Here is a 115,343-nt window from a genome sequence, read left to right as displayed (position 1 = left end):
GTGGTTGCATCGTAGGAGGCCTTGATCTGCTGGTTCAACGAGGCGTTGTTGTTGATACCGTCGACCAACCCTTGAATCGTAGTCGTGTCATTAAACGTGACAGGAACCACTGATTTGTTGTTGATCGTGATGTTCAACGTCGCGTTGTCCGTACCCGAACCGTTGTCGAAGCGTCCAATAGCGCCGCCATTGGTCGTCATGACCGAGGTCAGTGCCGTCGACGCGCTTGCCAGCGTATCGGTGGTGCCGGTGTAGAACACGCCGGAAACCAGCGAGATGTTCGGCGTGGCCGTGAATTCGACCGCGTTGTTGGTGCTGCCGGTCGGGGTGACCTTGGCGTATTGGCCAAAGCCGAGCGCGGAAGCCAGAGCCTGGTCTTCCGAACCGCCTGCAGTACCACTGTTGGCGTTGAAGGTGACGTTGAAGGTGACGCCTTCGAGGCCGGTCAGTTTCAGATTGCCGCTCGAATCCAGCTCAGCCTTGAGCAGTTGCTTGCCGTTGGTCGACGACGTGGCACCGGTGCTGTCGGTGATGTCGTTGATCTTGGTGATCAGCTGTTCAATGGAGTCGTTGGAAGCGATGGACACGCTGGAGGATGACAGGGTCAGGACCTTGCCGTCCGCGTTTTTCACAACCAGATCGAGCTGGTCGCTAGCGTGGATACCGGTCACCGAAGTGAGGTCGGTCACGCCCGCGAGGTTGGCATCGCCGGTCGCGGCGGCAACTTTGCCACCCGAGTTCACAGCTTCACGAGCAGACGCCACGATGGAATCCGCTTGCTGAACCAGTGTGGTCAGCGAGCTGACGCCTGCGTCGGCTGCTTTAATGGTCTGGATCGACTGACCGATCCCGTCGAGAAGGCGGGTCAGGTCCGACGAACGGTTTTTCAAGGCTTCCGACGCGAAGAAGTTTTGCGGGTTATCAAGCGCCGAAGACACTTTCAAGCCCGTTGACAGAACACCTTGCACTTTATCGATTGAGGCCTGCGTACGCTGCAACGACAAAAGGTTGCTGCGAAGCGCAGACGAGAGAACGACTTCACCAGTCATGTTGATAACTCCTATCCTAGGGGTTGTTTAATTACCGCCACCTTTTCCTTGGTGGCACCTATCCATCATAATAGCATGATTCTTAAAAAAGAATTAAAGGGACAATTTTAGAAAACTTTTAAAAACCCGGCTTGAATGCTGGTGCGATTCAAATACTGCCGGGTATGAACGGCGATGGTTCGAGTACCGAAAAATCGCTTTTCGCGAGTCTTTTCAAATCCTTGGTTATGGCATCCAGAGGGGCGGAAAAATCCCCGGGTGCGAGGGCGCGGTACAATCTCATGCCGGGATACCAGGGGCTGGCCGGTGTGTCGAGGTGCCAGCGCCAATATGGGTCATATGGTAAAATCGTCCATGTCGGGACTCCGCATGCACCGGCGGCATGGACCGTGCTGTTGTCTATGGAAATAACAAGGGTGCAGCCATGGATCTGGTCGACGAAGGATTGTAAATCGCTCCACTGGTCGACGCTTGGGTCTTCGTCGATACGCAAGCCGTCTTTGGCGGCCTCGTCACATTCGGCGGCGATGTCGCCGTATTGAAGGCTGATGAAGCGCAGACCGGGAATGTCCTTCAGGCCTTTGAAGTCGTGCAGGGCGAGCGAGCGTTTATATCCAGCATCCAGACTTTTGGTGCGCCATGCCAGACCGATGGTGACGCCGTCGCCGTAATTGCGCCGGTTCATGGCGCGCAGGGGCGTCTGTGGCGGGATGGTGTCGATACCGGTATCAAAAATCGCGGGCAGGCTGCAGATCGGGATCAACGCGTCGAAGGCGGATTCGTCCCAATGAAAGCCTTGTGCATCGGTTGCCATGAAACCGATACCGGGCATGTTGTTTTCGATCAGGCCGCGCAGCTTGTTTTGTGCGTAAACGGCAACCCGCTTGGGATGAAAACGATCAAGCAAGGGCAGATAGCGCAGCATCTGGATGCTGTCGCCGACGCCTTGGTCGGCATAGACGGCCAGACGCTTTCCGGCCAGATCGTCGCCCCGCCATAGTTTTGCGGGAAAGGGGGGCGGCTGCATCGCCGGGTCGCGGCGTTCAAAGCGGTGTTCAATATGCGGCCATGCGGCGTGATAATCCCGCGCCATCAACAGCAGCGTGCCAAGTGCGTAATGCGCGTGCGGGTTGTGCGGTTCGCGTTTCAGTGCCTCGCGCGCGGCGTTGATGCCGTCGTCCAGCCGGTGCAGGTGTTTATATACGCCGGTTTCATTGATGAACGTGGTCGCGGCAAGCGCGGGGTCGAGCGCGCGGGCGCGGGCGAAGGCCGCCAGCGCCGCGTCGTTTCGTTCCGCGTTTTTAAGCGCGTTGCCCAGATTGTTCCAATGCATCGCCTGATCCGGCGCCAGATCACGGGCGCGGGTCAGGATACGCAGCGCATCGTCAAAGCGGCGCGCAAGGCCGTAGGCTTTGCCCATCGCGGGCAAAAGCTCGATATGGTCGGGCCAGCGTTCAAGGGCGGATTCAAGCCGGGAAATCGCGGCGTCGATATCGCCTTTCGCCATTTCGGATTCGGCTGCGTAGACGGTAGCGAGGCGTCCTTGCGGATGATCAAGCGGCAGGGACGCGACGAATGCCAGCACGTCTTCATGGCGGTTGAGCGCGTAAAGCGTCGCCAGATAATCGGCGGTTATTTCCGTGTCGGTGGGGGCGTATCCACGGTAGGCATCGTAAGGGCGCAGGGCATCGGCGTGCAGGCCCGCGCGGGTCAGCGCGATCGCCAGCGCCTTGAGCGTGGTCACCGGCACCTGTCCGTTCGCCAAAGCGCGCCCGAATTGCGCCGCCGCGTCACGGTAATGATGGCGGGCGAAAAGGAAGTGTCCGAAGGATAAAAGCGTTGAAGGGTCGTTCGGTGCTGCCTGCAGCGCCTGTGTATATAAAGTGTGCGCGGTTTTGTCGTCACTGCGGGATTCGGCGGCGCGGGCCCGATCAAGAAGCGCGTTCATGATAATTTGCGCAGGATCATCTGGTACATGCCGATGAAAGTGTCTGGGTTGGCGATTTCGAATGCATGCCAGTTATCAAGGCTGCGGCGCGAAGGGTCGCCAGGGAACATGCGATCGTAGGCATCAAAAATGCGCGGCGTCGCAAAATCGAACTTTTCAAACTCCAATCCCAATTTTTCCAACGCATCATGTATTTGTGGAATGGTAAAGCGATGCTCCTGCACGTGAAAGAGCAGGTCGCGGCAATTGGACATTGTATAGAAATCTCCTGCACCGATCAGATGGGCTGTGTCGTCATCCGCACCGGCGCCGTTGCGCAGGCTTTCACGGAATGCGCGGATGCCTTCAGGCGAGGCAGGGATATGTTCGCGCCTGATAACGTCCCGCGCCTGTGCGATATGGCGGCGCGCGATGTCAGAATAAAGCGCGATCTGCAGGACGGCACCGGGGCGCGCTACGTCGACCAGCGCCTGCCAGCCCGCCATCGGATCTTGCATGTGATGCAGTACGCCGGTGGACATCACGATGTCAAAGCTGCGGTCCAGCGTGCGCACGTCAAGAATGTCCATCTGCGCGAAAGAGACACGATCGGCGTAACCAAGCTCCCGCGCCTTGCGTAGCGCGTAGGATAGGCTGGAGCGGCTCAGGTCGATCGCAAGCGTATCCGCTTCGAATGTGTATTGCATGACATTGGAAACCTGCCGTCCGGTGCCGCAGCCGGCGATCAGGATATCGAGTTTCTTTCCCGGTTTTTGCAGGGCCGAGAGATCGGCCGGGAAGGGGTATATACGCGCCGTCGAAGCGTTTCTCCAGCGCGGGTATGGGTTTTCCTCGTACTGGGCACGGACCTTTTGTGAAACGTCGTTCGCGATACGGCCAAAAGACGGAATCTCCTCACGCAGGGCTTCCTCGGTCATATAGGTGACGACCTGTTCCGCCAGCAGGCGGCCGAACGCATCGTTCGTTTCGGCCCGCATGCGCGCCCATTCGACGAAAGACGGATTTCCCCGCAGGCGTTCCAATGGCCGGTAGCATGCAAGCAGCAATAGCGCGTCATGATCTGGCGGCATTTGGGTCGCGATTGTCTGCTCAAGACGGGCGAGGCGCTCTTCCTCCTCTGGCATGGCGGCGAATACGTATTCCGTCGCGAAAACCTGACTGGCGAGCGCGCCCAGCAGCGGACGATAAGGGGTAAGGCTTTGCGCGCCGCCGTCGTACATGGTCATGAAATGCGCGCGCAAGGATTTGAAAAAAGTTTCTTGTTCGGGCAGTGCGCAGGCGCAATTGGCGATTCCGTCAACGAGGAATGAATCGTTCAGGTAATCAGGCGGGAGGACGAAGAAAATCGGAGAAAATGTTTCCTCTGGCGCGCACAGCAGTCGCCGCAAAGGTTCGTATTCCGGTGCAACGCCCAGATAGGAATACCATGATTTGTACAGCCACTCGTGCTGCACGTTGTGTGTTTTCAGGCACAAGGCGATAGCCGCTTTTATGGTGGAATTGGCAACCGACACCATATAGAAGCGTAATGCGCCCGCGAGCTGGGCGACATAGTTGCCGTTGCCCGGATTTTCCGACGCAAGTTTGTGAAAGACAAGAATGGCGTGTTCCTGCTTGCGCGCCGCAAGATAGCATTTGCCGATGTTTTCCCAGAAAACGAGTTGGGATGGGTCAATGTCGATCGCGCGGGCATAGGCTGCGATCGCGCCCTCGTAATCGCGGGCGGCGAACTTCGATTCGGCTTCGCGCAGTGTGGTGTAGAGGTTTTTTGCGGGTTTGGACATTTGTCGCCGATTCTAAATAAAACGTTCGGATAGGTAAACAGTGCGCCCCGCCGGGTCCTTCTAACCCGGCGGGGCGCGGTAGCCGAAACAGCTGCCTGTTTGTTAGGCGGCTCCGCGCTTTTAGCGCAGTCTCAGCAATTCTTCCGTCATTTGGTCAGCCGTTTGGATGACCTTGGTGCCCGCGGAATAGGACCGCTGGGTGACGATCATTTTTGTGAACTCGTCGGCGATATCGACGTTCGATGTTTCGACCGCCGATCCCTCGACCAGCCCCGCGCCGCCGTTGCCGGCCTCACGCAGGTTGTAGGAACCTGATTCCGCCGACTGGATGAAGGCGTTGCCCGATTGTTCGGAAAGACCGTTGACGGCGGTGAATGTCGCCAGCGGCAGTTTGAACAGAGCCGAGGTCTGGCCGTTCGAGAAGCGGGCCGTGACGATCCCGTCGCGGTCGACCTCAACCCCCGTGCGCAGGCCAAGTTCGGCGCCGTTCTGGGTGGCGGAGGTGACGTTGTATTCCCCCGAAAACTGGGTCAGGCCGCCGATATCCATCGAAATGGTCTGAAGGGCGGAGCCGTTGCCCCAGTTGATGTCGGTGAGGGATATCTCGCTCAGGCCGTTGACGTCCTTCGCGCCGTTGAGCGTGCCGTCCGAGTTGAAGTTCAGCGAACCTTGTTTGAGGACCGTGCCGGTATCGAGGTCGACAAGGCTCAATTCCCACCAGCCATAGGCGTTGGGGGTGTTGGCCAGGCCCGCCGCCGGGAAGATATCCGGCTGTGTGGGCGTGGTTTCGGCCACCTGTGTGAAGCCCAGCTGTGTCGCCGCGGTGCCGGTGCCGCTGGTAACGGTCACGGCGTTGGCAGAGTCGAGCGATTGGATCTGGATCTCGCCGCTGGAGGTCAGTTGCGCGCGGGCCGAGGTCCCGATCGCGGCGTTCAAGCCGGTGATGAAGTCGCCGATCGTGTTGGTGCCGGTTACCGTGAAGGTATAGCTATCGGTGCCCACCGCCACCGTCAGGTCGTCGCCGGTCGTGATGGTGCCGAGCGAGGCGAAGGTGGTGGCGTTGGTAAGCGGGCCAAGCAGTGTCGAGTGGTTGTAGGCCGACATGGTGCTGAAGCCCAGCGTGGCAGCCGTGCCTGCGGCACCAGTTGTGGATACGTCCGTCACCGCGACCGTGTCCTCGAAGTTGCGGGCGTTGATCTTGATCTGGCCATCGGTCGTCAACTCGGCGGAGGCCACCAGTTGCAGATCCGGGTCGTTGTTGACGAAGTCGATCAGGTCCTGGACCGTGCTGGTGGAGGTCACGGTAAAGGTGTTGTTGGCGGTGCCGACAGCGATATTGACCGATTCGCCCGCGTCGACGCCGGCGAAGCTGGTCAACAGGTCGCTGCGTTCGGCGCCCGCGCCGGAAATCGACGAAACCGAGTAGGCGGTGGGCGAGGTGTGCTTGGTGAATTGCAGTTCCAGGTTCTGGCCTTCGCCCAACGAGTCGAACACGCGCAGGGTGCGTTTGAAATCCGGCGCCGTGCTGGATGCGACCGGGTAGGCGGTCGGCGTTTCCGACGCGTCGAGGTTGAGCGAGAATTCGGCCGAACTGGTCGCCTTGGTCAAGCCGCCGAGCAGCGAGACGTTGACCGATTCAAGCGAGGAAATATCGTCGCGGCCTGCCGGCAGGTTGCCGTTCTCGTCAATACGCCAGCCCATCAGGTAGAAGCCGGCGGTGTTGCGCAGATAACCGTTCGAGTCTTCCGAGAAAGAGCCAGCGCGGGTAAAAAGTTTTTCCTGCAGACCTTCGGGCGAACGTTGAACGACAAAGAAGCCGTTCCCGGAAATCGCGACGTCGGTCGTCGAGTTGGTTTGTTGCAACGCGCCTTGCGAGTCGATTTTCTGGACCGCGCGGGCAAGCACCGAACCCGGCGTATAGCGGGCGTTGCGCGATTCCGACGTGACCAGCGACTGGAAGGCCGCCTCGCGGCGCTTGTAGCCGACGGTGTTCACGTTCGCGATGTTGTTCGCGATCATCGAAATGGACTGGGCCTGGGCCGAAAGGGCCGACACGCCGGTGATGAGAGAGCCGAAAAGTGACATGGTGGTTTACCTCCTGAAAGATCCGTATGTATATGTGTTGGTCGCGTTGCGTTCTATGAATGAATTATCCTGTCGTCGTCCCGGTGCCCGTTCCTGTGTCCGGTGCCACGATCGTGTCGGGTTCGGAAATCGAAAGCACCGTGGTCGCGTCGATACGACGGTCGCCGTTGACGGCCAGATACAGAACGCCGTCCGTCATTTCCACGCCTTGGACGCGGGCAGGCACGCCGGTGTAGGTGCCGATCTGGGTGCCGGTTGAATCAAGCGCGTCGACGACCACCGAATATGTGCCGTCCGCGACCGGCAATCCCTGATCGTCCTTGCCATCCCAGGTCAGGTTGCCGGACGTATTGCCCGCCGTGATGTCCATGGTGCGCACGACATTCTTGTTCGCATCAAGGACGCGCAGCTTGGCTGTTTTGGCGTCGCCGTCGATGGCATAACCGATCTTGAGGCCGCTGCCGTCGTAATAAACCGTGTCGCCCTTGTAATAGATGTCCTTGCCGATATAACCGAGGGATTGCCCCATCTGATTGTTGTTGAGCTGGCCTAAAAGCGTGTCGAGCTTTTGGTTGGTCAAAATGCCCTGTTCGACCTGGCTGAACTGGACCAACTGGTTGGTGAATTCGCTGGAGTTCATGGGGTCGAGCGGATCCTGATTCTGAAGTTGCGTGGTCAGCAGCGTCAGGAACTGGTTATAGGTGTCGCCCGCCTTTTTCGCGGCATCGGCGGTGCCGGTTGCCATGGTGGACAGGGTGGTCGAACTGATCGAGGTCATGGTTCGGGTTCCTAAATCACTACGTTCACATGCGTAAGACCGGTTTCGGGATCGACGAAGATCGGCATTACGGTTTCAATCGTTGCAAGCTCTGTGCCATCTTCGTCCGTGCTAGCGTTTCCGCCGTTCTGATAGCTGTTGCCGTTTTGTGACATCGAGCCCTGAAAGCTGCCCTGACCGCCGAGATCGAAGGTCAGGGAATCGGCGTTCAGGTTGAAGCCCTGATCGTGCAGCGTGCGTTGAAGCGTGTTCGCATCCTTTTGCAGCATCGCGACGGTTTCGGGTCGCTCGGCCACCAGTTTTGCCTTGATCGTGTTGTCTTCCGAAAATTGCAGGGTGATTTTTACGCGCCCCAGATTTGCGGGTTCCAGTTGAATCGTGAACTGGCGGTCAATACCCGCGACCGCGCCTTCCATGCCGCGTTGCAGCGCCGCCGAAACCAGATGGATGGACGGGTGCAGGCCTGAGGCGGCAGTGCGCGCCGCGGTCAGGGTGGCGGTCGATCCGGCGATATTCTGCGCCGCGTCAGCGTGGATTTGCAAGGCGGGGTCGGTAAGACCGGTCATGTTGCCATCGGTGGCATCAAAGGCGGCGAGAGAGGTATCAAGCCCCTTGAGCTCTTTGCCGAAACCGTGCGGCGCGGCAGTGCTTTGCGGCATCAACGTCGTGGCGGAGATGTGGATCGCCGCAGCGGCGTTGGGGGCCGCCGCGGCCTGGATTTGAAGACCCGCCGTGTTGGGTGCGTTCGCCGCGATCGTGCCGGTCTGCGTATCAGCCGTGGCCGACGATTGCGCCTGCGCGGACATACCCGGGGTTTGCATTTGCGGCGCGGTTTTTTGCTGTGCGGGCAGACCCAACAGCGCGGCCATCAACTGTGCATGGTTGAAGGGTGACGCCTGCGGCGTCATGGTCTGCGGCATCATCGCCTGCACGGTGGTTTCCATCGCGGCGGCGGTATTTGTCTGCGCCGGAAATCCGGCGACGGGAACGGGCGATGTGTCGCCGGTCGATCCGGTCAAGGCCTGCACGGTTTGCAAAACCGGGGACAAGGTGGCGGGGTTGCCCAGCCAGGTCGCGGTATCGTCGTTACCGTCGTTGAGAAAGGCAGGGCCTTGGGCGACCTTCATTACGGTGTTGCCGCCGGTGTGCACCAGCCGTGGCATGGTCAGATATGGGGCGATGTCGGCGAAGGCGAGCTTTTTAAGCGCCTGAAAGCCATCCCCGTCTAAATCGGCGATGGTCATGGTGATGTTGGTGGTCGTGGGTTGCCCGGTCTTGGCGTCGATGGCGGGGGCCGTAACGGTTGTCGATACCGATGCTGGCAGCAGCGCGGCAAAAGCTGAAGTGACATCCGCCGCGGCTTGGTCGCCGCCTTGCGCCACTTGTTTAAGCAGGTCGAGCTTGGCGGAAAGGCTCATCAGCGCCTTGGCCAGACCGGGATCGGAAACGAACGTAACCAGATCGGTCGGTGAGTTGGAAACCGTCAGACCCGCGCCCGAGGATAGCGTGTCGAGCAGAGATAAGGTCTGGGCGTCGAGCGTGCCGGACTGGGTCATATGCGGCGCGAAGGCCGTCGCGATTTCCGGCGGCAGAGATTGCAGGTCGGCGCGTTTCAGTTTTTTGAGCGCGGCGGCCAGTTCCGGGGAAATCTGCAAGGATTGAAGCGCAAGCGCTGCATCGGCAGCGGGGTCGACGAGCGTATCGGCGCCTTGTTTTCCGGCAGCGCTCAACAGCGCGGTCGCCTGTGCCGCGCGGCCTTTTCCCAGACCGGCAAGCAGTTTTCCGAAGGCCGTACTTTGATCGGGTTTTCCGACAAGCTGGTCGAGCGTTAATTTGTTCCTGCCGGAGGCCTTCCCCGCATTTTTGAGGGGAACGTCAGGCAGAAGCTGGGATGCGATGGTGGCTTGCGGCATGATCGTGCTTTCCGGTTAGAGGACGGTATCGACCTGAATGGACAAAGGTGCCTGCGTCGTTCCGGCGCGGCCCTTGCGGGTATAGGTCTGGCGGTCGGCATGGACGGTTTCGCGCGCCGAGCGCACGATGCGATCGACGATGCGCTGCATCGAGTTGCGGCCGGCTTCCAGCACGCGGGCATTGCGTTCAGCCGCGGCGGAGAAGCGTTCGCCGGCAAGGCGCAGGCGTTCGCGCAGGGCCTGATCACCGCCTTTCAGGGCTGGGGCTTGACGCTGGAGCGTTTCCATCAGCGACTTATAGCGGGTGAGCATCGCGAACTTGTCTTCCTGTACCGATTTGAAGGTGACGAAATCGGCGCCCTTGACGGCGTTGCTTTCGCGGTCGAGCAGGCCGCACAGTGTATCCATGATCGCTTCGACCTCGCTTGTCAGTGTCATCGTTGCGTTTCGTGCGGCCGGGCTCATTGCGCGTTCCCTTGTTGTTGTTGCGTTTCCTGCATCTGAATCATCGCGGCGCGGATCGAATCCGACAGGCCAAAACCGCCCGCCTCGGCCAGCTTGTGGCCGTATTGTTCGATCATCATGCCTTTCCACGTATCCTCGGCCTCGCCGCCGCCGAAGGCAGGGTCGGCGCTCAGACCTTCGAACATCGGCTGGATCATCTGGGCGATGAACATGGATTCAAATTCCTTCGCCGTGGCGTCGATCTCCTTCATCTTTGCCGGGTCGATCTTCGTGCTTTGCAGGCCCTGTTTCGCACGTACGAGGGCAGTGTCGACGGATGCCAGCGGGGCCAGGGATGCGGCGGTGTTGGTTACGGACGTCATCACAGCACCTCGATTTCCGCCTGGATCGCGCCCGCGGCCTTGATCGCCTGAAGAATGGTGATCACGTCGCGCGGTGTCACGCCCAGTGCGTTGAGGGACGAAACCAGTTCCTGCAACGTCACGCCCGCGGGCAGATAGGCGATGTTGCCCGGGGGGGTGTTGACGTCGATATTGGTGCGCGGAACGGTCGTGGTCGTGCCCTGTTGCGAGAAGGGGGCGGGTTGCGAAACCTGCGGCGTTTCGGTGATGCGCACCGTCAGATTGCCCTGTGCCACGGCAACGGTGGAGATGCGGACATCCGCGCCCATGACGATGACGCCAGAGCGTTCGTCGATCACGATTTTGGCGACCTGATCGGGTTCGATGGTGAACTGCTCGATGTCGGTGATGGTATCGACCACCGATTTTCCGGTGGGTGGCGTGACCTTGACCGAGGCGTTGTTTTCGGCCTGGGCAACTTTTGCCCCGTATTGCTGGTTGATGGTGGCGGCGATGCGGCGCGCGGTGGTGAAGTCCGGGTTGCGCAGCGACAGCCGCACGGTCGCCATGCCCGCCATGTCGAAGCCAATTTCCTTTTCCACGATCGCGCCGTTGGGCACGCGTCCGGCGGTCGGAATATTCTGGGTGACGGTGCCGGCGTCGCCGCCCGCGGCAAAGCCGGAGACGGTGACGGGGCCTTGCGCGACTGCGTAAACCTCGCCGTCGCCGGCCATTAGCGGCGTGACCAGAAGCGTGCCGCCCTGCAGCGATTTGGCATCGCCCAGCGTGGAAACGTTGACGTCGATGCGCGCGCCCTGATTGGTGAACGGGGGCAGGGTGCCGGTGACCATCACCGCCGCCACGTTGCCGGTGTTCAGGTTCTGGTCGCGGACGTTGACGCCAAGGCGTTCGAGCATCGCGGTCAGGGATTGTTTGGTGAAGGGCGCGTTGTTCAGTTTGTCGCCCGTGCCGTTCAGCCCGACGACAAGGCCATAGCCGATCAGCATGTTGTCGCGCACGCCCTCGATATCCACGATGTCCTTGATGCGCGAGGATCCGGACGCGGCGGCCGGCATCGAAATTCCAGCAGCCAAAGCGGCCAGAACCAGAAGCGAGAGGGTGAATTTGCGCAGGCGCATGGGCGGTTGATCCTTTCCGGTACATGAGAATGCGAGAAGCGTGCCAAGTTGTGTTTTGGGTCAACGCGGATGACAGGAACGCCCGATTGCGTCATAATCGGCGTTATGCGCATTGAAGGTCCGAACCGCAGCAGCGATGTCAAAAAAAGCGGAAAAGCCCGTAAAAGCGGGGATGTTTCGTCGTCTTTCGGCGCGTTTCTGGATTCGGATGTCGAAGAGGCTGACGGTCCACGCGGCGGGGCGCCAGTCATGGGGGTGGGCAGTCTGTTGGCCGCGCAGGCAGCCGAGGATCCGACCGAACGCAAGGCACGCAAGCGCATGACAGCCCGCGCCGGCAAGGTTCTTGACGCGCTGGAGGGCGTGCATCGCGGGCTGCTAAGCGGGCAAATCACCGCCGAAACGCTGGAGCGGGTATCGGCCAGCGTTGCGGAAAGGCGCGAGAAAATCGAGGACCCGGCCTTGTCCGACCTGCTCGATCAGGTCGATCTGCGTGCGCAGGTGGAGATGGCCAAAATGGAAATGGCCCGCGACACAGCCAAAAACAAGAACAGTTAATCGCGTTTTTTCAATGACTTGCGCGCAAGGTGGCGCGGGCCTTGTTTTCCTTGTGGAATTCGGCGACCATCCTGTTATATCGTTGCCGATATTTTTGACCTTAACTTCAGGGAATCAATCGCTTATGTCGACCGCATCCAGCACCGTCACCGTCCCGCCGGATTACGATCCGAAGAAAGACAAGGGTAAATTCATGAACCCGGTCATGCTGGCCTATTTCCGCAAGAAACTGGTCGCATGGCGGGAGGAATTGCTGCATGGGTCCGAAGAAACCGTGCACAACACGCTGCAGGGGACGGAATTGCAGAAGCCCGACATCGCCGACCGCGCGGCGGCGGAAACCGACCACGCGCTGGAGCTGCGCACGCGCGACCGCGAGCGCAAACTGATCGGCAAGATCAACGAGGCGCTGTTGCGCGTCGAGGACGGTTCATACGGTTATTGCGAGGAAACGGGCGAACCGATTTCCGTCGCACGGCTTGACGCCCGCCCGATCGCGACCCTGTCGATCGAGGCGCAGGAAAAGCACGAGCGTCTGGAAAAAACCCAGCGCGACGATTGATCGCAGTTTTTTGTGATTTGAAAACCCGCCGGAAACGGCGGGTTTTTTGTTCTTGAGTCAGTGCGCGGGGCTTTTTTCGTTGCACACTGGCGTATGATTTGCCTAGGATTTTTGAATAAGAAAAAAACAATAATACCGAGCAGAGGTTTTCATGTCACAGGATACACGCGAAGGCGCACAGGGCGCTTTTGGGGGCGTTGCTGTTTCGCAGCCACCTATAGCAGATCCCAACGATGACCGAACGGCGTTTTCCATCGTCATGCTGTTGGATGTTTCGCAAGACCATGAGAATCCGAATCTTCAGGGTTTTCTCACGTGGATTCGTGAAAAACGCCCGCTGTTCTATTTTTACAGCGGTATTGAAGGTGCCGCGCAGTGTTTTTCCTTGACGCCTGAGCTTTATCCGATGGTGGTCGATGCCAGTCGGGCAGAAAGAATGGGACGGCTGCGCGTCATGGATGTCGCCGGATATGATGTCGTTCCCATCGGCGATGTTGACCCAGGTTTGTTTCCGTTCAATCTGCGCCGGATTTTGTCAGACCAGCCGCAACGACCCGACACACCGGTAACGATCCTGCATCTGCACGAATTCGGCGGGATGCCGCATGATTGCGCCCTGCATAGGTATCGCCTGCAATAAACCACCGCAGAACCCCTGATAAAAAGCGGCCCGCTGCGAAGCGGGCCGTTAAGTTTGAGGTGGTATGCAGAAGGAGAAATCAGAACGGGCTGATGACGTCGAGCACCTGTTGCCCGTAACGGGGTTGCTGGACATCCGTCAGCTGGCCGCGGCCGCCGTAATCGACGCGGGCCTCGGCGATTTTTTCGTAAGGAATCGTGTTGTCGATCGAGATGTCCTCGGGCCGGATCACGCCACTGATCGCGAGGATCCGGTTTTCGTAGTTGACGCGCATTTCCTGGCGGCCGGATATGACCATGTTGCCGTTGGGCAGGATTTGCGAAACGATCGCTGCGACCTTGAGTTTGATGTCCTCGTTACGCTTGATCTCGCCGGTGCCCTTGTGGGCCGAGGCGGTATCGCCGCTGAGCAGCGCCGTGGGGTCGACTGCGTTCGGAAGCACCTTGCCAAGATAGCTTTCATACCCCAGTGCGTGGCCGAGCGCCGAATTTTCGGACGCGGCGCGGTCGCGCGTGGTTTCGTTTTTCATCTTCGCCTCGTCGGCGATGTTGATGGTGACGGTCAGAATGTCGCCGATATCCTTGGCGCGCTGGTCCTTGAAGAAGGTCTTGCGCGAGCCGCCGGCCCACAGGCTGTTGGCCTGATGTTCGATGTATTCTGGCGCGGGCATCGGCATGCTTACCGGCTGGTAGCCGGGGCGAGCGGTCGGATTCTGGACCGGCGACTGGATCGGTTTTTCGCCGATGCTGGCCAAACGGTCGACCGAAGAGCAGGCGGCAAGCGCCAGCGTCGCCGCCATGGCGAGCCCTAAGGTCCGGATCATCTTCATCGATTGCTGCATTTCAACCACCTTTTGTTTTTATAGTCGTTTTAGTTGACCGTGACTTCGCGCGATGCGGTGACCCGGCCTTCGATCACACGGTTGGAACCGGTGTTGGAAACCTTGATGACCTGACCCATGGCGCCGTCTTCCTGGGCGCGTCCTTTCGCGGTCAGGGTCATGCCGTTGGCGGAAAAAACCATGGTGACCAGATCGCCGCGCGAAATCATGCGCGGCATTTCAATGTCGTCGTCGCGCACCAGATCGCCTGATGCGATCTGGCGGCGCGGCGTGGCGCCGACCAGCATGGTGGCGTCGCGAATGACGTTGGGGCGCAGCGTCGCGGCTTTTTGCGTCGTCCAGACGATATTTTCCTCGCTGATGATTTCGCCGTTGCGCAGGCCTGTCTTCAGAACAGGCACCTGGACCATGCGTTCGGCCTGTCCGCGCAAATTGACAAGTTGCTGCTTGCCGCCCGCATTGACGCGCAAGATCGCCGAAAACGTGCCGCCCGCCGGTTGCATGCTGAAATCGGCGACATCGACGCGTGGCGTCTGGTCGCCGGGGACGACGATCTGGGGCAGCTGGCCGGTCAGGGTGACGTTATAGCTTTGGCTGGCGTCGCTGCCCGCCAGATGGTCGCGGATCACCGCGCGATAGGTTTCGGAATCCAGCAACTGGGCGTTGCGGTGGATTCGCACTTCGTCGCCCGCTTCGGGACGCCAAGGCAGGTTGAAGGCAGTGGCGATGCGCAGCAAGGTGGGTTCGTTCCAGACCAGTTCCTCGCCCGGCGCGGGGGCGGGCGCAAGCACGAAATCGGCGTTCTGCCGAACATTTTCAAACACGTCGCCAAGGCGGATCTGTGCGCCCGTGACGCTGACTTCACGTACCGGGACAGGCTTGGACGGGATGGGGTTGAGCGTGTTGCCAAAGGCATGGCCGATGCCGGTCATCAGCAGGCCCATGGCCACCATCGCGCCCAGAATGATCAGCAGGATCTTACCCGCGAAGCGCGGCGTAAGCGCGTCGGGATTGCTGCGTTTCAATGTGGCCTGATATGCGGTCATGGATCTTCTCCTAATGTCTCGCGTTGGCTGTTACCTCAGTTGCGTCAGGGTTCCCAGCATGTCGTCCGAGGTCTGCACGACCTTGGAGTTCATTTCATAGGAACGCTGCGCCGTGATCATTGAGGTGATTTCGTCGACCACGTTAACGTTCGAGGATTCCTTGGCGCCCTGCTGCAGTTTGCCGAAGCCGACATCGGTCGGGTTGCCGACGGTGGGGCTGCCGGAGGCGGCGGTTTCAAGCAGGATGTTGTTGCCCACGGCCTCAAGCCCCGCATCGTTCTGGAAGGTCGCGAGCTGAAGCTGACCAACCTGGGTCGTCGTGGTTTGCCCCGCGATATTCACGGTGACGACGCCGTCGTCGGAGATGTTGACGCTGTGCGCATCGGCGGGGATCGTGATGTTGGGTTCGACCGTATAGCCCTGCGGGTTCACAAGCTGGCCATCGGCGTTGATCGCGAACGTGCCGTCGCGGGTATAGCCGATCGAGCCGTCGGGCATGTTGATCTGGAACCAGCCACGGCCCGCGATCGCGATGTCATAGGTGTTTCCGGTCATCGAGATCGTGCCCTGTTCGTTGATGCGGTAGACCGAGCCGGGCTTGACGCCGAGGCCGAGCTGGATGCCCGAGGGCAGGACCGAGCCCGTGGAGGACGAGGTGACGCCGGGGGTCGCCTTGTTCTGATAGATCAGGTCCTGAAATTCGGCGCGCTGGCGCTTGAAGCCCGTGGTGGTCATGTTGGCGATGTTGTTCGAGATGACGTCGACGTTCATCTGCTGGGCCAGCATGCCGGTGGCGGCGATATCGAGGGAAAGCATGGTCAGTAGTCTCCTTTTAATTCTTAAAAATGTTACGTTCCGTCATTGTCCTTGCGTCAGCGCGCGGATGGTCGCGCGCAGACGGTCATGTTCGTTTTGCAGCAATCTGGCGACGTGCTGGTAATTGCGGCTGACGTCGATCATATGTGTCATCTCCACCACGCCTTCGGTGTTGGAGCCTTCGACCGCGCCTTGCACGACCTGCGTATGTTCCGCCGGCGTGCCCGCTTCGGCCGTGCTGTAAAGGGAATCGCCGACCGCGGTCATGTTTTGCGGGTTCTTGAATTCCTCGACCATCAGGCTGGCGACCTGACCTTCATTGGTTGAAATCTGGCCCGTTTGGTCGATGTTGATGTCGCGGGCGGTGCCAGGCAGGGTGATGGACGCGCCGCCGGAATCCAGCACCTTGTAGCCTTGCTGCGTCACCAGATTGCCTTCGGTGTCGAGCATGAACTGGCCCGCGCGGGTGTAAAAGGTCTTGCCGCCAGGACCTTGAACGCCGAAATAGCCCTTGCCTTCCAGCGCGACGTCAAGCGCGTTGTCGGTGCGCTTGATCGGGCCGTTTTCAAGGTCGCGGAAGGTGCCCTGATCCTGCACCATCGAAAGGGTTTCGGTCATGCCCTGCGGTTTTTTCAGGTATTCGGAAAACATCACGTGGCTCGCCTTGAAGCCGGGCGTGTTGACGTTCGCGATGTTGTTCGCGATGACGTCCATATCCGCTTCGAGGGCGGAAAGACGGGAAAGGCCTACATAGATCGTATTTTCCACGGCTGTATCCGTTTCGTGTTGTTCGTCGGGAGTATCTTTTGCACAGGCTGTGCCAGTGCAAAAATTGTTAGGTTTTTCAGTTGGTTGTGTTTGCGGATCCCGCGTGACGGGCGAAGCGGCCGAGGGTGCCGGGATGGCCGCAGTACGGAAAATTTTGCCAAAGCTTGACGCCGTGATTTTCAATAATTAGAAATCAAGGTTGAACCTGCACTAAAAGGAGCGGCAGATGACCGATACCCCAAAAGACGATTTCAATGACGGATCCAAATCTGACACCGCCTATGACAAGGCCTGCGCAAGTCTGGGCCAAGCACTTAAAGCAACGGCGTTCAGCAGCACGATCGACAAAATGAAGGGATTGAAAGGCGACCGTTTCGACGTCGCGGTTTCCGACGTGACGTTCGCGCCGACGCAATCCGGGCCGGTTTTGACCCAAAAAGTATCCGTCAACTGTGCGTTTGTCGGCGATGAAGCCACCGCGCCAGAAATCATGGTGGTGACGTTGCGCGAAAATGCGCACGGCGATCAAGAATTCCGGTTTGACAGCGAAGGGCAGGCGGCAGCAGATTCCGTGATCACCGCGATGCCAGCGCGTGCGAACAATGCGTTCCATCAATGGGCGAGCGGCGTCGAGCGCGTTTACGACATTGCCCTGATGAAAGCGGTGGAACAGGCCGGTCTTGCAAGCAAAAGAACCGCCGATAAGCCGAAGCCAGAAAGGCGCTGATTTGACTGTTTTTTCTTATGTGTTACGGCAAGGCGGGGCGACCCGCCTTTTCGCTGTTCCGGCGCAGGCGTTTCAATTCCTTGTCCACCAGATCCAGCGCGCGTGCGCCCGCCGGTCTGGCCCAGCGTACGACGCGGTTCCAGTGACGCTGTAGGTTTTTGTCATCAAATTTTCTTTTGGCAAGCGCGTCGAAGACTTCGACCAGCGCCGGGCGCGCTTCCGCAACCGAGCGGTCCAGATCGTCGAGGGAGATGGTCGGTACGGTCGCCGCCGACCACAGGAAAAAATAAAGTCTTTGGTATATGCTACGACGCAGGGCAGGGCGGATAAGCGCCTCGCGATAGCCGCCCAGGCTTTTATTGGTCAGATGGCAAACCAGCGTGTCGACGGGGGCGTAAAGATGGGATTTAAGCATAAAGATCTTTTCGTCGCCCACGGCCTCCAGCCTTGCCTGCAGGTATGAAATCATCATGTTGTCCGGTGCGGGCTTTGCGCGCTCGCTTTCGATTTCGGCTTCAAGCGCAAGGCGAACTTTCGGCAATACGGCCTTGAACGTGGTGTATCGGGTCTCCAGTTCGGCCTTGCTTACATTGCGTGCTGCACGATATTCCGGATCGTCGCGGGTGATACTGAAATCGAAAAGTTCGTCGATCTGCGTTTCAACCAGGTCGGAGGCCATATCCGTGTCTCTAAGCAGGGCAAGATCGGCGTCCGTTGCTTCTGTTCTTTTAAAATACAGGCGCGCAAGTCCCGTCTGGTACTTTACGACGCGCGTAGCGCGGCGATTTGTGATTGCAGGCAATTCGCGCAGGTAAAATCCGGCGATCCGGTTTTGCGCGGCGGCATCGAAAATGGATTTGAGGGTTGTCGCGTCGTGAAGTTTTGGCAAGGCCCGCATCAAGCGCGCCGGTCCGTATGGCGCGCTTTTGCCCGTGCCTTCCAGCACTTTCCGGCGGGTCGCGACACGCAGGGGCAGGAATATTTGCTGCAATTCGGGGTGGAGATGCGCGGTATCAAAAGTGCCGTCCTCGCGTACCTTTATGCTGCGGAAAAGCGCCTGCCAGGTTTCGGGATAGCCGAGATTTTTCGGTTTGCGGTGGTATTTCGGCACGCTGGTATAAAGGTCGAGATGCCTGTGGCCGACGGTTGTGTCGATAAGATCGGGCAGGTAGTCGTTTATGATAGGGAATGGAACGTCCAGATGCCCGTCCACCAGCCGCGCTTTTCCAAGCACGATGTGCGGGATGGAAACAATGGAGCGGCCTTTGGTATATATGTCTTCGATATGCGGCATTATCCCGGGCTTCAATTCAAGCCCGATGGATTTTTGCCGCGTTTTCAAGTCTTGCGTGTCAAAAACGCCTTGTGCGGTGCCCGCAGCAATCAGGGCTATGTCGCGCGCCTGATGGACGAAGGCGCTGTTATAATTGCGTCGCAATTCCCAGCATTCCGGTTTCTGGCGGATCGTGTTGCCACGGTCGCCACCGACGCTGATTTCGACGTTGTTGTTGGAATTCAAAGGGTCGTGATCCTGAATCAGGTGCGGGGCATCGTGAAACAGCCCGAATAGGCCAGTCAGCGCCTTTTGTGCAAAAGCAAGGCTGTCTTCGTCGTCCAGAACCATCATGTTGCGGGCATCGGCGTCGCGGTGGATGCTGAAATTAAGCTGGGCCCCGGAATTGATGAATGTCGGCATGACGCCAAATGCGGGGCTGCTGGTCAACAGGCGCTGTAGAATGCGGTGGGTGGCGCGGATCAGGTCGCGCGGGTTTTCATGGACGGGCGTAGAAAATTCCGCGACGCCTTTTGCATCCCACCAGCCAGTGCCTGCGATATAACTGCCGAATTTTGGCTCCACAAGGCCGTGCAGGCCACCCAAAGCCCACGGCATAAGCGTAAGATGGGCCAGCCAGGCGTTGAAACGCGCCTGATCGGATGTTTTTGGGTCGCTGTCCGCAAGCGCTGTCTTGAATTCGTGCAATTGTTCGATCATGGCTTTACGGGTAAAGCCTGATTGCTGCGTTAACGCAGCATATTTTTCGTGTTTCAGGCGCTCGACCAGCCGGTCAATATGCGCGGCGGGGTCGGGCTGCACGCCGGATTCAACGGCGCGGACATAGGTTTCGTAAGAAGGGAACAGCGCGGGCGTTTGCAGCCGGATTTCCTCCAGCGGGACATATTCCAAGGATTCCTGAAGATAGGAAAAGGATCTTGGAATAATCTCGATCTCCTGTCCGAAGCGCCATGAATATCCTTCGGCCTTCCATCGCGCGAGCGCGTTGTCCATCGTCCGAAGCATGGCGCGGTTGAGAGGCCATGTCGGCGGCGGCGTGGAAACGGGGTAGGTGTACAGCCTGTCCATAATATGAAAATTTTTAACCGCAGGCGGGTGGAAATTTCAACAAATAAGCGCGTCATGCGCAGGTGACGCTGCGACGGGTGGCGGAAGCGCGGGGTGTATGTTAACCTTTTCCCGGTATTGCGCATTTCCTTGAAGGCAGGACGACGATCATGGCCAAAGCCCAAGCAGACGAAGACGAAGCGAAACCTGTCGGCACCGATGCCGAGGGTGGGGATGTCAAACCGCTGGACGACGAAGGCGGCAAGGGGTTCGGCGCCAAGAAGCTGCTTATGATCGTTGTCCCGATCCTGATTCTTGGCGTTGCGGCGGCGTTGTATTTCACCGGCGTCATCGGGCCACATAAGGCGGCCGAAGGAGATGCCGCGACCGCAAGCGCCGAAGGGGATGCCCCTGCGGTGGGTGAGGATGGCAAGCCTGTGGGGCCTGAATTCCTTGAATTACCTGATCTTTTGGTCAATCTGAGTACTGCGGGCGGTCCGGCACGATTTTTAAAACTCAAGATAAAACTGGAAGTCGCGAGCGCCGACGATCTGGCCAAGCTGGAGGCCGTGACGCCGCGCGTGGTCGACCAGTTTCAGACATTCCTGCGTGAGATGCGGGTGCAGGACATGCGCGGGTCGGCCGGCATTTATCGCTTGCGGCAGGAGCTGCTTTACCGCGTCAATCTGGCGGCACAGCCGGTCAAGGTGCGCGACGTGCTGTTTCAGGAGATCCTGATCCAGTAATTTTCCTTATTGCTGTTTCGTTTTTGTTTTCCACGTTCGTGACGGGGGTATGTCTTCGGAAGGCTTTGGCATGTCTGGCACGAAACGTGCTATATTAACCATGGTTAACACGAAACGGCTTTTGCATGGTCGATACTGACACATCCGGGATACCGCCCACCGACGATCAGCCGATGAGCGACGAGGAACGGGCGATGATGGCCGAATGGGAGGCCATGGCCTCCCAGGCGATGGGACCCGGCGAGGGCGGCGATGCGGCCGACCCGTTCGGCGCACCCACGGTATCCGCCGGTGACGATGATGCCGAGGGCGGGACCCGCATTCTCAACCAGGACGAGATTGATTCGCTGCTCGGCTTTAACGATTCGGCGGGGCAGGAGCAGGCCTCGGGCGTGATGGCGCTGATCAACTCGGCGCTGGTCAATTACGAGCGCTTGCCGATGCTCGACATCGTGTTCGACCGGCTGGTGCGCTTGATGTCCACATCGCTGCGCAACCTGACCTCGGACAACGTCGAGGTATCGCTGGACCAGGTATCTACGGTGCGTTTCGGCGATTATATGAACTCGATCCCGCTGCCCGCCATGCTGTCGATCTTCAAGGCCGAGGAATGGGATAACGGCGGCCTTTTGATGGTCGATTCGGCGTTGATCTATTCGATCGTCGACGTGCTTTTGGGCGGGCGCAAGGGCACCCCCGCGATCCGTATCGAGGGGCGGCCCTATACCACCATCGAAACCAAGCTGATCGAGCGCATGGTCGGGGTCGTCATGTCCGACATGTCTTCGGCCTTCGACCCGCTTTCGCCGGTCAGCTTTTCGCTTGAACGCATGGAAACAAACCCGCGTTTCGCCGCGATCACGCAAGGGTCGAATGCCTGCGTGCTGGCGCGGCTGCGGGTGGATATGGGCGACCGGGGCGGGCGGGTGGAAATCCTTTTGCCCTATGCGACGCTGGAACCGATCCGCGAATTGCTGCTCCAGATGTTCATGGGCGAGAAGTTCGGGCGTGACTCGATTTGGGAAACTCACCTTACTAACGAATTGTATTTAACGGATATTGACCTTCAGGCGGTGCTGGCCGAGAAGACCGTATCGCTGGGCGACATCCTGAACTGGAAGCCCGGATCGACGGTGTTCTTCAACACCCGGCCCAAGGACCGGATCGAGGTGCGTTGCGGCGATTTCCCGATGTTCAAGGCCTCCACCGGCCAGAAACAGGGCATGCTGGCCGTGCGTATCGATAAATACATCCCCCCCGCAAAGAAATCTGAATAACCCCGGTAAAAGGCTTTTCGGGCATGGACTCGGGTTTTCAGGCGCTCTAGCTTGATCTTATGGAAGGTGCGCCTCTTTCCCTGATTCTCGATGTGGTCGTCCTCGTGCTTTTGGGGCTGACCATCGGTTATGCCGCGCGGCTGAGCCTGCAATTGCGGCGGCTGCGCGATTCCAAAAGCGATCTCGATCGCGTGGTGCGCGATTTGATGCGCAATCTGGACCGGGCCGAACGCGCGATTGCCGGGTTTCGGCAGACCGCGATGGAATCGGGCAGCGAGTTGCAAAACCATATCGACCGCGCGATGGCGATTTCGGACGAATTGCAGTTGATCACCGAATCAGGGGACCGACTGGCGGCGCGGCTGGACGGGCTGGTGGACCGGGCGCGGCCGATGGCTGCGGCGGCTGGCGGCGCGGCTGGCGGCGAGCGGGATGGATCTAAAAAACCCGGCGCGTTTCAGGCGCGCGAGCCCGTGCCGGTCGATACCGCGGGGGCCGTGCCGGCATCTTCCGCCACATCTTATGCCACGCATTTACGCAAGCTGGATGCGGGCGAGGTTCCGGCGGGCATGGCGTCATCGGGCGCGGCAGGCAGCGCGGGGGCAAGCGGGGCGGGCATGTTCGCGATTCGTGATCCGGATGCCGAGCGCGGGCTGGACCCCGCCGCGTCTGCGGGCGAGGAGCTGTATTCCGATGCCGAGCGCGATCTGTTCCGCGCCATGAAGCACCGTCCGGCGCGATAAGGACGGGCGCGAAAGCGGTGTGCGCAAGATGGGTTATCGCGCCTTCGCGTCCGCGCATGGCTTGTGATAGAGTGAAGGGATGAAATCGTTTTTCACCCGTTTCCGGATTTTGCCGCTGCTGGTGCTGGTCGCCATTCTGGCGTTCGCGGTGCGCGCGGCGGAAACCTTAAGCGCGGCGCGCAATGTCACCGCGTCGGTATTGGCGGCGCAGGAGCCGGCGGCGGGAGATGCGGAAAAATCGACGCCGGAGTCCGCCGGTTCGGATTCCGGTGCCGGTCTGGGCCCGGCGCCGGGCGCGGGGCAGGACAATGCCGTGCCCAAATCCTCGACCGAGCCGCTTAAAACCGACAAGGTTTCGCCAGACGCAAGCTTGCCTGAAATCTGGGCCGACCCCGCCACGCAGGACATGACGGACAGCCCGGAGCAGATGAAGCTGCTGGAGGATCTGGCCGCGCGGCGGCAGCAGCTGGACGCGCGGGAAAAGGCGCTGGCCACGCGCGAGGCGCTGATGAAGGCGTCGGAAAAGCAGTTGGACGCGAAAATCGGCGAATTGGGCGCGCTTAAAACCCAGATCGAACAATTGCTCGGCCAGCAGGAAAAAGAACAGAACGGCAAGATCGACAGTCTGGTCAAAATATATGAAAACATGAAGCCCAAGGACGCGGCGACCATCTTCAACCAGATGGACATGGATGTGCTGTTGCAGGTGGTGTCCAAGATGTCGGAGCGTAAAAGCGCGCCGGTCATGGCGATCATGGACACGGCCAAGGCGAACGAGCTGACGGTGCGGCTGACCGAGATGAAAAAACTGCCGGAATCGCCGGGCGAATTCATGGGTGCGAAAATGGGCGCGCGCATGGACAATGCCGCGCCCGCAGGTCCCGTGGCGACGCCCGCGCCTGCCGGGTCTGCGCCGTTGCCGGGGCTTGACGCGTTGGGCGCGCCCAAGACGAACTGACGTCATTGCAATGACGGGGAGGGAAGGAAATCGCCATTACCGCGGTATTTTTTCCATACACCGGGCCGGATATTAAAATTCCGTAAATACTGTGTGTTATTCGATGCTTGGCGTGATTCCGGATTGCATGGTAAAATGGTTAATACACACTCATCAGCGTGAGTCGTTCCGGGGGGATAAGCGCATCATGAAGCGTATTTTAATGGCCGGCAGTGCATTGGCGTTATTGACGCTCGTGCCCTTGTCCGCCGCGCGCGCCGATTGCGCCGCCGCCCCGGTTGCCACGTCCACCGACCTCGTCATCAGCTTTCTGACCGCCAACACCACGCAGGCCGCCCCCGCCTCGCTGTACGCGTCGCCGATCAAAAAGGGGATGCTGCTGTATGACGGTACGGCGAACACGTTCAAATATTGCGACGGCACCAACTGGGTCAGCATGCTTTCGACCGGCACCGCCATACCCGCCAGCGGTTCGGGCAGCGAGGTGCAGTTCCGCAACACTGCCACCGGCGCGCTCGATTCCGATTCCACCTTCGTCTACGACAAGACCAATCACCGGTTGGGCGTGGGGACAAACAACCCTCAGTGGACGTTCTCGATGGCGTCCGATACCGATCCCAGCATCGTCATTAACGGTTATTCGAACACGGCGGCCACGGGCATTCGTCTGTTCAGCGGACGCGACGGTTCGTCGGGGACGACCAAACTTGTCAACGGTTCGGAGCTTGGCCGTATCGCGTTCTCCGGCTTCTATGACGGAAAAGCCCAGAATTACTTTGTCAACGGCGATGCGCGCGCGCACATAGCCGTCGCCGCCGCGGAGGATTGGACGGGTGCAAGCAATACGGGCACGCGCATGGGGTTCGGCGTTACGCCCATTGGTGGCAGTGCCGCCGTGACGCGCATGACGTTGGATTCATCGGGAAGTCTTGGCATTGGAATCGGCACGCCCAATGCGTCGGCGCTGCTGGATCTGACATCGACATCCAAAGGTCTTTTGCCGCCGCGGATGGGCGATCCAACCACCGCGATCACCAGCCCGGCGGAAGGGTTGATGGCGTATGACAGCACCAACCACGCGCTGAAAATCTTCAACGGCACAAGCTGGGGTGCGGTGGGCGGCGGCGTGGCGGGGTCGGGCGATGCCGGGTATGTACAGCTTTCCGACGGTTCGGGCGGCCTGACCAGCGATTCCACCAGCGGCGGCGAATTTTTCTGGGATACGAGCAATCACCGTCTTGGCATCGGCACGGCGTCACCGTCACAGGCGTTGAGCGTCGCGGGCGGGGGCATCAAGCTGGACAACGCGCAGGAGCTGTACTGGCGCAATTCCGGCGACACGGGCGACACCGCCATTATGACGTTGAGCGGCGACACCACCATCCTGCGCGGCGGGGCCGGCACGCCGACCCTGCAATTTCAGGCGAATACCGGCACGCCGATCATGTCGATGCTGGAAGACGGCAAGGTCGGCATCGGCACGGCGGCGCCGGCGGCGGATCTGCAGGTACGCAACGATACCGCGACGCCGACGATTTCAATCAAGAACGGCGCGGATTCTTCCGCGCAGCGCGCGACCAATTTCGATTTCAGTTTCGGCGCGGCCAGCGCGCGTATTTCCTCGGCGCGGGCGGCCACGGCCACGGCGGGCACCAATATGCGTTTTTCGACCGAGCCGGACGGCGACACCGGCATGGTCGAACGCATGCGCATCGATGTATCCGGCAACATCGGCATCGGGACGACGACGCCAAAATCGCTGCTTGACGTTGCGGGCGGTGCGCGGGTGGGGGCGGATGCGACGTGTACGGCGGCCAAGGCCGGGATGCTGGCGTGGAACTCGAACACACTGCAAGTGTGTACCGACGCCGGGACGTTTACCAATATCGCGACTTCCGCTGGCGGTTCCAGTCAGTGGGTCAACGGCACATCGGGCGCGATTTATTACAACGGCGGCAATGTCGGGATTGGCACCACCGCGCCAGATACGCAATTGCATATCAAAACAACGGCGATAACAAACGTATCGCAGTTGACGTTGACCAACCCTGTGGGCGGGGGGATATCAACGGGCGACATTTTCCTGCAATCCACGCATGCCAGCGGGCATAGTTTTGGTATCGGGCATATTCGCGATGCATCGGGCTTTTCGCTGCGCGATCTGACGGCGGCTGGCGCGCCCATCCGTATGATTATAGATTCAAGTGGCAACATGGGGGTCGGGACGGAGACGCCGGCGTTTCAGTTGACCGTTTCAAAAGCCCAGAACGACGCAACGACAACGGGGATTTATAATACCGATACAGGCACGGGCGCGCAGGCGCGTTACATACTGAATAACGGTACGGCCAATTCGTATCTGACTCTTAGCGGGTCGGGTTTTACATCTTCGGCCTATTACCGCGCCAACGGAACAGCGTTGTTGAGCGATGGCGCAGGGGTCGATATTGCCGCATCGGATGCCGCAGGTGATTTGCGCTTCTGGACCGGTGGCAGCAACCGCCGCATGACCATTCAAGCTGGTGGCAACGTGGGTATCGGTACGACCACGCCCGCCACGCCGTTGGAAGTTGCGGGGGCTGTGTTGGGTGGTGTTAGTGACGCCACGCAAGGTGTGCTGGGCTTTGGTATTCGTTATATCGGGTCAGATATCATCAACACGTTTGGTTCCGGGTATTCCACCGCTGATACGGTGATTGGTTATGGTGTAAAACCGAAAACGGGTGCCGGCGGTTATGTTTCATCGCTGCCATACGGGCCGCTGCCTCGCGGTGCACTCTCCCTTTCCAATGCGTTTATCTTCAGTAACGCTGCCGCCAGCACGACAGCAACAGGTACGGACATTGCGATGACCGAACGGTTCCGCATCGATGCCAACGGCAATGTCGGCATCGGGACGGCGTCGCCGGGGTCGTTGCTGCATGTCTATGGCGCGGGCGTGGCTGCAACGGTGGATGCCAGTTCGGGCAACGCAAATCTTGTCGTCAATTCTCTGGCGGGCAACCGATCGCTTTTGGCCTTGAGGAAGGGCGGGACCAATCGCTGGATGGTGGAAGCCGACGGCACGGCCGAGGGCGGCAGCAACGCGGGGTCGGACTTTAAAATTCATCGTTACGACGATACCGGGGCTTATGTCGGCACCGTCCTTTCCGCGCTGCGTTCAAGCGGCTATGTCGGCGTTGGGATGACAACGGCACCGCAATCGCGGCTGGACGTCAACGGCGGTGCGCGGGTGGGGGCGGACGCGACGTGTACGGCGGCCAAGGCCGGGATGCTGGCGTGGAACGCGAACACGCTGCAGGTATGTACCGACGCCGGGACGTTCACCAATATCGCCTCGTCCTCCGGCGGTTCCTCGCAATGGGTCAATGGCACCAGTGGTACGATCTATTACAACAGCGGCAGCGTGAATATCGGCACGGCGACGCCGCTGGGCGCGGGCAGTCTTTTCAACGTCTACAGCGCAGGGACGGCGGTGGTCTTTAACGCCGAGCGTTACTGCGAACGGCACATATTATCATATGGGGCCCAGAACGTGCTGGAGCCTGTTATTGCCAGCGGGATTACAAACTCTGGCTATATGATCGGGACACGAATGACGTGTACCGAAACTATGTCGTTTCGCCAACGGTGGACAAATGGGCGGCAAGATATTGTTCATATCGGATGGTTCTGGTTATGGCATGGGCGATTTTGCGTTTGACCTGAAGAATACGTCCGTCGACGGCGACGTCCCGACAGAGATCATGCGTCTGAAAAAAACCGGCAATGTCGGCATTGGCACCAATGCGCCCGCGTACAAGCTGGACGTGAACGGGGCGATCAACGGGACGTCGGTGCTGGTCAACGGCGTGCCTGTGGCGTCGTCGACCGATACGTACTGGAACGCGGGCGGGTCGGGCTCGATCAATTACACCGGCGGCAATGTCGGCATCGGGACGGCGGCGCCGGGGACCAAGCTGACGGTGTATTCAAATACAAACGGACCGAAGCTGCGTCTTGAGGATGAATCGGATCCGGATGCGGCCTCCAGCGCCGGCCTGAATTACATGGAATTTTACGGTAACAGCGCGCGCAAGGGGCTTATCGGGTATTCGTCGGGTACGCTGGACATGTCCATTTCCAACGAAGCCGCGGGTGGGTTGCGGTTCCTTGCCAATAATGCCGAAGCGATGCGTGTAACATCGACAGGCAATGTCGGCATCGGCATAAGCAGTCCGGCAGCCAAGCTGGACGTGGCCAGCACGCTGACCAACACGGCGGGGGGTATCGTACCGAACCAACGGACGGTTATGACCCTCAACCCGGCATCGGCCAGTTCGTCGACCTTCTATAACCGCTATTCACAGATCAACACGGCCGGGGCCAGCAACCTGACCAGCATCGTCGGCGATAACGAGCTGATCAACCATACGACATCGGCGACCATCAGTTCCGCCATCGGGCTTGGGGCTACCGCAGGCAATAACGGGTCGGGCACGATCACGGGCGGCATCGGCGTGGTCGGCACAACCGGCAACAGTGCGGGTGGCAGCATCGGTACCGCGACCGGCGTGCTGGCGCGGGTTCAGAACTCCTCCACCGGGACCATCACCACTGCGCGCAGCATCCAGGCGGAATACCTGAACAACGGCGGCGGCACGGTGTCGTCCTGGTACGGGCTTTACGTGCCCTCGATCGCGGGCAATACGCCGCCGACCACCGATCGTTTCCCGATATACGTCGCCGATGCGGGCAACAGCTATTTCGCGGGCAATGTCGGTATCGGGACGACGTCGCCGGGGGCGAAGCTGGAAGTGGACGGCGCGTCCATCTGGTTGAACAATGGCACCAGCGATGCCTATTTCTACATGGGTTCGAATACCAGCCAGGGTCGCATTCATTGGGATAACAATAACAGCAAGCTGTACTTAGGCATGGCCGGAAATGATTACCTTACGGTGGGCAGCGCAGGCACAATTCGCTTTAACGCCTATGGCGCCGGTACGCTTACCACGGATGCTTCGGGCAATATCACGGCGTCGTCCGACGAGCGGTTGAAAGATATTCAGGGGCCGTTTGCGCGCGGGTTGGATGATATTACAAAAATCAATCCCATCCTTTACAAGTGGTTGCCTGCAAGTGGCAATGAAACCAGCGGTGTTTATGCGGGTATGTCGGCGCAGGATGTCCAGAAAGCGATACCCGAGGCCGTGGGGCATGACAGCCGCGGTTATTTGACCCTTTCCGATCGTCCGATTGAAGCGGCGCTGATTAATGCCGTCAAGGAATTGAAGGCCGCCAATGATCATCTTGTCGGCGAGAATGCGGCACTGAAGACCCAGCTTGATGCGATGGATGCGCGGTTGAAGGCGCTGGAAGCGAAGTAAGCTCTGTCTGATTGTTTTTTAGGCACCCCCGTTTAAAAGCGGGGGTGTTTTTTTTGCGTTACATGGATTGCCGGGTCGGGCTTCGCCCTCCTTGCAATGACGCGGACAATGCGGGCTTATGTCATCCCTCATACAGGCGGCATTTTGTTCATGACGTGTTAACCAAATCGGGGCAAAATACGGGTTCGGGGAAGGGGCACTTTCCCTTGCTGTTTTACCGTAACGCTCACTTTATTTTTTTATGAGGTTCCATGTCCGTCGACAAGAACATGAACGTGCTGGTGGTCGATGATTACGCGACCATGCGCCGCATCATCCGCAACCTGCTGACGCAGATCGGTTTCACCAATATCGACGAGGCGGCGGACGGTTCGGCCGCGCTGACCATGTTCGGGCAAAAGAAATACGGCATGGTGATTTCCGACTGGAACATGGAGCCGATGACCGGGCTTGAGCTGCTTAAGGGCATCCGCACCTCGGGTTCAGAAAACAAGGGCGTGCCCTTCATCATGGTCACCGCCGAAAGCAAGACCGAGAACATCATCGCCGCCAAGCAGGCGGGCGTGAACAACTATATCGTCAAGCCGTTCAACGCCGAGACGCTCAAGACCAAGATCGCCGCGGTCCTTGGGCCTTTGGGCTGAGGCGGAGGGAGATTCCATCATGACCAGCCGCCAATACGACCGCAACAAGGTTGTCAGCATCGTCAATTCCGTGATCGCCAAGATCGGCACAGCCGCGGGCAGCGAGCACGATTCCATCGTGCGCGAGCTTGAGGAAATGCGCGCGATCATCGAGGCCGCGCGCCGTGAAATCGCCGGCGTGCGCCCGCAGGACGTGGCGGGCAAGAACGTGCCCGACGCGACCGACGAGCTGGACGCCGTGATCGCCGACACAAAACAGGCGACCGACACCATCATGTCGGCGTGCGAGGCCATGGAAAAGGCCGCCGCGGGCAAGGACGACCCGGTATCGCAGGCGGTGATCGCGCAGGTCACCACGATTTACGAGGCGTGCTCGTTCCAGGACATTACCGGCCAGCGCATTCGCAAGGTGGTCAAGGTGTTGCGCGAAATCCAGGACAAGGTCCAGCACATGCTGGCCGCGATCGGGCACAGCGAGGGGGGCGCCGATCCCGCTTCGGCCGCGCCGGCCGCCGCCGATACGCGCAGCGGCGACGAAAAGCTTTTGAACGGGCCGCAGCTTCCGGGCGGCGCGATCAGCCAGGACGAAATCGACAAGCTGCTGGCCAGTTTCGACTGATTTCTGTGCCCTGTTTCGTGCTAGAATGGGCGCATGGCAGGCCGTGACGACCCCTTACCGCCGACAGATCTTCGCACTTTGACCTTGATGCTCACGGTGTCGATTTTCATCGCGCTTTTGGCGTTTTTCATCGTGCTTAACTGTTTTTCCGCGGCCTCGCCGGTCAAATCGCGCATGGTGACGCAGGCGATCCACGGCGCGTTCGGCATGGGCATCGGCCTTTCGGACGAGGTCGGCGGCGACCCGGGCCGCAACGGATACGCGGACATGGAGCAATCGGTCGCCACGGGATTGCGCGCGATTTTGCCCGATCTTGGCTTTTCCGCCAGCCAGACCGCATCGGGCGGGGCGGTGATGGCGGTCGATATCTCCAACGACGACATGGATACGCGCTGGCCCGAATTGCGCGGGCGTCTGGGGCAGGTCGTCAATCGCGGCGGCGGGCGGTTCAGGCTGCAGATCCTTGCGTTGGACGGGGCGGCGCATGCCGCGAAGCTGGCCGCGCTGGCCGGTGAAATCGCGGACGGGGAAGGGGTCAATCCCGCGCTTTTGAGCGTGGGATACGAGGATGCGGGGCGGCCCGCGGTTGAGTTCCGCTTCGTTCCGGCGGGGTCGCGATGAGCTTTGAAAACCCGCCATTTTCCGTCGATGAAAACGCAGCAAATTTTAACGCGCCCAACATGCATCCGGCGCAGCTTGTCACCAGCCACAAGGACCGCGCCGCCGAAATCGAGGCGGAGGCCGAGCGCGAGGCCAAGATCGTGCAGGGGCGGTTGTGGCTGATATCGTTCACCGATCTGTTTTCGATCATGCTGTGTTTCTTCATGCTGATGTACGCGATGAAGGACCCGGACCTTGAAAAAGTCGGCAAAATGGGTGGTCGACGCACCTATGACCTGATGGAGGGGCAAGGCAAGACCGACAGCGTGATGCAGGGCGTTTCGACCGGTACGTTCCGGCGTCAGGGCATCAATCAGGTCGAATACGGCGAGGCGCTGAACCTCGAATACCTGACCGGCGTGGTGCGCGCGGGGTTGAAGGCGGCGGGGATCGCGGGCGACGTGCGCATCGTGCCGGGGCGCGACCATCTGAAGCTTTTGATCGACCCGGATCGCGTGTTCGACGGCGGAGTCGAAATCGGCACGCGCGGATTCGCGCTGTTGCGCGCGCTGGCCGGGCGGCTTGCGCAGATGCCCAATGCGGTCACGCTGGCGGTGGGGCAGCCGGGCGCTGGGTGGGAACTGGCTTATGCGCAGGCGGCGTCGGTCGCAAGGGCCATGGACAATTCCGGCTATGGGCGCGGCATCGTGGTGGTGGGCGAGGGCGGCGCGCTTAAGCCCGTCATCGAATTCCGCATCGCGCCCGATAACGGAACGCCGAAATAGGCGTGTCGGGCGCGCCGGTTTTACCGGCTGAAAAGATTGATAATTTTTGCCGGTTTGATTGACGCCTTGGGGGGCGCGTGGCACCCTTTTGGCGAGGGCATATGCGCAGATTTCTTCTTATTGCCGTAATTCTGACAGGCACCGCTTCCGGCTTTGTCCCCTACGTCGGCGTATGGGCGGCGGACGGGGCCGTGTTGGGCGTGCGCGCCAACGTGCAGGACGGTTTCATCCGGCTGGTGTTTTCCGGCGCGGACCTGCCCAAGGCCGAGGTGTCGGACGCGGGGGCGGACGGGCTGACCATCCATTTCGCGCGCAAGGTCCAGATCAGCGGCGCGGGGCAGGCCGCAGGCATCAGCCCCGCCACGACCATCAAGGCCGAAAGCGACGGGCAAAGCGTGCATGTCGCCACCGGCGCGATGACCCGGCATCGCACGCTGGCGCTGGGCGACCGGCTGTTCGTCGATATCTTCACCAAAACCGTGCCAAGCGAGGGCGCGGCGAAGGTCGAAGCGCCAAAACCGGCGGCGATGAAAGCGGCGGTTCCTGAAGAGCCGCAAATTGAAAAGACAGAGCCCGCAGCCGGATCATCCACGGATTCCGGCGATGCGATGGCGGCGGCCAAGGCGGCGGCCGCGAAGGCCGCAGCCCGGCTGGCCGCGCAGCAGGCGGCGCAGAAAAAAGATACCGAGATTGCGAAACCGGAGGTCAAGAAGGACCTGCCGTTCAAGGACGTGCCGGTCATCAAGGCCCCGGAATCCAAACCTGAATCCAAGCTGGAATCCAAACCCGATGTGCAAGCGGGGAATGAAACGAAATCGCTGGTGTCCGATGCGGATGCGCCGCCGGTCGAGATACCCGCTTCGTTGAAGAAACTGGATGCGCAACAGAAGAATATCGAGGTCGATACCGGAGCCGCGCCCGATCTGGCACCTGATACGTCAGCCCCAGAAAAAACGCAGCAAAAAACGGATGTGGCCGTACCCGCACCAGCGGCCGAAGCCGCGCTTGCGCCGGTAAACGCACCCGCAACCGAGGCCGCCGCGCCTGTCGCGCCGTTCACCGGTCAGGCGGTGATCACCGTCGGATCAACACAAGGTTTGGCGATGGCGGCTTTCGTGCGGCAAGGCTATCTGTGGATGGTGTTAAGCCAGGAATCGCTGTCCGTGCCGCCGCAGGTTTCGGGGCCGGATGCGGCAGCGTTGGGCCCGATCGAGGCGGTGAAGATCGACGGGGGCAGCGCCTTTCGCCTGAGGCTTCCACCCGGCGCCTATGTTCGGCCCGAAGGCGGGGGGCTGGTTTGGCGCCTGTATGTGCAGGGCAATGCGCCGCAGCTTAAAACCGTGATGCCGGACCGGGATTTTGCCGATACGGCATCCGGGCCGGTCGTGCATATTCCGTTGCGCAACGCGGTCAGCGCCTTGCGTTTACCAGACCCGATGGTGGGCGACGATCTGGCGGTGGTTACGAACTCGCGCGCCGACAACCGGCTGGACATGGCGGACAGCTATGTCGATTTCGACATTCTTCCCGCCATCGTTGGTGCCGTGCTGCGGCCCAAGGCGGACGGGCTGCGTATCGCGGTATTGCCAAGCGAGGTCACGGTCGGGAGGCAGGGGGGCTTGCGCATTACCGCGGAAGGGCCGCGCGCGGTGCCCAAGCCGGTGACGCTGCGTCAGGCCGACAACGCGAAAGAGGCCAAGCCGACCTCCATATTCGATTTTAAAAATTGGGCCTTGGGCGGTCCGCGCCAGTATCTGGACATGCGGCGCAGTATCGATGACAAGATCGCCGCCGTGCCCGCCGACCGCAAGTTGCCGGAAATTTTGAACGGCGCGAAATTCGCGCTGGCGCAAGGTTTGCCGCAGGAGGCGGTGGGGTTCATCAACATGGCCGAGGGGTATATGCCCGCCTTGGCCGATTCCGGTGATTTTCAGGCGATCAAGGGCGCGGTCGCGGCGTTGACGGGCGATACCGACGATGCGGCGGCGGCCTTCGCCACGCCATCGCTTCAGGCGCTGGACGAGGTATCCTTATGGAAGGCCTATACCGCGGCGCAGGCGGGGGACATGGATGCGGCGGACAAGGCGTTGAACGAGAAGGGTCTGGACCTGCTGGCCGGCTATCCTGCGCGGCTTCAGACCATAATGTTTCCGCCGCTGATCGAGGCGGTGCTGACGCGCGGGGACGTCAACGTGGCCGATGCGATGATCGATGCGTATGACCGCGCCTCGGAACAATCGCTGGTCACCGACCGCGATGTCGTGGTCGCCTATTTCAAGGGGCGGGCCGCGCAGCTGCGCGGGGAAAGCGATGCGGCGGTCGATGATTTCCGCGCCGCCGCCGAAGGCGTGCGCGGGCCGTATCCGGTGCGGGCGACGCTGGCGCTGGTCGAGCGCGGGACAAGCGCCAAGACCATCAGCCGGGAGGAAGCGGTGCGCAAGCTTGAGCGTTTCCGTTATGGCTGGCGCGGGGATGCGCTGGAAACGCAGGTGCTGGAGCGTCTGGGGTTGATTTATGTCACCAGTGGCGAACAGCGCCGGGGCCTGACCATATTGCGCGAGGCGGCGACGCTGACCAACGATCAGGCGCAGCGCGACAAGCTGGTCGCGGTGATGCAAAAGGCATTCAAGGAGCTTTACGCGGGCAAGACCAAGGAAAAGATGACGCCGATCGAGGCCGCCGCGGTCGCCGCCGATTTCGCCGAGCTGATGCCGCCGGGGGCGGAAGGCGAGCAGATCACCATGTCCATCGCCGACCAGATGGTGGCGATCGACCTTCTGGACCGCGCGGCGGACATGATCGAGCCGCTGGTCGGGCGCACCGCCAATCTTTCCGATGCCCTGAAATACGCCGAACGCGGGGCGGCGATCCGCATTCTGAACGACCAGCCGGATCAGGCCTTGCGCATGATCGACAAGGCGCTTAACCGTCCCGACGCGCAGGGCACGGCGTTGCCGGGTGACGACGCACGGCGGATCGCGCTTTTGCGCGCCAAGGCCCATGCCGAGTTGGGGCGGACGGACGACGCGCTTTCCGAGCTTGCGGCGCTGCCGGAGGACAAGGAAAGCCTTGGCCTGATCGCCGATATCAGCTGGAAGGCCCAGCGCTGGGCCACCGCGGCGGACGCATTCGACAAGCTGGTGCGGGCGCAGAACCTGACGGCTACCCGCGCGCCGACGCTGGATCAGGCGCAATTGGTTCTTAACGAGGCGCTGGCGCTCAACCTCGCCGGCGATACAAACCGCCTGGAGGCCCTGCGCGTCGCCTATGGCGACATCATGCGCCGCACCGACCTCAACCAACCCTTCCAGCTGGTCACCCGCACCGCGCAGGAAGCGACACTGGCCGACCGCGATACGCTGCTCAAGCTGGTGGCTGAAGTTGACCTGTTCAAGGATGTACTTGAGCGATTTAAAAACAATGAGTTAATGAAGCCAAAGGCCATTTCCGCGCCAACTGGTCAGAAGGCTGCGCCCGCCCCGGCAAAGGCCGATGAAAAGGTCGATAATACAAGTAAACCAAAGGGTTGATTCCGGTCCACTTGGGTTGGATGACTGTGATCGGGTAGGGCGCGTGCCGTTTTGTGTCCGCCTACAGATATCTGTAGGTTTTTTCTGGTCAGGAAGTGCGGTTCTACTGGTCAGTTTATGGCGTAACGCATTGAAAACGTTTTAACTGCCTCGTCTACCACCATTTCACGGTAAGGGGCGGGGGTGGACGCGCTCAAACCGAACAGGCGTGGCCAGAGCAGGGCGTCGGTAATCAGGCCATAGAACTGGCGGGTGGCCACGCCGCGGTCGGTGATGCGCCAGTGCCCGTCGTCTATTCCCCGGTCAAGCAATGCCTCCAGCCGCGCGATGAACGGGCGGCGCCACGCGTCGTTGACGGCCTGACCCAGCCCGGGTGCGGATTCCTTGAGCAGGATGCCAAGGCGGATCAGGCCCAGCAGCATCGGGTTGTCGAGCCGCCGGGCATAGGACAGGCCAATGGCGCGCAGGGCGGCCAGCACGGGTTCGGCGGGGGTGGCGTGGGTTTCGTCGCGCATTTCGGCCAGCAAGGCAACCGCGCCGGTCAGCAATTGTTCCTTTTGCGGGTAATGTTTGAAGACCGTGGCGGTGGATACGCGGGCGGCGCGGGCGATGTCCTTAAGGCCGACGGTATCGAAACCGCGTTCGACGAACAGGCCGAGCGCGGCGTTCAGGATCTTTTCGCGGCTTTTACGGGCGCGCGCGGCCTGATAGTCAGGATTGCTCATGACTTTGGAATTTATGCGATTTTATGTGGTAAGTCGATAGACTTGTTTAAAGGGTCGGGCTTAATGCGTGACGCCGGGGATGCCGCCCGTGGCGGCGGCACCGACATCGAAGCTTTTGACCAGGCTGCCCACCACCAGATGCCAGCCGTCGACCAGCACGAAAAAGATGATCTTGAAGGGCAGCGAGATCATCACCGGGGGCAGCATCATCATACCCATCGACATCAGGATCGAGGCGGTCACCATGTCGATGATCAAAAACGGCAGGAAGAGCATAAAGCCCATTTCAAAGGCGCGGCGCAGCTCGGAAATCATGAAGGCCGGGATCACCACCTGCAGAGGCGTGTCCATCGCGGTCTTGGGCGCCTCGGTATGGCTTAAATCGATGAACAGGGCCAGATCGTCGTCGCGGGTCTGCTTGAGCATGAAGGCCTTGAACGGGTCGGTCGCGCGCTCGATGGCCGTGGTTTCGTCGATCGATTTATCAAGCAGGGGTTTGATCCCGTCCGAATAGGCGGTCTGCAGGACCGGGGCCATGATGAAAAAGGTCAGGAACATGGCCAGCGAGATGATCACCGTGTTGGGCGGGGTCTGTTGCACGCCCAGCGCGGTGCGCAGGAAGGACAGGACGACGATGATCCGGGTGAAGGAGGTCATCATGATCAAAATCGACGGGGCCAGCGAAAGCACCGTCATCAGGGCCAGAAGCTGGACCACGCGGCCCGCCAGCGTGCCGTCGTCGCCGCCGAGGTCGAGGCTCAGCTGCTGGGCCAGCGCCACCGGCGCCGCCAGCGTCAGGCCGCAGACCAACAGAGAGGCGAACAGGATCATGTATTTGCGGGCGCGGGTCATAGCGGGATTACGTCCTTGTCCGGTTCGGGTGCGGGTGGCAGGCCGGCGGCAATCACGGTTTGCCCCTCCGGCCCCAGCAAAAGCAGGTGTTCGGCGGCGTCGCAGCGCACCAGCACCAGTTTATGCCGGGTGTCGATCGGGCGGATCTCGATCACCGAAAGACGGCGGCCGCGTCCGCGCGCTCCGGGCAGGTTGCCCCAGCCCGCGCGTTTTGCGGCCAGCGCAAACAGGCCCATAAGCGCCAGCACGAAGGCCAGCGCCATTAAGAACCTCAAAGTGTCGGGTGCGCCCATGGGGCGGTATCGTGCCGGGTTTCGGCCGCGTCATCAAGCGGGCGCGCGCGTTTCGTGCACAGAATGTCGCGATGCGGCGCGCGTGGGGTCAGGTTTTACGTGCCTTCAATTCCGCCGCGCGGTCTTCAAGCGCGTGGGTCAGGCGTTCGATCGAAAGCACCGTCTTGCGCAAAAGCGGTTGCAGCGCCGCTTCCGGCCTGGCTTTGAGCGCCTTGGTGATCGCCAGCGATTCCGCATCCAACAGGCGGATATTGATGCGGTATCCGTCACGCACGGCGGCTTCGGCCAGGTCGATGTTTTCGATCAAGGTTTCAAGACGGGTTTGAATCGATGTCGGCGCGCCGGGCATTTTCCATTTCCTCCTTCAGGACCGCGTCGAACGGATTGGGTTCGCCATTCGCCTGATAGACATAAGCCAGAATTTCACCGACGGCCATCAACGCCTCGGTCGGGATGGGGGAGTCGATCTCGAACATCGCCAGAAGTTCGGCCAGATTTGCGTCCTCGCGTACTTTTACGCCGTTTTTATGTGCGATTTCAAGTATTTGTCTGGCAACTTCGCCACGGCCCGCGGCGGTGATTTCGGGCGTCTTGCCAAGCAGGCTGCGGTCCTTGAGCGCGACGGCGGTCTGCCTTGCGGGCAGTGCCTCGGCATTCAGGGGTTTCAGCGGTTCCGGGTCGTCTTCGGTGTTTGGCACGGTTTTAGCAAAGATCAGATGCAGGTGGTTAATAAACGAGCGAGAAAAACAAAATGCTCAGCGATATCGGCCTGTTCAAAGGCATTATGACGAAGATGGGCTGGCTTGACCAGAACCAGCGCATCATCACGCAAAACGTCGCCAACGCGGATACGCCGGGTTACCGGCCCTATACGCTTAAGGACATGGATTTCAAATCCGTGCTCGGCGCATCCATCGGTCCGGCCAACGGCGCCGGCGACATGGCGGGCGGCGCGCCCGCGCAGGTTCGGCCGGTATCGCTGGCGGTTACCGATCCCGCGCATCTAAGCGCGATGCAGGGCGGTGGCGCGGAAAGCGGAACCAAGCAAAAATCGGTTTACGAAGCCAGCCCGGACGGCAACGCCGTCGTGCTTGAGGAACAATTGTTCAAGGCCAACCAGAACAGCATCAACTACCAGATCGCCACCGATCTGTACCGCCGCAACGTGGGGATGATCCGCTTGGTGCTGCAAAGCGGCACGCGGTAACGACAGGAAAAGGGGACTAGACCATGGAAATCATGAACGCCATCGGCATCGCGGCTTCAGGCATGCGCGCACAGGGCGACCGGCTGCGCGTCATTTCGGAAAACATCGCCAATGCCGACACAACCGCGACGGTGCCGGGCGGCGATCCGTATCGGCGCAAAAGCATCAGTTTCAAAAACGTGATGGATAAGTCGATGGGCGTGAACGTGGTTCAGGATGCGGGCATCACGCAGGACATGAAAACGCCGTTTCGCAGCAAATTCATGCCGGAAAGCCCGGTCGCGGATTCAAACGGGTATATCAAGCTTCCGAACATCAATCCGTTGACCGAGATCATGGACATGCGCGAGGCGCAGCGTTCCTATGAAGCCAATCTGGGCATGATCGACATCGCGCGTGGCATGATGGGCCGTACGCTGGATCTGTTACACGGCTAAAAAGATGCTATATACTCAAGAGGACAGGGAGGTGTTTCATGGTCGATAAAGTCAATCCGCAGGCGATCGGGGCCTATCTGAACACCGCCAAGATCGCGGACAAGGCGCTGGGCAGCGACGATGCCGGCGCGGGCGGTTTTTCCTTCGGCAATCTGGTCCGTTCGGCCGTCGATCAGGTGGTCAGCACCCAGAAAAAGTCGGAGGCCGTGTCCTCGCAAGCCGTTCTGGGCAAGGCGGATTTGACCGATGTGGTGCAGGCGGTGACCGAGGCCGAGATGACGTTGCAGACCGTGATGGCAGTGCGCGACCGGCTGATCGGCGCGTATCAGGACATCATGCGGATGCCGATCTGATCTTTGGTCAGTTGAGCGGCGGTTTTGGGTGCGCCGGGGCTTGCCCCGGCGTTTTTTGTGTCAGCGCGGGCAGGGCATTCAGCGCAAGGCCGGTCAGAGTCGCGGTCGTGTCGATGTCGTGCTTAAGCGCTTGAAGCGCCTTTATATGCCTGTCCCCGCCCAGCGATTCTGGATCGACGGATTGGCGCAGGATGACAACGGCAATATGCAGCGGGATGGATATGGCATAGGCGCCGGCGGCGTCCAGATAGGCAGAGGCCACGTTTTCCCTGAGGAAGCCGCTCATCGCGATGCCTGTTTCGGGGCGCTTGCGCAGCAGGCGGGCATAATGATCCGTCGCAATTTCGTTCTGGCGCGGCCATTCCTTGGTAAGCCAGTTTTTCTGGTCGTCGTCGCATTCATATTGTTCCTGCACCAGCAGCGCGGTCATGGCGCTTAAGCGGCTTGTCGCGCGGGCTATATCGTCGTCGATGCCATGTATGCGGAAACAGGCCAGTTTTTTTTGTGCCTCGTAAAAACCGACAAGATTGACTTCTTTTCTCGCCGCGTCGTCCAATTTTGTGAACGCGCGCAGCAAAAGCCGGTCGCGCCAGTCTTCGTAAATGCGTTCACGCGCGGCTTCACCGGCCAGCATCTGAACGACCACGTTCGCGCCGAAGGCCCGTTCGGGCAGGGTGTCGTACAGGCTCAACGTCACCTGATCCGCGCGAGGGGCAAGATGGCGCAAGGCCGCGCGTCCTTCACGCAGGCGATTCATCAGGTCGCCGTAATATTCTTGCAGCGCGGGCAGGGTTGTGTCGTCGGCCATCGAGGATGGTTTATCATAATTATGAAAATAAAACAAATTTTGCGGCGTGGCTTGCCGCGCGGCATGGACGCGGGCGCGTGGATGCGCGTATCATAGGGCCATGGATCAGGGCATTATCTTGGACCTCGCCCAGCAGGCGATATGGGTCACTTTGAAAATATCCACGCCGGTCATGATGATCGGGCTGTTCGTCGGCGTGGCCATCGGTCTGTTGCAGGCGCTGACGCAGATTCAGGAAATGACATTGAGCTTCGTGCCCAAGATTTTGGCCATTTTTCTGGCGCTTTTCGCGCTTTTTCCGTTCATGGGGTCAGAGCTTGCGACATTCACCCGCAGCATCGCAGACCAGATGATCGGGATGCCGCTTAACTGATGTTTTTCAGGGTTTGATGCCGGGCGGCAGGTGGCGCATGGCGGTGTCGCGATAGGTTTCCCGTTCGCTCAGATTGTGCAGATTCTGTTGCATTACCCTGATAATGTCCGCGCGCGGCGGGGTGTCGATGAAGCCCGTGGCGGCGTGTGATTTTACCATTTCAGGGCTGGAATAGATGGTTCCGAAATAACCGACGTCCTGTTCCAGTCCGCGCAGGTGTATCGCAATGGCGATGTCATAGGCCTGAATGACGGCTTGCGAAAGTTTTTGCAACTGCGCCGACTGGATCTTCGCGCTGCGCCCCGGGGGCGGTGTGTCGGCGGGGGGCATTTGCGCCAGATCGTTGAACCGTAGGACCAGACTTTCGATTTCCGTTGCCGCCGCTTCCGGATCCTCCAGCGCGCGTATCGTGTTTTGAAACGTTACAATGGTGGCGTCCTGCTGGAGCCTCGCGCGTTTCTGCGCGCTGGCAAATTCCCTTTCCATGTCTTCGCCTGCATCGGCGGGCAGGGCGAGTTGCAGGTCGTTTTCCATGAAGGTTTTTTTGCGCGCCAGCGCTTCCATCAGGTCGATGTTGGCCTGCAAAACCAAGGTCATGTCCTGCGTATACCCTGTCACATAATGGGCATCGAACGGGTCGTGCATGTCGCCATGTTTCGCCGCGCCAATGGCGGCGGTGGTAAAGGCGGCGGTCAGGGTTTGCAGCGCGGGAGTTTCATGGCCGGCGATAAAATCATGGGCCGCCGCGAGAATCGTCAGGCGGTCGGCATTCGGCGATATGTCTTTGGGCGCAGCCATGCCTGCAGTATAGGTTTTTGTTATGTAAAAAACAAGTTTTGAACCTAATTCATGTACAGCGTCGTGCCGGGCAAGTGGCGCATCACGGTCGTGCGGTAATTGTCGATGATATCCAGAAAACTCAGTTGGGTTGCAAACTGGTCGGCGCATGTCGCGCGGGGCGGAATGTCAAGAAGGCCGGCGATCCGGCTTCGTTTTCTGCCGCGTCCGTTCAGGACGGAACCGTAATATCCCAGATCCTGTTCGCTTTCGCGTTGCGATTCGGCCATCAGTCTGGCGTAAGTTTCGGCCAACGCACGGGACATGCCGGATAGCCGGGTATATTGCAACTCATATGTCTCCGGCGGCGGCTCTTGTTGTTCCGGGCCTTTTTCGGCAAGTTTTTGAAACCGGCCGGAAAGCATGGTCAGTGATCTTTGAATAGGCATCGGGTCTTCAAACAGCCCGATGGCATGCTGCAGAACATCCCGTGCACCGACGGCGAAGGCCTGGCTGCATTTATGCATGGCGGATATTTCTTGTTGCAGATCCGCGTGCGTAGCCTCATCGATTTTCAGATGGAACGCGTGATCCATGAAAACCTTTTTTTGCAGCAGTCCTTCATACGCATCGAGGCAGATTTCAAACATCTTAAGCCGCGTGGCCATGTAAACCTGAATGTAATACCCATCCAGCGGATGATAAAGCGCGCCTTCGGGCATGTCTTCCTGTGCGGCGCGGGTGAAAGCCGCCGTAATGCCGGAAAGGGCGGGGCCGGGGCGCGCGGTACGGAATTCCTCAAGCGCGGCCAAAAGCGTTGCGCGAGAGGCGGGCGGCGAGGCGGTTTCGTCCTCGGGGGTGGCTTCAGGCATAAGATCGTCGGAAAACATGCGGGCAGATTAAGGGCTCGCATTACGAAAAACAAGTTTCATGGTGTTTTCCCTGCCCGCGAAGCGGCAAAACCCTGTACCATGCGGGCATGGAATCCGTTTTGCAGAATTTTGCCGTCGCGCAGGTTTATACCTTCATGCTGGTGTTCTGCCGCATCGGCACGGCGATGATGATCATGCCGGGCGTCGGCGATGGGTTCGTGCCCGAACGCATACGCCTGTTTTTCGCGCTGGCCTTCGCTGCCGTATGCACGCCGATCGTGGCCGGGCAGTTGCCGGAGTTCACCAGTGCCGGACCCGCCTTCCTGACTCTGCTTGCGGGCGAGGTGATGATGGGTCTGTTCATCGGCGGTATCGCGCGAATCTTCATGGCGGCTTTGGATACGGCGGGGATGCTGGCGTCGATGCATATCGGGCTGGCCAACGCCCAGATCTTCAATCCGGCCTTCGCAACGCAAGGGTCGGTGATGGGGGCGTTTTTGTCGATCACCGGCGCGCTGCTTTTGTTTGCGACCAATCTGCACCATCTTTTGTTCGGGGCGCTGATTGATTCCTATCGCACTTTCCCGCCGGGGCTGATGGGCATTGCGTTCGCGGGCGACATGGCCGACGCGATCACCACCGCCGTGGGCAACGCCTTTGCCGTCGGTTTCCATTTCGCGATGCCGTTCATGATCGTGACCACCATGGTCTATGTGGCGATGGGCATCCTGACCCGCATGATGCCGCAGTTGCAGATTTTCGCGGTGGCAATGCCGTTGCAGATCATGGTCGGGTTTCTGGTCTTCGTATTGGTGGCCAGCGCCGGGTTCCTGTACTGGATGGGCGCCTATTCCGACGCGGTGCGGACTTTCCTGCTGCCTTCCGATGCCGGAGGAATTTAATGTCTGAAGGCGACGAACAGGACGACATGTCTTTTATGCCTTTCAGGCCGCGCGCGAAAGCGCGGGCGCACGCTTGTGCGCCTTTTGCGCGTCGTCCCGCATCGGGGGGCATAAATGTCTGAAGGCGACGAACAGGACGACTCGCAACGCACCGAGGACCCAACGCCCAAAAAGCTGGAAGAGGCGAGGAAACGCGGGCAAGTCCCGATGAGCAAGGAGGTCAATACCTGGTTTCTGATGCTGATCGGCACCATTGTCATCGTTGCGATGGGGCCGGGCATGATGCGGGATCTGACCGTCATCATGCGCGATTTCCTTGACCATTTCGGCGAGTTGCCCGGCCTGACCGGGCTTGGCAAGATATTGTGGCGCCTGTTCAGCGAGGTTCTGGGCATCCTGTTCCCGCCGATGGCGATTCTGGTCATCGCCGCCGCCGCCGCGCCTTTCGCGCAGGTCGGCCCGCTTTATTCCATCGAAAGCATCAAGCCCAAGCTGGACAAGCTGTCGCCCGTGGCCGGGTTCGATCGCCTGTTTTCCAAACGTTCGCTGTTCGAATTCATCAAAGGATTGATCAAGGTCGCGATCATCGGCTTTGTGTCCTACAAGGTATTGCAGCCGTATTTCGTGCATCTGGATCAGATCGTCGTGATGCCGGTGCCGGAGCTGTTGAAAGAAATGCTGGCCATTTTCAGCCGGCTGATGACAGCGATTTTGACCGTGCTTTTACTGTTGGCGGGCGGCGACCTGGTGTTCCAGCGCTATACCCATATGCAGCAGATGCGCATGAGCCGGCAGGAAATCAAGGACGAATACAAGCAGACCGAGGGCGATCCGCACATTAAATCCAAGCTGCGGCAGTTGCGCATGGAAAAATCGCGCAAGCGGATGATGCAAAACGTGCCCGATTCCACGGTGGTCGTTACCAACCCGACCCACTTCGCCGTCGCCTTGAAATACGATCCGGAAGCCATGGACGCGCCGATCTGCGTGGCCAAGGGGCAAGATCTGGTCGCGCTGCGCATCCGCCAGATCGCCGAGGAAAACGACGTCGTCATCGTCGAAAACCCGCCGCTGGCGCGGACGCTGTTCAAGGCGATCGAAATCGACGAGGCGATCCCGCCCGAGCATTATAAAGCCGTGGCCGAAGTCATATCCTACGTGTTCCGTTTAAAGAAAAAGCTGTAAACTCACTCCTCAAGATGAGCGAATCTGATCCGATTTTGAACCCGATAGACCCGCTGACGCATTCCTCGGAAGGGGTGATGCGGCCGGACCGCGCGCGCGCGGTTGCGCCGCCGCGGGTCGTGGGCACCCGGCAACAAGGGTCGGATTACTGGATCGCTTTCGCCGTGGCCTTCGTGTTGCTGGCCGTCGTTCTGACGCTGTGGCATCTGGGACTGATCGATGGGAAAAAACACCATGTCATCGCAACGACGCTGGCGTTGATGGCAGCGGGGATAGCCGCCGCCGCCGCCGGCATCGTGAGTTCGCGCCAGTCGTACCGGGAACGCAGCATCCTGCGCGAAATATTTCACGGCAATCTGCGCACCGGGCGGATCATCACGGATATCGGGCGCAACACCATCCTGCACAACGACACCTATCGGCAGTTGGTGGGCGAATTCCTGGGCGTCGAACCGGATCACTGCCCGGGGTTGCGTTGCATCAGGCAGATACTCGCGCCGGTGCCGGAAAGTGTCGAACGGTTCGATCTGATGGTCGATCTGGCCTATCGCGGCAACGGCGAAAAGATCGAGGTCGTGACCTTGGTGCACGACTATCCCCGCTGGCTGCGGATCGAGGCCCAGCCGGTGCCCGGATGGGTGGGGACCGTCAACTGGCGGATCGAGGACATCACCGCGCAGCACGAGCTGGACGCGCAAATCAGGACCGAGCGGGAAAAGCTCATCGATTTCACCGACAACGCGCCGGTCGGGTTTTTCTCGGCCGGAGAGGACGGGCGGTTCCTGTTCGTCAACGCGACGCTGGCGCGGTGGCTGGGCACGGATATCGATACGCTGCTTAATACCGGGCGGTTGCAGCATTATCTGGTCGATCCCCCCGCCGGGGCCAGATCCTATGACGTGACAGCCAACGGTGGGGCGCGGCAGGTCGCCGAGCTGCGTATGAAGGGGCCGGGGGGCAAGGCGTTCCTGGCCGCCGTCAACCAGGTGGTGGTGACCGAGGCGGACGGCAAGGTGCGTACCCGCGCGGTTGTCCACGACCTGACGGCAGAGCGCGAGATGCGGCAGGCGCTCAAGGATTCCGAGGACCGCTTCCAGCGCTTTTTCGACGAGGCGCCGCTGGGCATCGCGCTGGTCGACAGCCACGGCGTGCTTTCGGACTGCAATAAAGCGCTTTCGGCCATGCTGGGCATGGGGGTCGAGTCGATCGAGGGGCGGAACTTCGAATCCGTGATTGCCGAAAAAGACCGCGAAAAGCTGACCACCGCGATGGCCGCGATCGAGGAAGGGCGCAGCATGGGCGCGCCGCTGGAAGTCACGCTTAAAGGCCAGGACAAAGATGTTGTCGTCCAGATGCACGCGCGGCGCTTTCGCGGGCGCAACATCGTCGTCCACTTCATCAACCTGACCGAGCAGAAGCAGCTTGAGGCGCAGTTCACCCAGTCGCAGAAGATGCAGGCGGTTGGCCAGCTTGCGGGCGGTGTCGCGCACGATTTCAACAACCTGCTGACCGCAATGATCGGTTTTTGCGACCTGCTTTTGCTGCGCCACAAGCCGGGCGACCCGTCGTTCAACGACATCATGCAGATCAAGCAAAACGCCAACCGCGCCGCGAATCTCGTGCGGCAATTGCTTGCGTTCTCGCGCCAACAGACGATGCAGCCAAAAGTGCTGGACGTTACCGACACACTGACCGAGCTGTCGCACCTGATGCGGCGGTTGATCGGCGTGATGATCGAGCTTGAAATCATACATGGCCCGGATACCGGCCTTGTCAAAGTTGACGAGGGGCAGCTTGAACAGGTGCTGATCAATCTGGTGGTCAATGCGCGCGATGCGATGAACGGGCAGGGCCGCTTGACCATTAAAACGCAGCATGTAGTCACGGATGCGCCGCAGCAGCGCGGGGCGGACACCATGCCGGCGGGCGAATGGGTGTGCATTTCCGTGATCGATACCGGGTGCGGCATCCCACGCGAAAACGTCGCGCGGATTTTCGAGCCGTTCTTTACCACCAAGCCTGTCGGGTCCGGCACCGGGCTTGGGCTTTCGACTGTTTACGGCATCGTGCGCCAGACCGGCGGGTATGTGCATGTCGATTCCGTGGTGGGGCAGGGGACGACGTTCTCGATCTATCTGCCGCGGATGGCGCAGGCCGCGGCAGCCAGTGCCGCCAGCGCGAAGGTGGAGGATAAAACTGCCGACCTGACCGGCACGGCGACCATCCTTTTGGTCGAGGACGAGGACGCGGTGCGTGCGTTTTCGTCGCGCGCGCTGGCCAATAAAGGGTACAGCGTGCTTGATGCGCCGGGGGGCGAAAGCGCGCTTGAGGTGGTCAAGGGCCATGGCCGCGCGCCGGATCTGGTGATTACCGACGTCATCATGCCGGAAATGGACGGCCCGACGCTGGTGGGCAAATTGCGGGCGCAATATCCGGACGTGCCGGTGATTTTCGTATCCGGCTATACGGAAGACAAGTTCAAGGGCCAGTTCGGCGAAAACACCCACTTCCTGCCCAAGCCGTTCACGTTGCAGCAGCTTGCGGCCAAGGTGAAGGACGTGCTGGCCTGATTGTATTTTCGTAATGTTTTTAATCTGGCCCATTTGCCCGCCGCGATTTGACCTTTGTTAAATTCATGAGCCGGAATAACGGTGTAGAGTTGTCACCGGCAAAGACTGTTCGGGAGGAGAAATATGTCGAAGCTTGCAGTGATCGTCTGGTGCGTTGCCGCGCCGACCCTGATGGGGATTTTCGTGCTTACTGTGCTGGTGGTGCCTTCGCTGGCGGCCAAGGAAAACATGATGATCCTGCCTGCCGCGATCGCGGGGGCCGTGGTTGCCGCGCCGATCAGCTATTACATTGCCCGCCATATCCGGGCGCTGACATCCTCGTAAAACGAGGGACCGGATATAAGGCGCGCCATCTTCGGGGTGTCGCCTTTTACTTGATTTCCGCCATCATTGGGTGCAATGGATAGCGCGGAAATCAAAGGAAAAAGGGTGTCGGCCCATGGCGAATGTCATCAATCTGAAAACCGGTCTTGCGGAAATGCTCAAGGGCGGGGTGATCATGGATGTGGTCACGCCCGATCAGGCCAAGGTGGCGGAGGAGGCCGGGGCGGTCGCGGTCATGGCGTTGGAGCGCGTGCCGTCCGATATTCGCGCCGCAGGCGGCGTCGCCCGCATGTCGCCGCCCGAGCTGGTGGCGCAGATCATGGACTCGGTTTCCATCCCCGTCATGGCGAAATGCCGCATCGGGCATTTCGCCGAGGCGCAGGTGCTGGAGGCCATCGGTGTCGATTATATCGATGAATCCGAGGTGCTGACTCCGGCGGACGACGAATATCACATCGACAAGCATGCTTTTAAGGTGCCGTTTGTGTGCGGTGCCAAAAATCTGGGCGAGGCGCTGCGCCGCATCGGCGAGGGTGCGGCCTTGATGCGCACAAAAGGTGAGCCGGGCACCGGCAACATCGTCGAGGCGGTACGGCATTTGCGCGCGATGAATCAGGCGATGCGCAAAATCACCACGCTGGACGATGCGGAATTGATGAGCGAAGCCAAAAACCTCGGCGCGCCTTACGAGTTGGTGAAGATGGTCAAGGAAACCGGCAAGCTGCCGGTGCCGAATTTCGCGGCGGGCGGAATCGCCACCCCTGCGGATGCGGCCTTGTGCATGCAGCTTGGCGCGGAAACGGTGTTCGTGGGATCGGGCATTTTCAAAAGCGAAAAGCCGGCCAAATTTGCAAAAGCCATCGTTACCGCGACCGCGCATTTCAACGACCCGAAAATGGTGCTTGAGGCTTCCAAGGGGCTGGGCGTTGCCATGACCGGCATCGAGATTTCAAAAATCGACGAACCGATGCGCATGGCCAATCGGGGGTGGTAATGCCCCCGCGCAAGAATTTTCTGATGATGCGCCATGGTGAAAGCGTGGCGAACGCGCAGGGCTACGTCGCGGGCAGTTTTGATACGCCACTCACGGATCTGGGGCGTCAGCAGGCCGCCCAGGCCGAGGCCACGGTCTATGCCATGCGCGACGCAATCGATTACATCGTGCACAGCGCGCTGAGCCGATCGCGGGAGACGGCGGCGATCGTGAACAGGCGGCTTGGCCTTCCCGCTTTCGAGGTCCCGGGCCTTGGAGAGCAGGATTTCGGAGACTGGCGGGGCACGGACTATAGCGCCATGCGGCAAAAAATGGCGGACGGTATGGAGCCGCCCTCCGGTGAAACGCGGGCCGATTTTTACCGCCGCGCGGAGCTGGCTGTGATGGACGCGCTGCAGGCCGCTGCCGGGACGCCGCTGATCGTGTCGCATGGCGGGATTTTCGATGCGCTGCGCGCGCACAGGGCCGATGACAGGCTGAATGTTAATAACTGCGCGCTCTATATGTTCCGCTGGGGCGGGGATGAGGGACGCCCGGAATGGTTAATGGGAGAGTTGCCTTGATCCTATTTCCGGCGGCCGATGCTGATAACCGCGCGATGCGGACAGGGGGCCTGTGATGGGTGCGTCACCCACCATCGGCGTGCTGGCCCTGCAAGGCGCGGTTGAACTGCATGCGTCGCATATCGAGGCGGCAGGCGGGTTGTACCGCGCAGTCAAAACGGCCGACGAGATTGCGGCGGCGGATGCCTATATCCTGCCGGGGGGCGAGAGCACGACGATGCTCAAGCTGATCGACCGGTTTGGGCTGTGGGACGCGCTGGCCGAAAATTTTGCGGCCAAGCCCGTGTGGGGCATTTGCGCCGGCGCGATCCTGATCGCCGAAACCGTATGGGTGGACGGGACGAAAACGCAGCGGCAAAAATCCTTCGGCCTGTTGCCTTTTTCGGTGGTGCGCAACGGGTATGGCCGCCAGCTGGACAGCCATGTCGCGGAAATCGACGGATACCCGGTTTCGTTCATCCGCGCGCCGGTGTTTGAGGACGTGTCAGAAACGGCGCGGGTGCGGGCGATCCATCGCGGGCAGCCGGTATGGGTCGAATACGGGGCGCATATGGCTACCGCGTTCCACCCGGAACTTACGCTGGATTTTCCGTCGCCGATGCATGTGCATTTTATTAAATCCATTGCGCGCGAGGCTGCCTGAGGGCAGGATGGCCGCCGATGGAAACCGATTGAGGGAGAGACCGGATGCCGTGCAGTGCCGCGCTTATCAAGGCGCCCGTATGTGTAAAAGAGGATGTCACCGTCAAGGACGCGATGGCGTTGATGTCCGGCCATGGGTTGCGCACCCTGCCGGTGATGGACGGCCATGGCCGGTTCGTAGGCATGTTTGGGCTGAATGTCCTGCTTGATAACCTGTTGCCCGTGTCGGTGCGGATGCAGGATGGGCTGGAGCGGCTGGATTTTCTGGAGGGTGCGTCGCCCGGTGTTGCAAAGCGGCTTTTGAAGCTGGAGAAAAAGCGTGTGTCCGAGCTGATGATCTCCGTTGCCGACTTGCCGACCATCCATGCCGAAACCGCGATCTGGGAAGGCATCCGCATGATGGTGGTGCATGGCAGCCCGCTGGCCGCCGTCGACCCGCAGACGGGCCTGTTCCAGGGATTGCTGAGCGAGCAGTCGGTGATCGCCAATCTGGAGCACGTCATCGAGGAAATGGAAAAAACACCCGATGTGTATTTTCACAAAAACAAAAATAACGGCTGAAAGCCGGTTCAAGAGGATGTGTCAATAAATGGAACAAGCAACGCCGATTTTTGAAAGCGGCTGGATGGTGGTTGTGTCGCTGTCCATTCTGGGTCTGGTCTATGCCGCGCTGATCCTCGACAAGCTCAATCAGGCGATCGCCGCGCTTTGCGGGGCGGCGCTGATGATCCTGTCGGGCGTCGTGCATCAGGAGCGCGCCTTCGCGGGCATCGACCTCAACACCATTTTCCTTCTGATCGGGATGATGATCGTGGTCGGCCTGACCAAGCATTCTGGGCTGTTCCAGTTCGTCGCGATCCGCGCGGCGCAGATGGTGCGCGGCAGCCCGCGCGCGCTTTTGATGGTCCTTGGCCTTTTGACCGCCGTGTTTTCGGCGTTTCTGGACAATGTCACGGTGGTGATGCTGATCGTGCCGATCAGTCTTTTGCTGGCGGAACAGCTGAAGCAGGACGCCTATCCCTTCTTGTTCAGCCAGATATTCTTTTCCAATGTCGGCGGGACCGCGACGCTGATCGGCGATCCGCCCAACATCCTGATCGGGTCGTCGGTGGGGTTGAGCTTCATGGATTTCCTGGTCAATCTCGGGCCACCGGTCGTGCTGGTCAGCGCGTTTCTGGTGCTGGTCTTCGACCTGATCTGGGGACGAAAGATGAAAACGTCGATGCGCGCGCGTTATCACGTGCTGCGTTACAATCCAGCGGCGGCGATCACGGACCCGGTGATGGTGCGGCAATCGCTGTTCGTCATCGCGCTGGTGGTGGCGGGATTTATTTTCGGCCGCCAGCTTGAAATCGAAACGGGTTCGGTCGCGCTGGCGGGCGCGGCGCTGCTTTTGTTCCTGCATTGCGTGCGCAAGCCGGCGGAAGAACAGACCAAGCGCGTGCACAAGGCGCTGCATGAGGTGGAGTGGGAATCGATCCTGTTTTTCGTGGGATTGTTCATCATCGTCGCCGGCGTGCGCGAGGCCGGGGTGCTCGACTGGCTGGCCGAACGCATCATCGCGCTGACCCATGGCAGTTTGCCGGTCGCGGGCGGTTTGATCTTCTGGACATCGACCGCGTTTTCCGCGTTCATCAACAACATTCCCTATGTCGCGACACTGATCCCGGTGGTCAAGGGCATGGCGGCCGATATGGGCGGTGAGGCCGCGATCCGTCCGTTGTGGTGGATGCTGGCGATGGGGGCGTGTCTGGCCGGGAACGGCACGCTGGTGGGGTCGAGCGCCAATGTCATCGTCGCCGGATTCGCCGCGCGCGCAGGACAGCCGATCGGGTTTTTCCGCTTCATGCGTCTGGCGTTGCCGTTGATGCTGGCGACCGTGGTCATCGCTTATGGCTGTGCCTGGCTGCGGTATTTTTAGGGAAATTTTGACGGGCAGGCCGGTATTCCGGTAAGACCGGTGAATGTCGATTCCCGACCAAAGCGGATTTCAGCCGGTCTTTACGCTTGGCGCAGATGCGCGGGGCAGGCTTTTGTACCCCACGCACCGGGTCGGGCCGCAGCGATTCTGGGCATCACGCAAAACACGGGCGCGGCGGTATAACGGACAGACGGCGTTCCGTCGCGCGCCGGATGCACAAGATCAGGTTATTGACTGGATCGCGGCGCGGATCGCGCAGGCACCGCCGCAGGCCAAAATCCGCCTGCTTGTGGTGGCCGGTTCGATCGGGTGCGAAGCCTATACCTATGCGATGTTGGCGGAAAATGCGGGGTTGTTTGCCGGGGAGCGTCTGAAAATCGAGTCGGTCGATATTTCCGACGCCTTCACCCGTTACGCGCGCAGGGCGGAATACCCGGTCGAGGCGCTGCGCGGGCTGGAGCCGCAGCTTACCCAACATTTTACGGTTGCGGCGAGCGGGGTTGCACGGGTCAACGCGGATATCCGCGATCGCGTACGCATTCTGCCGCATTGCAGTCTGGCCCGGTTTCAGCCCGGGACGGCTTATGACGTGGTGGTCGCGTCCAATCTGCTTAAGCACATTCACAATAATTTGATGGCCTACAAGCCGCGCTATGAACACGCGCGGCAAAGCCGGCAGGCGGCGGCCATCGGGCAATTATGCGCGCTGACGTCCAATCTTCTGTTCGTTGACATGATCGAGGAAACACCGTTTGCCAGCCATTTTAAGAAGGCTCCGTTCAATCCGTTCGCGGAAGCCGGGATGGTGTATCTGGATGCCGACCTTAAACCGTGCGGCGGCACCGGCGCCTACCCTACGACGGGGCTGGAGGCATCGGCCTGCATTGAACACCGTGACTATGTGCATGCTTTACAAAAATACGCGGCGTGCCCGGCTGTCCTAGGCGTATAGGGGGCGTGGGACGGCAGTCTGCCTTTGCACCGCATCAGGCGCATTTTTGAGGATTCTCGCCATATAACCCGGGGTGTTGAACAGGAATCTGAGTGGCACATCAACGCCGCACGCTTTCATCATCATCCGGGTATAGGTGGCGCAATTCCACATCGTCAGGCTATAGGCCTGAGTTTTTCCCGTTGCTGCGTAATCCGTTATTTTTTTCAACTGACCTTGCGTGATCGGTATGTCGAAAGATTTGTCCGGTTTGACCACCGGTGCATCCCCCTTGGTCACGCGGCCGATGGTGGGCCAGGCGGCCACGGCGTAGCTGTTGGCAAGATAGATCGCGATGGCCGACGTGGCCATGTCCGCTCCGGTGGCGGCCGATGCCAGCGCGGCGGTTGCCGCGTATGCCGTTACTGCGGCCAGCGGCAATGCGCGGGCCGCCGCCCTGAAGGTAAGGCTGCACCCGGATTTCTTGCCGACGCTGCTGCTGGCGGCGCCGAAATCGTAAAAGGTTTCTTTTCCATCGGCGTCTTTTGTTGAAAAGCCGACATGTCCAAAGCCGCTGGACGTGTTGACGTGGATCGACAACACGCAGTCTTTATCGGCGCTTTCACCGATTTGGGCGCCGGGGGCGGATGGTTCCCTCATGTCCGCACCCTAACACGACGACTCCTTCGCTTTGGTTAAATTTTCAGAAGATCCAGCGGAAAGGCGCGGATGTCGTTGGCGGCGCCGGGTACGCGTTCGCACGGGGTTTCGATGGCGCGCAGGATGCGGGCGGTCATGACGTCGCCCATGGCTACACCGATGCGGCGATAATGCATGCGCATCGTGCGCAGTACTTCCTTAAGTGCGCCATCCTCGGTCGTGGCCACGGCCATATAGGCCCCACCGCCCGCGCGGGCGATGTATTTTTCCTGCAACGCAGGGGTGTTGCGGCCATCGCCGCGCAGCCGGATTCGATCGATTCGCAGTTCAAACTTGGCGGGCATTGCAGGCTCCTTTGTTTGTTCTTGTTACGTTCCTAACAATCCACAAGCTAATCTGGTTCCATATCCAGTTCAAGAAAAATTGTTCTTTTTTTGTTCTTGACCGGTGTTCTTTTTTTGTTCAGGCTGTGGTTTATCGAACATCAATGGTTGGATTTCATGAAAAGGAGCGCACTATGACGGTCGAGGACTTCAAAGCCAGAGGAAAAGAAATGAGCAAGACGCAGGCCAACCCCGAAAAAAACCGCGCGCTGGAAGCCGCGCTCGGCCAGATCGAACGCGCGTTCGGCAAGGGGTCGATCATGACCCTGGGCGGCGACAAGGCGCAGGCGATGGAGGTGGAGGCGATTTCCACCGGTTCGCTCGGCCTTGATATCGCGCTTGGCATTGGCGGCGTGCCGCGCGGGCGGATCGTCGAAATCTACGGCCCGGAAAGCTCGGGCAAGACCACGCTTGCGCTTCAGGTCATCGCCGAGGCGCAGAAGACCGGCGGTACCTGCGCGTTCATTGACGCGGAGCACGCGCTTGACCCGATTTACGCACGCAAGCTTGGGTGCAACCTTGATGAATTGCTGATCTCCCAGCCGGACGCGGGGGAACAGGCGCTGGAAATCGCGGACACGCTGGTGCGTTCGGGCGCGATCGACGTGCTGGTCGTGGACTCGGTCGCGGCGCTGGTGCCGCGGGCGGAGCTTGAGGGCGAGATGGGCGACAGCCATATGGGGTTGCAGGCGCGTCTGATGTCTCAGGCGCTGCGCAAGCTGACGGGGTCGATTTCGCGTTCGCGCTGCTGCGTCGTGTTCATCAACCAGATCCGTTCCAAAATCGGCGTTATGTTCGGCAATCCGGAAACGACGACAGGCGGCAACGCGCTTAAATTCTATGCCAGCGTACGGATCGACATCCGCCGCATCGGCCAGATCAAGGAGCGCGACGACGTGATCGGCAACCAGACACGGGCCAAGGTGGTCAAAAACAAGCTCGCACCGCCGTTCCGTCAGGTCGATTTCGACATTCTTTACGGTCAGGGCATTTCCAAGATGGGCGAGATTCTGGACATGGGTGTGGCCGCCAATCTGGTGGAAAAATCCGGGGCCTGGTTTGCCTATGACGGGCAACGCATCGGGCAGGGGCGTGAAAACGCGCGCCAGTTCCTGCGCGACAATCCGGAAATCGCGGGTGCGATTGAACACAAAATCCGTTCTGCATCGGGTCAATTGGCCGAAAACATGCTGACCGGCGAAAACGAGGATGTTCATGCCGAAGGTGACGCCGCGCCGTCGGATGACGATGCCGGGACCGGCAAGGCCAAAGGCAAGGTTGCCGCGATGAAAAAGGCCGGGTAGCCCCATCTTGTGAGCGACCCTGCATAAACGAATTGGGCCGGGATACCCCATTTCCCGGCCCATTAAAAACCGCCTCTCGCAGGGCGGTTTTTTCGTATCCGCAGGTAATGACGTAAAAACTTGTCGACAATGCGCGGACTGGCTTAAAGCTGAGCCATGCGCAAAATATTCAAAGCAGCACATGATGCTATGCCCCGGGACGGGGCGTATCGCGTCCATGGGAATGCCGAGGCATATATGGCGGCTCAAGTGGAGGCCATGCGCGACGTTTTTCCGGATGGCGAAGACGCGCAGATTGATTTGCTGTTGCCGCCGCAGCTACGTGCGCGGCTGGCGCGGATGGGGGGAACGACGGAAGGCGAGGTTGCGGAACGCGCCGGTATGTTTGCCAGACAGATGGCACCGTTGCTTCGCGCCTATTATCAGGCCGATCCGATCGACCGGGTCGCCGGTCTTTATACGGATGACGAGCAGGCGTTTTTGCGAAATATGTGCGTGCGGTTTAGCCGGGTCAAAACGGGGTTTGCGTATTTCGGCATGATCAGAAGCGCGGCGCGACCTTTCAAGGCGGTCGAGTTACTGTCCATGCAGCCGCGCACCGGCTGGCAGCGCATCGGCGTGCCTGAAGGATTCGTGCAAAGCGTGGACGACCATCACCGCAGCGGGGAAATTCTTGCGCATATTCTTTTCGGCGATGACCCTGAACTTGAGTTGATTTCCAGCACTTTTCGCTATCATGACGCGGGCGAAAGCCTGATCGGCGATTTCACCCCCCATTGTCCCATCAGCAAGGATGAAAAAATCAGATTGGAGGCACTGGCCGTGCGTCTGATCACTGCCGACAGGTCGCGCGGGCATCCCATGGCGCAGACGATTTATCAAAGCTTCGCGGCGTATGAAGGGTTTATACCCCTGCCCGAAGGCGTGCGCGAAAAGGTGCGGGACATCGATTTGCTGGAAATGACGCTCGAATCCGCGATGATCCGCAGCGAGGCGCCCATGGATGCGCGCGCGGCAATTGATCGCGGGCTGGCCGAATTTGACGCCTATGTTACCGGCCAGTTGAAGCATTCGCGTGCCCGTTCGTTTTGCGCGGGGCTTCTTGATCCAGCTTTACGTCATGCGCACCCGGTTAAGGTATGGGGCCATGCGATGCAGGGCATGTTTGCCGCCGATCCCGATTATGCCGCGCTGTGTGCGGGGAAAGACTGGTCCGAATCCGTGCGCGCCGCTTTGGGCGCCGCCCGGCGTTTCAGGATTTCATGAGCCGTTGTTTCTGGCGGCCCCAATCCCTTGATTTCTCGGTGTCGCGCTTGTCGTGCAGTTTCTTGCCCTTGCCCAGCGCGATTTCCAGCTTGGCCATGTTGCGGGCGTTGAAATACAGCCGCGTGGGGATCAGGGTATAGCCCTCGCGCCTTATCGCGCCCAGAAATTTATCGACTTCCTTTTTATGCAGCAAAAGTTTGCGCGGGCGTTTGGACGCGTGGCGCGCCAGCGCGTTCGCCTGGCCATAATCCTCGATCGTCGCGTTGAGCAGATAAAGTTCGCCGTCCTTTTCGCCGACATAAGCCTCGGCGATGCTGGCATGGCCCGCGCGCAGGGATTTGACCTCGGACCCCATGAGCTGCAACCCCGCTTCGACGGGCGTTTCCAGAAAGTAGTCATGGCGCGCGCGACGGTTGACAGCGATCGGTTGCCCGGCCGTCAGGAAGGTCTTGCGCTTGTGGTCATTCTCGTCGGCCATGGCGGGGTGAGAGTGCCCTGTGCCGTCCGGCGAATCAAGTATTGGGTTTTGTGGTCGCTCAGACGCCGCTCAGGCTTCGATCGCATTTGCCGCCGTAACACCTGACGATGCCATCTAGTATTTGGATTCAGGATACGAAGCCTTTAAGCTTCCGAGTCGCATGACCCCCCGTTTCGGTGCCCTGTTGCTGGCTTTTTGTCTTTTCGCCGCCTTGCCCGCGCGGGCGGACGGCGTGTCGGCCGTGCGCGCGGCGGAGAACGGGAACTGGACACAGGCGCGGGTGCAGGCCGGGTCGGACCATGTGGCGCGGGCGGTCGTCGACTGGATCTATTTGACCGACGACAAGACGCGCGCGTCATTCCCTGAAATCGCGGCCTTCGTTACCCAGCACCCGGATTGGCCTTCGGTCGACAAGCTGTACCGCGTGGCCGAGGGGCGTCTGCCGGATGATTTGAGCACGACGCAGGTCATCAACTGGTTTTCGCGCAACAAGCCGGTTTCAGGCGCGGGCATGGAACGGTACATGGGCGCGCTCATGGCGCAGGGGCAATCGCAGGGTGCCGCATCCGCGCTGCGTTCCTGGTGGGTGGACGCCAACCTGTCGCCGGACGAACAGGGCGACATCATCCGCAACTATGGCCAGATGCTGGGCATGGACGATCATATCAGGCGGCTGGAGCGGATGCTGGGCGACCGGCAATATTCCGCGTCCCGCGCGCTGGCGGGCATGATGGGGAATGATTACGCGCGCATGGCCGAGGCGCGTATCGCCCTGCAGGAAGGGTCAAGCGGTGCGGCGGGGCAACTGGGCGGGCTGTCGCGCGCGATGCTCAACGATACCGGCCTGTTGCTGGCGCGGGTCCAGAACGCCCGCGTCAACAATCAGGATAGCGAGGCGGTCGCGCTGCTGGATCGCGCGCCGCCGGCGGGACAAACCACGGACGCTGCCGCATGGTGGAAGGAACGCAACATCATGGCGCGGCGCATGTTCGAGGCCGGGCGCTACCGCGATGCGTACCGGCTGGCCGCGGGGCATGGATTGCCGTCTTCGGGCGGTGATTTCGCAGCGGCGGAATTCTTCGCCGGGTGGATCGCCCTGCGTTACCTGAACCAGCCTTATCCGGCATTCGAGCATTTCGAGCGGCTGTTCAACAACACGAGTACGCCCATCAGCCGGGCCCGCGCCGCGTACTGGGCGGGCCGCGCGTCGGAGGCAATGCGCAGCGACGACGTCGCGCTGCAATGGTATCAGGTCGCCGCGCGCTATCAGACCACGTTTTACGGGCAGCAGGCGGCGGCACATATCAACCTGCCGCTCAACCTGATCAAGGGCGACAAGCCTTCGGTCAGCCGCGCGCAGCAAGCGGCGTTCAACGCGCGCGACATGGTGCGCGCGGTCCAGCTTTTACACCGCGCCGGGGATTCCGGCGACCGGGCGCTGTTCTTGCGCACGATGATCAAGCAGGCCGAAACGCCACAGGATTTTTCGATGCTGTCCGATTTCGCGGCGTCGATGGGGCAGGTCGACATCGCGGTCAAAGTCGCGAAGGAGGCCGAGAAAACCGGCCTGTACCTGACCGATTACGCTTTTCCGACCATCATGCATGCGATGGCGCATACCGGCACCGACAAGGCGTTGGTCCATGCGCTGATCCGGCAGGAAAGCCAGTTCGATCCGAACGCGGTTTCGTCTTCGGGTGCGCTGGGGTTGATGCAGATCATGCCCGCGACCGGCAAGCATACGGCCAAGCTGGCGGGATTGAAGCACGATACCGCGTGGCTGACGCAAAAGCCGGAGCACAACGTCAAAATCGGCACGCTGTATATTCAGGAACTGCTCGACCGTTACAACGGCTCGGCGCCGCTGGCCATCGCGGCCTATAACGCGGGTCCGGGGCGGGTCAACCAATGGCTCGATGAATTCGGCGATCCACGTGGCGATTCCGGTCGGGGGCGTATCGATATGATCGACTGGATCGAGTCGATCCCGATCTATGAAACGCGCAATTACGTACAGCGGGTGATGGAAGGCTATGCCGTTTATCGCGCGAAGCTGGGGCATTTCAACGGCCAGCCGCCGTTGCGCATCCAACGTATGAACACGGCCTATAATCCGTAAAATAACATTTTTTCTCAATGTGTTAACTTTTTGCGCGTAGACTGGTGCAAGAGGGGCCGATGCATCTTCTCATCGCCGATGACCACACATTGTTCCGCGACGCGCTGGTGGAGTTCTTCCGCCGCGCGGAGGGTGATTCACGCATTGACGTCGCGTGTTCGCTGCCCGACGCGATGGACAGGCTGGCGCAAACCGGGCCGGTCGACCTTGTGCTGCTTGACTTGCGGATGCCGGGTATGGCCGGGCCGCAAGGAGCGGCCAGTGGTGTCGCCCAGATGCGTGCGGCGCATCCCGACCAGAAAGTCGCGATATTATCCGGCACCGCCGAGGAAGCGGATGTCAGCCACGCACTGCGGACGGGGGCGGCCGCCTATTTCCCAAAGACCATGTCGGGCGCCGCGCTTTTGGGCGCGATCCGTCTGGTAATCGCGGGCGAGCGATTCGTGCCGCTGGCCGGGCATGGGGTCGAGGTCATGCCATCGCATTATGCCGATCCCGATGCCGCGCGGGGGGTGAAACCCGCAAAGCAGGTCGACGATGCACAGCTTGCCCTTTTGACCCCGCGTGAGCGCGAGGTGTTGGCGCATCTTGGACGCGGGGCCAGCAACAAGGACATCGCGCTGGCGCTGAATTTGCAGCCAGCGACCATCAAACTGCATGTGGCGGGTGTCTGCCGCAAGCTCAACGTCAAAAACAGAACGCAGGCGGCTTTGATCGCCCAGAACGCGGGGATGGCATGAAAGATTCTCTCAGGATGCTGAATGAAACGCGGACGGGGCGGCTGGTCGCCTTTTTCGGCTTTGCCGGGCTTTTGAGTTTTCTCGTCTTTTCCTACGGGTTGTTGCAGCAGCAGGAACATGTGCGGCGCAGCCATATGCTGCAGGCGGACCGGTTCCTCGCGCTCAAGACCGCTTACAACGACTATCAGACGACCGTGCTGTTCCATATTGCCGATCCCGCGCGCCCGCCGGTTTCGGATACGGCGGCGCAGTTCGCCACGCTGACCGCGCGACTGCACGAGGCGGACGTGGGCGCGGGGCCGGAGGAGGCGGCGACGCTCGCTCCGGTGCGCGCGGCGCTTCAGAATATCGGCCCGGAAATCTTCGCAAGATCGGGCGATTGGCAGCCTGCGCTTCTGGCCATGGCGGGGATTCAAAGCAGCCTGATGGAGATCGACGGCACGCTTGCGCGCCGCAATGCCGCGCTGGAAAACGGCGTCATGGTTAGCCGGATCGCGCAGATCTTGATGGGGCTGTCGGCGGTGGTCTTGATGCTTTTGATCGCGCGGCTTTTGATCGCACAATCGAACGTCATGCATCTGTTGCGGCTGGAGCGCGACACCATCGACCGCAAAAGCGCGGCGCAGATCGCCGCGATCGAGGCCAGCCCGGACGGGGTGGTGATCCTCGACGCCGAAGGGCGGATCACCTATATGAACCGCGCCTTCGCGCTTTTGCATTTCCTGTCCGGCCCCGGCCGGAAAGAGGCGATCGGCAAGCCATGGGCAGAATTGTACGACGAATCCAGCGCGCGCGTGGTGGAGGAGGTCATCCTGCCCATCTCGCGGGAAAAAGGGTTTTGGCGCGGAGCCAGCGGCCTTTCCAACCGGCGCGGCCAATCCTTTGCGGCTGAGCTGTCCTTGACCGCGCTCGATCCCGAAGGGCCGCATGGCGGCGGGTATATCGGCACGGCGGTCGACACCAGCGAAAAACAGGCGCGGGAACAAGAGAACGAAACGCTGCGCCTTCAGTATTATCAGGCGCAAAAGATGGAATCGCTGGGCCGGCTGGCGGGCGGCATCGCGCACGATTTCAACAACATCCTGGCCGCGATCGAAGGGTATGCGCAATTCCTGAACGAAGATCTGGAAGCGGGCAGCCCGACCCACGGATTCGCCGAAAAAATCCTGATCGCGACACGGCGCGCCAAGGGGCTGATCGAACAGATCCTCAATTTTTCGCGCACCAACGACCAGAAGCGCGCGGATATCGATCTTGGCCGTTCGGTCGGCGAGGTGGTGTCGCTTTTGCGCGCAAGCCTGTCGTCCGGCGTGACCATCGAAACCGCGCCGGGGTCGGAGGTGCCGGTCACCGTTTCCGCCAACCCGGCGCAGGTGGCGCAGGCGGTGATGAATCTGTGCGTCAACGCGCAGGACGCGATGAACGGGCAGGGAACGCTGCAGGTCGCGGTCGACGCGATGGATGCCAGCGCGGCGGGTATCGCCGATCAGGACCAGATCGACGAATTCCCGGAAGATAGTCTTGCCGCGCCCGTGCATATCGAAACGCCGGAAGACGGACACACCGTCATGGTCGTGGGTTATGTCGTCGCGGGCCAGCAATATGCGCGGATTTCAGTGCGCGACAGCGGCAGCGGCATTCCGCGCGCGGTGGCCGAGCATATGTTCGAGCCGTTCTATACCACCAAGGACGTGCATAAGGGCACGGGGCTGGGGCTTGCGTCCGTGCATGGCATATTGATCGCGCATCACGGATTTTTGCGGGTGGATACGCAAGTGGGGCAAGGTACGGCGTTCGAGCTGTTCTTCCCGCTTAAATCCGGGGGCGTCGTTGCAAAAGACGCAGTCCACGCCGCCACGGAAACGCAGCATGGACGGATTTTGGTCGTGGACGACGAGGACGAGGTCCGGCAGGTCACCTGCATGATGCTGACGCGCGCCGGGTACGAGGTGTTCGACAGCGCGGGGCCGGCGGAGGCGTTGGACCTTATCCGCGACAATCCGCACGGGTTCGATGCGGTGGTCAGCGATTTCGCGATGCCAGGCATGAGCGGGGCCGATTTCGCCCGCGCATCCGGGGAAATCGCGCCGAGCCTGCCGTTCGTCATCATCACCGGCTTTGCCGAGGACGAGACGCGGGCGCAGCTGGGCGCCGTGCCGATGGTGCGCGCGATCCTGAAAAAGCCGGTCGCGGCGGGCGATCTGGTTGCGCAGTTGCACGACGTGCTGGTCCGGGATTAACGGGAAACATCCCGATTTCTGCCCCCGGTTTCTGCCCCGATTCCCTGCGAGTCACGGGCGTGATAGCATAACGTCATGAACATGGTTTTACGCCACTTCCGGGCGGCATGACGCCGCGCCTGACCCTTTCCGCCGTTCCGGGCTGGCTGGGCGATCCCGGCTTGCGGGCGCTCATTGACGCACTGGGCGGCAGTGCCTGTGCGCTGCTGGTCGGTGGGGCGGTACGCAGCGCCGTACTGGGCGAAGCGCCGGGCGATATCGACGTCGCATGCGTGCATACGCCGGACATTGCCACGCAACGCCTGAACGATGCGGGCATCAAGGTCGTGCCGACGGGGATCGCGCACGGGACGGTGACGGCCGTCGTCGCCCATCGGGGTTATGAAATCACCACATTGCGGCGGGACGTTGAAACCGACGGGCGGCGGGCGGTGGTCGCCTTTACGACGGACTGGGCCGAGGATGCGCAGCGGCGCGATTTCACTATGAACACGCTGCTTATGGATATGGATGGCCGCGTCTTTGACCCGACCGGGCAAGGGGTGGACGATCTGAAAAACGGTGTGGTGCGTTTCGTCGGGGATGCGGGCACGCGGATTCGCGAGGATGCTTTACGTATTCTTCGGTTTTTTCGGTTCCATGCCCGGTATGGACGGGGCGAACCGGCGGTGGAGGGGTATCAGGCCTGTGTTCACAGCCGTGATCTTATTAAAAATCTATCGCGCGAACGTGTGACGCAGGAGGTCGAAAAACTGGTAATCGCCCCCCGGTCGGCAGAGGCGATAAAGGCGATGATCGCCGGTCAGATTCTGGGTGAAGTGTGGCAGGAAAATTACACGTCCAAGGGGCATGACCGGGTGCGGGAACTGGCCGTCAGCGCCCAAATTTCGATGCCAGAAACACTGATTTTCGCTTATGACGTGTATCGGAAAAATCCTGAGATTTTAAAAAGTCTAGCCGCAGAATTTTTTGTTTTATCAAATAGAAAATCAAAATTCCTGTTTGATTGCATTGAATATTCAATGCATCTTTCTGATAAATATATACAAAATCTGTATCTGTATGGCCGGGATGTGGTGTTTGGCGGTATGATTTTATCTCATGCAATCAATGAATTGGATAGTGATTTTGTGGCGTTTCAAGTATCGCTTGAGGCGGTGCGATCGATGCCGGTTCCGGTACTGCCTTTCGCCGCGCGCGACCTGATTTCCGGGTTGGGTTTGTCCGAAGGACCGCAAATCGGCGTTCTTATGAAGCAGGTTGAGGCATGGTGGCTTGCGCAAAACGCGCTGCCAGATCGCGATGCCTGTCTGGCGCAGGCAAGATCGATGCTGCAGGCGTAATGTTACAGAGTTCGTATTATGGATGATCGCAAATGGTTACGGCCATTTCACTTCCGGGGGCAGGGACATTAAAATCGCCTCGACATTGCCGCCGGTGTTCAGGCCAAAAACTGTTCCACGATCGTAAAGCAGGTTGAATTCGACATAACGTCCGCGGCGGACCAACTGGTGTTCCCGCTGTTCCGGCGTCCAGTGTTTGTTCAGGGATTTTTCCACAAGCTGTGGATAGATGTTGAGGAATGTTTCGCCGACATCTTTGGTGAAAGCCTGATCTGCGTACTGGTCATTTGATGCCAAATAGTCGTAGAAAATCCCGCCAATCCCTCGTGCTTCCTTGCGATGCGGCAGATAGAAATATTCGTCGCACCATTGTTTGAAGCGTACGTAATAGTCAGGGCCATGGCGGTCGCAACAGGTTTTGAATGCGTTATGAAACGCAGCCGTGTCCTCCGGGTCGGGATAGGTCGGGGTCAGGTCCGCGCCGCCGCCGAACCAGCCCTTCGATGTGACGATGCGGCGCGTATTCATGTGCACGGCGGGTACAAGGGGGGAGCGCATATGCGCGACCAGCGAGATTCCCGCGGCCCAAAACGCGCCGTCCGATTCCGTCGCGCCGGGAATTTTGGCCTGAAAATCCTTGGAAAACCGGCCGTGAACGGTGGAGATGTTGACGCCGACCTTTTCAAACACACGTCCGTGCATCAGGGCCATTTCACCGCCGCCGCCTTCTTCGCGCCGCCACGGGGTGCGTTTGAAACGCCCCGGCGCAAGGCCAGCGTGCGGGCCGGTTTCAAGCCGGTCCTCCAGCGCCTCAAACGCCGCGCAGATGCGGTCGCGCAAGCCGCGGAACCAGTCAGCGCATTCCTGATCGAATGTGGAACATGTGTGAGTCACGCTGTGGATATGCGGTATTTATCCATGGGATGCAAGTCCTTCGCACGTTCTTGGATGTTCCGGTCATTTCAACTGGTCATGCAGTTTGTGGGCAGGGCCTGGGGCCGAGAGGGCGCAGGGAAAACGCGTTTTTGTGAAATCCGATGATCGCCGTGTTGCCGGCGCCGGAATCGGCCATGGCGATGGCCTGATCAACCAGATTGCCCAGAATCTGGGCATGGATCTGCGGCGCCGGATAATGGTGGACAAGGCGATTGAGATGAAAATGCGGAAAGCGCAGGAAAATCTGGTCTGGATAAAGCCTGCCCATCAGTGCGGTTTGAAACATGGTTCCACCGTTATACTGTTCGCGTAGGCGCTGTTTTTCGGACCCTTTGCTTCGGTCGCTCTGGTACCAGTAATTGAAGTGCAGGGGGCCGTCGGCTTCGATGTGAACGATGCGGCCGTCCGGCATGCGCAGGGCCAGATCGGTCGATTTGCGCAGACGGGGTAGATAGGAAAGCCCGGGTTCGATTTTGGCAAAGGCCGCATCGTTGAAAATCCGGGCAAGGCGATGGTCGAGGTGCGTGGTGATCTGAGTGCTTTCGAAAATAACACGGTCATCGTGTTCAAGCCCGAACCAGAGCGCAGCATCGTGTATTTTTGAAACGTGTTGGTCGTCCCGGTACGATACCTTGCCTTCCATCCGCGAAAGGCATGTTTTCGCCAGATATGCCATTTCGGGTTGTGGGCGTATGGCATCCATGCAAGCGGCGGACCACATCAGCCGGGGATAATATTCCTTCATTTTCTTTGGGTTTTGCGTTTCGATTATGCTTTTGGCGCGCGCTGTCAGGCCCGGCGGCGGCGGCAATGTCATCAGCGCCATGATCCGAAATGCATTAGTGGTGTACGATTTGCCCCTTGAAGAAACGGCCTGGCTTGCGCACAGGGCTGCGAACCCATTTTGTACCGGAGCGCCGAGCAGGACATACATACGGCCATATGCATTCAAGATTTCCGTCCATTCCCGGATTGTCATTTCCGGCGCCAGTGCCGTAACATGTTTTTCCGCCGACTGGACGGATTTTGAAAGCTGCCGGAAATACGAATCCTTGTCTTTGATCCATGCCGCATGCCCCATGCCAGGAGGCGCGTCGACTGCGTCGCGAACCTTGCGGGCCGAAACAGTGAAAATCCGCGCCAGATCTTTTGCCGTAAGGGCGCCTTCCGGCCATGTGCTGATATTATGCCAGATGCCTGGCAGTTGCCGCGCGGTGGCAAGATGTTCGATGCCGTCGATAAAATCGGCCACGCTTTTGGCATTGGGCCGGGTGTCGGCAGGGAAAGGTTCCGTCGAAGTCATCCCTGATTTTGTAAAACAAAGGCGCGGTATTTTACAAAATATTTCTGGTCTGGCGAAGGGCTTCGCCGATACCGAGGGCGGCGGCGGTGACCACGTTCATCGAACGCAGGCCCGGTTTCATCGGAATCCGGATGCTGGCGTCGACGCGTTCATAGACCTCGCGCGGGACGCCCGCGCTTTCGCGGCCCAGCAGCAGGATGTCGCCGGGGCGGAAGGCGAAATCCCACAAATCGACCGCGCCGTCGGTTTCGACCAGAATGACGCGCGCATCGCCGCGCGCTGCCAGAAACGTAGTCCATGAACTGTGGCGGCGCAGATCGACATGTGTGACGTAATCCATGCCCGCGCGCCGGAATTCCGCCTCCTTCCATGGAAAGGCGGTGGGTTCGATGACGTGCATGGGTACGTCGAGGCAGGCGCACAGGCGCATGGCCGCGCCCAGATTCTGCGGAATATCCGGCTGATAGAAGGCAAGGGCCGGAGAGGGGGCGGGTTTAACCTTAGCCATTAGAGCATACCTTGATTAGGTTGGTCATTACCCCGCGTATGCGGGGAGTCCGTGGCAGGGAATAATAGATGTTGGACATTCGGAACAATGGATGCCCCGAACAAGTCGGGGCATGACGAGCGAGAAGCCATATTAACGCAAAAGGGAAACACCCTGACATCAGAATAAGAGGGTTATGCCATGGACGGACGTTGTGCCTGCGGTTCGGCAGGCGCCATCCGGCCCAGCGTTTCGGCAATGGATTCGCGACCGGATGCGATGGCGTCGTCTGCGTCCGTCATGTTTGCCGCCAGCCCCAGATTTTCGCGTAAGAGGCGAATCTGATTCCTGAAGCGCTGCGTGCTTTCCTGCGAGGCGATGAAAATATTGTCGCCGTCGGGGCCTTTGAGGACCATGTACGTAAACGATCCTGGCAGGTCCATTTCCGTCTGTCCCGGTATCGTGGAGGTTACGACCTTCCCATAGGGGAAATGTTCGGGCAGTTGCTGGTTTCTGATCTGGGAAGACGGTGAAGCGCCTTTCTGGGCGGCTTTGTCGTATTCTTGTTTGGGTGACCTGACCTTGTTTCCCGCCTTTTTGATTTTTTTGCGGGCGCGCCGGATAATGGCATCGCGATCGTCGTCGTCGATTTCTGATGTGGCATCGCTTTGGGGATGTTCGGCGGCGTGGATGGAGGCGCTTTCAACGACGTCGCCCATTTTTTTCGTCAGATCCATGATTTCGTCCATCATGTCGAACAGCGCATTGGATGCCGCCGTCATCTGGTCGACCGCGAAAATAAGCGCAATGCTGACCAGTTCCAGAATGTCGTCGCGGGCCTGAAGGGTATTGTTGACCGCGTTGATATAGGCGGCTTCGCCCAGTGTTTCACGCTGGGCATAAACGGCGCGCAATTTCGGAATTTTGTCGAAATCGGGAAAGCCGAATGTCAGGCCCGTCATGATCGGGTGCGTGGCATTGATCCGATCGCCATCCCGGTCTTTTTTGACCGTGAAGCCGTAGGAATTTTTTATGAAGTGCTCGATCTCGCTGAAAAAGTTCTGGTCCGCGTCGTCGATCAGGCCAAGCAGGTCGGCGTCCGATATATGGCCGTGTTTGGAAACCTTTGCGTTTACCCGGATGCCAAATTCGCGGCCGAATTTACGGGCCACGTAGATCTTTTCGATCGTGCCGTCGGACATCGGTTTTTCCCGATCGAGTTCCAGTTTCCGGGATTCGACGACGGTTTTCAGGATGTGCTGGTTGTCGGCGTAATCCGCCAGACAATCAAAGCATAGGCTGAGAAGTTCGGTTGGGCCCTGCGTTTCCTGCGGGTCGAAAGGTTCAAGCACGGCCTGAATTTCGTGAATGGGGTGCGTCACGATCAGCGTGCCGTCCGGTTGGCGTCCGGCGGTGAAATCCCCCTCGGTTTCAAGGCATTCCAGCGTTTCGCCGAAATCGCGTGCTTCCCGATCGATTCGGCGCAGCGTGTCGCGGACGACGTCCTGACAGTCATACGCGGAAATCAATGCGCCGATCTGTGGGTATTGCCGGTGGCGCAGGATGATTTGCGCCGCGTCCCCTTCGGGGTTTTCCGTTGCGATATGGTTGGGGATCGGCAAGGCAGGCGCGGCGACGATGGATCTGAAGGTTCCTGCAAGCCCGGTTTCTGGCGTGGGTGGTGTGTCGTTTTCGGCTGGCGTCTGTGCGGCACAGATTTTAAGGATCGCGTCGGCCACGGTTTTTTGCGACCACAATTTGCGCGTGCCATAGACGATGGTGCCGCGAATGCCCGTTTCGTCATGCGTGAAGGTGATGTGCGAACCTCTTTGCCGGAACCGGCATTCCAGCCTTTTAAGTTCGCGCACCAATTGTTCGGACGGGATGACCTGTCCGCTTTTTCCGGCGCCAGTTGCGTTCAGATACCAAGGCGAAGTCATTGTCGTGCGCTTTTCTGTGGTTGTTTTTGTGTTTTCATATTGTTATACCCGCCTTCGTGCAAGAAAAAACATGCGCTTTGGGTGTTTTCATGGCGCGTCGCGCAAGCTAGCATAGGCGCTGGCCAAAATTCCTAAGGCGCATCAGACCTAAGGCGTATTAAAAACATGAGCAATCCTCCGTTCCCATCCTCCGGCGACCCGGTTTACGGCGCGCCCATCAGCAGCACGTCGCATGGCGAGAAACCCGCCAATGCCGGGCGGCGCGACTTTTTGTACCTGACCACCGGCGCGGTCGCCGCCGTGGGCGCCGGGCTTACCGGCTGGACGTTCGTCGATTCGATGAACCCCGCCGCCGACACGCTGGCCCTTTCGACGACCGAGGCGAATGTCGCCGCGATCGAGCCGGGGCAAGGCGTGGTCGTGACGTGGCAGGGCAAGCCGGTATTCATCCGTCGCCGCACGCCCAAGGAAATCGAGGAGGCGAAGGACGTCGACGTTTCGACCCTGCGCGACCCCCAAAGCGATGCCGAGCGCGTTTTGCCGGGGCATGAAAATCTTCTGGTCGTCGTCGGCATCTGCACCCATCTGGGCTGCGTGCCGCTGGGCACCAAGCAGGGTGAGCCGCGCGGCGATTACGGCGGTTGGTTCTGCCCGTGCCACGGGTCGCATTACGATACGGCGGGCCGCATCCGCAAGGGACCGGCGCCCAAGAACCTCAACCTTCCTCCCTACGCTTTCAGCAGCGATAGCGTCATCAAGATCGGATAAGTCCCATGGCCCACGCTCCCCGCGAACCGTTTGAGAACAAATTCGTCGAGTGGGTGGATTCCCGCCTGCCGGTGTTCACCATGATGCAAAAGGAATACGGCGTTTTCCCGACTCCGAAGAACTTCAACTATTTCTGGAATTTCGGCGCGATCGCGATGGTCATGCTGATCGTCATGATTTTGACCGGCGTGATGCTGGCGATGTACTACACGCCCAACGCGGCGCTGGCGTTCACGTCGGTCGAACGCATCACCCGCGACGTCAACTGGGGCTGGTTGCTGCGTTATCTGCACATGAACGGCGCGTCGATGTTCTTCGTCGCCGTGTACATCCATATCTATCGCGGGCTGTATTACGGTTCGTACAAGCAGCCGCGCGAGCTGTTGTGGATTCTGGGCATCGTCATCTTCCTTTTGATGATGGCGACGGCGTTCATGGGTTATACGCTGCCTTGGTCGCAGATGTCGGGCTGGGGCGCCACCGTCATTACCTCGCTGTTCTCGGCCATTCCGGTGGTCGGCAAGTCGCTGGTGATGTGGCTGTGGGGCGGTTTTTCGGTCGCCAACCCCACGCTTAACCGGTTTTTCGCGCTGCATTACCTGTTGCCGTTCATCATCACGGCGGTGGTGTTCCTGCATATCTGGGCGCTGCATGTCGTGGGATCGAACAACCCGACCGGCATCGATCCCAAGGGGCCGCAGGATACATTGCCCTTCAACCCGTATTACACCGCCAAGGACATGTTCGGCCTGTCGGTGTTTTTGATCGTCTATGCCCTGCTGGTGTTCTATGCGCCGGTGATGCTGACGCATCAGGACCATTTCATCCCCTTCAACCCGATGGTGACGCCCGCGCATATCGTGCCGGAATGGTATTTCCTGCCGTTCTACGCCATTCTGCGCGCGATCACGTTCGACCTTAATGTCTATTTGCTGGGCGCGGGGGTCATTCTGGGCGTGCTGGTCTATCACTATTGCTGGCGCAAAACGCCGGGGCCGCGCGTGGCCGCACATGCGGGCAAGCTTCTGGTCGCGGCCATCGTTTTGGGCGTTCCTGGTTTCATCCTCGGTTTCCTTAAGGATGTCGCCGCTTTGCGGTCGGTGGTTGACCACATTCCCCTGCAAGGCATCCATGTGATGGAGGCGAAACTGGGTGGCGTGCTGGCGATGTTCGGCGCGATCCTGATGCTTGCGCTTTTGCCGTGGATCGACCGGCATCCGGTGCGTTCGGGCAAATATCGTCCGTGGTACCGCATCGCGCTGGCCGGGTTCGTACTGTGTGCCCTGATCCTTGGTTATGTCGGCGCCCAGCCCGCGAACCAGCCTTGGGTTGCCATTGGCCAGATCGCGACGCTGTATTATTTCGCGTTTTTCCTGGTGATCGTGCCATGGCTTTCCAACAACGAACCGGTGGCCGTTTTGCCCAACAGCATCCATGAAGCCGTTCTGGCGGAGAAGAAATAAGATGAAGACCAAGCTCCTTCTTTCCCTGTCCGTTTCGGCGCTGCTGGCTTTCGCGCCGCAGGCGCTCGCGACTTCCGATGCGGCTTCGCCCGCGCCTTCAGACGCCGCCGCAAGTTTGCCCGCACCGGATGTTTCGGCTTCCGTTCCTGTGGCCGATCCGGCGCCGGCACCCGAGGCCGCCCCCACCCAAGATGCCACCCAAGATGCCACCGAGGATGCCGCGAACGATGCCGCCACGGCGGCTACGGTTCAGGGCGCGACCGAGGATGGCAGCAGTGCCGAGGCACAACAGAAAATCGCCGAGGCGGACGCCGCCGCGCCCGCGCCGCAACCCGAGATGCACTCGCACGACGTGCCGGTGCCGCCGCAGATGAACTGGTCGTGGATGGGCGCGTTCGGCACGTTCGATCGCGCATCGCTGCAACGCGGGTTTCAGGTTTACAGGCAGGTCTGTTCCGCCTGTCACTCGATGAACCTTGTCTATTACCGCAACCTTTCGGCGCTGGGGTATAACGAGGACGAAATCAAGGCGATCGCCGCCGATGCCAGCGTTCCCGACGGTCCGAACGACGAGGGCGAGATGTATGAGCGCCCGGGCCGTCCGTCCGACCATTTCAAGGCGCCGTTCGCGAACGATCAGGCCGCGCGCGCCGCGAATGGCGGCGCGTTGCCGCCCGATCTGTCGCTGATCATTCGCGCCCGCGCCAACGGGCCGGATTACGTGCACGGCATCCTGACCGGTTATACCGAGGCGCCGGCGGGGTTCGCCCTTAATCCGGGCATGAACTACAACGAATATTTCCCCGGCCACCAGATCGCGATGCCGCAGCCCTTGAGCGACGGGGCGGTCACGTATGACGATGGCACGATCGCATCGATGGATCAGGAGGCGCGCGACGTCGTCACCTTCCTGGCCTGGGCGTCGGAGCCCCGGATGGAGCTGCGCAAGCAGACGGGCATCAAGGCGATCCTGTTCCTGATCGTGCTGGCCGGTTTGATGTATGCGACCAAGCGCCGGGTCTGGAAGGATTTGCACTAATTTGTTGTTCTGAAAAATGCATGTGTGCTTAACTCGGCACATGCACAGATCTTTCACAGGCCTTGCCGCGCCGGATCCGGATTGGCGTCTTTGCGATATCATTATCGCTTGGGATGAACTCGAAAAATCCATCGACGGTTATCCGCCCGTCGATTCCAACCTCGTTGGCCATAGAGCGGATTTTACCTTTTCCTATCGCGCCGAGGTCATTGACGCTTTTTCCGGTTTACGGAAGGAGGCGCTTTCCCTTGGCAATACCGATATGGTTTCGCGTATCGACCAATTTCTGCTTTACATCGATTGCGCGGAACATCCCGAGAAGCACCCTTTTTACGAGTATTTCCCGGCGATGACGGGTCTTCGACTGAACTCATTTGCCGAAGCGCGTCTTGCCCAAGCGAAAGAGAAGCTGACTGCGCATCTTGAAACCATAAGAATTCCCTTTGAGGGCGTGGAGGATGCGCTTTATGGCGTAGAACCGGGAATGGACGCCGAAGAATCTGGCACGCATATCCGCACGCGCATTGGGAAGGAACTGGAGGATTTCAAGGCGGTGACAGGGCTTGATGTCGCTCTCGATTACGATGTGAAAGTTATAGAGGATGCGGCGCCGTGGACTGGCTGGATGAGCGGGGATGCGGACGGCAAGTTTTTGCTGCGTTTCAACAAGACGCATATTCCGGCTTTAAGCCCTTCCTACCTTATGTATGTCGGGCGTCACGAGCTTTTGGGCCACGCCGTCATGGAAACGCTTATGCGCCAACGTGTGCTTTCGGGCGAGTTGCCGCGCAGTTGCGGCATCATCACAATGGCGGACAATTGCATCGTTCAGGCTGAAGCCCTGGCTGAAACGGCGGATCGTCTGGTTTTAAGCCATGAGAAGCCGGTTGAAACGGCATGGCGATTGTTGACAGATTATAAACGGCTTGTCGCGAACAACGCTTTTGTTGTTTTGGCGCGCCAAGGGATGGACGAGGCTAGGGAATATTATACCGAACACGTTCCGCGCTGCCGTGAAACTGGTTATATGCGACTGTTTAATGGCCTTTTAAGCGCCAATCCCCAGCCGCGAATGTACATCCCCGTTTATGCGTGTGTTCGGGCGGCGATGGGTGAAGCTTTCGATGTGTATGGTCGGGAAGCATTTGGAGCAATGTATGGTCAGCTGTACCGGAATTTCGGTGGCTTTAAAATTGGTGTAAATGATGCGCTTGGCCTAGATATGGCCCTCCGCGCGCTGGGGCGGACGCAGGACACAAAGCCGGAGGCGAAGCTGCGGGTAGGTTTTTTGTGAATAGGCTTGGAAAAAGTTAAGCCAAGCCACGGCGTTTTTAATGAAAATCACAGAAAATCCTTATTTTTTCCCTTGCTTATAGTGATGTGGAAATGTATCTAAGCGGCCATGAAAACCGCGCTTGCCTTTGCCGATGCTGCCGCCATGCCCGCCACGCCCGATTTGCGTGAGCGTATGATGGCGGCGTTCAACGCCCAAAGCCCTGTTGCGGGCGGCGATGGCAACAATGTCGTGGCCTTGGTTCCGCGTAATAAAAATCGCGACCCGCGCGGCGGCAGCGACGGCGGCCCGCCCGCCGGCATGGTGATGCCGGATATGTCCATCGGTGCCGTACCGTTTTACGGCTGAATGCAAACCCGCCATCAGGCGGGTTTATTTTTTGCGGAAGATCAGGCAGTGGGTATGGGGATAGCCCTGTTTCGCGGGCGACCAACGGACGATGATTTCATCTTCCTGATCGAAGCCGCGGGCGACGCAGGCGGCGATATCGCGCACCAGCGGCGTGAAGCGTTTACCGTGGTGCAGATTGTCGGCCTGTACGACCAGTGCCGCGTTCTTTTTCATCAACGGCGCGATGTTGCCGAAGATCAGCGCCATGCGCCTTAAATAGACGTCATAGCCCGCATGGCGCGGGTTGCCCGCGAAAAGCGGGTTCCAGCGATGGTGCCGCGGCATGTAAGGCGGCGAGGTCATGCAGAAATCCATCTTCGGCAAGCCGTAGCGCGCAAGTTTTGCCGCGTCGCCAGGGACCAGATTTTGCCAGTGTTCCAGTTGCCCCGCGACCCATTCAAAGCGTTTGACGTCGGCCTCGACGCCGAAAGGGATGCGCTTCATCTCCTCGGCCACGAACAATGTCGTGCCAAGGCCGGTGAACGGGTCGAATACCCTGTCGCCGGGCTTGGTATATTTTTTGAGGAAATGGCGGACCAGCGCTTCGGGATAACGGATCTCGTCGCCTTCAAACGGCGGCGTCGGGCGCTCAAGCCGGAAAGGAATCTGGATCAGGGATTCCGTCATGCGAACGGGTCTTCTTTTTCGTCCGCATCCATATGCGTTTGGGCGACTTCGTCCGCATCCATATGCGTTTGGGCGACTTCGTCCGCATCCATATGCGTTTGGGCGACTTCGTCCGCATCCATATGCGTTTGGGCGACTTCGTCCGCCCAGGGGTCATCCCCATCCGCCGGGACGGTATGGAGCGGTTTTTGCGGGCCGGTGCGGCCGGTGATTTTCTGGATCAAGCCATAGAATACCGGCGTCAGGATCAGGCCGAAGAAGGTGACGCCCAGCATGCCCGCGAACACCGCGGTGCCCATGGACTGGCGCATTTCCGCACCCGGACCCGTGGCCAACACCAGCGGCACGACACCCAGAATAAAGGCGAAGGACGTCATCAGGATCGGACGCAGACGCAGGCGGCATGCCTCGACCACCGCCTGAATCATGGTTTCGCCGTGTTCTTGCCGATGGCGCGCGAATTCGACGATCAGGATCGCGTTCTTGGCGGCAAGGCCGATCAGCACCACGAAGCCGATCTGGGTAAGGATGTTGTCATCCATCCCGCGCAGGTGGACGCCGATCAGCGCGGCCAGCACCGACATCGGCACGATCAGGATGATCGCCACGGGCAAGGTCCAGCTTTCGTATTTCGCCGAAAGCACCAGAAACACGAAGACAACGGACAGCGCGAAGATATACAGGGCGGCATTCCCGGCCTCGATCTGCTGGAGGGCCAGTTCCGTCCATTCCCAGCCGATACCGGGGGGCAGGTTTTTGGCCAGTTTCTCCATCTTATGGAGGGAGTCGCCCGAGCTGTAGCCCGGCGCGGTGTCGCCCGACACCGCGATGGCGACCGACTGGTTGTAACGTTGGATCAGGCCCGCGCCGGTGGTTTCGGCCATGCTGACCAACGTGCCCAGCGGCACGGTCTGGCCCGCGTTGTTACGGGTTTTCAGGCCGGATATGTCTTCGGGCCGGACGCGGTTATCCTGCTGCGCCTGCGCGATCACCTGATACACATGGCCAAAGGCGTTGAAGTCGTTGACGTAGGCCGAGCCGAGATAGACCTGCAACGCGCCGAATACGTTGGCAAGCGGGATGCCCAGCATCTGCGCCTTGACCCGGTCGATGTCCAGATGCACCTGAGGCGCGCTGGCGGTGAAGGTGGTGTAAACGGATTTCAGCCCCGGCGTCTGGTTGGCCTGTCCGATCAGGCCGTTTGCCGCCGCCATCAAGGCGGGCAGACCGACGCCGCCCTTGTCCTCGATCATCATCTTGTAGCCGCCGGCGGAGCCGATGCCGCGCACGGGCGGGGGCGGAATGACGATGATGAAGGCATCCTCGATCGCGCCAAGGCGCTGTTGCAGGTTGCCGATGATCGCGCCCATGGTTTGCGACGGGCCGGCCTTTAGTCGTTGGTCGAAATCCTTAAAGCGCGCGAAAATCGCGCCGGAATTGGACGCGAAGGTGAAGGTCGCGCCGGAAAGGCCCGAGAAACCGACCGCGTTTTGCACGCCGGGCGTATCAAGCATGATTTTGGTCGCGCGTTTGACCACCGCGTCGGTGCGCGCAAGCGACGCCCCGTCCGGCAACTGGACGACGACGATGGCGTATCCCTGATCCTGCATCGGGATAAAGCCCGTGGGCACCTTGCCCGCCATGAAGACGGTGGCGAAAACCAGCCCGCCATAGATCAGCAGCATCAGAAAGCTGCGCCGCACGACCAGGCCTACCATGCGGCTGTAGCCGTGGCTTAGCCGGTTGAAGCCGTTGTTGAACCCGTCGGCGGCGCGCCCGAACAGGCCGCGTTTCGCGTGCGCGTCATGCGGTTTGAACAGCAACGCGGCAATCGCGGGCGAAAGGGTAAGCGAATTGAACGCCGAAAGCACCGTCGCCACGGCGATGGTCATCGCGAACTGTTTGTAAAACTGGCCCGACATGCCGGGGATGAAGGCGGTGGGCACGAACACCGCGCACAGGACAAGGGCGATTGCGATTACCGCGCCGCCGACCTCGTCCAGCGTCAGGCGCGCGGCCTGTTTTGGCGTCTTGCCTTCGGCGATGTGGCGTTCGATGTTTTCGACCACGACGATGGCGTCGTCGACCACGATGCCGATGGCCAACACGAGGCCGAACAGGGTAAGCAGGTTAAGCGAGAACCCGAACCCGTCCATGATCGCGAAAGTGCAGATCAACGAAACGGGAATGGCGAGGATCGGGATGATCGCCGCGCGCCATGATTGCAGGAAAATCAGGATGACGAGGACGACGAGCAGGATCGCCTCGAAGATCGTGTGATAGACCGCGTCAATGGAATCCGAAATGTATTCGGTCGGGTTGTAGACGATCGTGTATTCAAGCCCCTTGGGAAAATCCTTTTGCAGTTCCTCCATCCGGGCCTTGACCTTGTCGGCGGTGGCCAGCGCGTTCGATCCGGGGCGCTGGAAAATCCCGATCGCGACCGCCTGCTTGCCGTCGAGGTACGAGTTCAAGCCGTAGCTTTTTGCGCCGAGTTCAACGCGCGCGACATCGGAAAGATAGGTGACGCGTCCATCCTGATTTTTGACGATGACCGAGCGGAATTGTTCAGGTGTCGAAAAGCGCCCCTGCGTCGTCACCGTATACTGGAAGGCGTTGTCGGCGGGGGCGGGCGGCTGGCCCAGAGAACCGCCCGACACCTGAATATTCTGGGCGCGCAGGGCATTGACCACGTCGTCCCCGGTCAGATCTCGGGCGGCGAGCTTGTCCGGGTCGAGCCAGATGCGGATCGCGTATTCGCGTTCGCCGAAAATGCGTGCCTGGCCTACGCCGTCGATGCGGGTCAGTTCGTCCTTCACGTGCAGCGAGGCGTAGTTGGAGATGTAAAGCTGGTCGAGCGTGGAATCGGGCGAAAGCAGGTGCACGACCATCAAAAAGTCGGGCGAGGATTTATTGGCCGAAACGCCCAGACGGCGGACGTCGTCTGGCAGGCGGGGCAGGGCGGTGCTGACGCGGTTTTGCACCTGCACCTGCGCGAGATCGAGGTCGGTGCCGATCTTGAAGGTGATGGTCAGGCTCATCGACCCGTCGGCGGTGGAGTTGGAGGACATGTACAACATGTTCTCGACGCCGTTGACCGCGGCCTCAAGCGGGTTCGCGACCGTGTCGGCGATGGTCTTGGCATCGGCGCCGGGATAGGCGGCGGAAACGACGATGGTGGGCGGGACGACTTCGGGGTATTGCGCGACCGGCAGGTTGACATAGGCGATCGCCCCGACCATCACCATGATGATCGCGATGACGGCCGCGAAAATCGGGCGTTCGACGAAGAAATGCCCGAATTTCATTGCGCCTTATCCTTTTGTCCGGAGTCCGTTTGTCCGGAATTCGGCAGCCCGGAATCTGCAGGTTTGTCCGCAGTTTCATTGTCGGCTGGGGCGGCTGACGGGGGCGGTAGGTTGGACATGTCGCCCGGTTGATCATCTTGCTTTATTTCGGTGCGGGTGGGCGCCACGGGCGCGCCTTCGTGCGCGCGCTGGATGCCGTTGACGACGATCCATTCGCTGCCGTCCAACCCCTTGGTGACGATGCGCAGGCCGTGATAAAGCGGGCCGGTTTCGATTGTCCGTGCAGCGACGATATTATCCGGGCCGACCACGTAAACCAGCTTGCGCGACTGGTCGATCACCACCGCGTCGTCGGGGATCAGGATGCCGTCGCTTTGGCCGCCAATGCGAAAACGCGCACGGCCGAACATGCCGGGCGTCATCAGGCCGTTCGCGTTGGGCACCACCGCGCGGGCGCGCATCGTGCCCGTGCCCTGCGCCAACGTGTTGTCGATGAAATCAACCGCGCCGGCATATGGGTAATCCTTTTCGTCGCCAAGGCCCAGATCGACCGGAATTTTAGGCGTTCCGCCGGTCTGCGCCGGGTCGGCAACGCGGCGGGCGTAGGCCAGATAGGTGGGTTCGTCGATGTTGAAATAGAAGTAGATCGGGTCGATCGAAACGATGCTGGTCAGCACGTTCTGGCCCGCGGCCACCAGATTGCCGGGGGTCACCAGCGCGCGGCCGATGCGCCCATCGATGGGGGCTGTGATGCGGGTGTAGGCAAGATCGAGTTTGGCGGAATCGACCGCGGCCTGCGCCGCCGCCACCGCCGCCACCGCACTGTCGCGCGCAGCGCGGCGCTGGTCGAGCAGGGCGGCGGAAACGTCGCCGGTCTTGTACAGGTCGGCCGCGCGGTCATAGTCGCTTTTGGCGGCGGCGACCTGGCTTGCGGCCATGGTGCGGTCGGCCTCGCGCTGGTGCAGTGCCGCTTCGAACGGGCGGGGGTCGATGACGAAAAGCGGGTCGCCCTTGTGGACGATTGTGCCGTCGGTAAATTCGGTTTTGGTCAGATAGCCCGACACGCGTGCGCGGATGTCGACGCTTTCAACCGCTTCGAACCAGCCGGCGAAATCGCGGTATTCGCTGACCGGGCCTTTCACGGGTTGGGCCACGGTCACCGGCATCGCAGGCATGCCACCGCCCATGGCGCCGGCCTTGCCGCCCGCATTCTGGTCCTTGCCCTGATCGCAGGCGGCGAGCAGCGGCAGGCAGCCCGCCAGCAGGAACAACACGAGAAAAAACGGTTTTATCTTTTGCATCGTGCCTGATGTCCCTTTGCTTGCGCCCGGTCGCCGGCAATAGGGGGCGCGCAGGCCGTGTCAGTGCTGTTATATGCGTTCTTTTGTCACGAAATTCAATCCCTTAAGCGTCGCGCGCGGCAGATATTTTGTCGCGGGTTTTGGTTTGTCGTGTTGTCCGGGCACTGTTGTCGTGCATGATCGCCGATTTAAACGTTCTTGGTTTTGTCTGATATTATAAACAAGATGATTCACAGATCATGGTCTATGACCTGTGTACTGGTTTTGATTTTATACTCATGGCTATAATGGTCAGTTGCATTTCAGGTTCGGGATGCATTTTCGTCCATGATTGTAGCGTTTTCGAGCGATTTACTTTTAATCCATTGAAAAACAATGTAAAAAGTTTATAAACTTAGGTTATGAAGGATAGCAGAGCCGCCATTCTGGATTTTTGGTTCGTGGAAACGCGGCCCGCGCAGTGGTTTCAGAAAAACCCTGATTTCGATGCGCTGATCCGCGAGCGTTTCGGTGCGGATTACGATCTGGGCATCGCGGGCATATACGATAGCTGGGCCGGGGAGGCGGACGGATGTCTGGCGCTGTGCATCCTGTTCGACCAGTTCCCGCGCAACATGTTTCGTGAAACAGCCCGCGCCTTTGCCACCGACGAAAGGGCGCTCGACGTGGCCGAACGCGCGTTGGCAGCGCGGTTCGATGCGCTGTTGTCCGTGCAAAAGCGACGATTTTTATACCTGCCTTTCGAGCATGCCGAGGACCTCGCACACCAGGACCGCTCCGTGGCCCTGTTTGAAGCCATGCAAAAGGAGGATCCAACGGGGTATGCGTATGCGTTGCGCCACCGTGACGTCATCGCCCGGTTCGGGCGGTTTCCGCATCGCAATGCGGCGCTGGGGCGTGGGTCGACGCCGGATGAGGTCGCCTATCTGGCGGGGCCGGACGCGGGGTTTTGATATAGGTTAATTCATTGAAAAATATGGGAACTTTTCCCCATAGGCTGGCGTTTGTGGGTAGAATGGCGGCAAGACTTGCGCGAAGGGTGCGGCTTCTGCTATTCGGATTGTGACAAAATTGTGTCCAACCTCATTCTCCCCGACAATCTGACAAAAGGAAGCCCATGAAAATCTGGCTGTTTTTTCACGGTCCCTTGCAGGAAGGCTATCCTGAAGCGCATGAAATTCTGCGCATCTGCGATGAAGCGGAAAAGCGCGGCATCGATTATGCCGTCCTCAACCCCGATCTGATCGACCTGCTGGTCGATTCCAAGGGGGAATGGAGCGCGATTTACGAAGGCAAGCGTCTGGGGCTGCCCGATGTCATCATTCCGCGCACGGGGACCGAAACGACCTATACCGGCTATTCGGTCATGCGGTTTTACGAACGGCTGGGCGTGCCGTTTCTGAATACGCCGCGGATCGTCGAAACCGTGGCCGACAAGCTGCATACCTTGCAGGTGCTGGCCGCGCACGGCATTCCGGTGCCGCGCACGATGCTGGGCAAATATCCGCCAGATTGCGACATGATCGAGCGCGAATTCGGTTTTCCACTGGTGGTCAAGACGCTGAAAGGTACGCGCGGGGGCGGGGTGTTTCTGGCGGAAACGCGGGACAAGTTCAAGGATTTGATCGATCTGATCGCGGAAAGCGGCGCACAGAACCACGTCATTTTCCAAAAATACGTCAATGCCAGCCACGGGCGCGATCTGCGCGTTTTTATCGTCGGCGGCAAGGTCCATGCGGTGATGGAACGGCAATCGACTTCCGGCTCCTTCAAATCGAACATCAGCCGCGGCGGGGCAGGCAAGCCGCATCCGATCACGCCGGAGATAGCCAAGCTCGCGCTTGACGTCGCGCACCAGTTGCGGCTGGAGGTCACGGGCGTGGACCTTTTGTTCGATGAAAACGGGTTCACCGTGTGTGAGGCCAATTCAAGCCCCGGTTTCTCGGGTCTTGAATCCAGTTGCAACATCAATGCAGCGGGGCTGATCCTTGATGCCGCGATCGCCAAATCGGGCAAGAAACTGCCGAGAATGGGCAACGGCCTCAAGGCCATCGGCGCGGCTGCCGGCGCTTTGTGGGGACGGGTGTTCGGGCGCGGCAAGGCGCGCACCGTGGCGGCGCCGGTACGTCCGGTAGCGCCAGCTTCGGCGCCGCAAGATCTGCAGGGCACGCCCATGGATATGGCGGCCTGAGTTTTCAGGGTACGGAACGAAAAAACCCGCCTGTCCGGCGGGTTTTTTATTGGGTGATGTTGGAGTCGAGCTCCGATGCGCCGCCTGCCTCCGGCGCGGTGGCCGGCGCGGGCGCTTTGGGCGCTATCGGCTTGGGCTGGGGCACGGCGGGCGGGGCTTCCCCCACGACGCGGGTCTTGATGTCGTAGCCATCCGTATCGTTGGGCAGGAAGGCGACCTGCACCGGGACATCGCGATTGCAAAAATCATATGTCCATTCCTCGAACCAGCCGTGGCTGCTGTTGGTCTTGCCCAGCGTGCCGTCGGCGTTGCGGTAGCCCAGCAACCTTGTATAGCCCGCATGGGCCGTATCGGCACAACTGGCGTCGGTGCGGGCGATCGCGAGCGCACCGATATGTTCGGCATTGCGCTGTGAGGCGGGGTCGGAAAGGGTTTCGCCGGGCAGCAGGGCCAGCAGCAGGGGCTTAAACCCGCCGCCGCGGCCGACGCCGAGCATGTTGACCTGCCAGACCTTGCCACAGCCGCGAATGCGGACATGTTCGGCCCAAACGCCGCCTTCCGGCGCGGGAAAACTTTGTTCCGTCGCCACTGGTGGGTAGGTCTGGAAGCCGTAGGCGGTGGGCAACTGGCGGACGACCTGTTCGAGATTCTGGCATTCGTCGATCTGGCGGCGATACAGAAAGCGCGCGGCCTGGGTTACCTGTGTGTCGAACTGGGTGTTGTTGGCGGCGAACTGCATCAGGCGGGTACGGTTGTCATCGGCCGATTCGGCGCGCGCGGGGAGGGAAGCCGCATAGGTGCACGCAAAGGTGCACAGGGCAATGAAAACGGACAATCCGGCTTTGTAAGTCGCGCGCATGAGGGTATTCTGTCGTTGCGTTTGCGTTTTGCCAACAGGAAAGAAGGATCAATCCATCGTGTCCATGCGGTTCGCCAACCGGGTGGTGGTGGTAACGGGCGGGGCTTCCGGTATCGGGCTTGCCGCCGTTGCCGCATTCCTTGAGGAGGGGGCCAGCGTTCTGGCCGCCGATATCGACGAGGCGCGGCTGGAAGCGGCGGTCGAGGCCGCACCGCGCGAATACGCCAAACGCCTGACGCCCGTGGTCTGCGATTCCGGAAATGCGCGGCAGGTCGCGGCCATGGTCGGGCATGCGATGAACAGGCTTGGCGGGTTGGATGTGCTGGTCACCAGTGCCGGGATCGTGCGCCGGGCCCCTTTTTCCGAAATTTCCGAGGCCGATTTCGATGCGATTTTACGCAGCAATCTTAAAGGTACATTTTTGTGCGTTCAGGCGGCGGCCCACGCGATGGGCGAATGCATCGCGCGCGGGCGCGACACGCTGGGCAGCATCGTGATGCTGGCCAACGACACGTCGTTTTCGGCGCTGCCGCACATGGTGCCGCACGCCATTGCCGCCGCAGGGGTGGAGCGGATGGCGCGTTCGCTGGCCCGTCCATTGGCGCAGGCGGGCATCCGCATCAACGCGCTGGGCGCGGGGCCGACCGATACGCCGATGTTGGCACGCGCGGCGGGCAATGGGAAAACCGCGCTGAACGCCGGGCTTGCGCGGCAGGCGCAGGGCCGCGTGCTGGCGCCGGAGGACGTCGCGCAGGCGGTCTTGTATCTGGCCAGCGCCGATTCAGCCACGATCACCGGACAAACCATCGGAACGGGAGCCGATTGACGCCATGCCTGAACGCAAGGAAATACTCGCGGCCTTCGGGCTTGACCGTATCAAGGGCGACCTGAGCGTTTATTCGCCGGTCGATGGCGCGCCTTTGGGGAGCGTGCCGCAGCAAAGCGTCGAGGATGTCGCGGCAGCGGTCGACGCCGCAGTCATCGCCTTTGCGCAATGGCGCAATGTGCCCGCACCGCTGCGCGGCGAGCTTGTGCGCCTGCTGGGTGAAGAATTGCGCGCATCCAAGGAGGCTTTGGGACGTCTGGTGACGCAGGAATGCGGAAAAATACTTTCCGAAGGGCTTGGCGAAGTGCAGGAGATGATCGATATCTGCGATTTCGCGGTCGGCCTTTCGCGCCAGCTTTACGGGCTGACCATGCCATCCGAACGGCCAGGCCACCACATGCGCGAAATGTGGCATCCGCTTGGTCCCGTCGCGGTCATCACCGCGTTTAATTTTCCGGTCGCGGTGTGGGCGTGGAACACGGCACTGGCGCTTGTGTGCGGCGACAGCGTGATCTGGAAGCCTTCGGAAAAAACACCTTTATGCGCGTTGGCATGCGAAACGATTTTTGAGCGCGCGGTCGCCCGTTTTCGTGACCAGGGGCATGCCGCCCCGATCAAATTGCTGCAAACCGTCATCGGCGGGCGCGATGCTGGACAGGTGCTGGCGGCGCACAGGCAAGTGGCGCTGGTTTCGGCCACGGGCAGCAGCGCGATGGGGCGCGCGGTGGCGCAAACCGTGGCCGGGCGGCTGGGCCGTTCGCTGCTTGAACTGGGCGGCAATAACGCGATGATCGTCACGCCTTCGGCGGATCTGGACATGGCGGTGCGGGCGATCTTGTTCGGCGCAGTCGGCACGGCGGGGCAGCGTTGCACCAGCCTGCGGCGGCTGATCGTGCACGAGGATGTCTATGAACGGCTGATCCCGGCGCTGAAAAAGGCGTATACCGCGGTGCGCGTTGGCAATCCATTCGATGCGGCGACGCTGGTCGGGCCGCTGATCGACGGCGATGCCTATGCGGCGATGCGCGATGCGCTCAAGCAGGCGGAGGTCGAGGGCGGAACGATCATCACGGGCGGTGCGCCGGTGCCGGTGGCGGGGCAAGGGCATTACGTCACCCCCGCATTGGTGGAAATGCCGCAGCAAAGCGCGATCGTGACGCACGAAACCTTCGCCCCGATTTTATACATCATGAAATACCGGTTGTTCGACGCGGCGCTGGCCATGCACAACGCGGTGCCGCAGGGGCTGTCATCGTGTATTTTCACCACCGACATGCGCGAGGCCGAGGCGTTCGTATCGGCAACGGGATCCGATTGCGGTATCGCCAACGTCAATATCGGTCCGTCGGGGGCGGAAATCGGCGGCGCGTTCGGCGGCGAAAAGGAAACCGGCGGCGGGCGCGAAAGCGGCTCGGATTCATGGAAAAACTATATGCGCCGCCAGACCCAGACGGTGAATTACTCCTCGCGCCTGCCTTTGGCACAAGGCGTGGTGTTCGAGGTGTAAATTCGACACGCGTTTTTGTTTTATGTCATATTTCGCGACATGCCGCGTCCCGTGTTCCATGTTGCCAACGAGTTCGAGTTCAACGCCAATTTCGTGCCGTTGATGCAGGGCCGTTTTTGCAAAGGCATCATGTGTCTGAGCAAGACGATGGACGAATACCAGTTTGTCCTGATGGCGCGGTCGGAAGACGGGCGCATCGTCGCGGCGGCAAAATTGCTGGCCGCGCCGGGTTTGCTTAGTCTGCGGTATATCGAAACGGCGCATGACGCCAAGAGAAACGGGTATGGCCGGCGGCTGTTCACGCAGCTGTTTCGCCATGCGGCGCAAAGCGGTGTGGGTGTGCTGGAAATCACGGATTATACGCGGCTTGGCGCCAAATATCTGATGCCGCACGAAGAACGGTTGGCGCGGGTCGTTTATCCATGGGTTATGACCGAAGGGATTTCACCCCCGTTCCTGTGAATATTTTTTGAAGTCTTCGGGCGATTCAGCATCCGTTAAGGAATCGCGATTAATCTGGGATCAGAACAGGCCGTGTATACGGCTTTTCATCTCTCCATGTTTGTCAGTGTGCATTGAGCCGCCGCCGTCTTCCGGCGGCGGTTCTTTTTGATTCTGTGCGGGCGGGCGGCGCCCCTTTTCCAAAATTCATTAAGGAGTCTTTAGCTGTTGCCCTGCAACAATGGATAATCAGCATGATTATAGTGGGTTAGCCTGCGGCGATGAAAATGCCGTGACGAGGTGGCGAAAACGCCATCCGCGTGCTATCTTGTATCTATTCAGCTGAATGTATCGGGTCCAACACGAACTCTTAGTTTCGAAGGAGAAACCGAAATGCCGCAAGAACGCCTAGAAGCCTTGCAGCGGAAGCATTCCATGCTTTCCGCGCTGATTGAACGGGAAGAAAGCCTGCCTGCTGCCAATGAAAGTTATGTACGCCAGCTCAAGCGCCAGAAGTTGATGATCAAGGATATCCTTTCGGGAATTCGCGACGATCTTATGGACGAAGCGCGCGAACGACAGCAAACTTATGGTCGTGCCTGAAGGATATTTATCCGCATGCGAATAAAACCCCGCCGCCCTTTTTGGGCGGCGTTTTTCATGCCTGATCGCCATTCATACGGGTGCGTGCGTGAAATAAAGCATCAGGCAGGCGGCAAGAAAGGCGGCATAGGCGGCAGGGGCGGAAAGCAGGACGTGCAGAACCCGGTTGCGGGGGATGAAGCCTACGCCGCGCACCAGTCCTGCGATCATCGCCCATATCAGCAGCATCAAGGTGCCGTGGTCCGCGCGGCCGTCTGGGCCGATCAGCGGGCGGGGATAGATGCTCAAGCCCAAGGCAAGCGCACAGGCCAGAGAGAGCGCGCCCCAAGAGATGCCGGGTGGAGCGATACCGGGCGGCGAAGCGGGTCGGTCAGGTTTCGGGCTTGTTGCGGGCGTCTTCATTCTCACCCCAAATGGCGTTGAGGATCGCCAGCAAAACCGCGAACCCCACGCCCAGAACCCAGGTCAGATACCACATGATCGAATCCTCCGTGCCCGGTTTTCAAGCCGGTCAGTAAACGGTTTTCTTGTTCTTTTCGATGTATTCCGGGGTCACCTTGCCCGCCATCACGCGGTAGGCCCATTGGGTATAGAAGATGATCAACGGCATGAAGATGACCACCGCCCAGAACATGATCGACAGCGTCAGGTGGCTGGATGTGCTGTCCCAGACTGTCAGGCTGGAGCGCGGATCGCTGGAGGACGGCATGATGAACGGGAACATCGACACGCCTGCCGTCGTGATGATGCCGGTCATCATCAGGCTGGAGCCAATAAAGGCCAGCCCCGTGCGCCCGGCGCGGGCCAGCGCCGTCGCCGCCAAGCCTGCCACGAAAGCTAGCAGCGGTGCAGTCATGGCGATGGGCCAGCGGTGATAGTTTTCCAGCCAGCCGCCCGCGACGCGCGCCACGTCCTTGGCCAGCGGGTTGGGCAGCGATGCCGGGTCGAGGACCGAGGTAATGGCATAGCCGTCGATGCCGCCGCGCGCGATCCAGATTCCCGCCAGCGCGAACAGCGCCAGCGCCAGCGGGCCGAACACGCTGGCCGCCTTGCGGGCGCGGGCGTGGACGTCGCCGATTGTGCGGTGCATCAGGTAAACCGCGCCGTGAAAGGTGATCATCGCGCTGGATACAAGGCCGCAAACCAAGGCAAAGGGATTGAGCAGCGCCCAGAACGTGCCGGTGTAATGCGGCATCAAGGTATCGTCGAAATAAAAGGGCACGCCTTGAAGCAGGTTGCCGAAGGCGACGCCGAAGATCACCGGCGGCACGAACCCGCCGATGAACAGGCCGATATCCCATGTCTTGCGCCAAAGGGGGCTTTCGATCTTGCTGCGGTAATCGAAGCCGACGGGACGGAAGAACAGCGACCAGAGCACCGCCAGCATCGCCCAGTAAAAACCCGAAAACGCGGTGGCGTAGACGAAGGGCCATGCCGCGAAAATCGCGCCGCCGCCGGTGATGAACCAGACCTGATTGCCGTCCCAGTGCGGGGCGACGGTGTTGATGACGACCCGGCGTTCGGTGTCGCCCTTGCCGACAAAGGGCAGCAATGTGCCGACGCCCATGTCGTGGCCGTCCATGATCGCGAAGCCGATCAACAGGACGCCGACCAGAACCCACCAGATGAGCTTGAGTATCACGAAGCTGAGCATGGCATCATCCTTTCCGGGTCAGTGAGCCGTGTCGGGCGTTGTGTCGGGCATCGTGTCGGGTATCGTGTCGGGGCCTAGGCGCGCGAATTTGAACATCAGGTACATCTCCACGATCAGCAGCACGGTGTAGAAGCCCACGAAACCGGCCAGCGACCCGTAAAGCGATTCGACACTCAGGCTTGAAACCGAAAGATGGGTCGGCAGGACGCCGTAAATCGTCCATGGCTGGCGGCCGTATTCGGCGACGAACCAGCCAAGCTCGCACGCGATCCACGGCATCGGCAGGAACCACAGCGCCCAGCGCAGCAGCCAGCGGTGGCGTTCAAACGTGCCGCGCAGGGTGGTGTAAAAGGACAGCGCGAACAGGGCAAGGAAGGAGAAGCCCAGCCCCACCATCGCGCGGAAGCCCCAGAACATCGGGGCAACACGGGGGATGGTGTCATCGGCGGCCTTGTCGATGATCGCGGGGGTGACCATGTTCATGTCGGTCACGTATTTACGCAGCAAAAGTCCGTAGCCCAGATCGGCCTTCTCGCGCGCGAACCGTTCCTTGAGCGCAGGATTGTCAGGGTTTTTGCGTAACGCCTCCAGCGTGCGCACCGCGCGCATGCCGCGGGCGATACGCTCGCGATTTTCCGTCTTGATTTCATCAATGCCGGGCAGTGTGTGGGTCAGGGATCGGGTGGCGATAATGCCCAGAACCCATGGAATTTTGATTTCCCAGTCGTTCTTCATTTCCTTCTGGTTGATCCCGGCCAGCAGGGTCAATGGCGCCGGGGCGGGTTCGGTGTGCCACATCGCCTCCATCGCGGCGAGTTTGGTTTGCTGCGCCTCGCCGATCGTGTAGCCGGAATCGTCGCCCAGCACGATCACAGAGCAGGCAGCGGCAAAGCCGAACGCGGCGGCAATGCGGAAGCTGCGGCGCGCGATTTCCAGATGTCGGCCCTTAAGCAGATACCAGGCCGAAATGGAGAGCACGAACATCGCGCCGGTGACATAGCCCGCCGAAACGGTGTGCACGAATTTGGCCTGTGCGATGGGGTTGAAGATGATGTCCCAGAAATCGGTCATTTCCATGCGCATGGTGACATAGCTGAAATCTGCGCCGAGGGGGTTTTGCATCCAGCCGTTGGCGATCAAAATCCACAGGGCGGACAAATTGGTGCCCACCGCCATCAGGATGGTGACCATAAGATGCTGCGTTTTTGGCAGGCGGTCCCAGCCGAAGAAAAACAGGCCGATGAAGGTGGATTCGAGGAAAAAAGCCATCAGCCCCTCGATCGCCAGCGGCGCGCCGAATACGTCGCCGACATAGTGCGAATAGTAGGCCCAGTTGGTTCCGAACTGGAATTCCATGGTGATGCCGGTGGTGACGCCCAACGCGAAATTGATGCCGAACAGCTTGCCCCAGAATTTGGTCATGTCGCGGTAGACAGGCTTGCCGGTCATCACATAGACGCTTTCCATGATCACCAGCATCCATGTCATGCCCAGTGTCAGGGGCACGAACAAGAAGTGGTACATGGCCGTGGCCGCGAATTGCAGGCGGGAGAGGTCGACAAGTTGGTCGGTCATCTGGAAACTCCTAAACGCTAGCCATTACCGTCAATATGCGCGGCCATGCCGGCCACGTCCACATGGACGATCGTGCCGCGGATCAGAAAAAACAAGCCGGCCAGAAGGGCCAGTTTCACCGTCATGGCCAGCGCGAGTTCCAGATAATAGCGGCGCTCGTGCCGATGATGCTCGTGTTGATGACCATCTGGTGTGTTCGTGTTCGATACCGGCGGCATGGCACAAAGCTAGTTGCGCCGTGTGGTACCGTCAACGCGTTCTGCCGCCTTGCGCTTTTGCACACGGACGCACAGGGGACGCACAGGGACGCACAGGGGGGAGGTATGCGTGGGCAAGTGCGAAGGCGTAAGCAGGCGCGCGCCGCACGGGATGTTTTTGGAATGTTTTAATTTGAGTTCAGGAACTCAGGACCCGGTGCCGCGCAGGAAATTGGTGAAATCGAAGCCGGAATCCTTGGATTTCGGTTCCTCGGCGGTTTCCGTTTCCTCGACCGGGGGTTTCCAACGCCCTTCCTTTTCGGCCTGTTTACGGGCCTTTTGCACCAGTTTATCGAATTCCTGATAGGTGCACAGGCCCAGTTCAACCGGCGAGCGGGGCTGGAAATTGCCGCTGTTGGGGTGGGTTTTGTCGCGCACCGACTGGATGGTGCCGCGGGTCGTGCCGACCAGACGGCCGATCATGTTGTCGTTGAGTTCGGGATGGTGCTTGAGCAGCCAGGCGATCGCGTCCGGTTTGTCCTGGCGCTTGGAGATCGGTGTATAGCGCGGGCCCTTGGAGCGCTGGCGCGGTTCCGGCAGGTCGGTCTTGATCGCCTGCATCCGGTAGCTGGTGTCAGCCTGAGCCTTGTTGATTTCATCCTGAGTCACAAGGCGGGCCTGAATCGGGCTTTGGCCGGTGATTTTCTGCCCTTCCTCGTCGGCGATGGTCTGGACCTCAAGCGGGTGCAGCGCGCAGAAAGCGGCGATCTGGTCGAAGGTCAGCGTGGTGTTCTCGATCAGCCACACGGCGGTGGCCTTGGGCATCAGGGGCGCGGTCATAACTGGTTTTCCGTCCTTGGTTTTGGCTTGAATGGGCGGCACTATACCCATTTTCGCCTGGAATGCCAGAAAATATTAAGGATTGGAAACGCTTAGGACCACCTTGCCGCGGTGCTTGCCGGATTCGATATGGCGATGCGCCTCGGCGGCGTATTCCAACGGAAAAACCTTGTCGAGAACCGGGGTGACGCGTCCGTTGGCGATCATCGGCCAGATCTTGAGGTCAAGGTCGGCGGCGATCGCCGCCTGTTCCGCCATGGGACGCCCGCGCAGTGTGGCTCCGGTAAGGATCAGGCGCTTGCGCATAAGCGTGGGAATGTCGATCTGGGCGGTCTTGCCGCTCATATGCGCGATCGAAACATGGCGTCCGTCGGGGGCCATGATTTCCATGTCCCTGGCCAGCACGCCGCCGCCCGACATGTCCAGCACGACGTTGATGCCATCGGGCACCACGCGGCGCAGAACCATGGCGTAATCCTCCATCGATCGGTCGATGGCCATGCGCGCGCCCAGACGGATGCACAGGCGCTTTTTTTCAGAATCCCCCGTAGTGACGTAGACCGAGGCGCCGCATTGATGCGCCATCTGGATCGCCATGACGCCCACGCCGGACGTGCCACCGTGGACCAGCAGGGTTTCGCCGGCGCGCAGTTTGCCGCGCATGAATATGCTGCTCCAGGCCGTGAACATGGATTTGGGCAAGCAGGCGGCCAGCTGCATGTCCATGGATCCGGGGATTTCGTGGCACAGGGATTCGTGCGCGATCGCATATTCGGCATAACCCCCGCCGGGCAGCAGGGCGCAGACGCGGTCCCCGACCTTGAAACGGGTGGCGGCGGCGCCCACGGCTTCCACCACGCCTGATACTTCAAGGCCCGGAATGTCGGTCACACCTTCGGGCGCGTCGTACAGGCCGCGACGCTGCAGGATGTCATCGCGGGTCACGCCAGCCGCGACCACGCGCAAAATCACCTCGTCCGGGGCGATGACGGCGACAAGTTCGCGTTCGGTCAGGCGCAGGGCCTCGGGTCCGCCGCCCTTGCCGGTAATTTCTATGGCCCGCATTCTTGTCCCTTCCCGTGATCGTGTTATGTTTCGGGCATGTTCGACGACGATTTTGTGCCGCAAAAAGCCAAGCCACAACCAAAAAAGCTCGATTCCCTATCCGTGGACGAGCTTGAAGATTATATCACAGAACTCCAAGAGGAGATTGTCCGCGTTGAAGGCGAGATCAAACGCAAAAAAGCCTCGGCTCAGGCCGCGGCGGGCTTCTTCAAAAAGTCGGACTAGGTTTGCGCCGCGCCTTAACCTTGCGTTGTAGGGCGGGGTTGCGTAGGCGTGGATTGCCGCGCGCAAGCCTGAACACCGAGAGACAGTTTCTGCGCGAAGGGCGTTCTGGTAATGCAGCAAAAAAGTATTGAAAGAGTCGGAAAGGAGATACGCATGAACGCGGCATCGAAAAAGTCATTGAAGGGTAAGGTCGCGCTGGTCACCGGGTCGACCAGCGGCATCGGGCTTGCCGTTGCACGGGCGCTGGCGGCGGAGGGCGCGAACGTCATGATCAACGGTTTCGGCGATGCCGCAGCGATCGAAAAAGAGCGCAAGGGGCTAGAGGCCGATTTTGATGTTAGCGCGTGGTATAACGGCGCGGATTTGTCCAAGGAAGATGGGGTCAAAGCCATGGTTGGCGACGCGATCGCCAAGGGCGGGCGGCTGGACATACTGGTCAATAACGCCGGCATCCAGCACACGGCGCCGGTCGATGAATTTCCGTCTGAAAAATGGAACCTGATTTTATCGCTCATGCTTTCGGCGCCGTTTTTCGCGATACAAGAGGCTCTGCCCGCCATGCGCAAACAGGGGTGGGGGCGGATTGTGAATATCGCATCCGTGCACGGGCTTGTGGCTTCGGTCAACAAGGCGGCCTATGTTTCCGCCAAGCACGGTTTGACCGGCCTGACCAAGGTCGTGGCGCTTGAAACCGCGCGTCAGGCCATCACCTGCAACGCCATCTGTCCGGGGTGGGTGCATACGCCGTTGGTGCAAAAGCAGATCGACGCCATTGCCGCGCGCGACAATATTTCCGGCGAAGCCGCCAAGGAAAAGCTTTTGTCGGAAAAGCAACCTTCCGGCGAGTTCACTAGGCCCGAGGATATTGCCGCGATGGTCGTTTTCCTGTGTTCGGAAAACGCAGCGCAGATGCGCGGAACCCTCTGGGTGCAGGACGGCGGCTGGACGGCGCAATAGCAATTTATGGTCTTTGGCCCACGGGTCTGCTAAACCATGCGGGCAACCGAAACAGGCAGGAATTGGGCATGCGTATCGAGGAAGACGTCAAACTGGATTTCAAGGATGTTCTGATCCGGCCCAAGCGCAGCACGCTGGGCACGCGGCGCGACGTGGACATCCGGCGCGAATTCACGTTCAAGTGGAGCGGGCGGAGCTTCAAGGGCACACCCATCGTGGCGGCCAACATGGACGGCGTGGGCACCATGGCGATGGCTCGCGCATTCGCCAAGCATGGCGAGGGGCTTGGCGTGGCGCTTACCAAGCATTATTCGGTCGCCGATCTTGCTGCGTTTTTCAAGGCGCCGGAATCCGATGCCGCGTGGTATTCGCTCGGCACCACCAAGGACGATCAGGAAAAGCTTAAAGCCGTGCTCAAGAAGGCCGACAAACAGCGCCTGACGAAGATCTGCATCGATGTCGCCAACGGCTATTCGGAGGCGTTTGTCACGTATCTCAAATCCATGCGCGAGGCCTATCCCAAAATGACCATCATGGCGGGCAACGTGGTGACGCATGAAATGACCGAGGAACTGGTTCTTTCCGGCGCGGACGTCGTGAAGGTGGGCATCGGGCCGGGCAGCGTGTGCACCACGCGCAAAATGACCGGTGTCGGATATCCGCAGCTTTCGGCGATTATCGAATGCGCCGATGCCGCGCACGGTCTGGGCGGGCTGGTGTGCGCCGATGGCGGATGCACCGTGCCGGGCGATCTGGCCAAGGCGTTCGGTGCCGGGGCGGATTTCGTGATGCTGGGCGGGATGCTGGCCGGGCACGACCAGTCGGAATGCGAAATCGTGGAAAGACAAGGCGAGAAATTCGTGCAGTTCTATGGCATGAGCAGCAAGACCGCGATGACCAAGCACAGCGGCGGGGTGGCGGAATACCGCGCGTCGGAAGGCAAGACCGTCAGCATCAAATATCGCGGCGACGTGAAGGCCAGTTTGCAAGATATTCTGGGCGGTATCCGTTCGGCCTGCACCTATGTCGGGGCGCGGCGGCTGAAGGAGCTTTCCAAGCGCACCACCTTCGTGCGCGTAACGCAGCAAATCAACACCGTGTTCGGGGAATCCTGAAAACGCGTGCGGGGCCTTGTTGGCGCTTGCGTTTGGCGGTGGGGGTGCTAGTGTCTGGCGACATTCCCCCGAAATTGATGGAAGATAAGCATGGATGAGATCAAGCAACGCCTGAAAGACGCCTCGGACGCCTGCATTGCCACTTACGAGGCCTGGCGCGCCAAGGCCAACGATCACAGTGCGCGTGAAGCGCTACAGGAGGCCGTGCACGAGCTGCGCAAGGTAGCGGCAAGGCTTGAGATCGATCTGGCCGTTTCCGACCGCAAGGCACAAGGCAGCGAGCCGATCCCGATTCCCGCGCACCGCGCGGCGCGCCGTCAGGGCGCGCAAGAGGCCGAGGGCGATGACGGCAACCGCGGCAATCGTCAATCTAGCGGCAATCCGGGCGGACGCGGCGGTCAAGGTGCTGCGCAAGGTGGCGCCCAGGGCAGCGGGCGTCCGGTACAGATCCGGCGCGCGCCGGAAGGCGATGCTGCGGCTTCGATTGGCAACGATGCGCCTTCTCCTGCGTCCGGTGGCGAGGAAGAGGGTGGCAAAAAGCGCCCGCTTTCCCTGCGCCGTGGGTCGACGGATTCGGAATAATCCGTACAAATCATAAGGGATCTATGGCCTTACGCGTGGCCCGGTACGTCCGGGTCATGGGTAGGCCGTTTTGTGTCGGTTAAATTTCCTTAACGTCTGTTTATTTTACGCACAGGTTTTTGCCGGATCTGCGCTGTTTCCAAATTACTGAAAATAAATGAAAAAATGCGGGGCTTGAGTCCTAAACTCCTGTTAACCATTGCCTTGGTATGATAGGTTAAGGATGGTTAACAACCATCCCTGCCGCGTGGGGAGTACCGCTTGCTTCGATCGTTAAAAAATGGCCAAAAACAGGCCGTTTCAAGCCATAATCCCAATGCCGCGCCCCGTCCGTACGGGGCGGCGCAACGCCTTGCGGCGGGCGTTTTGATTCGCTCTTTGGCCTTTGTCGCAAAACCATTTATGCCTGCGGATGCTTGGGTCAAGTCCCGCCTTGTCCATAAACCCGCGCGCGGCAACGTGTTCGCCCTGCTGTTCGGCGCGGTCGCGCTGACCGGCGTTCTGGCCGCGGTAGGCATGCAGACCCTGACCGGGCCGGTGACCACCATCACCCGGGTTACCCAGAAAAACATCGCCGAAACCCAGCTGCTGATGGATGCGCGGATCATCATCAACGCAGCGGTGGCCGGCACCGCCGGGGGCGATGCGGATACGGACGGATTTATCGAGCCGGTGGCCTACGTTGCCGCCGCATCGGGCGAAACGCCACCCACCAATGGCGGGTTCCTGCCGACCACGCTCGGCCTTTCGCTGACCGACCCGTGGGGCAACAAATACGGGTATTGCGTGTGGGACCACGGTTCGACCAACAGTTCGGCCAACCGCATCACGGGCGACAACAACGCCACCAACACCGCCGATCAACAGCCGGTGATTGCGCTTATCTCCGCCGGTCCGGACCGCGTGTTCCAGACCCCGTGCCCGACTTACAGCGCGGGCAACATCATGGACGTGCAGCGCGCGGGCGACGACATCGTGCAGGACTTCACCTATGCGCAGGCATCGGCCAATTCCAACGGGCTGTGGTCGCTCAACCCTTCCGATCAGACCAAGGCCGAGCTTAAAAGCTCCGGCGCGGGCGGCGCGCCGCAGGTCGCGAATGTCAGCATCGACCGCGACACGGGTATCGGCGAATTCCTTGGCATCACCACGGATTCCATCGTCGCCAAAACCGACACGATCGACGTGCAGGGCGGGCTGAAGCTCGATTCAAATTATCAGGCGGCGTCCGCGACCTGCACCAACGCGCAGGAAGGCGCGATCCGCTATAACTCCGGGGCGGGCGTCAAGACGCTTGAGGTATGCAACGGCACGGACTGGATTCCGGCGGGCTCGGATATCTGGAAGCTAGACGGCACGAACGTGCATCTGAAGGACAATGCCAACAATGTCGGCATCGGCCTCGACAACCCGTCCGAAAAACTCGACGTGTCCGGCAACATCAAGGCCAGCGGCAATCTGGCGGTCGGCGGCACGGCGGATGTCGTCGGCAATTTCGCGGTCAACACCGACAAGTTCACGATCAACGCCACCAACGGCGATACGCTGGTCGCCGGCAATCTGGGTGTCACCGGCAACGGCACGGTGACCGGCACACTGGGCGTGACGGGCGCGGGGACGTTCGATTCCACCGTTGCCGTCGCGGGCGACTTCACCATCAACACCGATAAATTCACCGTCGCGGCCACCAGCGGCAATACCGCCATCGCGGGTACGCTGGGCGTGGGCGGCGACGTCGACGTGGGCGGCGGCAAGTTCACCATCGGCGCGGCGACCGGCAACACGGCCGTCGCGGGTACGCTGAACGTTACCGGCGATACGGCTCTTTCCGCCAATCTTGCGGTGACCGGCAACGAAACCGTGAGCGGCACGCTTTCGGTTACCGGCAACACGGCCATCGACACCAATACATTATATGTGGACGCAACGGCCAACGCGGTGGGGATCGGTACGACATCACCCGCCGCGGCGCTGGACGTCGCGGGCGCGATCAAGGTCGGGTCGCAGAATGCGTGCGACGCGGGCGGCGCGAATAACGGGACCGTGCGTTACGAATCCAGCACCAAGAAATTCCAAATCTGCGTCGACGGAACGTGGAACAGCATTTCCTCGATCGACAAGCTGGACGATATCGGCGACGTCGCCATTTCCGAGGTCGGCACGCCCAGCGACAACGACGTGCTGGTCTGGGACGCGTCGAACAGCCGCTGGGTGGCCAAAAACATCGCCATGGTCGGTCCGGCGCAGGTCAGCGTCGCGGGCGTCGACGGGTCGGTCCAGTTCAAGGAAGGCAGCGATCTGGCGGCGGACGATGCCAATTTCCATTACGACAACACCAACAACCGGCTGGGGCTTGGCACCAACACGCCCGGCGTCACGCTGGACGTCGTGGGCGCGGCGTCCGTTTCCGGCAACCTTACGGTCGACACCAATACGTTGTTCGTGGACGCGACCAACAACATGGTCGGCATCGGCACGCTGGCTCCGGCTTCGGCGCTGGACATTTCCGGCGCGGTCAAGCTGGGCACGCAGGCGACTTGCGACGCGGGCGGCGCGAATGACGGGACGTTGCGTTTTAACGGCACCAAGCTGCAACTGTGTCTGTCCGGAACATGGGGTTCGATCAATTCCGGCGGCAACGGCATGGCGGGCGACGTGCCAGACGCCATCGATTGCGGCACAGGCGGGTATCGCCGGGTGCTGTACCTGCAATCGACCAACGCCACGCAATATCTGTATCAACTGGTCGCGGGCGCCGCGGGCATCGGGATGCAGGTGGTCTACAGCGCCGCGGACGGCAGCCATGTCAGCACCACCAACACGGCGGGCTGGGCCAATGCCGACGGATGCGACGGCAAAAGCTTCGCCACCCTGACAGACGAGGGGCGCAGCTTCTATTTCATGGACGGGCAAGGCGCGGTGGGCGCGGGCGGCGCGCCGCAGGACGCGACCTATATCACCCAGACGCCGAATTTGACCTTGAGCAACGAACAGGCGCTGTCCACCCTGGCCACCGGCATCGTCAAGGTGACCACGGGCACGGGCGTTCTTTCATCCGGCGCGGTCGACCTTTCGGGGGCCGAGGCGACGGGCACGCTGGCCGCCGGGCGCTTTCCGGCGTTGACCGGCGACGTCACCACCAGCGCGGGGTCGCTGGCCACCACCATCGCCGCGAACGCCGTTACCAGCGGCAAGATCGCGGACGGCACCATCGCCACGATCGACCTTGCCGACGGGTCGGTGACGCTGGCCAAGACCGGGGGCATCAACACCGGCAAGCTTTTGGGCCGGTCGTCGGCGGGTGCCGGCGCGGCGGAGGAGCTGAGCGTCGGCTCCGGCCTTTCGCTGTCCTCCGGCACCTTAAGCGTGTCGGGCGTCGGGGCGTCATCGATCACGCCGGACTCGCTCGACTTCACCGAATTCAAGGACGCGATGGCGCTGGACGCCAGCACCGACATCGCCACCGGCGCCTATACGCTTTCGATCACCAATGACGGCACGGGCAACAGCCTTGTGGTCAACGATAACGGCGCGTCGGATGCCACGCCTTTCGTCATCGACGCGTCGGGCAATGTCGGCATCGGCGCGCCAACGCCGGTCGCCAAGCTGGATATCGTGGGCGGCGCACGGGTGGGGGCGGACGCCACCTGTACGGCGGGCAAGGCCGGGATGCTGGCGTGGAATTCCAACGCGTTGCAGGTGTGCTTGAACACCGGATCATTCGCGACCATTTCCAGCGCGACGGGCGGGGCCACCGCGTCGGGGGCCGACGGGTCGATCCAGTTCGCGACCTCGGGCGTGCTCGATTCCGATCCGACCAATCTGTACTGGGACAAGGCCAACCACCGTCTTGGCATCGGCATGACGACGCCGCGCAAGGCGATGGACGTCAATGGTTACATCGTCGCGCGCAACCGCGTTACCTTCGCCAATGACGGCACCACCACCAGCCCGATTTGGAACATCGACAACAACTCCGACACGCTGCGCATTTTCCGCGAACCGGATATGAGCACGCCGGGCACGGTCTATATGACCATCAACAACAGCGGCTATGTCGGTATCGGTCCGGCCTCGGCCACATCGCCTTTCCACGTCGCCAAGACGATGACAGATACGTCCGGGGCGAATTATATGGCGTACAAGTCTTTGACCGTGGCGCCGACGGCAGACGGCACGGCGAATTACTACGCCGATTACAATGTCACCACCGTTACCAGCGACAACGTGGTCAATGCTGTGTTCGGGCAATTGAACGGTGCCAGCCACACGGGAGCAGGGGCGATCACCAATTTCGTGGGCGGGCAAAACCAAGTCTACAACTCTGGCACGGCCACGGTGACCTATGGTTACGGCGGTCGCAACCTGTATTTCAACAATGCGGCAGGCGCGACCACGACCAGCGCCTTTGGTGCGGATAACGGCATCTTTGCCAATGTCGACGGTCCGACCATCACCAACGCCTATGGTGCCTATAACCGCGCGGTGGCAGCCACCGGGACCACGGCGGCAACGCTGGTGACCAACGCATTCGGCGCCTATAACACGACGGTTAATAACGGCACCGGTGGCATTACCGCTGCTTATGGTTCCTATAACGCGCTCAGCAACAACGATGCGGGTGCGATCACGTCTGCTTATGGTGCGTTCGGTACAGTGGTTAACGCCCTGGGCGGCACGATCACGAACGGCTATGGTCTGCTGGGGCGCATCAACAACGCAGGCACAGGCACGATCACCACGGGTAAAAGCCTGCAACTGGATATGCTCAATTCCGGCGGCGGCAGCATCGGCACGTGGTACGGCCTGTACATCCCGGCGATCAGCGGCACCGCGCCGACCACCGGGCGCTATCCGTCTATGTCGCCGATACCGGCAACAATTATTTCGCAGGCAATGTGGGGATTGGGACGAGCAGCCCCAGTCAATTGTTGGATGTTTATGCCACAGGTAGTCCTGCCATTGCGCTTACCAATGCTAGCCAGCAATGGGGTTTGCAGACCCGTAGCGATATTTCCAATGCCTTTGTAATCAAAAACCTAACTACACCATATAATGCATTTGTCATCACAACAGATAACAACGTGGGCATCGGGACGACGTCGCCGGCGGCGAAGTTGACGATTAATAACGGCGCCAACAGCATGTACGACATCCTGCGGGTTTATGGGAGCTCGACAACCGCTTTTGGCGCGCTCGGGCAGACCGGCACGATCACGGTTCTTTCCGCCCCGTCGACCGGGACAGATACCACCTCGCTGCAATTCCACACGTCGAATGCCGGGGCCGAGTCAGCCGCGATGACCATTCTTGGCAGCGGCAACGTGGGCATCGGGACGACCAACCCTTACAACACCCTGCATGTGCATACGGCAACCGACGTCAACATGTTGATCCGTACGGGGATCGCCGATACGACGGCCGCGCGCCTGCATGCGCTTAAAGATGACGGCACGACATATATCCCGATGGAACTTGCCGCATCCAAATTCAACTTTGTGAACGGCAACGTGGGCATCGGGACGACGACGCCGGGTACCAAGCTGGATGTTGTCCAGACGGGGACGACTCCTGCCCTCCAGGTTTCCGGGGGCACCAATCCGCTGATGCGCATCGTCGATGGGACAGTGATCGCCAAGTTGCAATCGACTGGCGGCACAGAGGGGCTTGTCGGGACCGAAAGCAACCATCCTTTCAGTATCCGGACAAACAACACGCAAAGAATATTTGTTGATACCACCGGCAACGTGGGCATCGGAACGACGGGGCCGGTATCGAAGCTTGACGTTGCGGGTGGCGCGCGGGTGGGGGCGGACGCGACGTGTACGGCGGCCAAGGCCGGGATGCTGGCGTGGAACTCCAACAAGCTTCAGGTGTGTACCGACGCGGGGACGTTCACGGATATCGCCTCGTCCTCCGGCGGCTCCTCGCAATGGGTCAACGGCACCGGCGGGGCGATTTATTATAACAGCGGCAGCGTGGGCATCGGGGTGACGGCGCCGTCGTCGAGTCTGGAAGTTCGAAACTCCCCCGTTAATGTCACAAAAAGCGCCGTGGCGGCTGTTTTAACGCCGAGCGTTACTGCGAACGGCACATATTATCATATGGGGGCCCAGAACGTGCTGGAGCCTGTTATTGCCAGCGGGATTACAAACTCTGGCTATATGATCGGGACACGAAATGACGTGTACCGAAACTATGTCGTTTCGGGGGACAAGGGTACGCTGCAGTTGCTTTACGGGATGAGTATTGGTTACGGGCATTACAATACCGATGCTACGGCATCCCCCACGACGACCCGTGCTGTTGGATTGGTGATTGCTCCTCTTTATAATTCCGGCACCATCACCGATATGTACGATATCTACCTGAGCCCTGACGGCACAGGGGGTACGGTCACGAACCGTTACGGCATTTATCAGGCCAACACAGCAAAGAACTATTTCGGCGGCAATGTCGGCATCGGGACGACGCCAACAAACAAGCTGACGGTCGGCGGGTTGGGGAATGCTGAGGGTATTCAACTGGTGTCGGGCGTCGCGAACCATACCTTGTTTATTGGCGATGTGGACGATGGCACCAACCGGTACTGGGCGATTACGCCGGGGACCGGTGCGACGCAGCCTTTTGTGATCAACAGCGCCTCAAGCGGTCTTAATTATAATCTTTGGGTGCGCAACAAGGGTGGCAGTTACAATTACGTCAATATCGCGCATAACGATACATACGGCATGATTTCCACGTCGAACGCCACGCCACTGGTGCTCTCGCCGGGCAGCGGCAGCGTGGGGGTCGGCGTCAATACCCCGCGCGGACGACTGAACCTGTACGGTACCGGTCAGACGACGGCGGATCTCGACACCACGACGGGCGACCTGTCGAACATGCTGGTGCTGCAAAGCTCGAACATCGCGGCGGGCGACGGCGGCGGCATCGTGTTCGGCACGCGCACGGTGGGCGGGTCGACCGACGGTCTGTGGGCGGCGATCAAGGCGATTGCGGTCAGCGGCACCAATTATTCCGCGGGCGACCTTGCGATCAGCACCCGCACGCTGAACACCGATACGGCGTTGAGCGAAAAAATCCGCATCAAGGCCAACGGCAATGTCGGGATTGGGACCGCGACGCCGGCGGCGAAACTGGATGTCGCGGGGACAGGCAATAATATGATTGCCAACCACGCTTATACCGGAACGAATTCTTATGTGCCGCATTTCATCGGGTATATGGCACGGGGGACCGAGGCATCGCCCACCTATCCTTTGAACGGTGATCCTCTGGCGACGTTCCAAGGGCGGCCGGGTGCCGGTAGTTCCTCCTGGACCGGTATGACCATCGTGGCGACGGAAGACCAATCGGCCACCGCGCAAGGTTCGCAAATCCGCTTCCAGACAACGCCGAACGGCACTGTTTCTTCGACGGTGCCACGTATGACCATCGATCAGAACGGTAATGTCGGCATCGGGACGAATGCGCCAGCTACGGCTTTGGAAGTGGCGCCTTCCATCAGCAATAGCACGATTAAGACGGGCGGGATCGAGATTCAAAGTTATGCTGTCAACAATGATTGGATAGCCGACAACATGTATTATAGTGGCTCTGGTGCCCCGTGGACATACAGAGCAAATGGCTATGCTGCACAGATGTATTTCAACAGCGGCAATATTACATTCAGAACTGGGCCAAGCGGTACGGCTGGTGGTTTATTTACACCGCTTACGGCACTTCAAATTCTTAACAACGGCAACGTCGGAATCGGGACCACGACCCCCAATGAGGGCAAGGTCGAGGTCAAGGGCGGGACGGTGTGCGTGGACACCAATTCCGACGATTCCGCGACCAGCTGTATCGCCAGCGAGTCCGACGCACGGTTGAAGAAAAACGTCGAGGGGCTGGGTTACGGCCTCGACACGCTGATGAAATTGCGCCCGGTTTCGTTCGACTGGAAATACGACGACGCCGAGGTGTTGAAACATTATCCGCTGGTGGCGCGTTTTGCCAAGGCGCCGCACAGCGTCGGCTTCATCGCGCAGGAGGTCCAGAAACTGGTGCCGGAGGCGATCGAATCCGAAACCGTGGGCGACAAGGACGTCCAGTACTTCCAGCTTGATTACACCAAGATCGTGCCGGTCGTGACGCGCGCGGTGCAGGAGCTTAAGGGCCTGTTTGACACGCTTTCGGCCAAGGTCGCGGATCTGGCGGCGAAGCTGGCGGACGTGGTGGCCGATGTCGCGGGGCTGAAGGACGAGGTCAAGAGCCTGCGGTCCGAGAACGCGGCGCTGAAAGACCGGCTGGATGCGATGGATGCGCGGCTCAAGGCGTTGGAGGGGGCGAAGTGATGGTGTTTCCTTTCGTCGTCATTGCGAGCGTGAGCGAAGCAATCCATGATGCGCCATGGGGTGCGCCATGGGGTGCGCCATGGGGCGTCCGGGGGGGGGCGTCCATGGAAGGGCCTGGACGAGGCGGGAACACGGTAAACAATCGGGTTTAAAATCATGCTGAAACACACACGCACACAGTTTCGTTTCACGCTCGCGGCCTTCGCCGTGCTGGGCTGTTTTGCGTATGCGCCGGGGGCATGGGCCGCGTGTTCCACCCTGACCAACGGCATCGTGCCTTTGGCGCGGTTCAATGCGTCGGGCAATTCCACCGTGTTTACCGAAAGCACCTCAACCGCTACCGCCACGGTGCAGGGGGCGATCGCGTACGACACGGTGGCAGCCGCCCTGAAAGTGTGCGACGGCACCAACTGGATCGCGCTTGCGGCGGGCAGCGGTTCTACCGTCACCGGCACCGGCTCGGCCGGGTATGTGCCGTATTGGAGCAGCGCCTCCGCCCTTTCATACGACAGCACATCCGGCGGGCAGTTTTTCTGGGATGCCACCAACCACAGGCTGGGCATCGGCACCGCGACGCCGGGTGTGCCGTTGGATGTGAAGTCAGCGTCGACGAGCAATCAATCGATAGCGAATTTCCTGCAGCCCAATCTGCCGACATCGGGTGTTACGTATATCAAGTTGGGGCAGTCGTTGAGTGATTACAATCAGGCCGATATCAGATTTGCGTATGTAGGCAACAATTCGACATCCAATTATCTGGGGTTTGGATTTTATAACACGAGTACCCTGATGAGTGTTCGAGTGGATGGCAATGTCGGGATTGGGACGACTAGCCCCAGCACACGCCTAGAAGTCAGGGGTGGAGATTTAAGAGTTTCAACCAGCGATTGGGTTGCTTCAACAACGGGAAGTTTTCTGAATGTTGGTCCCGGAGCCACGACTGGAAACACATACATAAAAATTCAGGGTTATACGGATGGCGGAACGAGTCCAGGCGTTCTTGCCCTTAATCCAGTGGCGGGCAACGTGGGCATTGGCATCTCGTCGCCTTCGCAAAGGCTGGATGTCGGCGGAATCATACAGTCGGCGTCGTCGGCTCCGGCCTTCTTTTTGAACAAGACAAATGCGCCGGTCGATTCCGGGCGCTGGCAAATTGCGCCAAGCAACACGGACTTGAACGTTCAGGCGCTGACGGATGCCGGTGGCGGCGGCGGAAACTATTTTTCGTTTACCCGCTCGGCGCAGCAGATAAATAATTTTACGGGCTATAAATCGGGTAACGCTTGGTTCACCGTCGACAACAATGCCGGCAATGTCGGCATCGGGACGACGTCGCCGGGTTCGCCGTTGACGGTGGCGCCGCCCACATCGTTTACGACAGGTACGATTGCGGCGGTGACGGCGCCGACGGTTTCACAAACGGGGAGTACCACCGGGCTTTCGGTCAACATGGCCGGCATTACACCGGCTATAGGCAGTGTTGTTGGTGTAAACGTGCCGTCGTTTACGGGTGGAAATAATGGTACGAATAACTACGGCTTGTATGTGGGCACGGTGAACGGTGCCGGCAGCGCCTATAACGCGGGAATTTATGTGAACGCGGCCACGGGCAGCGGCGGCTGGGGCGGTACGGGCATCCGCCTTACGGGTGGCGGGACCGGTACGCATGATTATGCGATCTACAATGATGCCACGGGCAAAAACTATTTCGCGGGCAAGCTGGGCTTGGGGCAGGTATCGCCGCAAAATCCGCTGGCGGTTTCGCCGGTGCAATATTCAACCGGCACGGCATCGCAATCCGGCACGACGGTTACGGGTGTGGGCACCACATGGACATCGTCCATGGTGGGATCGGAGCTTTTATATACGGCGCAAAGAATTTGGGGTGGCGTGATTACGGCGGTTAACAGCGCGACATCGTTGACCGTTTCAACATCGCAAACCGTAGGCAGCCAGACCTATAACATCAACTACCCCGGTTTACAGGTGACAAGCACGGGCAGCGTGGGTGTTGGCACGGGAGCGCCCGCAGCAAGGGTTGATATACAGCAAAGTGCTGATACAGCTGCAGCCAACGGTTTGCGGGTATTAAATTCCGGAAACACGCTTGGGGTGTTTTTATGGATCGACGGTTCTTCGAACGCACATCTTGACTCCGGCGCAAGCGGTACGGGGTCGTTGGTGATCAATGCTGGCGGTGGTAAAGTCGGCATCGGGACGACATCGCCTGATGCCAATGCCTTGCTGGATGTGACATCCACCACCAAGGGTTTTCTGCTGCCGCGCATGACAACGGCGCAGGCCAACACGCTGGATACCGCCACCAGCACCAACGGTATGATGATATTCGATACCGATACCGGCACGGTGAAGGTGCAGGTAGGCGGCGCGTTTGTGTCGCTGGCCACGGGCAGCGGTTCGACCGTTACCGGCACTGGTTCCACCGGGTATGTGCCGTATTGGAGCAGCGCCTCCGCCCTTTCATACGACAGCACATCCGGCGGGCAGTTTTTCTGGGATGCCACCAACCACAGGCTGGGCATCGGCACCATTACGCCCAGTAGCAAGCTTGATATTAATGCCGCCGATGTGACAACGGATGCAGGTCTGATTATTCGGACCGCGACCGGCAGCGGGATTCCGGCTTTACGTTTTATACGCACGGGCGGTTCGGCCTATACCATTGCGGATAATGCAGGAAAGCTGACATTTTCAAACAGTTCAAGTGCGTATCCCGGAACAGCAGGAATGGTTATGGATACGACTGGCAAGGTCGGTATTGGCACAACATCGCCGGCCAATGTTCTTGAGGTTTCCGCCGCCGGAACGCCATACACGATGGCCCTGAAATCGCCAGACAATGCGGTGAATCTGGCCTTAACGCCGTATAACAGCTCCTCCTGGTCGATCATCGATAATACCAAAGGGCAATTCATTATCAGGAATTCGGAAACAAGCGGCACCGGCTATATCGGTTTTCGTGCCGGCAATAGCGGGACCGATCAGGTGCGTATCAGTTATGATGGCCTTGTCGGCATCGGGACGACGTCGCCGCAGGGGGCTTTGCAGGTCAGCCATGCGTATGAATCGAGTGTGCCTGCGCTTGGTTCCCCCAGCGCCTTCCTGAACATTACGAATGCGAATGCCTGGGGGTTGATTGCCGGGACTCTTAACTCGGGCAATGTTTATATGCAGGCGCAGCGCGTGGATTCTACGGCAACATCCTATAACATGCTGCTCCAACCCAATGGCGGCAATGTCGGCATCGGGACGGGGACGCCGGCGTACAAACTGGATATTGCTGCCATTCCTTATTCGAACAGCCAAAGCGGCGGGATACGTCTTACAACCCCTGCGAATGAATGGTGGTCGTCGCTTGTGATGGAATCCAGCGCGAGCTGGGCACCGTATACAAATCTTTATGTGCATTACGGCAGTAATACATACAAGGTTATTTCTTTTGATCACAGTGCGGGCAACGTATCGTTTGGCGATTCAAGCCACCCCGAATTAATGACATTATCTGCGGTTGACTGGGGGGCGAATAAAAACGGTGGTTTGACCATTCAAACCACCGGTGCTGCGTGGGTTTCGGGTGTGAAGCTGAAATCCAATGCTGGCAACACGCCACGCCTTGCACTTGAAATTAACGGCACTGAAGCTTTATCGTTGTTAAATGGTGGCAACGTGGGCATCGGGACGACGTCGCCGGGGACGAAGCTTTCCGTTTCCGCCGGTTTGAACCAGGGTATATCGGTTCTGGATAGTACGGATTCCGACAACGCCCGCGTGCAACTGCGCACTTCGGCAACGAACGGGAACGGCATCATCGATGTCAGTGACAACACGGAAACCGTGAAGGTTGAATTGCATTCGAATGGCGCAAGCTATTTTAACGCCGGCAACGTGGGCATCGGGACGACGTCGCCGGCAACTGCGCTGGATGTGGTGGGTGAAATAAATTCCGTCAAAAACGACGATTGGTTCAATATCAGCGCATCTGAATATGCCAATGCCAAGAATGCGGCCATTCGATTGATGCGCGCGCGCGGCACGTCGGCGGCGCCGACACAACTTCTGTCGGGCGATATCATCGGTTCGCTGACGTATCGTTCTACGTTCAATCCGTTGAACGGCGCTGCCGTTATAAGCTCGGCCACGGAAAATCAGGGTACCGGTGCCTTTGGTTCCAACCTTCAGTTCCAGACCGTCGCCAACGGCACGACCAGCGGCGCAACGCGCATGACCATCGACCAGAACGGCAATGTGGGCATCGGGACGACGACGCCAAGTTATTTGCTTCAAGCCAATAGTTCGACAGTCGGTTCGCCGGGTGTGATGGCAGTTTCTTCCGCGACCAGTGCGTCTAATCAAAGCGTGGGGCAATTGAGTTTTTATAATACGGGGGTTAGTACAGAAGTGGGGCGCATCAGCGTGAGCCGGACCGGCAGCAATTATGCCGGGGTGATGCATTTCTATACTTATCCTGACGCTGGATCCCTGACCGAAAGCATGACGATACTCGGCAGCGGCAATGTCGGCATCGGGACGGCGTCGCCGGTGTATACGCTTTCGGTTGCCGGGGTTATCCAGGGGCAGGCCGTGGCGGCCTCTGGCGATGTTCTGCGTGTCGGCAACGATTCCAAGCTGGTTGATATCGATATCGCCAACACCATGGGCGTCTATGGCGTCCAAAATTCCGCGATCGGGAATATCAAGCTCGGGAGCGGCGGCGGCACCATATACGGCTATAGCGGCAATATCGGCATTGGAACCTCCACGCCGGCACAGGCGCTGGAGGTGAATGGCAGCGTGCTGGCGGCGGCGTATCTGTATTCGTCGGATGCGCGGTTGAAAACCGATGTCGCGGCGCTGCCCGGGCAGTTGGATAGGCTGTCGGCGCTGCGCCCCGTATCGTTCAAATACACCGCCGATCAAAAGGGCGAGACTCATCTGGGCCTGATCGCGCAGGAGGCGGAGACAGTCTATCCCGAACTGGTCAAGACCGACGACAAGGGGATGAAGGCGATCGATTATCCGGGGCTGATCGCGCCGCTGATTTCGGCGGTGCAGGAATTGCGCGCGCAAAACGCGCAACTGCGCGCCGAGCTGGACGCGCTTAAATCCGCGCAGCAGAAATAAAAAAGGGAAGGGGGCGCAAGGGTATGGCAAGGGCGATGCGCATGCTGATCCTGATGCTGGCGGCGTTTTTCGCGTCGTTCCAGGCGGGTTATGCGGCCACGTCCTATACGCTGGCCTATGACGGCAGCGTCCAGATCAACGAGTTTTCCAATTGCCGCGTCGTCAACAACGGCCACCCGTCGCAAAAAAGTGTTTTCATCGCGACCAAGACCACGAACGAATGGACCAGTTTTTACACCAACCCGCCGATGGGGGTTACCGCCACCGGCTGCACGCTTGCGACGTCGGGCGCGGTGGCAAGCTGGGGACAGGTGAATAGCGGGGCGTTGGGCGACGGGGTTTTGAACTATTTCCCCGTTCCCGGCCATTTAACCACGGTGGGCGGCGCCAATGCCCTGACTTTTAAAAAGGTGGCGCTGGGCGCGCAGCATGCTTGCGGCATTCTTATGGACGATACGATGCGTTGCTGGGGGTATAACGGTTATGGCCAGCTGGGGTACAATTCCGGGGTCAATACCAACCTGCCTACAGCGCTTTACGGCAGTTTCGCCACGACGACATGGAAGGATGTTTTTTCCGGAAGCAATACAATCTGCGCGATCCGCAAAACCGATAATGTCATGTTCTGCTGGGGCTATAACGCGTATGGAGAGGTCGGGGATGGGACCACGACCAATCGTACTATACCCCAAACCCTTGATTCCAGCGGCGGGTGGGACACAACGGCATGGGACAGCGCTGGCGCGGTTTTTTATGGTTTTTGTGCGATCAGGTCGTCGGACAAGCATATGTTTTGCTGGGGCCGGAATACTTATGGCGAGCTTGGGAATGGCAGCACAGACGGCAGCCTCACCGCCCATGCCACCCCGGCACCGCTGACATCGACCGGCGGGTGGGACACGACGGCATGGAAGTCGGTCGGTGGCGGGGCCAACCATTTTTGCGCTGTCCGCAATTCGGATTCCAAGATGTTTTGCTGGGGCCGGAATATTTATGGCGCGCTGGGCACCGGCGATACCACGGACCAGTCCGTGCCGACCGCGTTGGGCGGCGGGTTTTCGACCACGGCGTGGAAGTCGATGCAGGGTTATGACCTTGGAAGTTGCGCACTGCGCAGCGACAACGTGATTTATTGCTGGGGGTACGGGCGCGGCAACGGGTCCAGTTCGTCCGCCGTTTCGGTTCCCACCGCGCTGGGCGACGGGTTCGACACCACCACCTGGTCGGCCTTCGGCACCGGCACGTACCAGACCTGCGCCATTCGCGCATCGGATAGCCAAATGTATTGCTGGGGCTCCAACGGGTTCGGCGCGCTGGGTACCGGCGATTATACGAATGCCTATACGCCTGTATCCCTGGCCGGTGTGGGGGGGTGGAGCGGCGCGAGCTGGAAAGGCGTGGCGGCGGGGACGTATTTTGCCTGCGGGATTATGCAGGACGATACGCTGGTCTGCTGGGGCCGCAACCAGTACGGGCAGCTGGCCAACAACCTTTTTAATCGTAGTGTCCCCGGGACGCTGGCGACGGCCGGGGGGTGGGATACCACGGCGTGGTCGCATATCGGGGCGTCGGTCAATTTTGCCTGCGGCATCCGCGCGTCGGACAGCAAAATATATTGCTGGGGAGAAGGTAGTTATGGGAATCTGGGCAACAATCCGGCCGATCAGGGCGGGTCGTACGAGCCGACGGCGCTGACATCCACCGGCGGGTTCGATGCCATGACCTGGTCGGCGGTCAGTGCGTTCAACCCAAGTGTTTGCGCGTTGCGGTCGAGCGATTCCCATATGTTCTGCTGGGGGTATAACGCCTATGGCCAATTGGGCGACGGCACGACAACCAGCCATACCACGCCCGCATCGTTATCATCGACCGGCGGATGGGACACGACGGTGTGGGAATCGCTGGCGACATCGTCGCAGGCCAACCATTTCTGCGCGATCCGGGCGTCCGACCACCGCATTTTCTGTTGGGGTTATAACTGGGCCGGACAATTGGGCGATGGTACGACGACGAGTTCCAGCGTGCCGATCCCGCTGTCATCGAGTGGCGGGTGGGATACGACGCAGTGGAAATCGGTTTCCGTGGGCAATGCCAATACATGTGCCATCCGGCTGTCGGACGAACATCTGTTCTGCTGGGGGGGCGGAGGTTACTATGCGCTTGGCAACGGGGGCGGGGCCAATACCTCCGTGCCTGTATCGCTCAGTTCCAGCGGCGGGTGGGACACGATGCAGTGGTCAAAAGTGGCGGTCGGTTATTTTGGGGCCTGCGCGATCCGTAAATCGGACAGCCAGATGTTCTGCTGGGGGTATAATGCCTTTGGCCAGGTGGGTGACGGGACCACGGCGAATAAAACCATCCCTACGGCGCTTGGCGGCGGATTCAGCGCGACCGCGTGGTCGGATGTCGGCGTATCCGGATCGCCTGCGCGGACCTGCGCGATCAGGACGTCGGACAAGCATATGTATTGCTGGGGCGACAACCGGGATGGCGAACTGGGCGACGGCACCACCACCAACCGCACCACGCCGGTGGCGTTGACCACGACCAACGGATGGGATGCGACCACCTGGTCGGGGCTGGCGCTGGGCGTCTCTTTCACGCTGGGCATCAAGCAGTAGCAGGTTTCTTGCGTCGTCATTGCGAGCGACCGGCGAGCGCGAAGCAATCCCGGGAACGGCCATGAGGCGATGGGGGGCGGCTCGGGTTTTTAGGTTGTATGGATTGCCGCGTCAGGCTTCGCCCTCCTCGCAATGACGGGACGGGCGCTAAGAAACAGATTGCACGGTTGGGTGGATGCGGCCAGTCTGGGCGGGATGAGCGATATATCCCGCACAATGACGGAAGCCGTCGACTGGCTGGTGGCGCACTGGGCAGAGCCGCCTGCGCCGGGGCGTGTCGCCGCGCATGTTGGGATGGAGGCGGGCGCGTTCGAAGATGCGTTTTGCGCCTATGTCGGGTTGTCGCCCGAACGCATGGTGCAGGCGATGGCACGCCGGCGGGCGGGCGAAAATCTTTCAGGCGGCGGACGGGCGCATGATCCGTTCGTGACCGTCGAGGCCGCGACGCCGGGCGAAATGCGGGGCAAGGGCGCGGGGCTGGGCATACAATACGGGTATGCGGATTCCCCGTTCGGGGAGCTGATCCTTGCCGCCAGCCCACGCGGGTTATGCTGGCTGGGGTTTCGCGTGGATAATTCCCGCGCGGCGTGCCTTGCGCGCATCCGCGCGTGCTGGCCGCGCGCGCGGCTGGTGGAGGACAGCGCGGCTTTGCGCCCCTATGCCGACGCGGTGTGTGCCGTTTGTGCGGGAGCGGGAGAGGCGGGGCGGAATATCCCGCTGCACCTGTTTGGCACCGATTTTCAGGTTCAAATCTGGCGGGCCATGCTGAAAATTCCGGCGCGGCATTTTGTCAGCTATGAAGGGCTGGGCGCGGGCATCGGTCGCGCGGGCAGCGCGCGGGCCGTGGGCGGGGCGGTCGGCGCCAATCCCGTCTCGCTGCTTATCCCGTGTCACCGCGTCATCCGTAAAAGCGGCGTGCTGGATAATTACGGATGGGGGTCGGCCCGCAAAAAGGCGCTTTTAGGGATCGAGTGCGCCACGTAGCCCCCGTGTGCCTGTAGGTGTTTTTCTTTGTTTTTCAACGCTGTCATCACCCGGCTTGGCCGGGTGATCCATCATGCAGCGTGGTGGATGTTTGCCATTCCTTACCATGGATTACCCGCCTTCGCGGGTAATGACGAGGTATGGTGAAGCGTCAGGGGGGCTCGGTCGCAACCTTGGTGGTGCGGCGCTTCTTTTTTGAACGGGGTGCGTTATAATCCGGCGCATGAAGACGATCTGGGCGATATTGCGTGGCATACTGGTATCCATCGGGCTGGTGGTGGTGATGCTGGCGCTTGCCGGGGTCTGGGGTCTGCACCGGCAGCAGGAAACCCTGCCGCGCGACATCGTGCTGTCCTATACGTTTTACGGCACGCCGCCCGACGATGCGGGGCCTTCGCCGCTTATGGCGCAATTCTTCCCTTCCGAGCCCAGCCTTGCCGAGGTCGCGGGCACGCTGTACCGCGCGGCGCGGGACAAGCATGTTTCGGCGCTGGCGGTGCGGCTTGCGGGCGGGGATTATGCCTGGGCGGACGTGCAGGAGCTGCGCGCCGCCATCGCGGCCTTCAGGGCGGCTGGCAAGAAGGCCTATGTCTTTGCCGAATCGTATGGCGAGCTGTATCCCGGCATGGCCGAGTATTATCTGGCCAGCGCGTTCGACGAAATCTGGATCCAGCCGGTGGGGACGGTCGCGATCACCGGGTTTTCGGCCGAGGCGCCGTATATCCGCAAGACCCTGAACATGATCGGGGTGGCCCCGGAAGTCATCCAGAAGGGGACTTATAAGACCGCGCCGGAAAGCGCGCTTCTGGAGCATATGAGCGACGCGCAGCGCGACACGCTGCACGACATCCTGTCCAGCATGATGACCGATTTCTTCGAGGGCGTTTCGGGCGGGCGGCATATTCCCCCCGTGCGGATCGGGCAGTTGGTCGACGATGCGCCCTATACCGCCGGGGAGGCGAAGGAGCGCGGGCTGGTCGACCGGGTCGGGTATTGGGACGAATGGATGGATGCCCTGTTGCCGCAGGATGCACATCCGGAGCGCGATCTGGTCGATATTGGCGAATATAACGCCGCGCGGGCGCGCGACCCATTGAATCAAATTCTTAAAAAAGAAAAGCAACGCGCTGAAAATAAGTCAGAAAATAATGGCGTTGCTTTGATCTATGTCGGCGGGATGATCGTACAGGATGATGGGTATGACAATTCCGGGCCGTTCGGCGACCGGATGAGTTATGCCACCGATATCGCGGACGCGCTCGACGCCGCGTCGCAGGACGACACGGTCAAGGCGGTCGTGTTGCGCGTGGATTCACCGGGGGGGAGCCCTTCGGCCTCGGAAACCATCCGCCGCGCGGTCGAGGTTGCAAAGCAGCGCGGAAAATACGTCGTGGTATCGATGGGGGACGAGGCCGCGTCGGGCGGGTACTGGCTGAGCGTCGACGCCGACCGCATCTTCGCCCAGCCGGGCACGCTGACCGGGTCGATCGGGGTGTTCGGCGGCAAGGCTTCTTTGGCCGGGCTGTGGGGCAAGATCGGTACGAACTGGGATTCGGTCACGCTGGGCGCCAATGCGTCGATGTGGTCGATGAACCAGCCCTATACGGATGCGCAGCGTCAGGCGGTGTCGCGCATGCTGGACGATGTGTATGACAGTTTCATCGACCGGGTCGCGCGGGGGCGGCATTTCGCGCCGGAAGTGGTGGAATCGATGGCGCAGGGCCGGGTCTGGACCGGGCGGCAGGCCAAGGAGCGCGGGTTGGTGGACGAATTGGGCGGATTGCATCAAGCCCTTGAAGACGTTGCAAAAAAGATCGGCGTCGGGGATGCGGGCGCGCTCGACATCCGGGTGATGCCGGACCAGCCGGGGCCGTTCGATTCCTTGATGGGTTTTATCGGCCGGTCTGCGCAAGCCTTTGAACCGATAAGAAAATTTATCGGCGCGATGGTCGTCGATCGGCATCCGGCGCTGGGGCTGGTGCGTGCGCCGGTATTGGACATCCGGTCCTGACCTGATGTATACTGAAAGAGTGTTCCCATAATGGGATTGTGAAAACCGCGACAGGATGTCCGCACAGGCCATGGCCACCGTTTCATCCAACTATACCGAACTTGCCAGTCCCGTTCAGGCGCTGTTGAACGCGCGCGCGTCGGCGGCCAAGGTCGCATCGGACGGCGTGGTGCGTGCGACCACTTCCGACACCACGGTTTCCGCAACAGACAGCCCGGTGCAGCAAGCGCTCAAATCCCGCAATGCCGCCAAGGCCAAGACCGCGTCGGATTACACGCCGCCCGCCATCGACACCACGCTTTCGGACAATGACAGCCCGATCGTGCGCGCGGAAAAGCTGGCGGCGATCAAAAAACAGGCGCAGACCAAAACGCAGAGCGACAATCAGGTGAATTTCCTGCGCATGAAGGCGTTTGAGATCAGCAAGCGCATCACGCTTTATAAAAATCTCGGCCTTACTGCCGAGTACACGCAGGCGCAGGCCGAGGGCGTGGATGTGGTCAAAAAATACCAAGCCATCCTTAAAAATCAGCTTTCGGGCGGAAGTTCGTCTTCCTCCACCAGCACGACGGCCTGATCAGATCAGCGCCAGCGCCTGATCGAGGTCGGCGATCAGGTCGTCGACGTTTTCGATGCCGATCGACAGGCGGATGACTTCGGGTCCGATGCCCAGCGCGGTTTTCTGTTCGTCGGAAAGCTGCGAATGGGTGGTCGATGCCGGGTGGATGATCAGCGAGCGCGTGTCGCCGATATTCGCGACATGCGAAAACAGCTTCATCGACGAGATGATCTTTTCCCCTTTCGCCTGTCCGCCGCGGATGCCGAAGGCGAAAACCGCGCCGCCCCGGCCGCCAAGGTATTTCTGCGCCAGCGCGTGGTATTTGCTTGACGGCAGGCCCGCGTAATTGACCCATTTGACCTTGGGGTGGGTTTCAAGGTGCCGGGCGACGGCCAGCGCGTTTTCGCAGTGGCGCGGCATGCGCAGGGCCAGGGTTTCGATGCCCTGCAGCGTCAGGAAGGCGTTCATCGGTTGTTGCGAAACGCCAAGATCGCGCAGGCCGATCGCGTGGTTATGGACCATCAGCGCCGCGCGCCCGAACGCATCGGCGAATACGATGCCGTTATAGCTAGGGTCCGGCTGGCCAAGGGCCGGGAATTTATCCTTGTGCCTGGCCCAGTCGAATTTGCCGCCGTCGACCACCGCGCCGCCCATGGCGTGGCCGTGGGCCGAAAGAAACTTGGTGGTCGAATGGGTGACGATGTGCGCGCCGTATTCGATGGGGCGGCAAAGCGCGGGCGTGGCCAGCGTGTTGTCGACGATCAGTGGGATGCCGTGTGCCTCGGCGATGCGGGCGACGGGTTCGATATCGACCACGACGCCGGAGGGGTTGGCCATGCCTTCGAGAAAGATCGCCTTGGTCTTTTCGGTGATCGCGCGGCGGAAGTTTTCGGGGTCGTCCGGGTCGACCAGCGTGGATTGCCAGCCGAAGGTGCGCGGAAAGACGTTTTTCAACTGGTTGACCGAGCCGCCATACAGCCGGGCCGAGGCGACGATGTGGTCCCCCGGCCGCATCAGGGCCGAAAACACCAGCAATTGCGCGCCGTGGCCGGAAGCGGCGCAGGTGGCGCCGATCCCGCCTTCCAGCGCGGCCAGACGTTCCTCCAGCGCGTTGATCGTGGGGTTGGTCAGGCGCGAATAGGAATAACCGAATTCCCGCAAGGCAAACAGATCGGCGGCGTGGCTGGCGTCGCGAAAGACGAAGGCGGTCGCGAAATGCACGGGCATCGAGCGCGATCCGGTCACCGGGTCGGGCGGCGTGCCCGCGTGGATGGCCAGGGTTTCAAATCCTTTGAAATGCTTTGCGGCTTCGTGTGTCATGGGGGAAGTATATCCTAATTAACGGTATGAAAAGCATGTAAATTTCGGTGAAAACCGCTGTGCCGAGGGGTTGCGTCCGGCGGATTTTTCGTCCGGCGTTATTCCAGCCATGGCCAAACGGCCCGAACCGGGCTAGGAGTGTGTGTATGAGCGCGCAGGCCCGGATCGAAATCTATGTCACCACCTATTGCCCGTATTGCGTGCGGGCAAAGGAATTGCTGAAACGCAAGGGCGCGACGTTTACGGAAATCGACGTGACGGGTGACGATGCCGCGCGCATGGCGCTGGTCGAACGATCCGAAGGGCGGCGCACGGTGCCGCAGATTTTCATCGACGGGCGCGGGATTGGCGGATGCGACGATCTTTACGCGCTGGACCGTGCGGGCGAACTGGATCAATTGCTAAAGGGCTGAAAGGACAGACCATGGTTTTTCTGGGCAGTACCGAAGACGGACGTAAACAGAATTTCGACCTTAAATTCGCCAACCGGCACGGATTGATCGCCGGGGCGACCGGCACCGGCAAGACGGTCAGTCTGCAGGTTCTGGCCGAAGGGTTTTCGCAGGCCGGGATTCCGGTATTCATGGCGGACGTGAAGGGCGACCTGTCGGGGATGTCGCAGCCGGGCGCGATGCAGGATTTTTTGACCAAGCGTGCGGCCAAGATCGGGTACGACGATTACGCGCCGGCGGCGATGCCGGTCATCTATTGGGATATTTTCGGGGAAAAAGGGCATCCGATGCGGGCGACCGTTTCGGAAATGGGGCCGCTTTTGCTGACCCGTATCCTTGAGCTTAACGACACGCAGGAAGGCGTGCTTTCGATCGCCTTCCGCGTCGCGGACGAGGAAGGGTTGTTGCTTCTCGACCTCAAGGACCTGCAAAGCCTGCTGGCCGACATGGCCGCGCGATCGAGCGAGCTTTCGGCCAAATACGGCAACATCTCGGACGCCAGCGTCGCGTCGATCCAGCGGCGGCTGTTGCAGCTTGAAGACCAGGGCGGCGCAAAACTGTTCGGCGAACCGGCGCTGGATTTTTCGGACATCATGCGTAAATCGGGCGAGCGCGGTTGTATCAGCATTCTGGCCGCCGACAAATTGGTGCAAAGCCCGCGCCTGTATGCGACGTTCCTGTTGTGGATGCTTTCCGAACTTTTCGAGCAACTGCCGGAAGCCGGGGATTTGCCGCAACCCAAGCTCGCCTTCTTTTTCGACGAGGCGCACCTGCTGTTCAACGACGCGCCCAAGGCGCTTTTGGAAAAGATCGAGCAGGTGGTGCGGCTGATCCGGTCCAAGGGCGTGGGCGTGTATTTCGTCAGCCAAAGTCCCACCGACATCCCGGAAAACGTGCTGGCGCAGCTTGGTTGCCGCATCCAGCACGCCTTGCGCGCCTATACGCCGCAGGCGCAAAAGGGCGTCAAGGTCGCGGCCCAGTCCTTCCGCGCCAATCCCGCCATCGACACCGAGAAAATGCTGACCGAGCTTGGCATCGGCGAGGCGCTGGTCTCGACGCTGGGCGAGGGCGGGGTGCCCGGCATGGTCGAACGGGTGTTCATGGCGCCGCCGCGCGCGCTGCTCGGTCCGGTTACCGAGGCGCAGCGCCAGTCGGCGATGGCGCAAAGCCCGGTGCGCGGCATGTACGATCAGGCCATCGACCGGCAATCGGCCTATGAGATTTTGAAGGCCCGCGCGCAGCAGGCCAGCACGGCCGCCGATCAGGCGCAAAGCCGGGCGCGCACATCCGCGGCGCCGCAGGCTTCGGGCGGTGGCGGACGCCAGCGCCAGACATTGGCCGAGGCCGCGGTCAAATCGGTCATCCGCACCATGGGCTCGGAAGTCGGGCGGCAATTGATCCGCGGGCTTCTGGGGTCGCTGCGGCGCTAGAAAACGAAGGAGTATCCATGTCTGTCCTGCACAAGCCGTCGTCGTATCCCGATCCGCGGCAAAACATGTTTTTCTCGATGGACCGAAACCTCGCGCTGGAGGTCGTGCGCGTGACCGAAAGCGCGGCACTGGCCGCCAGCCTGCATGTCGGGCGCGGGGACGAGCACGCGGCCGATCAGGCGGCGGTGGATGCGATGCGCACCGTTTTGAACACGCTGGCCATAGACGGGCAGGTGGTGATCGGCGAGGGAGAGCGCGACGAGGCTCCGATGCTGTATATCGGCGAACGCGTAGGCACAGGCCACGGACCTAAGATCGACATCGCGCTCGACCCGCTTGAGGGGACGACCATCACCGCCAAGGGCGGGATGAACGCTCTGGCCGTCATCGCGATGACCGAGGAGGGCGGGTTCCTCAACGCGCCCGACACCTATATGCAGAAAATCGCCGTGGGGCCTGGGTTTCCCGATGATTTCCTCGACCTCGACGAACCGGCGGAGGATTTCGTGCGCCGACTGGCGCGGGCGAAAGGCGCACGGCCGGATGAATTGATGATCTGCGTTCTTGACCGTTCGCGGCACGAGGATCTGATCGCGCGGGTGCGCTCGGCGGGCGCGCGCATCACGCTTATTCAGGACGGCGACGTTTCGGGCGTGATCGC

Annotated in this window: 101 protein-coding genes (2 of these 101 running past the window's edge); 60 read left to right on the top strand and 41 right to left on the bottom strand. The window is 60.2% G+C overall.

The features are described from left to right. From H6866_02560 to H6866_02520, 9 genes are all read right to left on the bottom strand, one after another. Positions 1 to 1,049: the 5' portion of a flagellin gene (locus H6866_02560; GenBank protein USO08120.1), read on the bottom strand. Its footprint begins 691 nt before the window's first position; 1,049 of the gene's 1,740 nt are visible here — the first part of the coding sequence; its start codon is at positions 1,047 to 1,049; the stop codon falls past the left edge of the window. Between the two features lie 148 nt (positions 1,050 to 1,197). Continuing rightward, positions 1,198 to 2,997 (bottom strand): tetratricopeptide repeat protein, encoded by a 1,800-nt coding sequence (locus tag H6866_02555; GenBank protein USO08119.1) that lies wholly within the window; start codon positions 2,995 to 2,997, stop codon positions 1,198 to 1,200. Further along, a complete protein-coding gene (locus tag H6866_02550) occupies positions 2,994 to 4,781 on the bottom strand; it encodes a methyltransferase domain-containing protein (protein USO08118.1) in 1,788 nt (595 codons plus the stop codon). The genes H6866_02555 and H6866_02550 overlap by 4 nt, the downstream gene beginning before the upstream one ends. Before the next feature lie 120 nt (positions 4,782 to 4,901). Beyond that, positions 4,902 to 6,866 (bottom strand): flagellar hook-basal body complex protein, encoded by a 1,965-nt coding sequence (locus H6866_02545; GenBank protein USO08117.1) that lies wholly within the window; start codon positions 6,864 to 6,866, stop codon positions 4,902 to 4,904. 64 nt (positions 6,867 to 6,930) lie between these two features. Further along, a complete protein-coding gene (locus H6866_02540) occupies positions 6,931 to 7,644 on the bottom strand; it encodes a flagellar hook capping family protein (GenBank protein USO08116.1) in 714 nt (237 codons plus the stop codon). A gap of 11 nt (positions 7,645 to 7,655) precedes the next feature. After that, positions 7,656 to 9,557 (bottom strand): flagellar hook-length control protein FliK, encoded by a 1,902-nt coding sequence (locus H6866_02535; protein USO08115.1) that lies wholly within the window; start codon positions 9,555 to 9,557, stop codon positions 7,656 to 7,658. Between the two features lie 15 nt (positions 9,558 to 9,572). Beyond that, positions 9,573 to 10,022: a hypothetical protein gene (locus H6866_02530; protein USO08114.1), complete on the bottom strand. Its 450-nt coding sequence runs from the start codon at positions 10,020 to 10,022 to the stop codon at positions 9,573 to 9,575. Then, the gene (locus H6866_02525) at positions 10,019 to 10,384 is read right to left on the bottom strand and encodes a rod-binding protein (GenBank protein ID USO08113.1); all 366 of its coding nucleotides are present in this window, start codon (positions 10,382 to 10,384) and stop codon (positions 10,019 to 10,021) included. Before H6866_02525 ends, H6866_02530 begins: the two co-directional genes overlap by 4 nt. Beyond that, positions 10,384 to 11,502 carry a flagellar basal body P-ring protein FlgI gene (locus H6866_02520; protein ID USO08112.1) on the bottom strand — a complete coding sequence of 373 codons (1,119 nt, stop codon included), beginning with the start codon at positions 11,500 to 11,502 and terminating at the stop codon, positions 10,384 to 10,386. Before H6866_02520 ends, H6866_02525 begins: the two co-directional genes overlap by 1 nt. A gap of 105 nt (positions 11,503 to 11,607) precedes the next feature. Between H6866_02520 and H6866_02515 the strand changes: the two genes are divergently transcribed. From H6866_02515 to H6866_02505, 3 genes are all read left to right on the top strand, one after another. Next, positions 11,608 to 12,057 carry a flagellar assembly protein FliX gene (locus tag H6866_02515; GenBank protein USO08111.1) on the top strand — a complete coding sequence of 150 codons (450 nt, stop codon included), beginning with the start codon at positions 11,608 to 11,610 and terminating at the stop codon, positions 12,055 to 12,057. A 124-nt stretch (positions 12,058 to 12,181) separates the two neighbouring features. Then, the gene (gene dksA, locus H6866_02510) at positions 12,182 to 12,619 is read left to right on the top strand and encodes an RNA polymerase-binding protein DksA (GenBank protein USO08110.1); all 438 of its coding nucleotides are present in this window, start codon (positions 12,182 to 12,184) and stop codon (positions 12,617 to 12,619) included. A gap of 151 nt (positions 12,620 to 12,770) precedes the next feature. Further along, positions 12,771 to 13,259 carry a hypothetical protein gene (locus H6866_02505; protein ID USO08109.1) on the top strand — a complete coding sequence of 163 codons (489 nt, stop codon included), beginning with the start codon at positions 12,771 to 12,773 and terminating at the stop codon, positions 13,257 to 13,259. Between the two features lie 79 nt (positions 13,260 to 13,338). Here the strand turns inward: H6866_02505 and H6866_02500 are convergent, their stop codons facing one another. Genes H6866_02500 through flgF form a run of 4 tightly spaced genes read right to left on the bottom strand, consistent with a single transcriptional unit; the run spans position 13,339 to position 16,730 of the window. Next, positions 13,339 to 14,082 (bottom strand): flagellar basal body L-ring protein FlgH, encoded by a 744-nt coding sequence (locus tag H6866_02500; GenBank protein ID USO08561.1) that lies wholly within the window; start codon positions 14,080 to 14,082, stop codon positions 13,339 to 13,341. Positions 14,083 to 14,129: 47 nt separating this feature from the next. Further along, positions 14,130 to 15,146 (bottom strand): flagellar basal body P-ring formation protein FlgA, encoded by a 1,017-nt coding sequence (gene flgA, locus H6866_02495; protein USO08108.1) that lies wholly within the window; start codon positions 15,144 to 15,146, stop codon positions 14,130 to 14,132. A 30-nt stretch (positions 15,147 to 15,176) separates the two neighbouring features. Then, the gene (gene flgG / locus H6866_02490) at positions 15,177 to 15,962 is read right to left on the bottom strand and encodes a flagellar basal-body rod protein FlgG (protein USO08107.1); all 786 of its coding nucleotides are present in this window, start codon (positions 15,960 to 15,962) and stop codon (positions 15,177 to 15,179) included. A gap of 42 nt (positions 15,963 to 16,004) precedes the next feature. Next, positions 16,005 to 16,730, bottom strand: a complete 726-nt coding sequence (gene flgF / locus H6866_02485; GenBank protein USO08106.1) for a flagellar basal-body rod protein FlgF — start codon at positions 16,728 to 16,730, stop codon at positions 16,005 to 16,007. Between the two features lie 226 nt (positions 16,731 to 16,956). Here flgF and H6866_02480 point away from each other — a divergent pair, with 226 nt between their 5' ends. Beyond that, positions 16,957 to 17,457, top strand: a complete 501-nt coding sequence (locus H6866_02480; protein ID USO08105.1) for a hypothetical protein — start codon at positions 16,957 to 16,959, stop codon at positions 17,455 to 17,457. 22 nt (positions 17,458 to 17,479) lie between these two features. Here the strand turns inward: H6866_02480 and H6866_02475 are convergent, their stop codons facing one another. Beyond that, a complete protein-coding gene (locus H6866_02475) occupies positions 17,480 to 19,819 on the bottom strand; it encodes a hypothetical protein (protein ID USO08104.1) in 2,340 nt (779 codons plus the stop codon). Positions 19,820 to 19,968: 149 nt separating this feature from the next. Here H6866_02475 and H6866_02470 point away from each other — a divergent pair, with 149 nt between their 5' ends. From H6866_02470 to H6866_02420, 11 genes are all read left to right on the top strand, one after another. Continuing rightward, on the top strand, positions 19,969 to 20,544 hold the full coding sequence (locus H6866_02470) for a flagellar basal body-associated FliL family protein (protein USO08103.1): 576 nt from the start codon (positions 19,969 to 19,971) through the stop codon (positions 20,542 to 20,544). A 173-nt stretch (positions 20,545 to 20,717) separates the two neighbouring features. After that, positions 20,718 to 21,821 carry a flagellar motor switch protein FliM gene (fliM, locus tag H6866_02465; protein ID USO08560.1) on the top strand — a complete coding sequence of 368 codons (1,104 nt, stop codon included), beginning with the start codon at positions 20,718 to 20,720 and terminating at the stop codon, positions 21,819 to 21,821. A gap of 59 nt (positions 21,822 to 21,880) precedes the next feature. After that, positions 21,881 to 22,564, top strand: a complete 684-nt coding sequence (locus tag H6866_02460; GenBank protein ID USO08102.1) for a hypothetical protein — start codon at positions 21,881 to 21,883, stop codon at positions 22,562 to 22,564. Positions 22,565 to 22,643: 79 nt separating this feature from the next. Then, the gene (locus H6866_02455; GenBank protein USO08101.1) at positions 22,644 to 23,522 is read left to right on the top strand and encodes a hypothetical protein; all 879 of its coding nucleotides are present in this window, start codon (positions 22,644 to 22,646) and stop codon (positions 23,520 to 23,522) included. A gap of 187 nt (positions 23,523 to 23,709) precedes the next feature. After that, a complete protein-coding gene (locus H6866_02450; GenBank protein USO08100.1) occupies positions 23,710 to 27,225 on the top strand; it encodes a hypothetical protein in 3,516 nt (1,171 codons plus the stop codon). Beyond that, entirely contained in the window at positions 27,206 to 28,891 is a 1,686-nt protein-coding gene (locus tag H6866_02445) for a tail fiber domain-containing protein (protein ID USO08099.1), read from the top strand. The genes H6866_02450 and H6866_02445 overlap by 20 nt, the downstream gene beginning before the upstream one ends. A gap of 251 nt (positions 28,892 to 29,142) precedes the next feature. Further along, positions 29,143 to 29,535: a response regulator gene (locus H6866_02440; protein USO08098.1), complete on the top strand. Its 393-nt coding sequence runs from the start codon at positions 29,143 to 29,145 to the stop codon at positions 29,533 to 29,535. A gap of 19 nt (positions 29,536 to 29,554) precedes the next feature. Then, a complete protein-coding gene (locus tag H6866_02435) occupies positions 29,555 to 30,154 on the top strand; it encodes a protein phosphatase CheZ (protein USO08097.1) in 600 nt (199 codons plus the stop codon). A 33-nt stretch (positions 30,155 to 30,187) separates the two neighbouring features. Then, the gene (locus H6866_02430; GenBank protein USO08096.1) at positions 30,188 to 30,775 is read left to right on the top strand and encodes a flagellar motor protein MotB; all 588 of its coding nucleotides are present in this window, start codon (positions 30,188 to 30,190) and stop codon (positions 30,773 to 30,775) included. Beyond that, positions 30,772 to 31,539 (top strand): hypothetical protein, encoded by a 768-nt coding sequence (locus tag H6866_02425; GenBank protein USO08095.1) that lies wholly within the window; start codon positions 30,772 to 30,774, stop codon positions 31,537 to 31,539. Before H6866_02430 ends, H6866_02425 begins: the two co-directional genes overlap by 4 nt. 101 nt (positions 31,540 to 31,640) lie before the next feature. After that, the gene (locus tag H6866_02420; protein ID USO08094.1) at positions 31,641 to 35,069 is read left to right on the top strand and encodes a hypothetical protein; all 3,429 of its coding nucleotides are present in this window, start codon (positions 31,641 to 31,643) and stop codon (positions 35,067 to 35,069) included. 110 nt (positions 35,070 to 35,179) lie between these two features. On the opposite strand, the gene H6866_02415 is transcribed toward H6866_02420, so the two are convergent. From H6866_02415 to H6866_02395, 5 genes are all read right to left on the bottom strand, one after another. Continuing rightward, a complete protein-coding gene (locus tag H6866_02415; GenBank protein USO08093.1) occupies positions 35,180 to 35,794 on the bottom strand; it encodes a TetR/AcrR family transcriptional regulator in 615 nt (204 codons plus the stop codon). A gap of 60 nt (positions 35,795 to 35,854) precedes the next feature. Continuing rightward, entirely contained in the window at positions 35,855 to 36,646 is a 792-nt protein-coding gene (gene fliP / locus H6866_02410; protein ID USO08092.1) for a flagellar type III secretion system pore protein FliP, read from the bottom strand. Then, positions 36,643 to 36,939, bottom strand: a complete 297-nt coding sequence (locus H6866_02405) for a FliO/MopB family protein (protein ID USO08091.1) — start codon at positions 36,937 to 36,939, stop codon at positions 36,643 to 36,645. The genes fliP and H6866_02405 overlap by 4 nt, the downstream gene beginning before the upstream one ends. 88 nt (positions 36,940 to 37,027) lie before the next feature. Next, a complete protein-coding gene (locus tag H6866_02400; GenBank protein USO08090.1) occupies positions 37,028 to 37,288 on the bottom strand; it encodes a hypothetical protein in 261 nt (86 codons plus the stop codon). After that, a complete protein-coding gene (locus H6866_02395) occupies positions 37,251 to 37,637 on the bottom strand; it encodes an EscU/YscU/HrcU family type III secretion system export apparatus switch protein (protein USO08089.1) in 387 nt (128 codons plus the stop codon). Before H6866_02395 ends, H6866_02400 begins: the two co-directional genes overlap by 38 nt. Before the next feature lie 53 nt (positions 37,638 to 37,690). On the opposite strand from H6866_02395, the gene H6866_02390 reads away from it, so the two are divergent. The 3 genes from H6866_02390 to fliE are packed head-to-tail and all read left to right on the top strand — an operon-like array spanning position 37,691 to position 38,936. After that, a complete protein-coding gene (locus tag H6866_02390) occupies positions 37,691 to 38,146 on the top strand; it encodes a flagellar basal body rod protein FlgB (protein ID USO08088.1) in 456 nt (151 codons plus the stop codon). 23 nt (positions 38,147 to 38,169) lie between these two features. Further along, on the top strand, positions 38,170 to 38,583 hold the full coding sequence (gene flgC, locus H6866_02385) for a flagellar basal body rod protein FlgC (GenBank protein ID USO08087.1): 414 nt from the start codon (positions 38,170 to 38,172) through the stop codon (positions 38,581 to 38,583). Positions 38,584 to 38,621: 38 nt separating this feature from the next. Next, the gene (gene fliE / locus H6866_02380) at positions 38,622 to 38,936 is read left to right on the top strand and encodes a flagellar hook-basal body complex protein FliE (protein USO08086.1); all 315 of its coding nucleotides are present in this window, start codon (positions 38,622 to 38,624) and stop codon (positions 38,934 to 38,936) included. 7 nt (positions 38,937 to 38,943) lie between these two features. On the opposite strand, the gene H6866_02375 is transcribed toward fliE, so the two are convergent. Further along, positions 38,944 to 39,744 carry a hypothetical protein gene (locus H6866_02375; protein ID USO08085.1) on the bottom strand — a complete coding sequence of 267 codons (801 nt, stop codon included), beginning with the start codon at positions 39,742 to 39,744 and terminating at the stop codon, positions 38,944 to 38,946. 100 nt (positions 39,745 to 39,844) lie between these two features. Between H6866_02375 and fliQ the strand changes: the two genes are divergently transcribed. Then, positions 39,845 to 40,117, top strand: a complete 273-nt coding sequence (gene fliQ, locus H6866_02370; protein ID USO08084.1) for a flagellar biosynthesis protein FliQ — start codon at positions 39,845 to 39,847, stop codon at positions 40,115 to 40,117. Positions 40,118 to 40,123: 6 nt separating this feature from the next. On the opposite strand, the gene H6866_02365 is transcribed toward fliQ, so the two are convergent. Together H6866_02365 and H6866_02360 are read right to left on the bottom strand one after the other, a co-directional pair. Next, positions 40,124 to 40,915, bottom strand: coding sequence for a hypothetical protein (locus H6866_02365; GenBank protein ID USO08083.1), 792 nt, complete (start codon positions 40,913 to 40,915; stop codon positions 40,124 to 40,126). Between the two features lie 44 nt (positions 40,916 to 40,959). Further along, positions 40,960 to 41,784 carry a hypothetical protein gene (locus tag H6866_02360; protein ID USO08082.1) on the bottom strand — a complete coding sequence of 275 codons (825 nt, stop codon included), beginning with the start codon at positions 41,782 to 41,784 and terminating at the stop codon, positions 40,960 to 40,962. An 89-nt stretch (positions 41,785 to 41,873) separates the two neighbouring features. On the opposite strand from H6866_02360, the gene fliR reads away from it, so the two are divergent. The 10 genes from fliR (at position 41,874) to H6866_02310 (ending at position 51,819) form a co-directional block, all read left to right on the top strand. After that, a complete protein-coding gene (gene fliR, locus H6866_02355) occupies positions 41,874 to 42,668 on the top strand; it encodes a flagellar biosynthetic protein FliR (protein ID USO08081.1) in 795 nt (264 codons plus the stop codon). Between the two features lie 114 nt (positions 42,669 to 42,782). Further along, positions 42,783 to 43,853 (top strand): flagellar biosynthesis protein FlhB, encoded by a 1,071-nt coding sequence (gene flhB / locus H6866_02350; GenBank protein ID USO08080.1) that lies wholly within the window; start codon positions 42,783 to 42,785, stop codon positions 43,851 to 43,853. 77 nt (positions 43,854 to 43,930) lie between these two features. Beyond that, a complete protein-coding gene (locus tag H6866_02345; protein USO08559.1) occupies positions 43,931 to 46,423 on the top strand; it encodes a PAS domain S-box protein in 2,493 nt (830 codons plus the stop codon). A 123-nt stretch (positions 46,424 to 46,546) separates the two neighbouring features. Continuing rightward, positions 46,547 to 46,747 (top strand): hypothetical protein, encoded by a 201-nt coding sequence (locus H6866_02340; protein USO08079.1) that lies wholly within the window; start codon positions 46,547 to 46,549, stop codon positions 46,745 to 46,747. 115 nt (positions 46,748 to 46,862) lie between these two features. Beyond that, positions 46,863 to 47,741, top strand: a complete 879-nt coding sequence (pdxS, locus tag H6866_02335) for a pyridoxal 5'-phosphate synthase lyase subunit PdxS (GenBank protein ID USO08078.1) — start codon at positions 46,863 to 46,865, stop codon at positions 47,739 to 47,741. Continuing rightward, positions 47,741 to 48,304, top strand: coding sequence for a histidine phosphatase family protein (locus H6866_02330; protein USO08077.1), 564 nt, complete (start codon positions 47,741 to 47,743; stop codon positions 48,302 to 48,304). The genes pdxS and H6866_02330 overlap by 1 nt, the downstream gene beginning before the upstream one ends. A 55-nt stretch (positions 48,305 to 48,359) precedes the next feature. Continuing rightward, positions 48,360 to 48,947 carry a pyridoxal 5'-phosphate synthase glutaminase subunit PdxT gene (gene pdxT, locus H6866_02325; protein ID USO08076.1) on the top strand — a complete coding sequence of 196 codons (588 nt, stop codon included), beginning with the start codon at positions 48,360 to 48,362 and terminating at the stop codon, positions 48,945 to 48,947. Positions 48,948 to 48,991: 44 nt separating this feature from the next. Continuing rightward, entirely contained in the window at positions 48,992 to 49,507 is a 516-nt protein-coding gene (locus H6866_02320; protein ID USO08075.1) for a CBS domain-containing protein, read from the top strand. 28 nt (positions 49,508 to 49,535) lie between these two features. Beyond that, complete coding sequence (locus tag H6866_02315) at positions 49,536 to 50,867, top strand: ArsB/NhaD family transporter (protein ID USO08074.1); 1,332 nt, start codon at positions 49,536 to 49,538, stop codon at positions 50,865 to 50,867. 43 nt (positions 50,868 to 50,910) lie between these two features. Further along, positions 50,911 to 51,819, top strand: coding sequence for a hypothetical protein (locus H6866_02310; protein ID USO08073.1), 909 nt, complete (start codon positions 50,911 to 50,913; stop codon positions 51,817 to 51,819). Here the strand turns inward: H6866_02310 and H6866_02305 are convergent. Both H6866_02305 and H6866_02300 read right to left on the bottom strand, forming a co-directional pair. Beyond that, on the bottom strand, positions 51,808 to 52,458 hold the full coding sequence (locus H6866_02305; GenBank protein USO08072.1) for a hypothetical protein: 651 nt from the start codon (positions 52,456 to 52,458) through the stop codon (positions 51,808 to 51,810). The genes H6866_02310 and H6866_02305 overlap by 12 nt on opposite strands. Positions 52,459 to 52,493: 35 nt before the next feature. Beyond that, the gene (locus tag H6866_02300) at positions 52,494 to 52,802 is read right to left on the bottom strand and encodes a hypothetical protein (GenBank protein USO08071.1); all 309 of its coding nucleotides are present in this window, start codon (positions 52,800 to 52,802) and stop codon (positions 52,494 to 52,496) included. A gap of 209 nt (positions 52,803 to 53,011) precedes the next feature. On the opposite strand from H6866_02300, the gene recA reads away from it, so the two are divergent. Together recA and H6866_02290 are read left to right on the top strand one after the other, a co-directional pair. Further along, a complete protein-coding gene (gene recA / locus H6866_02295) occupies positions 53,012 to 54,145 on the top strand; it encodes a recombinase RecA (GenBank protein ID USO08070.1) in 1,134 nt (377 codons plus the stop codon). Between the two features lie 189 nt (positions 54,146 to 54,334). Then, on the top strand, positions 54,335 to 55,411 hold the full coding sequence (locus H6866_02290) for a hypothetical protein (GenBank protein ID USO08069.1): 1,077 nt from the start codon (positions 54,335 to 54,337) through the stop codon (positions 55,409 to 55,411). Here H6866_02290 and smpB read toward each other — a convergent pair. Then, entirely contained in the window at positions 55,398 to 55,889 is a 492-nt protein-coding gene (gene smpB, locus H6866_02285) for an SsrA-binding protein SmpB (GenBank protein USO08068.1), read from the bottom strand. The two genes, H6866_02290 and smpB, sit on opposite strands and share 14 nt — an antisense overlap. A gap of 160 nt (positions 55,890 to 56,049) precedes the next feature. Here smpB and H6866_02280 point away from each other — a divergent pair, with 160 nt between their 5' ends. The 4 genes from H6866_02280 (at position 56,050) to H6866_02265 (ending at position 62,331) form a co-directional block, all read left to right on the top strand. Then, positions 56,050 to 58,008 carry a lytic transglycosylase domain-containing protein gene (locus tag H6866_02280; protein USO08067.1) on the top strand — a complete coding sequence of 653 codons (1,959 nt, stop codon included), beginning with the start codon at positions 56,050 to 56,052 and terminating at the stop codon, positions 58,006 to 58,008. Positions 58,009 to 58,067: 59 nt separating this feature from the next. Beyond that, positions 58,068 to 58,748 (top strand): response regulator transcription factor, encoded by a 681-nt coding sequence (locus H6866_02275; protein USO08066.1) that lies wholly within the window; start codon positions 58,068 to 58,070, stop codon positions 58,746 to 58,748. After that, on the top strand, positions 58,745 to 60,988 hold the full coding sequence (locus H6866_02270) for a response regulator (GenBank protein USO08065.1): 2,244 nt from the start codon (positions 58,745 to 58,747) through the stop codon (positions 60,986 to 60,988). The genes H6866_02275 and H6866_02270 overlap by 4 nt, the downstream gene beginning before the upstream one ends. A 107-nt stretch (positions 60,989 to 61,095) precedes the next feature. Then, a complete protein-coding gene (locus H6866_02265; GenBank protein ID USO08064.1) occupies positions 61,096 to 62,331 on the top strand; it encodes a CCA tRNA nucleotidyltransferase in 1,236 nt (411 codons plus the stop codon). Between the two features lie 36 nt (positions 62,332 to 62,367). Here H6866_02265 and hemF read toward each other — a convergent pair whose 3' ends face one another. From hemF to H6866_02245, 4 genes are all read right to left on the bottom strand, one after another. Further along, entirely contained in the window at positions 62,368 to 63,225 is an 858-nt protein-coding gene (gene hemF / locus H6866_02260; GenBank protein USO08063.1) for an oxygen-dependent coproporphyrinogen oxidase, read from the bottom strand. Between the two features lie 76 nt (positions 63,226 to 63,301). Continuing rightward, positions 63,302 to 64,570, bottom strand: a complete 1,269-nt coding sequence (locus H6866_02255; GenBank protein ID USO08062.1) for a hypothetical protein — start codon at positions 64,568 to 64,570, stop codon at positions 63,302 to 63,304. A 31-nt stretch (positions 64,571 to 64,601) separates the two neighbouring features. Further along, positions 64,602 to 65,078, bottom strand: coding sequence for a tRNA (cytidine(34)-2'-O)-methyltransferase (locus H6866_02250; protein ID USO08061.1), 477 nt, complete (start codon positions 65,076 to 65,078; stop codon positions 64,602 to 64,604). A gap of 173 nt (positions 65,079 to 65,251) precedes the next feature. Continuing rightward, positions 65,252 to 66,997, bottom strand: coding sequence for a type II toxin-antitoxin system HicA family toxin (locus tag H6866_02245; protein USO08060.1), 1,746 nt, complete (start codon positions 66,995 to 66,997; stop codon positions 65,252 to 65,254). 165 nt (positions 66,998 to 67,162) lie between these two features. Between H6866_02245 and petA the strand changes: the two genes are divergently transcribed. The 5 genes from petA (at position 67,163) to H6866_02220 (ending at position 71,909) form a co-directional block, all read left to right on the top strand. After that, on the top strand, positions 67,163 to 67,765 hold the full coding sequence (gene petA, locus H6866_02240) for a ubiquinol-cytochrome c reductase iron-sulfur subunit (GenBank protein USO08059.1): 603 nt from the start codon (positions 67,163 to 67,165) through the stop codon (positions 67,763 to 67,765). A gap of 5 nt (positions 67,766 to 67,770) precedes the next feature. Further along, positions 67,771 to 69,228, top strand: a complete 1,458-nt coding sequence (locus H6866_02235) for a cytochrome b/b6 (GenBank protein USO08058.1) — start codon at positions 67,771 to 67,773, stop codon at positions 69,226 to 69,228. A gap of 1 nt (position 69,229) precedes the next feature. Continuing rightward, positions 69,230 to 70,267, top strand: a complete 1,038-nt coding sequence (locus H6866_02230) for a cytochrome c1 (GenBank protein USO08057.1) — start codon at positions 69,230 to 69,232, stop codon at positions 70,265 to 70,267. 40 nt (positions 70,268 to 70,307) lie between these two features. Then, a complete protein-coding gene (locus H6866_02225) occupies positions 70,308 to 71,561 on the top strand; it encodes a hypothetical protein (GenBank protein USO08056.1) in 1,254 nt (417 codons plus the stop codon). A gap of 108 nt (positions 71,562 to 71,669) precedes the next feature. Next, on the top strand, positions 71,670 to 71,909 hold the full coding sequence (locus H6866_02220) for a hypothetical protein (GenBank protein ID USO08055.1): 240 nt from the start codon (positions 71,670 to 71,672) through the stop codon (positions 71,907 to 71,909). 24 nt (positions 71,910 to 71,933) lie between these two features. On the opposite strand, the gene H6866_02215 is transcribed toward H6866_02220, so the two are convergent. The 3 genes from H6866_02215 to H6866_02205 are packed head-to-tail and all read right to left on the bottom strand — an operon-like array spanning position 71,934 to position 77,187. Beyond that, positions 71,934 to 72,578, bottom strand: a complete 645-nt coding sequence (locus H6866_02215; protein ID USO08054.1) for a site-specific DNA-methyltransferase — start codon at positions 72,576 to 72,578, stop codon at positions 71,934 to 71,936. Continuing rightward, entirely contained in the window at positions 72,575 to 75,886 is a 3,312-nt protein-coding gene (locus H6866_02210; GenBank protein USO08053.1) for an efflux RND transporter permease subunit, read from the bottom strand. Before H6866_02210 ends, H6866_02215 begins: the two co-directional genes overlap by 4 nt. Beyond that, complete coding sequence (locus tag H6866_02205) at positions 75,883 to 77,187, bottom strand: efflux RND transporter periplasmic adaptor subunit (GenBank protein ID USO08052.1); 1,305 nt, start codon at positions 77,185 to 77,187, stop codon at positions 75,883 to 75,885. Before H6866_02205 ends, H6866_02210 begins: the two co-directional genes overlap by 4 nt. 401 nt (positions 77,188 to 77,588) lie before the next feature. Here H6866_02205 and H6866_02200 point away from each other — a divergent pair, with 401 nt between their 5' ends. Together H6866_02200 and H6866_02195 are read left to right on the top strand one after the other, a co-directional pair. Continuing rightward, positions 77,589 to 78,140, top strand: coding sequence for a DUF924 domain-containing protein (locus tag H6866_02200; protein USO08051.1), 552 nt, complete (start codon positions 77,589 to 77,591; stop codon positions 78,138 to 78,140). Positions 78,141 to 78,304: 164 nt separating this feature from the next. Next, entirely contained in the window at positions 78,305 to 79,378 is a 1,074-nt protein-coding gene (locus tag H6866_02195; GenBank protein ID USO08050.1) for a RimK family alpha-L-glutamate ligase, read from the top strand. 46 nt (positions 79,379 to 79,424) lie between these two features. Here the strand turns inward: H6866_02195 and H6866_02190 are convergent, their stop codons facing one another. Then, positions 79,425 to 80,237 (bottom strand): hypothetical protein, encoded by an 813-nt coding sequence (locus H6866_02190; GenBank protein ID USO08049.1) that lies wholly within the window; start codon positions 80,235 to 80,237, stop codon positions 79,425 to 79,427. A 58-nt stretch (positions 80,238 to 80,295) separates the two neighbouring features. On the opposite strand from H6866_02190, the gene H6866_02185 reads away from it, so the two are divergent. The 4 genes from H6866_02185 to H6866_02170 all read left to right on the top strand — a co-directional run bounded on the left by H6866_02185 (position 80,296) and on the right by H6866_02170 (position 83,614). After that, positions 80,296 to 81,063, top strand: a complete 768-nt coding sequence (locus H6866_02185; GenBank protein ID USO08048.1) for an SDR family oxidoreductase — start codon at positions 80,296 to 80,298, stop codon at positions 81,061 to 81,063. A gap of 4 nt (positions 81,064 to 81,067) precedes the next feature. Then, the gene (locus tag H6866_02180; GenBank protein ID USO08047.1) at positions 81,068 to 82,570 is read left to right on the top strand and encodes an aldehyde dehydrogenase family protein; all 1,503 of its coding nucleotides are present in this window, start codon (positions 81,068 to 81,070) and stop codon (positions 82,568 to 82,570) included. A gap of 39 nt (positions 82,571 to 82,609) precedes the next feature. Further along, positions 82,610 to 83,032, top strand: a complete 423-nt coding sequence (locus H6866_02175) for a hypothetical protein (GenBank protein USO08046.1) — start codon at positions 82,610 to 82,612, stop codon at positions 83,030 to 83,032. A 372-nt stretch (positions 83,033 to 83,404) separates the two neighbouring features. Beyond that, positions 83,405 to 83,614: a DUF465 domain-containing protein gene (locus H6866_02170; GenBank protein USO08045.1), complete on the top strand. Its 210-nt coding sequence runs from the start codon at positions 83,405 to 83,407 to the stop codon at positions 83,612 to 83,614. A gap of 72 nt (positions 83,615 to 83,686) precedes the next feature. Here H6866_02170 and H6866_02165 read toward each other — a convergent pair whose 3' ends face one another. From H6866_02165 to H6866_02135, 7 genes are all read right to left on the bottom strand, one after another. After that, a complete protein-coding gene (locus tag H6866_02165) occupies positions 83,687 to 83,902 on the bottom strand; it encodes a hypothetical protein (GenBank protein ID USO08044.1) in 216 nt (71 codons plus the stop codon). Between the two features lie 82 nt (positions 83,903 to 83,984). Continuing rightward, positions 83,985 to 84,092 (bottom strand): cytochrome bd-I oxidase subunit CydX, encoded by a 108-nt coding sequence (gene cydX / locus H6866_02160; GenBank protein ID USO08043.1) that lies wholly within the window; start codon positions 84,090 to 84,092, stop codon positions 83,985 to 83,987. Between the two features lie 33 nt (positions 84,093 to 84,125). After that, entirely contained in the window at positions 84,126 to 85,268 is a 1,143-nt protein-coding gene (gene cydB / locus H6866_02155; protein USO08042.1) for a cytochrome d ubiquinol oxidase subunit II, read from the bottom strand. 18 nt (positions 85,269 to 85,286) lie between these two features. Continuing rightward, on the bottom strand, positions 85,287 to 86,843 hold the full coding sequence (locus H6866_02150) for a cytochrome ubiquinol oxidase subunit I (GenBank protein ID USO08041.1): 1,557 nt from the start codon (positions 86,841 to 86,843) through the stop codon (positions 85,287 to 85,289). Between the two features lie 17 nt (positions 86,844 to 86,860). After that, positions 86,861 to 87,061, bottom strand: coding sequence for a hypothetical protein (locus H6866_02145; protein USO08040.1), 201 nt, complete (start codon positions 87,059 to 87,061; stop codon positions 86,861 to 86,863). Between the two features lie 186 nt (positions 87,062 to 87,247). Then, entirely contained in the window at positions 87,248 to 87,880 is a 633-nt protein-coding gene (locus tag H6866_02140; protein USO08039.1) for a DUF1013 domain-containing protein, read from the bottom strand. 75 nt (positions 87,881 to 87,955) lie between these two features. Further along, positions 87,956 to 88,945, bottom strand: a complete 990-nt coding sequence (locus tag H6866_02135; GenBank protein USO08038.1) for an NAD(P)H-quinone oxidoreductase — start codon at positions 88,943 to 88,945, stop codon at positions 87,956 to 87,958. 36 nt (positions 88,946 to 88,981) lie between these two features. Between H6866_02135 and H6866_02130 the strand changes: the two genes are divergently transcribed. From H6866_02130 to H6866_02080, 11 genes are all read left to right on the top strand, one after another. Continuing rightward, the gene (locus H6866_02130; protein ID USO08037.1) at positions 88,982 to 89,170 is read left to right on the top strand and encodes a DUF1192 domain-containing protein; all 189 of its coding nucleotides are present in this window, start codon (positions 88,982 to 88,984) and stop codon (positions 89,168 to 89,170) included. A 153-nt stretch (positions 89,171 to 89,323) separates the two neighbouring features. Next, positions 89,324 to 90,127 (top strand): 3-hydroxybutyrate dehydrogenase, encoded by an 804-nt coding sequence (locus H6866_02125; protein USO08036.1) that lies wholly within the window; start codon positions 89,324 to 89,326, stop codon positions 90,125 to 90,127. 68 nt (positions 90,128 to 90,195) lie between these two features. Then, entirely contained in the window at positions 90,196 to 91,242 is a 1,047-nt protein-coding gene (locus tag H6866_02120; protein ID USO08035.1) for a GMP reductase, read from the top strand. Between the two features lie 90 nt (positions 91,243 to 91,332). Beyond that, positions 91,333 to 91,824: a hypothetical protein gene (locus tag H6866_02115; GenBank protein ID USO08034.1), complete on the top strand. Its 492-nt coding sequence runs from the start codon at positions 91,333 to 91,335 to the stop codon at positions 91,822 to 91,824. 402 nt (positions 91,825 to 92,226) lie between these two features. After that, positions 92,227 to 96,855 carry a hypothetical protein gene (locus tag H6866_02110; protein ID USO08033.1) on the top strand — a complete coding sequence of 1,543 codons (4,629 nt, stop codon included), beginning with the start codon at positions 92,227 to 92,229 and terminating at the stop codon, positions 96,853 to 96,855. An 86-nt stretch (positions 96,856 to 96,941) separates the two neighbouring features. Then, entirely contained in the window at positions 96,942 to 100,163 is a 3,222-nt protein-coding gene (locus tag H6866_02105) for a tail fiber domain-containing protein (protein USO08032.1), read from the top strand. Between the two features lie 348 nt (positions 100,164 to 100,511). Further along, positions 100,512 to 105,305, top strand: coding sequence for a tail fiber domain-containing protein (locus H6866_02100; GenBank protein ID USO08031.1), 4,794 nt, complete (start codon positions 100,512 to 100,514; stop codon positions 105,303 to 105,305). Positions 105,306 to 105,328: 23 nt separating this feature from the next. Beyond that, a complete protein-coding gene (locus H6866_02095; protein ID USO08030.1) occupies positions 105,329 to 107,926 on the top strand; it encodes a hypothetical protein in 2,598 nt (865 codons plus the stop codon). A gap of 195 nt (positions 107,927 to 108,121) precedes the next feature. Beyond that, positions 108,122 to 108,910 (top strand): bifunctional helix-turn-helix domain-containing protein/methylated-DNA--[protein]-cysteine S-methyltransferase, encoded by a 789-nt coding sequence (locus tag H6866_02090; protein ID USO08029.1) that lies wholly within the window; start codon positions 108,122 to 108,124, stop codon positions 108,908 to 108,910. 223 nt (positions 108,911 to 109,133) lie between these two features. Beyond that, entirely contained in the window at positions 109,134 to 110,921 is a 1,788-nt protein-coding gene (gene sppA, locus H6866_02085) for a signal peptide peptidase SppA (protein ID USO08028.1), read from the top strand. 70 nt (positions 110,922 to 110,991) lie between these two features. After that, complete coding sequence (locus H6866_02080; protein ID USO08027.1) at positions 110,992 to 111,498, top strand: hypothetical protein; 507 nt, start codon at positions 110,992 to 110,994, stop codon at positions 111,496 to 111,498. Here H6866_02080 and H6866_02075 read toward each other — a convergent pair whose 3' ends face one another. Beyond that, positions 111,499 to 112,800, bottom strand: a complete 1,302-nt coding sequence (locus tag H6866_02075) for an O-acetylhomoserine aminocarboxypropyltransferase/cysteine synthase (GenBank protein ID USO08026.1) — start codon at positions 112,798 to 112,800, stop codon at positions 111,499 to 111,501. A 146-nt stretch (positions 112,801 to 112,946) separates the two neighbouring features. Between H6866_02075 and grxC the strand changes: the two genes are divergently transcribed. The 3 genes from grxC to glpX form a co-directional block, all read left to right on the top strand. After that, positions 112,947 to 113,213 carry a glutaredoxin 3 gene (grxC, locus tag H6866_02070; GenBank protein ID USO08025.1) on the top strand — a complete coding sequence of 89 codons (267 nt, stop codon included), beginning with the start codon at positions 112,947 to 112,949 and terminating at the stop codon, positions 113,211 to 113,213. Then, the gene (locus tag H6866_02065; protein ID USO08024.1) at positions 113,153 to 114,682 is read left to right on the top strand and encodes a DUF853 family protein; all 1,530 of its coding nucleotides are present in this window, start codon (positions 113,153 to 113,155) and stop codon (positions 114,680 to 114,682) included. The genes grxC and H6866_02065 overlap by 61 nt, the downstream gene beginning before the upstream one ends. A 77-nt stretch (positions 114,683 to 114,759) precedes the next feature. Continuing rightward, positions 114,760 to 115,343, top strand: partial view of a class II fructose-bisphosphatase gene (gene glpX / locus H6866_02060; GenBank protein ID USO08558.1) — the 5' portion only. The gene runs 376 nt beyond the window's last position; the window shows 584 of its 960 coding nt (coding positions 1-584); it begins with the start codon at positions 114,760 to 114,762; its stop codon lies beyond the right edge, outside the window.

It is taken from the genome of Rhodospirillales bacterium (genome assembly GCA_023898805.1).
In the GTDB taxonomy this organism is placed as follows: Bacteria; Pseudomonadota; Alphaproteobacteria; order Micavibrionales; family UBA1664; genus UBA6145.
The sequence above is the reverse complement of the archived record's forward strand: the minus strand, read 5'-3'. Positions and strand labels throughout refer to the sequence as shown.

What these genes read in the sequence shown, in the direction of transcription:
- H6866_02230 (USO08057.1), top strand. Translation starts at nt 69,230, where the DNA reads ATGAAGACCAAGCTCCTTCTTTCCCTGTCCGTTTCGGCGCTGCTGGCT.
- H6866_02415 (USO08093.1), bottom strand. Translation starts at nt 35,794, where the DNA reads ATGAGCAATCCTGACTATCAGGCCGCGCGCGCCCGTAAAAGCCGCGAA.
- H6866_02250 (USO08061.1), bottom strand. Translation starts at nt 65,078, where the DNA reads ATGGCTAAGGTTAAACCCGCCCCCTCTCCGGCCCTTGCCTTCTATCAG.
- H6866_02150 (USO08041.1), bottom strand. Translation starts at nt 86,843, where the DNA reads ATGACCGACCAACTTGTCGACCTCTCCCGCCTGCAATTCGCGGCCACG.
- H6866_02205 (USO08052.1), bottom strand. Translation starts at nt 77,187, where the DNA reads ATGCAAAAGATAAAACCGTTTTTTCTCGTGTTGTTCCTGCTGGCGGGC.
- recA (USO08070.1), top strand. Translation starts at nt 53,012, where the DNA reads ATGAGCAAGACGCAGGCCAACCCCGAAAAAAACCGCGCGCTGGAAGCC.
- H6866_02405 (USO08091.1), bottom strand. Translation starts at nt 36,939, where the DNA reads ATGGGCGCACCCGACACTTTGAGGTTCTTAATGGCGCTGGCCTTCGTG.
- H6866_02235 (USO08058.1), top strand. Translation starts at nt 67,771, where the DNA reads ATGGCCCACGCTCCCCGCGAACCGTTTGAGAACAAATTCGTCGAGTGG.
- H6866_02195 (USO08050.1), top strand. Translation starts at nt 78,305, where the DNA reads ATGAAAATCTGGCTGTTTTTTCACGGTCCCTTGCAGGAAGGCTATCCT.
- H6866_02500 (USO08561.1), bottom strand. Translation starts at nt 14,082, where the DNA reads ATGATCCGGACCTTAGGGCTCGCCATGGCGGCGACGCTGGCGCTTGCC.
- H6866_02145 (USO08040.1), bottom strand. Translation starts at nt 87,061, where the DNA reads ATGCCGCCGGTATCGAACACGAACACACCAGATGGTCATCAACACGAG.
- H6866_02480 (USO08105.1), top strand. Translation starts at nt 16,957, where the DNA reads ATGACCGATACCCCAAAAGACGATTTCAATGACGGATCCAAATCTGAC.
- cydB (USO08042.1), bottom strand. Translation starts at nt 85,268, where the DNA reads ATGCTCAGCTTCGTGATACTCAAGCTCATCTGGTGGGTTCTGGTCGGC.
- flgA (USO08108.1), bottom strand. Translation starts at nt 15,146, where the DNA reads ATGACCGCATATCAGGCCACATTGAAACGCAGCAATCCCGACGCGCTT.
- H6866_02520 (USO08112.1), bottom strand. Translation starts at nt 11,502, where the DNA reads ATGCGCCTGCGCAAATTCACCCTCTCGCTTCTGGTTCTGGCCGCTTTG.
- H6866_02255 (USO08062.1), bottom strand. Translation starts at nt 64,570, where the DNA reads ATGACTTCGACGGAACCTTTCCCTGCCGACACCCGGCCCAATGCCAAA.
- H6866_02270 (USO08065.1), top strand. Translation starts at nt 58,745, where the DNA reads ATGAAAGATTCTCTCAGGATGCTGAATGAAACGCGGACGGGGCGGCTG.
- smpB (USO08068.1), bottom strand. Translation starts at nt 55,889, where the DNA reads ATGGCCGACGAGAATGACCACAAGCGCAAGACCTTCCTGACGGCCGGG.
- H6866_02425 (USO08095.1), top strand. Translation starts at nt 30,772, where the DNA reads ATGAGCTTTGAAAACCCGCCATTTTCCGTCGATGAAAACGCAGCAAAT.
- H6866_02375 (USO08085.1), bottom strand. Translation starts at nt 39,744, where the DNA reads ATGGCCGACGACACAACCCTGCCCGCGCTGCAAGAATATTACGGCGAC.
- flgG (USO08107.1), bottom strand. Translation starts at nt 15,962, where the DNA reads ATGCTTTCCCTCGATATCGCCGCCACCGGCATGCTGGCCCAGCAGATG.
- fliE (USO08086.1), top strand. Translation starts at nt 38,622, where the DNA reads ATGGTCGATAAAGTCAATCCGCAGGCGATCGGGGCCTATCTGAACACC.
- sppA (USO08028.1), top strand. Translation starts at nt 109,134, where the DNA reads ATGAAGACGATCTGGGCGATATTGCGTGGCATACTGGTATCCATCGGG.
- H6866_02200 (USO08051.1), top strand. Translation starts at nt 77,589, where the DNA reads ATGAAGGATAGCAGAGCCGCCATTCTGGATTTTTGGTTCGTGGAAACG.
- H6866_02065 (USO08024.1), top strand. Translation starts at nt 113,153, where the DNA reads ATGCGACGATCTTTACGCGCTGGACCGTGCGGGCGAACTGGATCAATT.
- H6866_02190 (USO08049.1), bottom strand. Translation starts at nt 80,237, where the DNA reads ATGCGCGCGACTTACAAAGCCGGATTGTCCGTTTTCATTGCCCTGTGC.
- H6866_02550 (USO08118.1), bottom strand. Translation starts at nt 4,781, where the DNA reads ATGTCCAAACCCGCAAAAAACCTCTACACCACACTGCGCGAAGCCGAA.
- H6866_02320 (USO08075.1), top strand. Translation starts at nt 48,992, where the DNA reads ATGCCGTGCAGTGCCGCGCTTATCAAGGCGCCCGTATGTGTAAAAGAG.
- H6866_02080 (USO08027.1), top strand. Translation starts at nt 110,992, where the DNA reads ATGGCCACCGTTTCATCCAACTATACCGAACTTGCCAGTCCCGTTCAG.
- H6866_02530 (USO08114.1), bottom strand. Translation starts at nt 10,022, where the DNA reads ATGAGCCCGGCCGCACGAAACGCAACGATGACACTGACAAGCGAGGTC.
- H6866_02225 (USO08056.1), top strand. Translation starts at nt 70,308, where the DNA reads ATGCACAGATCTTTCACAGGCCTTGCCGCGCCGGATCCGGATTGGCGT.
- grxC (USO08025.1), top strand. Translation starts at nt 112,947, where the DNA reads ATGAGCGCGCAGGCCCGGATCGAAATCTATGTCACCACCTATTGCCCG.
- H6866_02445 (USO08099.1), top strand. Translation starts at nt 27,206, where the DNA reads ATGGGCGATTTTGCGTTTGACCTGAAGAATACGTCCGTCGACGGCGAC.
- H6866_02515 (USO08111.1), top strand. Translation starts at nt 11,608, where the DNA reads ATGCGCATTGAAGGTCCGAACCGCAGCAGCGATGTCAAAAAAAGCGGA.
- H6866_02125 (USO08036.1), top strand. Translation starts at nt 89,324, where the DNA reads ATGAACGCGGCATCGAAAAAGTCATTGAAGGGTAAGGTCGCGCTGGTC.
- H6866_02305 (USO08072.1), bottom strand. Translation starts at nt 52,458, where the DNA reads ATGAGGGAACCATCCGCCCCCGGCGCCCAAATCGGTGAAAGCGCCGAT.
- H6866_02430 (USO08096.1), top strand. Translation starts at nt 30,188, where the DNA reads ATGGCAGGCCGTGACGACCCCTTACCGCCGACAGATCTTCGCACTTTG.
- H6866_02135 (USO08038.1), bottom strand. Translation starts at nt 88,945, where the DNA reads ATGCGGGCCATAGAAATTACCGGCAAGGGCGGCGGACCCGAGGCCCTG.
- H6866_02170 (USO08045.1), top strand. Translation starts at nt 83,405, where the DNA reads ATGCCGCAAGAACGCCTAGAAGCCTTGCAGCGGAAGCATTCCATGCTT.
- H6866_02475 (USO08104.1), bottom strand. Translation starts at nt 19,819, where the DNA reads ATGGACAGGCTGTACACCTACCCCGTTTCCACGCCGCCGCCGACATGG.
- H6866_02130 (USO08037.1), top strand. Translation starts at nt 88,982, where the DNA reads ATGTTCGACGACGATTTTGTGCCGCAAAAAGCCAAGCCACAACCAAAA.
- H6866_02245 (USO08060.1), bottom strand. Translation starts at nt 66,997, where the DNA reads ATGACTTCGCCTTGGTATCTGAACGCAACTGGCGCCGGAAAAAGCGGA.
- fliM (USO08560.1), top strand. Translation starts at nt 20,718, where the DNA reads ATGAGCGACGAGGAACGGGCGATGATGGCCGAATGGGAGGCCATGGCC.
- pdxT (USO08076.1), top strand. Translation starts at nt 48,360, where the DNA reads ATGGGTGCGTCACCCACCATCGGCGTGCTGGCCCTGCAAGGCGCGGTT.
- H6866_02535 (USO08115.1), bottom strand. Translation starts at nt 9,557, where the DNA reads ATGCCGCAAGCCACCATCGCATCCCAGCTTCTGCCTGACGTTCCCCTC.
- H6866_02290 (USO08069.1), top strand. Translation starts at nt 54,335, where the DNA reads ATGCCCCGGGACGGGGCGTATCGCGTCCATGGGAATGCCGAGGCATAT.
- fliR (USO08081.1), top strand. Translation starts at nt 41,874, where the DNA reads ATGGAATCCGTTTTGCAGAATTTTGCCGTCGCGCAGGTTTATACCTTC.
- H6866_02280 (USO08067.1), top strand. Translation starts at nt 56,050, where the DNA reads ATGACCCCCCGTTTCGGTGCCCTGTTGCTGGCTTTTTGTCTTTTCGCC.
- H6866_02175 (USO08046.1), top strand. Translation starts at nt 82,610, where the DNA reads ATGCCGCGTCCCGTGTTCCATGTTGCCAACGAGTTCGAGTTCAACGCC.
- H6866_02360 (USO08082.1), bottom strand. Translation starts at nt 41,784, where the DNA reads ATGTTTTCCGACGATCTTATGCCTGAAGCCACCCCCGAGGACGAAACC.
- pdxS (USO08078.1), top strand. Translation starts at nt 46,863, where the DNA reads ATGGCGAATGTCATCAATCTGAAAACCGGTCTTGCGGAAATGCTCAAG.
- H6866_02505 (USO08109.1), top strand. Translation starts at nt 12,771, where the DNA reads ATGTCACAGGATACACGCGAAGGCGCACAGGGCGCTTTTGGGGGCGTT.
- fliQ (USO08084.1), top strand. Translation starts at nt 39,845, where the DNA reads ATGGATCAGGGCATTATCTTGGACCTCGCCCAGCAGGCGATATGGGTC.
- H6866_02340 (USO08079.1), top strand. Translation starts at nt 46,547, where the DNA reads ATGTCGAAGCTTGCAGTGATCGTCTGGTGCGTTGCCGCGCCGACCCTG.
- H6866_02390 (USO08088.1), top strand. Translation starts at nt 37,691, where the DNA reads ATGCTCAGCGATATCGGCCTGTTCAAAGGCATTATGACGAAGATGGGC.
- H6866_02275 (USO08066.1), top strand. Translation starts at nt 58,068, where the DNA reads ATGCATCTTCTCATCGCCGATGACCACACATTGTTCCGCGACGCGCTG.
- H6866_02095 (USO08030.1), top strand. Translation starts at nt 105,329, where the DNA reads ATGGCAAGGGCGATGCGCATGCTGATCCTGATGCTGGCGGCGTTTTTC.
- fliP (USO08092.1), bottom strand. Translation starts at nt 36,646, where the DNA reads ATGACCCGCGCCCGCAAATACATGATCCTGTTCGCCTCTCTGTTGGTC.
- H6866_02420 (USO08094.1), top strand. Translation starts at nt 31,641, where the DNA reads ATGCGCAGATTTCTTCTTATTGCCGTAATTCTGACAGGCACCGCTTCC.
- H6866_02315 (USO08074.1), top strand. Translation starts at nt 49,536, where the DNA reads ATGGAACAAGCAACGCCGATTTTTGAAAGCGGCTGGATGGTGGTTGTG.
- H6866_02545 (USO08117.1), bottom strand. Translation starts at nt 6,866, where the DNA reads ATGTCACTTTTCGGCTCTCTCATCACCGGCGTGTCGGCCCTTTCGGCC.
- cydX (USO08043.1), bottom strand. Translation starts at nt 84,092, where the DNA reads ATGTGGTATCTGACCTGGGTTCTGGGCGTGGGGTTCGCGGTTTTGCTG.
- flhB (USO08080.1), top strand. Translation starts at nt 42,783, where the DNA reads ATGTCTGAAGGCGACGAACAGGACGACTCGCAACGCACCGAGGACCCA.
- H6866_02470 (USO08103.1), top strand. Translation starts at nt 19,969, where the DNA reads ATGGCCAAAGCCCAAGCAGACGAAGACGAAGCGAAACCTGTCGGCACC.
- H6866_02365 (USO08083.1), bottom strand. Translation starts at nt 40,915, where the DNA reads ATGGCTGCGCCCAAAGACATATCGCCGAATGCCGACCGCCTGACGATT.
- H6866_02075 (USO08026.1), bottom strand. Translation starts at nt 112,800, where the DNA reads ATGACACACGAAGCCGCAAAGCATTTCAAAGGATTTGAAACCCTGGCC.
- H6866_02220 (USO08055.1), top strand. Translation starts at nt 71,670, where the DNA reads ATGAAAACCGCGCTTGCCTTTGCCGATGCTGCCGCCATGCCCGCCACG.
- H6866_02440 (USO08098.1), top strand. Translation starts at nt 29,143, where the DNA reads ATGTCCGTCGACAAGAACATGAACGTGCTGGTGGTCGATGATTACGCG.
- H6866_02115 (USO08034.1), top strand. Translation starts at nt 91,333, where the DNA reads ATGGATGAGATCAAGCAACGCCTGAAAGACGCCTCGGACGCCTGCATT.
- H6866_02180 (USO08047.1), top strand. Translation starts at nt 81,068, where the DNA reads ATGCCTGAACGCAAGGAAATACTCGCGGCCTTCGGGCTTGACCGTATC.
- H6866_02090 (USO08029.1), top strand. Translation starts at nt 108,122, where the DNA reads ATGAGCGATATATCCCGCACAATGACGGAAGCCGTCGACTGGCTGGTG.
- petA (USO08059.1), top strand. Translation starts at nt 67,163, where the DNA reads ATGAGCAATCCTCCGTTCCCATCCTCCGGCGACCCGGTTTACGGCGCG.
- flgC (USO08087.1), top strand. Translation starts at nt 38,170, where the DNA reads ATGGAAATCATGAACGCCATCGGCATCGCGGCTTCAGGCATGCGCGCA.
- H6866_02460 (USO08102.1), top strand. Translation starts at nt 21,881, where the DNA reads ATGGAAGGTGCGCCTCTTTCCCTGATTCTCGATGTGGTCGTCCTCGTG.
- H6866_02215 (USO08054.1), bottom strand. Translation starts at nt 72,578, where the DNA reads ATGACGGAATCCCTGATCCAGATTCCTTTCCGGCTTGAGCGCCCGACG.
- H6866_02330 (USO08077.1), top strand. Translation starts at nt 47,741, where the DNA reads ATGCCCCCGCGCAAGAATTTTCTGATGATGCGCCATGGTGAAAGCGTG.
- H6866_02525 (USO08113.1), bottom strand. Translation starts at nt 10,384, where the DNA reads ATGACGTCCGTAACCAACACCGCCGCATCCCTGGCCCCGCTGGCATCC.
- H6866_02110 (USO08033.1), top strand. Translation starts at nt 92,227, where the DNA reads ATGCCTGCGGATGCTTGGGTCAAGTCCCGCCTTGTCCATAAACCCGCG.
- H6866_02310 (USO08073.1), top strand. Translation starts at nt 50,911, where the DNA reads ATGTCGATTCCCGACCAAAGCGGATTTCAGCCGGTCTTTACGCTTGGC.
- H6866_02300 (USO08071.1), bottom strand. Translation starts at nt 52,802, where the DNA reads ATGCCCGCCAAGTTTGAACTGCGAATCGATCGAATCCGGCTGCGCGGC.
- H6866_02210 (USO08053.1), bottom strand. Translation starts at nt 75,886, where the DNA reads ATGAAATTCGGGCATTTCTTCGTCGAACGCCCGATTTTCGCGGCCGTC.
- H6866_02265 (USO08064.1), top strand. Translation starts at nt 61,096, where the DNA reads ATGACGCCGCGCCTGACCCTTTCCGCCGTTCCGGGCTGGCTGGGCGAT.
- H6866_02140 (USO08039.1), bottom strand. Translation starts at nt 87,880, where the DNA reads ATGACCGCGCCCCTGATGCCCAAGGCCACCGCCGTGTGGCTGATCGAG.
- H6866_02455 (USO08101.1), top strand. Translation starts at nt 22,644, where the DNA reads ATGAAATCGTTTTTCACCCGTTTCCGGATTTTGCCGCTGCTGGTGCTG.
- dksA (USO08110.1), top strand. Translation starts at nt 12,182, where the DNA reads ATGTCGACCGCATCCAGCACCGTCACCGTCCCGCCGGATTACGATCCG.
- H6866_02540 (USO08116.1), bottom strand. Translation starts at nt 7,644, where the DNA reads ATGACCTCGATCAGTTCGACCACCCTGTCCACCATGGCAACCGGCACC.
- H6866_02345 (USO08559.1), top strand. Translation starts at nt 43,931, where the DNA reads ATGCGGCCGGACCGCGCGCGCGCGGTTGCGCCGCCGCGGGTCGTGGGC.
- H6866_02435 (USO08097.1), top strand. Translation starts at nt 29,555, where the DNA reads ATGACCAGCCGCCAATACGACCGCAACAAGGTTGTCAGCATCGTCAAT.
- H6866_02450 (USO08100.1), top strand. Translation starts at nt 23,710, where the DNA reads ATGAAGCGTATTTTAATGGCCGGCAGTGCATTGGCGTTATTGACGCTC.
- H6866_02120 (USO08035.1), top strand. Translation starts at nt 90,196, where the DNA reads ATGCGTATCGAGGAAGACGTCAAACTGGATTTCAAGGATGTTCTGATC.
- H6866_02555 (USO08119.1), bottom strand. Translation starts at nt 2,997, where the DNA reads ATGAACGCGCTTCTTGATCGGGCCCGCGCCGCCGAATCCCGCAGTGAC.
- H6866_02400 (USO08090.1), bottom strand. Translation starts at nt 37,288, where the DNA reads ATGCCCGGCGCGCCGACATCGATTCAAACCCGTCTTGAAACCTTGATC.